Source organism: Akkermansia muciniphila ATCC BAA-835 (genome assembly GCF_000020225.1).
Classification (GTDB): domain Bacteria; phylum Verrucomicrobiota; class Verrucomicrobiia; order Verrucomicrobiales; family Akkermansiaceae; genus Akkermansia; species Akkermansia muciniphila.
The window spans coordinates 1,896,626-2,011,968 of record NC_010655.1 but is presented as its reverse complement, the minus strand read 5'-3'; the positions used below and the strand labels follow the sequence as shown (position 1 = coordinate 2,011,968).

At 55.5% G+C, this 115,343-nt stretch carries 94 protein-coding genes (1 of these 94 cut by a window edge); 55 read left to right on the top strand and 39 right to left on the bottom strand.

Annotation, left to right across the window (positions count from 1 at the left end; genetic code table 11):
* Nucleotides 1-55: 55 nt before the first annotated feature.
* Nucleotides 56-997 carry an IS1595-like element ISAmu1 family transposase gene (locus tag AMUC_RS08880; protein WP_012420698.1) on the top strand — a complete coding sequence of 314 codons (942 nt, stop codon included), beginning with the start codon at nucleotides 56-58 and terminating at the stop codon, nucleotides 995-997.
* A 98-nt stretch (nucleotides 998-1,095) separates the two neighbouring features.
* On the opposite strand, the gene AMUC_RS08875 is transcribed toward AMUC_RS08880, so the two are convergent.
* A complete protein-coding gene (locus tag AMUC_RS08875) occupies nucleotides 1,096-1,719 on the bottom strand; it encodes a porin family protein (RefSeq protein WP_012420697.1) in 624 nt (207 codons plus the stop codon).
* Between the two features lie 161 nt (nucleotides 1,720-1,880).
* Here AMUC_RS08875 and AMUC_RS08870 point away from each other — a divergent pair, with 161 nt between their 5' ends.
* The 3 genes from AMUC_RS08870 (at nucleotide 1,881) to AMUC_RS08865 (ending at nucleotide 3,468) form a co-directional block, all read left to right on the top strand.
* Complete coding sequence (locus AMUC_RS08870; RefSeq protein ID WP_012420696.1) at nucleotides 1,881-2,237, top strand: hypothetical protein; 357 nt, start codon at nucleotides 1,881-1,883, stop codon at nucleotides 2,235-2,237.
* Nucleotides 2,238-2,570: 333 nt separating this feature from the next.
* Nucleotides 2,571-2,819, top strand: coding sequence for a hypothetical protein (locus AMUC_RS12685; protein ID WP_143245852.1), 249 nt, complete (start codon nucleotides 2,571-2,573; stop codon nucleotides 2,817-2,819).
* A 1-nt stretch (nucleotide 2,820) separates the two neighbouring features.
* A complete protein-coding gene (locus tag AMUC_RS08865; RefSeq protein WP_012420694.1) occupies nucleotides 2,821-3,468 on the top strand; it encodes a hypothetical protein in 648 nt (215 codons plus the stop codon).
* Between the two features lie 440 nt (nucleotides 3,469-3,908).
* Here AMUC_RS08865 and AMUC_RS08860 read toward each other — a convergent pair whose 3' ends face one another.
* On the bottom strand, nucleotides 3,909-4,343 hold the full coding sequence (locus tag AMUC_RS08860) for a hypothetical protein (RefSeq protein WP_042448209.1): 435 nt from the start codon (nucleotides 4,341-4,343) through the stop codon (nucleotides 3,909-3,911).
* 323 nt (nucleotides 4,344-4,666) lie between these two features.
* On the opposite strand from AMUC_RS08860, the gene AMUC_RS08855 reads away from it, so the two are divergent.
* Nucleotides 4,667-5,761, top strand: coding sequence for a tyrosine-type recombinase/integrase (locus AMUC_RS08855; RefSeq protein WP_157738271.1), 1,095 nt, complete (start codon nucleotides 4,667-4,669; stop codon nucleotides 5,759-5,761).
* Nucleotides 5,762-5,831: 70 nt separating this feature from the next.
* Here the strand turns inward: AMUC_RS08855 and speA are convergent, their stop codons facing one another.
* The gene (speA, locus tag AMUC_RS08850) at nucleotides 5,832-7,769 is read right to left on the bottom strand and encodes a biosynthetic arginine decarboxylase (RefSeq protein ID WP_012420692.1); all 1,938 of its coding nucleotides are present in this window, start codon (nucleotides 7,767-7,769) and stop codon (nucleotides 5,832-5,834) included.
* A gap of 23 nt (nucleotides 7,770-7,792) precedes the next feature.
* Nucleotides 7,793-8,995 (bottom strand): carboxynorspermidine decarboxylase, encoded by a 1,203-nt coding sequence (nspC, locus tag AMUC_RS08845; RefSeq protein ID WP_012420691.1) that lies wholly within the window; start codon nucleotides 8,993-8,995, stop codon nucleotides 7,793-7,795.
* A gap of 221 nt (nucleotides 8,996-9,216) precedes the next feature.
* Here nspC and AMUC_RS08840 point away from each other — a divergent pair, with 221 nt between their 5' ends.
* Entirely contained in the window at nucleotides 9,217-9,963 is a 747-nt protein-coding gene (locus AMUC_RS08840; protein WP_143245853.1) for a hypothetical protein, read from the top strand.
* A gap of 316 nt (nucleotides 9,964-10,279) precedes the next feature.
* Here the strand turns inward: AMUC_RS08840 and AMUC_RS08835 are convergent, their stop codons facing one another.
* A complete protein-coding gene (locus tag AMUC_RS08835; RefSeq protein WP_052294477.1) occupies nucleotides 10,280-11,965 on the bottom strand; it encodes a sulfatase in 1,686 nt (561 codons plus the stop codon).
* Between the two features lie 169 nt (nucleotides 11,966-12,134).
* Between AMUC_RS08835 and leuS the strand changes: the two genes are divergently transcribed.
* Both leuS and rpe read left to right on the top strand, forming a co-directional pair.
* Entirely contained in the window at nucleotides 12,135-14,708 is a 2,574-nt protein-coding gene (gene leuS / locus AMUC_RS08830) for a leucine--tRNA ligase (protein WP_012420688.1), read from the top strand.
* Nucleotides 14,709-14,732: 24 nt separating this feature from the next.
* Nucleotides 14,733-15,386 carry a ribulose-phosphate 3-epimerase gene (gene rpe / locus AMUC_RS08825; protein WP_012420687.1) on the top strand — a complete coding sequence of 218 codons (654 nt, stop codon included), beginning with the start codon at nucleotides 14,733-14,735 and terminating at the stop codon, nucleotides 15,384-15,386.
* A 138-nt stretch (nucleotides 15,387-15,524) separates the two neighbouring features.
* On the opposite strand, the gene AMUC_RS08820 is transcribed toward rpe, so the two are convergent.
* The 4 genes from AMUC_RS08820 to AMUC_RS08805 all read right to left on the bottom strand — a co-directional run bounded on the left by AMUC_RS08820 (nucleotide 15,525) and on the right by AMUC_RS08805 (nucleotide 20,854).
* The gene (locus AMUC_RS08820) at nucleotides 15,525-16,421 is read right to left on the bottom strand and encodes a phosphatidylserine decarboxylase (RefSeq protein ID WP_012420686.1); all 897 of its coding nucleotides are present in this window, start codon (nucleotides 16,419-16,421) and stop codon (nucleotides 15,525-15,527) included.
* Nucleotides 16,422-16,694: 273 nt separating this feature from the next.
* On the bottom strand, nucleotides 16,695-17,528 hold the full coding sequence (locus AMUC_RS08815) for a basic secretory protein-like protein (protein WP_012420685.1): 834 nt from the start codon (nucleotides 17,526-17,528) through the stop codon (nucleotides 16,695-16,697).
* A 714-nt stretch (nucleotides 17,529-18,242) separates the two neighbouring features.
* Entirely contained in the window at nucleotides 18,243-20,096 is a 1,854-nt protein-coding gene (ilvB, locus tag AMUC_RS08810) for a biosynthetic-type acetolactate synthase large subunit (RefSeq protein WP_012420684.1), read from the bottom strand.
* Nucleotides 20,097-20,245: 149 nt separating this feature from the next.
* On the bottom strand, nucleotides 20,246-20,854 hold the full coding sequence (locus AMUC_RS08805; protein WP_012420683.1) for an HAD family hydrolase: 609 nt from the start codon (nucleotides 20,852-20,854) through the stop codon (nucleotides 20,246-20,248).
* Between the two features lie 160 nt (nucleotides 20,855-21,014).
* Here AMUC_RS08805 and rpsT point away from each other — a divergent pair, with 160 nt between their 5' ends.
* Nucleotides 21,015-21,278: a 30S ribosomal protein S20 gene (gene rpsT, locus AMUC_RS08800; RefSeq protein WP_012420682.1), complete on the top strand. Its 264-nt coding sequence runs from the start codon at nucleotides 21,015-21,017 to the stop codon at nucleotides 21,276-21,278.
* Nucleotides 21,279-21,358: 80 nt separating this feature from the next.
* Nucleotides 21,359-21,580 carry a hypothetical protein gene (locus AMUC_RS08795; RefSeq protein ID WP_022198802.1) on the top strand — a complete coding sequence of 74 codons (222 nt, stop codon included), beginning with the start codon at nucleotides 21,359-21,361 and terminating at the stop codon, nucleotides 21,578-21,580.
* 136 nt (nucleotides 21,581-21,716) lie between these two features.
* Here the strand turns inward: AMUC_RS08795 and AMUC_RS08790 are convergent, their stop codons facing one another.
* The gene (locus tag AMUC_RS08790; protein WP_012420681.1) at nucleotides 21,717-22,916 is read right to left on the bottom strand and encodes a 4-hydroxy-3-methylbut-2-enyl diphosphate reductase; all 1,200 of its coding nucleotides are present in this window, start codon (nucleotides 22,914-22,916) and stop codon (nucleotides 21,717-21,719) included.
* Nucleotides 22,917-22,986: 70 nt separating this feature from the next.
* Between AMUC_RS08790 and AMUC_RS08785 the strand changes: the two genes are divergently transcribed.
* Genes AMUC_RS08785 through AMUC_RS08775 form a run of 3 tightly spaced genes read left to right on the top strand, consistent with a single transcriptional unit; the run spans nucleotide 22,987 to nucleotide 26,051 of the window.
* A complete protein-coding gene (locus tag AMUC_RS08785; RefSeq protein ID WP_012420680.1) occupies nucleotides 22,987-24,045 on the top strand; it encodes a tRNA dihydrouridine synthase in 1,059 nt (352 codons plus the stop codon).
* Between the two features lie 12 nt (nucleotides 24,046-24,057).
* On the top strand, nucleotides 24,058-25,197 hold the full coding sequence (locus AMUC_RS12105; RefSeq protein ID WP_012420679.1) for a transglutaminase-like domain-containing protein: 1,140 nt from the start codon (nucleotides 24,058-24,060) through the stop codon (nucleotides 25,195-25,197).
* Nucleotides 25,194-26,051, top strand: coding sequence for a diacylglycerol/lipid kinase family protein (locus AMUC_RS08775; protein ID WP_012420678.1), 858 nt, complete (start codon nucleotides 25,194-25,196; stop codon nucleotides 26,049-26,051). Before AMUC_RS12105 ends, AMUC_RS08775 begins: the two co-directional genes overlap by 4 nt.
* A 142-nt stretch (nucleotides 26,052-26,193) precedes the next feature.
* Here AMUC_RS08775 and AMUC_RS08770 read toward each other — a convergent pair whose 3' ends face one another.
* The 12 genes from AMUC_RS08770 to AMUC_RS08715 all read right to left on the bottom strand — a co-directional run bounded on the left by AMUC_RS08770 (nucleotide 26,194) and on the right by AMUC_RS08715 (nucleotide 44,396).
* The gene (locus AMUC_RS08770) at nucleotides 26,194-26,976 is read right to left on the bottom strand and encodes an enoyl-ACP reductase FabI (protein ID WP_012420677.1); all 783 of its coding nucleotides are present in this window, start codon (nucleotides 26,974-26,976) and stop codon (nucleotides 26,194-26,196) included.
* Between the two features lie 67 nt (nucleotides 26,977-27,043).
* Nucleotides 27,044-27,919 (bottom strand): bifunctional methylenetetrahydrofolate dehydrogenase/methenyltetrahydrofolate cyclohydrolase FolD, encoded by an 876-nt coding sequence (folD, locus tag AMUC_RS08765; protein ID WP_012420676.1) that lies wholly within the window; start codon nucleotides 27,917-27,919, stop codon nucleotides 27,044-27,046.
* Nucleotides 27,892-28,620 (bottom strand): lysophospholipid acyltransferase family protein, encoded by a 729-nt coding sequence (locus AMUC_RS08760; RefSeq protein WP_012420675.1) that lies wholly within the window; start codon nucleotides 28,618-28,620, stop codon nucleotides 27,892-27,894. The genes folD and AMUC_RS08760 overlap by 28 nt, the downstream gene beginning before the upstream one ends.
* Nucleotides 28,621-28,635: 15 nt before the next feature.
* Nucleotides 28,636-30,219: a hypothetical protein gene (locus tag AMUC_RS08755; RefSeq protein ID WP_012420674.1), complete on the bottom strand. Its 1,584-nt coding sequence runs from the start codon at nucleotides 30,217-30,219 to the stop codon at nucleotides 28,636-28,638.
* Between the two features lie 78 nt (nucleotides 30,220-30,297).
* Nucleotides 30,298-32,823 (bottom strand): Amuc_1098 family type IV pilus outer membrane protein, encoded by a 2,526-nt coding sequence (locus AMUC_RS08750; RefSeq protein WP_081429190.1) that lies wholly within the window; start codon nucleotides 32,821-32,823, stop codon nucleotides 30,298-30,300.
* A 111-nt stretch (nucleotides 32,824-32,934) separates the two neighbouring features.
* Nucleotides 32,935-34,704 carry an alpha-amylase family glycosyl hydrolase gene (locus tag AMUC_RS08745; RefSeq protein WP_081429188.1) on the bottom strand — a complete coding sequence of 590 codons (1,770 nt, stop codon included), beginning with the start codon at nucleotides 34,702-34,704 and terminating at the stop codon, nucleotides 32,935-32,937.
* Nucleotides 34,705-34,730: 26 nt separating this feature from the next.
* A complete protein-coding gene (locus AMUC_RS12680) occupies nucleotides 34,731-36,113 on the bottom strand; it encodes a CCA tRNA nucleotidyltransferase (protein WP_123038955.1) in 1,383 nt (460 codons plus the stop codon).
* An 8-nt stretch (nucleotides 36,114-36,121) separates the two neighbouring features.
* Nucleotides 36,122-37,420: a TlpA family protein disulfide reductase gene (locus AMUC_RS08735; protein ID WP_012420670.1), complete on the bottom strand. Its 1,299-nt coding sequence runs from the start codon at nucleotides 37,418-37,420 to the stop codon at nucleotides 36,122-36,124.
* A gap of 503 nt (nucleotides 37,421-37,923) precedes the next feature.
* The gene (locus AMUC_RS08730) at nucleotides 37,924-40,164 is read right to left on the bottom strand and encodes an inorganic phosphate transporter (RefSeq protein WP_012420669.1); all 2,241 of its coding nucleotides are present in this window, start codon (nucleotides 40,162-40,164) and stop codon (nucleotides 37,924-37,926) included.
* 114 nt (nucleotides 40,165-40,278) lie between these two features.
* The gene (hrpB, locus tag AMUC_RS08725) at nucleotides 40,279-42,864 is read right to left on the bottom strand and encodes an ATP-dependent helicase HrpB (RefSeq protein WP_012420668.1); all 2,586 of its coding nucleotides are present in this window, start codon (nucleotides 42,862-42,864) and stop codon (nucleotides 40,279-40,281) included.
* A gap of 36 nt (nucleotides 42,865-42,900) precedes the next feature.
* Complete coding sequence (locus AMUC_RS08720) at nucleotides 42,901-43,866, bottom strand: phosphatidate cytidylyltransferase (RefSeq protein ID WP_031931152.1); 966 nt, start codon at nucleotides 43,864-43,866, stop codon at nucleotides 42,901-42,903.
* Nucleotides 43,866-44,396 carry a hypothetical protein gene (locus AMUC_RS08715; protein WP_042448199.1) on the bottom strand — a complete coding sequence of 177 codons (531 nt, stop codon included), beginning with the start codon at nucleotides 44,394-44,396 and terminating at the stop codon, nucleotides 43,866-43,868. Before AMUC_RS08715 ends, AMUC_RS08720 begins: the two co-directional genes overlap by 1 nt.
* On the opposite strand from AMUC_RS08715, the gene AMUC_RS08710 reads away from it, so the two are divergent.
* Both AMUC_RS08710 and rpiB read left to right on the top strand, forming a co-directional pair.
* Entirely contained in the window at nucleotides 44,395-46,608 is a 2,214-nt protein-coding gene (locus AMUC_RS08710) for a carboxy terminal-processing peptidase (RefSeq protein ID WP_123038863.1), read from the top strand. The two genes, AMUC_RS08715 and AMUC_RS08710, sit on opposite strands and share 2 nt — an antisense overlap.
* A gap of 174 nt (nucleotides 46,609-46,782) precedes the next feature.
* Nucleotides 46,783-48,471 carry a ribose 5-phosphate isomerase B gene (gene rpiB / locus AMUC_RS08705; RefSeq protein WP_099421501.1) on the top strand — a complete coding sequence of 563 codons (1,689 nt, stop codon included), beginning with the start codon at nucleotides 46,783-46,785 and terminating at the stop codon, nucleotides 48,469-48,471.
* Between the two features lie 199 nt (nucleotides 48,472-48,670).
* Here the strand turns inward: rpiB and AMUC_RS08700 are convergent, their stop codons facing one another.
* The 5 genes from AMUC_RS08700 to dnaG all read right to left on the bottom strand — a co-directional run bounded on the left by AMUC_RS08700 (nucleotide 48,671) and on the right by dnaG (nucleotide 54,609).
* Complete coding sequence (locus AMUC_RS08700) at nucleotides 48,671-49,186, bottom strand: hypothetical protein (RefSeq protein ID WP_012420664.1); 516 nt, start codon at nucleotides 49,184-49,186, stop codon at nucleotides 48,671-48,673.
* A gap of 76 nt (nucleotides 49,187-49,262) precedes the next feature.
* Entirely contained in the window at nucleotides 49,263-49,724 is a 462-nt protein-coding gene (locus AMUC_RS08695) for a hypothetical protein (protein WP_012420663.1), read from the bottom strand.
* 180 nt (nucleotides 49,725-49,904) lie between these two features.
* Nucleotides 49,905-50,609 carry a M15 family metallopeptidase gene (locus AMUC_RS08690; protein WP_042449107.1) on the bottom strand — a complete coding sequence of 235 codons (705 nt, stop codon included), beginning with the start codon at nucleotides 50,607-50,609 and terminating at the stop codon, nucleotides 49,905-49,907.
* A 74-nt stretch (nucleotides 50,610-50,683) separates the two neighbouring features.
* Complete coding sequence (gene rpoD / locus AMUC_RS13075) at nucleotides 50,684-52,750, bottom strand: RNA polymerase sigma factor RpoD (protein ID WP_012420661.1); 2,067 nt, start codon at nucleotides 52,748-52,750, stop codon at nucleotides 50,684-50,686.
* 59 nt (nucleotides 52,751-52,809) lie between these two features.
* Nucleotides 52,810-54,609 (bottom strand): DNA primase, encoded by a 1,800-nt coding sequence (gene dnaG, locus AMUC_RS12100; protein ID WP_012420660.1) that lies wholly within the window; start codon nucleotides 54,607-54,609, stop codon nucleotides 52,810-52,812.
* Between the two features lie 179 nt (nucleotides 54,610-54,788).
* Here dnaG and AMUC_RS08675 point away from each other — a divergent pair, with 179 nt between their 5' ends.
* A complete protein-coding gene (locus AMUC_RS08675) occupies nucleotides 54,789-56,225 on the top strand; it encodes an NfeD family protein (protein WP_012420659.1) in 1,437 nt (478 codons plus the stop codon).
* A 26-nt stretch (nucleotides 56,226-56,251) separates the two neighbouring features.
* Nucleotides 56,252-57,610 carry a 30S ribosomal protein S12 methylthiotransferase RimO gene (gene rimO, locus AMUC_RS08670; protein ID WP_012420658.1) on the top strand — a complete coding sequence of 453 codons (1,359 nt, stop codon included), beginning with the start codon at nucleotides 56,252-56,254 and terminating at the stop codon, nucleotides 57,608-57,610.
* Nucleotides 57,611-57,724: 114 nt separating this feature from the next.
* Here rimO and AMUC_RS08665 read toward each other — a convergent pair whose 3' ends face one another.
* Nucleotides 57,725-58,333, bottom strand: coding sequence for a hypothetical protein (locus AMUC_RS08665; protein ID WP_012420657.1), 609 nt, complete (start codon nucleotides 58,331-58,333; stop codon nucleotides 57,725-57,727).
* A gap of 380 nt (nucleotides 58,334-58,713) precedes the next feature.
* Between AMUC_RS08665 and AMUC_RS08655 the strand changes: the two genes are divergently transcribed.
* Nucleotides 58,714-60,573, top strand: coding sequence for a 4-alpha-glucanotransferase (locus AMUC_RS08655; RefSeq protein ID WP_157738269.1), 1,860 nt, complete (start codon nucleotides 58,714-58,716; stop codon nucleotides 60,571-60,573).
* A gap of 95 nt (nucleotides 60,574-60,668) precedes the next feature.
* Here AMUC_RS08655 and AMUC_RS08650 read toward each other — a convergent pair whose 3' ends face one another.
* Entirely contained in the window at nucleotides 60,669-63,833 is a 3,165-nt protein-coding gene (locus AMUC_RS08650) for an autotransporter family protein (RefSeq protein WP_012420655.1), read from the bottom strand.
* A 379-nt stretch (nucleotides 63,834-64,212) separates the two neighbouring features.
* On the opposite strand from AMUC_RS08650, the gene AMUC_RS08645 reads away from it, so the two are divergent.
* Nucleotides 64,213-65,073: a 50S ribosomal protein L11 methyltransferase gene (locus AMUC_RS08645; protein WP_012420654.1), complete on the top strand. Its 861-nt coding sequence runs from the start codon at nucleotides 64,213-64,215 to the stop codon at nucleotides 65,071-65,073.
* 193 nt (nucleotides 65,074-65,266) lie between these two features.
* Here the strand turns inward: AMUC_RS08645 and AMUC_RS08635 are convergent, their stop codons facing one another.
* Nucleotides 65,267-65,872: a riboflavin synthase gene (locus tag AMUC_RS08635; RefSeq protein ID WP_012420653.1), complete on the bottom strand. Its 606-nt coding sequence runs from the start codon at nucleotides 65,870-65,872 to the stop codon at nucleotides 65,267-65,269.
* 24 nt (nucleotides 65,873-65,896) lie between these two features.
* Entirely contained in the window at nucleotides 65,897-67,510 is a 1,614-nt protein-coding gene (locus AMUC_RS08630) for a putative Na+/H+ antiporter (protein ID WP_012420652.1), read from the bottom strand.
* A 192-nt stretch (nucleotides 67,511-67,702) separates the two neighbouring features.
* Here AMUC_RS08630 and AMUC_RS08625 point away from each other — a divergent pair, with 192 nt between their 5' ends.
* Nucleotides 67,703-69,169 (top strand): polysaccharide deacetylase family protein, encoded by a 1,467-nt coding sequence (locus tag AMUC_RS08625; RefSeq protein ID WP_012420651.1) that lies wholly within the window; start codon nucleotides 67,703-67,705, stop codon nucleotides 69,167-69,169.
* A 10-nt stretch (nucleotides 69,170-69,179) separates the two neighbouring features.
* Here the strand turns inward: AMUC_RS08625 and AMUC_RS08620 are convergent, their stop codons facing one another.
* On the bottom strand, nucleotides 69,180-70,535 hold the full coding sequence (locus AMUC_RS08620; RefSeq protein ID WP_012420650.1) for a DUF6056 family protein: 1,356 nt from the start codon (nucleotides 70,533-70,535) through the stop codon (nucleotides 69,180-69,182).
* A gap of 421 nt (nucleotides 70,536-70,956) precedes the next feature.
* Here AMUC_RS08620 and nuoD point away from each other — a divergent pair, with 421 nt between their 5' ends.
* The 13 genes from nuoD to AMUC_RS12675 all read left to right on the top strand — a co-directional run bounded on the left by nuoD (nucleotide 70,957) and on the right by AMUC_RS12675 (nucleotide 85,171).
* Nucleotides 70,957-72,201, top strand: coding sequence for an NADH dehydrogenase (quinone) subunit D (gene nuoD, locus AMUC_RS08615; protein ID WP_012420649.1), 1,245 nt, complete (start codon nucleotides 70,957-70,959; stop codon nucleotides 72,199-72,201).
* Nucleotides 72,202-72,250: 49 nt separating this feature from the next.
* Complete coding sequence (locus AMUC_RS08610) at nucleotides 72,251-72,832, top strand: NADH-quinone oxidoreductase subunit NuoE family protein (RefSeq protein WP_012420648.1); 582 nt, start codon at nucleotides 72,251-72,253, stop codon at nucleotides 72,830-72,832.
* Between the two features lie 33 nt (nucleotides 72,833-72,865).
* Nucleotides 72,866-74,266, top strand: a complete 1,401-nt coding sequence (gene nuoF, locus AMUC_RS08605; RefSeq protein WP_012420647.1) for an NADH-quinone oxidoreductase subunit NuoF — start codon at nucleotides 72,866-72,868, stop codon at nucleotides 74,264-74,266.
* 51 nt (nucleotides 74,267-74,317) lie between these two features.
* Nucleotides 74,318-76,054 carry an NADH-quinone oxidoreductase subunit G gene (locus tag AMUC_RS08600; protein WP_022198758.1) on the top strand — a complete coding sequence of 579 codons (1,737 nt, stop codon included), beginning with the start codon at nucleotides 74,318-74,320 and terminating at the stop codon, nucleotides 76,052-76,054.
* Between the two features lie 35 nt (nucleotides 76,055-76,089).
* Nucleotides 76,090-77,358, top strand: a complete 1,269-nt coding sequence (locus AMUC_RS08595; RefSeq protein WP_012420645.1) for a complex I subunit 1/NuoH family protein — start codon at nucleotides 76,090-76,092, stop codon at nucleotides 77,356-77,358.
* A gap of 34 nt (nucleotides 77,359-77,392) precedes the next feature.
* On the top strand, nucleotides 77,393-77,956 hold the full coding sequence (locus AMUC_RS08590) for a NuoI/complex I 23 kDa subunit family protein (RefSeq protein ID WP_012420644.1): 564 nt from the start codon (nucleotides 77,393-77,395) through the stop codon (nucleotides 77,954-77,956).
* Between the two features lie 28 nt (nucleotides 77,957-77,984).
* Entirely contained in the window at nucleotides 77,985-78,695 is a 711-nt protein-coding gene (locus AMUC_RS12095) for an NADH-quinone oxidoreductase subunit J (protein WP_012420643.1), read from the top strand.
* A 25-nt stretch (nucleotides 78,696-78,720) separates the two neighbouring features.
* On the top strand, nucleotides 78,721-79,038 hold the full coding sequence (gene nuoK / locus AMUC_RS08580) for an NADH-quinone oxidoreductase subunit NuoK (RefSeq protein ID WP_012420642.1): 318 nt from the start codon (nucleotides 78,721-78,723) through the stop codon (nucleotides 79,036-79,038).
* 23 nt (nucleotides 79,039-79,061) lie between these two features.
* Nucleotides 79,062-80,894 carry an NADH-quinone oxidoreductase subunit L gene (gene nuoL / locus AMUC_RS08575; RefSeq protein WP_012420641.1) on the top strand — a complete coding sequence of 611 codons (1,833 nt, stop codon included), beginning with the start codon at nucleotides 79,062-79,064 and terminating at the stop codon, nucleotides 80,892-80,894.
* A 22-nt stretch (nucleotides 80,895-80,916) separates the two neighbouring features.
* Complete coding sequence (locus AMUC_RS08570) at nucleotides 80,917-82,341, top strand: complex I subunit 4 family protein (protein ID WP_012420640.1); 1,425 nt, start codon at nucleotides 80,917-80,919, stop codon at nucleotides 82,339-82,341.
* Between the two features lie 50 nt (nucleotides 82,342-82,391).
* A complete protein-coding gene (locus AMUC_RS08565; protein ID WP_012420639.1) occupies nucleotides 82,392-83,774 on the top strand; it encodes an NADH-quinone oxidoreductase subunit N in 1,383 nt (460 codons plus the stop codon).
* A gap of 357 nt (nucleotides 83,775-84,131) precedes the next feature.
* The gene (locus tag AMUC_RS08560; protein ID WP_012420638.1) at nucleotides 84,132-85,016 is read left to right on the top strand and encodes a DUF3472 domain-containing protein; all 885 of its coding nucleotides are present in this window, start codon (nucleotides 84,132-84,134) and stop codon (nucleotides 85,014-85,016) included.
* Between the two features lie 2 nt (nucleotides 85,017-85,018).
* Nucleotides 85,019-85,171 carry a hypothetical protein gene (locus AMUC_RS12675; protein ID WP_012420637.1) on the top strand — a complete coding sequence of 51 codons (153 nt, stop codon included), beginning with the start codon at nucleotides 85,019-85,021 and terminating at the stop codon, nucleotides 85,169-85,171.
* Nucleotides 85,172-85,404: 233 nt separating this feature from the next.
* Here AMUC_RS12675 and AMUC_RS08555 read toward each other — a convergent pair whose 3' ends face one another.
* Complete coding sequence (locus tag AMUC_RS08555; RefSeq protein WP_012420636.1) at nucleotides 85,405-85,878, bottom strand: hypothetical protein; 474 nt, start codon at nucleotides 85,876-85,878, stop codon at nucleotides 85,405-85,407.
* 6 nt (nucleotides 85,879-85,884) lie between these two features.
* Entirely contained in the window at nucleotides 85,885-86,430 is a 546-nt protein-coding gene (sufT, locus tag AMUC_RS08550) for a putative Fe-S cluster assembly protein SufT (protein WP_012420635.1), read from the bottom strand.
* 331 nt (nucleotides 86,431-86,761) lie between these two features.
* Here sufT and AMUC_RS08545 point away from each other — a divergent pair, with 331 nt between their 5' ends.
* Nucleotides 86,762-88,537 carry a SurA N-terminal domain-containing protein gene (locus tag AMUC_RS08545; RefSeq protein WP_012420634.1) on the top strand — a complete coding sequence of 592 codons (1,776 nt, stop codon included), beginning with the start codon at nucleotides 86,762-86,764 and terminating at the stop codon, nucleotides 88,535-88,537.
* A gap of 147 nt (nucleotides 88,538-88,684) precedes the next feature.
* Nucleotides 88,685-90,040 carry a POT-type proton-dependent oligopeptide transporter gene (locus AMUC_RS08540; protein ID WP_012420633.1) on the top strand — a complete coding sequence of 452 codons (1,356 nt, stop codon included), beginning with the start codon at nucleotides 88,685-88,687 and terminating at the stop codon, nucleotides 90,038-90,040.
* Between the two features lie 178 nt (nucleotides 90,041-90,218).
* Here AMUC_RS08540 and AMUC_RS08535 read toward each other — a convergent pair whose 3' ends face one another.
* Entirely contained in the window at nucleotides 90,219-91,163 is a 945-nt protein-coding gene (locus tag AMUC_RS08535; protein ID WP_052294473.1) for a polyprenyl synthetase family protein, read from the bottom strand.
* 268 nt (nucleotides 91,164-91,431) lie between these two features.
* Here AMUC_RS08535 and larC point away from each other — a divergent pair, with 268 nt between their 5' ends.
* The 16 genes from larC (at nucleotide 91,432) to AMUC_RS08455 (ending at nucleotide 110,166) form a co-directional block, all read left to right on the top strand.
* Entirely contained in the window at nucleotides 91,432-92,652 is a 1,221-nt protein-coding gene (larC, locus tag AMUC_RS08530) for a nickel pincer cofactor biosynthesis protein LarC (protein WP_012420631.1), read from the top strand.
* Nucleotides 92,624-93,439: an ATP-dependent sacrificial sulfur transferase LarE gene (larE, locus tag AMUC_RS08525; protein WP_012420630.1), complete on the top strand. Its 816-nt coding sequence runs from the start codon at nucleotides 92,624-92,626 to the stop codon at nucleotides 93,437-93,439. The genes larC and larE overlap by 29 nt, the downstream gene beginning before the upstream one ends.
* On the top strand, nucleotides 93,436-94,191 hold the full coding sequence (larB, locus tag AMUC_RS08520; protein WP_012420629.1) for a nickel pincer cofactor biosynthesis protein LarB: 756 nt from the start codon (nucleotides 93,436-93,438) through the stop codon (nucleotides 94,189-94,191). The genes larE and larB overlap by 4 nt, the downstream gene beginning before the upstream one ends.
* A gap of 97 nt (nucleotides 94,192-94,288) precedes the next feature.
* Complete coding sequence (locus AMUC_RS08515; protein ID WP_012420628.1) at nucleotides 94,289-95,749, top strand: glycoside hydrolase family 10-like protein; 1,461 nt, start codon at nucleotides 94,289-94,291, stop codon at nucleotides 95,747-95,749.
* A 216-nt stretch (nucleotides 95,750-95,965) separates the two neighbouring features.
* Nucleotides 95,966-96,610: a superoxide dismutase gene (locus AMUC_RS08510; RefSeq protein ID WP_012420627.1), complete on the top strand. Its 645-nt coding sequence runs from the start codon at nucleotides 95,966-95,968 to the stop codon at nucleotides 96,608-96,610.
* A gap of 149 nt (nucleotides 96,611-96,759) precedes the next feature.
* The gene (locus tag AMUC_RS08505) at nucleotides 96,760-97,851 is read left to right on the top strand and encodes an adenylyltransferase/cytidyltransferase family protein (RefSeq protein ID WP_012420626.1); all 1,092 of its coding nucleotides are present in this window, start codon (nucleotides 96,760-96,762) and stop codon (nucleotides 97,849-97,851) included.
* Nucleotides 97,852-97,865: 14 nt separating this feature from the next.
* Complete coding sequence (gene murJ, locus AMUC_RS08500) at nucleotides 97,866-99,431, top strand: murein biosynthesis integral membrane protein MurJ (RefSeq protein ID WP_012420625.1); 1,566 nt, start codon at nucleotides 97,866-97,868, stop codon at nucleotides 99,429-99,431.
* 169 nt (nucleotides 99,432-99,600) lie between these two features.
* Nucleotides 99,601-100,767, top strand: a complete 1,167-nt coding sequence (locus AMUC_RS08495; protein WP_012420624.1) for a pyridoxal phosphate-dependent aminotransferase — start codon at nucleotides 99,601-99,603, stop codon at nucleotides 100,765-100,767.
* A 158-nt stretch (nucleotides 100,768-100,925) separates the two neighbouring features.
* Complete coding sequence (locus AMUC_RS08490) at nucleotides 100,926-101,435, top strand: YlbF/YmcA family competence regulator (RefSeq protein ID WP_012420623.1); 510 nt, start codon at nucleotides 100,926-100,928, stop codon at nucleotides 101,433-101,435.
* A 261-nt stretch (nucleotides 101,436-101,696) separates the two neighbouring features.
* Nucleotides 101,697-102,701: a tRNA dihydrouridine synthase DusB gene (gene dusB / locus AMUC_RS08485; RefSeq protein WP_012420622.1), complete on the top strand. Its 1,005-nt coding sequence runs from the start codon at nucleotides 101,697-101,699 to the stop codon at nucleotides 102,699-102,701.
* Nucleotides 102,702-102,913: 212 nt separating this feature from the next.
* Nucleotides 102,914-104,554, top strand: a complete 1,641-nt coding sequence (locus AMUC_RS08480; RefSeq protein ID WP_012420621.1) for a GspE/PulE family protein — start codon at nucleotides 102,914-102,916, stop codon at nucleotides 104,552-104,554.
* A gap of 28 nt (nucleotides 104,555-104,582) precedes the next feature.
* On the top strand, nucleotides 104,583-106,241 hold the full coding sequence (locus AMUC_RS08475; RefSeq protein WP_012420620.1) for a GspE/PulE family protein: 1,659 nt from the start codon (nucleotides 104,583-104,585) through the stop codon (nucleotides 106,239-106,241).
* 69 nt (nucleotides 106,242-106,310) lie between these two features.
* On the top strand, nucleotides 106,311-107,579 hold the full coding sequence (locus AMUC_RS08470) for a type II secretion system F family protein (protein ID WP_012420619.1): 1,269 nt from the start codon (nucleotides 106,311-106,313) through the stop codon (nucleotides 107,577-107,579).
* An 18-nt stretch (nucleotides 107,580-107,597) separates the two neighbouring features.
* Nucleotides 107,598-108,266, top strand: coding sequence for a prepilin-type N-terminal cleavage/methylation domain-containing protein (locus AMUC_RS12090; RefSeq protein ID WP_012420618.1), 669 nt, complete (start codon nucleotides 107,598-107,600; stop codon nucleotides 108,264-108,266).
* A gap of 125 nt (nucleotides 108,267-108,391) precedes the next feature.
* Nucleotides 108,392-109,336 (top strand): glycosyltransferase family 2 protein, encoded by a 945-nt coding sequence (locus AMUC_RS08460; protein WP_012420617.1) that lies wholly within the window; start codon nucleotides 108,392-108,394, stop codon nucleotides 109,334-109,336.
* An 8-nt stretch (nucleotides 109,337-109,344) separates the two neighbouring features.
* Nucleotides 109,345-110,166 carry a glycosyltransferase family 2 protein gene (locus tag AMUC_RS08455; RefSeq protein WP_012420616.1) on the top strand — a complete coding sequence of 274 codons (822 nt, stop codon included), beginning with the start codon at nucleotides 109,345-109,347 and terminating at the stop codon, nucleotides 110,164-110,166.
* 146 nt (nucleotides 110,167-110,312) lie between these two features.
* Here AMUC_RS08455 and AMUC_RS08450 read toward each other — a convergent pair whose 3' ends face one another.
* Together AMUC_RS08450 and AMUC_RS08445 are read right to left on the bottom strand one after the other, a co-directional pair.
* Nucleotides 110,313-110,768: a nucleoside-diphosphate kinase gene (locus AMUC_RS08450; protein WP_012420615.1), complete on the bottom strand. Its 456-nt coding sequence runs from the start codon at nucleotides 110,766-110,768 to the stop codon at nucleotides 110,313-110,315.
* Nucleotides 110,769-110,871: 103 nt separating this feature from the next.
* Nucleotides 110,872-111,630 (bottom strand): hypothetical protein, encoded by a 759-nt coding sequence (locus AMUC_RS08445; protein WP_042448186.1) that lies wholly within the window; start codon nucleotides 111,628-111,630, stop codon nucleotides 110,872-110,874.
* A 123-nt stretch (nucleotides 111,631-111,753) separates the two neighbouring features.
* Here AMUC_RS08445 and AMUC_RS08440 point away from each other — a divergent pair, with 123 nt between their 5' ends.
* The 3 genes from AMUC_RS08440 (at nucleotide 111,754) to smpB (ending at nucleotide 113,189) form a co-directional block, all read left to right on the top strand.
* Nucleotides 111,754-112,320: a pseudouridine synthase gene (locus tag AMUC_RS08440; protein WP_012420613.1), complete on the top strand. Its 567-nt coding sequence runs from the start codon at nucleotides 111,754-111,756 to the stop codon at nucleotides 112,318-112,320.
* Between the two features lie 74 nt (nucleotides 112,321-112,394).
* Complete coding sequence (locus tag AMUC_RS08435) at nucleotides 112,395-112,616, top strand: DNA-directed RNA polymerase subunit omega (protein WP_012420612.1); 222 nt, start codon at nucleotides 112,395-112,397, stop codon at nucleotides 112,614-112,616.
* A gap of 114 nt (nucleotides 112,617-112,730) precedes the next feature.
* Nucleotides 112,731-113,189, top strand: a complete 459-nt coding sequence (gene smpB, locus AMUC_RS08430; RefSeq protein WP_012420611.1) for an SsrA-binding protein SmpB — start codon at nucleotides 112,731-112,733, stop codon at nucleotides 113,187-113,189.
* A 186-nt stretch (nucleotides 113,190-113,375) separates the two neighbouring features.
* Here the strand turns inward: smpB and AMUC_RS08425 are convergent, their stop codons facing one another.
* Entirely contained in the window at nucleotides 113,376-113,939 is a 564-nt protein-coding gene (locus tag AMUC_RS08425) for a ribonuclease H-like domain-containing protein (protein WP_012420610.1), read from the bottom strand.
* An 80-nt stretch (nucleotides 113,940-114,019) separates the two neighbouring features.
* Between AMUC_RS08425 and AMUC_RS08420 the strand changes: the two genes are divergently transcribed.
* Complete coding sequence (locus AMUC_RS08420) at nucleotides 114,020-114,484, top strand: tRNA (cytidine(34)-2'-O)-methyltransferase (RefSeq protein WP_012420609.1); 465 nt, start codon at nucleotides 114,020-114,022, stop codon at nucleotides 114,482-114,484.
* A gap of 427 nt (nucleotides 114,485-114,911) precedes the next feature.
* Here the strand turns inward: AMUC_RS08420 and AMUC_RS08415 are convergent, their stop codons facing one another.
* A protein-coding gene (locus tag AMUC_RS08415) for a citrate/2-methylcitrate synthase (protein ID WP_012420608.1) crosses the window boundary here: on the bottom strand, nucleotides 114,912-115,343 show its 3' portion. 711 nt of this gene lie beyond the right edge of the window; only the last 432 of its 1,143 coding nucleotides appear in the window; its start codon lies off the right edge, out of view; the stop codon is at nucleotides 114,912-114,914.

Here is a 115,343-nt window from a genome sequence, read left to right as displayed (position 1 = left end):
TACTTGACTTCGGTTTCTCCGTATGCTATTAATTAGCCATACTAAGGAGGCACCCATGAACGACCGCTTAACTATTTCACTTTTTGAGCTTTTTGAAAAATTCCCCAATGAGGAATCAGCTAAAAAGTATTTAGAGGAAAAGCGGTGGGGCGATAAGGTAGTTTGCCCGTTCTGCGGGAAAAGCGAAAAACAGTATAGAGTAAAGAGGAACGGGGTTGAGGGGTATTTTGAATGCGGGGAGTGCGGGAAAGTTTATACTGTGAGGACTGGAACTATTTTTGAGAGAAGCCATGTTCCACTTCATAAATGGATTTTTGCCTTCTATTTAGTAGTGACTTCCAGAAAGGGTATTAGCTCCATGCAACTTTCCAAGGAAATTGGGGTTACGCAAAAAACGGCGTGGTTCATGCTTCAAAGGATTAGGGAAGCATGCAATTCCAACCATGATGACGATGACAATAACGGCTTTCTATCTGGAATTGTTGAAGCTGATGGGGTGTATATTGGAGGCAAGGAATCCAATAAGCACGAATCTCAGAAATTGAAGGCTGGGCGCGGAATTGTTGGAAAGACAGCGGTTTTAGGAATGAGAGCCAGAGCAGGAAAGGTTTTAGCAAGGGTTATTCCCGACACTTCAAGAGATACAGTTCACCAAGTTTTGAATAAGTATTTGAGCCGGGATTCCGTTCTGGTTACTGATGAACATGCTTCTTACAAAGAATCACAGTTCAATCATCAGGTGGTGAATCATAGTGCCAAGCAGTATGTTGACGGAATGGCCCATACTAACGGCATCGAGAGCGTATGGGCGGTTTTGAAGAGAGGATTCTATGGAATCTACCATTCATTCAGCACAAAACATTTACAGAGATATGTAGATGAATTTGCGTATCGGTTGAATGAGGGAAATGTGAAAATCCACACATGGGTAAGATTGGATTCTCTTATGGCTAAAGCATTTTCGACGAGAATTACTTACGCCGAATTGAAGAATTGACCGCCACCTTGCGAGCAAGGCGACGGCCTAAGTCATGCAAATCAAAGAATCGCCCCCTTCCCCGAAAGGAAGGAGGCCAGTTAATTCACCGCCGAAAGTTAGAATGACCAGCTAAAGCCAACTGTGATAAAGTGGTATGGGTCAACATCTGACCAGTATTTCGTTATTTCATATCCAATAACGATGTCTGTTTTTTCTGCAACAGCAAATTTGAAACCGATTAATGCCGAGTAAGTTCCACTAGAATCAGACTCAGATACTTTTCCTCCACCTCCAGAGAGTTCCTGTTTATAATAATGAAGGCCTATTTTGCCGCCTAAATAGAAAGTGGCAGAATCAGATAAGGGGACATTAAAAGAATATCCAGCGGTAAATGGGAATACCTGTTGTTTCCATTTCAACTCCCCTTCGTAGGTTTTAGAACCTGTAAGCGCGCCGAGATTGAAAGATAATTCATGGAAAACAGAACCCGCTGGAATGTTAGCGTGAAGTCCTAATTGGGCACCGTACAGGTCTGGCATATCTATTCCATAATCATTCCCCGAATGGAATCCGTACATTCCTCTAATGCTCATTCCAAAATTGGAATCATACCGTGTTGAATATGCGGAACTATAATTCCCTCCCATTCTATAATAGTTCCAAGGGTCACTAGAGGCGGCCTGTGCGGTACATGAGAGGCCCATAAGCCCCAAACTGGTGATGATGGTTTTCGTGTTCATGATGTTTTTAGGTTTTGGATTCCTTAGAGAGGACAAAGAATTATCCTAATGAGATGTAATATTGTCCAATAAAAGAGCTATTATTATCCTAATAGGATTTTGTCAATCATAAATAACCCGGATTCTTCCATTTGCCCTCCTGATAGGAGAAAATTATCCGCATGGACGAGAAACGCCCGCTGGATATTCAGACGTTGGGAAGGTGGTTAGAAGAGAACAAAGTTTCCCGCACCGAACTTGCTTCCTCCCTAGGTCTAGCCAGAAGCACCATTGATAACTATTTTTCCAAGGGCAGTATTCCTAAACACGTTCAGATTCTGATTTCCCGCTACATGAAAGGCCGGGAACCTGCTTCCAACAATGACTTTGTTTCTCAACTGAGCGTTCCTATCCCTAACAAAATTCTCAATTTGGCCGTTCGAGCGGCGGTTCAGAAGGATATGAGTGTTGAGGAATTTGTGGTGTGGGCCACAGAAGGGGCGGCGAGGAAAATTGTGGAAGGGAATAGGTGTAATTAGAAAGAAAGGCTCGGAAATGAGTGGCTATCTAGGTATTTAGAGACTCTCAACGTGAGAGACTCCTTGTACACCTGATGAATGTCGATTACCCAATTCGGAATTGGAATCACAAATCGTCGTTCGAATGAAAAATTCTACTCTAAATGAGATGGTCAAGCGGGCCGTCAAAGAAGGATTGGCGGTGGAGGAATGGATTTTGGGGACTGTGGAGGAGAAGGTTGAAAAATCGTCAATCAATGGATAATATGCGTCATATAGATAATATCGTGTAATATTAGTTGACATATTTTATGAATAATCCATTTTGAAGAGGTACTTATTGTAGAGAGCATCATGTTACCTAAAATATCTTTGAATGAGGAAACTAAGCAGGCGATTGCTCGTTCTGTTGGAGTGCCTGTATCTAGAATATTAGAGATGGATGCCTCTGAATTAGATGCGGCTGTAGAGTCTAAAATTGGCAAGAAACTAAAATTAGACACAAAACGCAATAGATTTCCACTAGTTGGAAGAGGTTCTGTATATTTAGCTCTTTCAAGATTTTTAAGATTTAATCTTGATAAAAAAATAGCTAAAATATAAAATGCTTTCCTCTGATTATTTATCACGTATAGAGAATCTCTATACGACATATAATAATACTATCAAATTATTGATAGCGGATATAGAAGCGAAATACGAAAAATTTCCTATAGAACTTTTTAATGAAATTCGTGCTTTACATGACCATATAGCTAGATGCTATATTCCTGATTTAAAGCCCGAAACTATTAAAGATGAAATTGCAAAAGCGGAAGGACATATTTGGAGAATAATTTTGGATTGTTATAAATACCTTAATATTCATTTATCTGATTATGTTAAAAATTTTGAGAAAAGGACTAAGCGTGTCGATTTATTTGTAGTAGATAATGGACAATTTTACGTCACTTACAAAAAATTGCACAATGAAGCTATTTTCTCAGTTAGAGAGGCTAAAAAAATAGAAGGAATCGATAAAACAAAATCTCTGAAAAAATACGAAGACGCCTATAATCAATATACTGAGCTATACGACCATATTAATTCTAAAATATCAGATATTAATTGGGCAAAAAGGAAATATTGTGTTAAATTTGGTTTGAAGGCTTTACTGTGGATTGCTTCGGTGATTCTTTCTTCTCTCATTACTATTTCAGTCGGTTGTCCGAAATTACAAAGTATTGTTGAAGGCGTTATCGCTTGCTTTTAAAGGCAATGACATTTTTCAATATTGTTTCTTCCAAAGACGTATGTTACACTATCGTGTAGTATGTATAACACACGCACTTTTGAACTACACGATAGTGTAACATACGTCTTTGGAAGCCTCTCCTCTTTACAAGTTAAAAAGCACTACCTCATGAAAAAGTGAGGTAGCGCTTTTCTTTTCGAAATAATACCAATTTCTTATTATTTGACAAAATCAAAAACGACACAACCTCTTCCAGCAAATATCTATATTCTCTTTCCCTACGAAGTAGGAGAGGGGTAACAAGATTAAAAGGGATAATTCCGAAAAATTTTATAAAAAGTATAATTTCAAGTCTTTCCAATCAAATTTCATGCGCATGTTCATAACAATGGAAGACGCATTAGAACTTGTAAAAAAACTCAAAGGGGCTTCTTAGAAGCAATTAAAAAGCGCCTAACTTAAGTATATAAATCCCTTTTCAAAAGGGGCGTTATTTCATAACAGAAAGCCGTAAACGCCCCCTCATGGCTGCCGGCAGGCTTCCCATTGACGGAAACCTCGGAAACAATGCTGGCTCCCCCGCCGCGGATGAAATACCTCTTGCCCGGCCTGGGCTCCACCGGAAGCGTGCGCGAATAAACGGCCGGCCCGCGGCGGTAGGCGTCACTGTTGACGGATTTGGCGTCTTCCCGCTTCCCCTGAGCACCATTGGCGGCATCCTCTGCGTTCCATGTATGGGGCACCGTCACTTTTTCAGCAGGCTTCCCGTTAAAACTGAAATCCCAGGAACCGTTCAGGGAATAAATCTCACGGGCGTCCGCCGCGAAAAAAGACCCCAATACGCAGCAAAGGCCGGCACATGATACGTTGAAAGAATGAATTCTGATGTTCATGATACAGTGAAGCAGTATATCCCATACGTCCGGCCATGTAAAATACTTTCATCCGGCCGTTCCTTTACCCCTCTTCCAACAGAAATATACTCATGCCGGACAAGTCACGTCCATCTTGACATTCAGCACAGGGAGCCGCGCTTTCTAACATTTTCGGTTCCTGCACCATCAGAAACTTTGATTTTCCGGCCGGTTCAAAGAAAACATAAGTAACAACATATCCTTGACGGTTACGCGTTTTCTAGTGGAAAGCATAAGTTTTCCCCATTATAAGGATAGCCTTTTTCATTAAAACCGTGTTTGGACAAACACGAGAAATGAACATGAAAAAAGCACCGAATACAAACAAATTGAAATATGTCGGAGCCGCACTTCTGGAGGGGGAATCAGTCACCCTGATCCAGGCTGCAAGGCTGGTATTAGAAATCAAGGAAGCCCTTGGAGATGAAATCTGTACCATTACCCGGTGCCGGGAAGTCGTCTCCCTGGGATTGAACGCCATTAAAAACAAACATCAAACCGTCAGTTTCGGCACGGCGGCCGTGGAATGCCTGCGTTCCAAAAGCCACCGCCGTCCCCGGACGCTGACGGACATCAGGAGCATCATCCACAAGCTTAAAAAGAGCAATCCGGAACTGGAACACACCTCCCTGCGCAACCTGAGCGTGGAGGAATGCCAGAACATCCTGATGAATACCTTTACCACATCCCGGCAGAGGCACAAAGCGAGGCTCATCTTGAGCGGAATTTTCTCGTTCTCCGTCAAACGCGGATGGTGTGACGAGAATCCCATCCTCCGTGTAGACACGCCTTTTCTGCAGGAGCAGGAAATCCCCGCTCTGACGCTGAAGGAAATAACTCAGCTTCTCAAGGCGGCCATGGAAGAATTTGACGGAAGCTGCGCAGCTGGAGCGGCGCTGATGATCTTTGCAGGAATCCGCCCGCAGGAAGTGGAACGCCTGCTCTGGGAAAACATCGCTCTCCGCGACGGCTGTATCATTCTGAACTCCAAGCATACCAAAACCGGAGGCGCCAGACACGTCACCATCCTGCCCGTGCTCGCCAAATGGCTCAAATTCTGCCGTGACAGGACCAAACCCGGCCCCGGAACTCCCATCTGCCCGAAAGGGTGGACAATCAAGTGGCGCAAAATCCGGAAAAAAGCCGGCTGGGGAGGAAGAAAAAAATCATGGGTGCCGGACTGCCTGCGGCACACCTACGCCAGCTACCACGCCAAGCACTTCAAGGACTACAACCTGTTGCAAATGGAAATGGGGCACCGCTCCTCCTCCCTGCTCCGCACACGGTACTTGAACATGAAAGGCATCTCTCCGCAAACGGCCACGCGCTTCTGGGCCCTGACGCCAGCCAAGGTCATTGAAGAAACGAAACCGCCGGAAGAACCGCCGGTCTCCTGATCCGCAACAAAGGAAAACGCGCCGGCACGGGACAAACGCTCCCTGTTGAAGCAAAAGACAAGACCGTTTCCTACAGTTCGTAATAAGTGTATCCATTCAATCCGGAACGGAACACTTCCAAGGCTCTCCGGCGTTCGGACGGAGATATTTTCCCCTCGGCTACGGCTTGCTCCGCAAACGTGCGGAACTTGTTGATCAACTCCTTGGGATCATACTCCACGTAGGAAAGGACATCGGACACCGTATCGCCCTCCACTTCATGGGTATAAACGGGGCGGCCGCCTTCCAGATGCACGCCAACCACATTCGTATCTCCCAGCAGGTTATGCAAATCCCCCAAGGTCTCCTGATAGGCTCCTACCAGGAATACGCCTATGTAATAATCGTCCTCGCCGGGTTTGATGGCATGCAGGGGGAGGGCGGTTGCCACGTCCTCACGGTCAATGAAATGGTCTATCTTTCCGTCGCAATCGCACGTGATGTCTGCCAGCACGGCCTTATTCGTGGGCCGTTCATTCAAACGGTGCAGAGGCATCACGGGGAAAAGCTGGCGGATGGCCCAGGAATCCGGAAGAGACTGGAACAGTGAAAAATTGCCGTAATAAAAGTCCACCATGGAGCAGGAAAGCTCCCTGAGATCCTCCGGAATGGTCTCCATCTCCGCCAGCATGCGGGAAATGCGGCTCAGGATATGCCAATAATAAGCCTCTCCCAGCCCGCGCTGCCGCAGGGTGGCGTTCCCGTAAAAAAACTGGGCTCTCAACTGATCCCGGTAATAACAGGCGTCATTATAGCACTCCTGCATATTCTTCCTGGCCAGCGTCCGGTCCGTGTCCGCAAAAGCCTTCAACAGCTCCGGAGCGTCATCCGGAAGCTCGGGCGGAGGTTCCTCGCCCGGAGCGCTCGTCACATCCAGCACGTTGAACACCAGCACGGAATAATAGGCCACTACGGCCCGTCCGGACTCCGTCACCAGCGTGGGATGGGGAACCCCGTACTTGGAACACATGTCTCCCACAACCTCCACCACGTCACGGGCAAACTCCGCAATGGAATAATTGCAGGAAGAATGGAAATTCGTCTTGGAACCGTCATAATCCACGGCCAGGCCGCCGCCCATGTCCAGCGTGCCCAGAGGGGCGCCCTCCTTCACCAGGTCCACGTAAATGCGGACCGCCTCCGTCAGCCCCTCGCGCACCACGGAAATATTTGGAATCTGGGACCCCTGATGATAATGGAGCAGCTTCAGGCAGTCCAGCGCATCCACCTGCTTCAGCTTATCCACCACATCCACCACCTGGGCTGCGTTCAGCCCGAAAACGGACTTATCCCCCGCGGATTCCTGCCATAATCCGGACCCCTTGGCCGCCAGCTTGACGCGCACGCCCAGATTAGGGCGGATATCCATCCTTCTGGCGCGCTCCAGAATAACGTCCAGCTCGGAAGGCATTTCCAGCACGATAAAAATATTCAGCCCCATCTTCTGGGCCGTCAACGCCAGGTCAATAAACTCGTCATCCTTGTACCCGTTGCAAATCAGATAGGCATTCGGATTGTGCATATGGGCCATGGCGGCTATCAGCTCCGGCTTGGAACCGGCCTCCAGACCATAATCATACTTGGTGCCGAACTCCGCAATCTCCTCCACCACCTGGCGCTGCTGGTTCACCTTGATTGGGTAAACGCCCTGGTACTTACCCTGGTACCCCGCCTCCTTGATTGCTTTCCGGAAACTGTCGTTCAGCTCCGCAATACGGCTGCGCAGCAAATCCCGGAACCGGAACAGAACGGGAACGGTAGTCCCACGCTCCTTCAGCCCCTCCAGCAAATCGCACAGGCTGACATCCTTCTTTCCTCCATCCTCGTCATTCAGGCGTACGGTAACCTCTCCCTTTTTGCTGATGCGAAAATAACCGTTCCCCCAATCGTCAATGCCGTACAAATCTGCGGAATCATGGTGACTCCACCCGCGGACTTTCTGCTTGATGCCTTCTTTAGCTGCTGCCATGTCAATCTGTCTGGTCAAATATTCTAGCCCAGGCGGGCCTCAAAATCTTCATAGGAAAAACGGCGCACCGTCTCCACGGAACCGTCTTTTCTCTGAACGGCGATGTCCGGATGGCGCACGCCATTGAAAAACGTAGTCTTCACCATCGTATAATGCGCCATATCGTCAAACACAAGTTCGTCACCTACCGCCAGGGGCTCCGCGAAGGAATAATCTCCAAGCCGGTCTCCCGCCAGGCACGTGGGGGCGCCCAGCCGGTACGTATAAGCTTTTTCCCCGGCCTTCCCCGCCAGCGCATAGCTCTCCCCTTCCAACCGTACGGCGGGCTGCTGCGCGGAACGGAGGGAAGCGTCTCCTGCAATCTGGAACACATCCGGCCGATAAGGCATTTCCAGCGTATCCGGCATGTGGGCGGATGCGGAAACATCCAGAATGGCATGATTCACCCCCTCCGCGGAAAAAAGGTCCAGCACCCGGCACCGCAGCACCCCGGTATGAATGGCAGCGGCCTCTCCCGGTTCCAGCCATACCTCCACACCGTAGCGTTCGCGGATGCGGCGGATAAGTGCCGCCAGCAGCTTCCGGTCATAGTCGGGTTTGGTAATCCAATGACCTCCTCCCATATTCAGCCAGGAAATCTCCGGGCGGCTCAGAAGATGGCCGAAGTGGCGTTCCACCGCCTCCATCGTTACCGCCAGGTCATCCGCTCCCTGTTCGCATAAAGTATGGAAATGAAGACCGGAAATGCCGGACAGGTCCGCCCCCTGCATCATGTCCGGCGTCACGCCCAGGCGGGAACCGGGGGCACAGGGGTCATATATGGGCGTATGCCCGGTGGAACATTGGGGATTGACGCGCAAGCCGCATTTCAATTCACCGGAAACAAAGCGGGGATGCCGCATCACTTCCTCCCGGAAACGGCTCCACTGCGTCAGGCTGTTAAAATCAAGATGGCTGGAAATCTCCGCCAGCTCCGCTATTTCCTCCGGGGCATGGCCGGGAGAATAAGTCAGCACATGCTTCCCGAACCTGCGCCGGGCCAGCCGCGCCTCCCACAGGCCGGAAGCGCAGCAGCCGTCCAGCCAGGGGGACAGGGCCTCAAAACAGGGCCAGCAGGAAAACCCCTTCAGCGCCAGAGCGATGCGGCACCCTGCGGCATCCGCCACATCCCTCAGGATAAGAGCGTTGCGTTCCAGGGCCGGCAGGCTGATGATAAAGGCGGACATAAAGCAACGACAACCTAAGCGATTCAGAACGATTTGCGAGAAAAATTTTAGTAATTTACCATCATACCTGCGAGACGGGCATGAGAACGCCTTCCCCACTCCCGCCAGCCCCCCGCATCAAACGGAAACGTCAAAAAACGGCACAAAACGGTACCTCCTGCATTCTTTTCCTTGAAATGGGATGTATTTTCCTCTTTTATAACGTAACCATTGCGATTGCCATGACTAACATTCATCCCTTCACTACTGCAGCAGCCTGCATCCTGACCGCCGGAGCAGCGCTCTTCACCAGCTCTTGCCAACCTGCCTCTCCCGAGAGCTATGCCCGTCAATTTGCTACTGCCCAGCACGTATCCGTGCACGGCTACAATGGCCGTGAAACGCTGACCTCCCGGGTTTACGCTGACTGGGGCAGCATGCCGGCCAATGCGCGCCGCGCCATGGAGGAATACATCAAGGGCGCTGAATGGAAAACGATGGACTACATCCGCCCGCAGTACTTCATCCAGGTAGACCGCTCTTTCTGGGCGATCTGCATTGACAATGACGGCAACATGACAGGCATCATTCCCTTCCGCAATGGCAAGGACGCCCGCAAGATGTCCGTCAACAACCACTTCAAGATGCTGGTCAACACGACGGACCGGGCTCCCGCCCTGGGCTATGCCATCCTGAAAAACCTGGCTTATGCTGACGGACTCCGCGTCAGCACCCGCAAGGCTGACGGTCTGGAAACTCCCGTTCCCGCCCCTCCGGCCATGAAAGTCGTTGTTCCGCCCAAGGGAGCTGCTCCGTCCGCAGTGCCCGCTGCCAAATCCGCAGCAACGTCCGTTTCTGAACCAGGCGCTACGGAAGAAACTCCTGCCGACGATACTGCCGGAACGGAAGAGGAGCCCTCTGCGGACAGCGCTGCTGAAAGCGAAGATACCACGACAACGGATGATGCCGCTGTCACCGACGATTTTTAAACCCTCCCTTTCAGGGAACTTCGTTATTTAACCTCTGTCACGCCCCGACGCCATATCCGTCGGGGCGTTTTTTATCCCTCCCGAACCAGTTCCCTTGCTCATTCCTCCCCTTGCTCCGAAAAAAGCTGAGGCCTTCATTCACGAAAAACGATGATCCTGCATCCGGAAAAGAAAACACACACCATTCCTATACCGGACAGAAAAAACTACTGGAAAAAGAAGTGAGGGCACCCCAGCCTCGACCCGGTCCGCCCGGCGGGATGTGAATCCTGCCGGGGGTTATGAAAAAACTTTGGAAAAACGTTATTGCGGATCATCAAAAACCATTCCCCTTCACCTGGTCGGGCCACGGAACGGAACTCCCGGCAGGAGCGCCCAGCTCATTGTCCTTCTTATAGGTTGGCATCTGCGCTTTCCTCTCCCGGAGCAACCTGCCCATGACAACAGCCATTTCCCTGGTTTTCCGCGGCTCCCTGGAAGCCAGGTTTTCCTTCTCGCCGATATCTTTCCTTAAATGGTACAGCTCAAAGCTCTGGGTCAGGTGGCGGTAAATCAATTTCCAATCCCCCTGGCGCAATGCGGTGGAAGAAGTATACTGAGGCGCCTGCCGGCTGCCTTCCCCCCAATTATTCGGCTGGTGGAACAAAAGGGGGCGGTCTTCAGGAAACCGGCCGCCTTTGAGCAAAGGAACCAGGCTTAAGCCGTCAAGCTTCTGCGGAACTTCTACGTTCCGGCATCCGGCGATATCCAGAAGAGTTGGGAAAAAATCGTCAATAACCACCGGAACGGCACACCTTGAACCGCCCTTCGTCACGCCCGGCCAGGAAACAATCATAGGCTCCCGGATACCGCCTTCCATGCATGACCCCTTGCCGAAGGAAAGAGGGTAATTGGCCTCTTCATTGCCCAGTCTGCCGGAGATGGCCAGGCCTCCGTTATCCGACATAAACACCAGTACGGTATTTTTTTCCAGATGATGTTCCCTGAGATACTTCATGATATCCCCCAGGCTTTTGTCCATCCCCTCGATCAGCCCGGAATAATGTTTCTCCGTCCGGGACCACTTGTGGCCGTCCTCCGGGTTTTTGTAGGCATCCGCAAACCTCTTGTCGTAAGCGCGCTCATCCAGCGGAGAATGCAAAGCGTAATGGGCCATGTACAGATAAAAGGGCTTGCCAGCCTCCCTGGGATTGGTCCTGATGGCTTCCAGGCGTTTAATGGCCTCCCGCGTCAGGGCCTCCGTCAAAAATACATCGTCCTGGTAATAATTATTCTCATCCAGTCCGCGCACATGGTTAAACCCCTTTCCGTAATGCCTGGAACCGCGGTAATCCGCCGGATGGCCGATCTCCGTACCTGCGATATTATAATCAAATCCCATATTCAACGGATTGGAACCCGGAGTTCCCTGCGTGCCGAAATGGGCCTTCCCGCAATGGACGGTAACATAACCGCACTTCTTCAGCATCTCCGGCAGTGTAGCCGCCGTGGCAAAAGGACGCGTCATGTGATAGCGCATATCCTCCCCGGAAATGGGGCGTTTTGTCGTTCCCCTGGCGGGAGTGCCTATAGGCTGAAGGCCGTTCAACGCCCAGTCCGGAGGCAGGAGGCTCCTGCTGTTGGCGTCCGTCGTTCCGTTCTGTTCCCGTACCCAGCAGGTCACGCGGTGCCGCGCCGGATTCATGCCGGACATCAGGCTCACCCGGGAAGGAGTGCAAAGGGGATGGGCATATGCATCCGTAAACGTCATGCCCTGGGAAGCCAGCTTCTCCATATTCGGCGTCCGGTAGCGCCTGTTCAAAAAGGTTTTCTTCGGGTTGCCCTGGCTGTCGGACCAGAACGGGTGGGAAGTATCCTGCCATCCCATGTCATCTACCAGGAAAACGATGATATTGGGCTTCTTTCCGGAAACAGTGTTGGAACCATTGCCCAGAGCGGATGCCCCGGCAAACAGGAACAATACTCCGCAAACGGCGGACATAATACAGGAAGTAAACTTCATGGTTGCAATCAACAAAAACCTTTCAGTTAAAAAATACGCGCAAACGTCTTCTTACCTTTCCCCTTTTTTCCGAAAAACGGCATCATGCCCCAGGAGCATTGGAAGCGCCTGCACTCCGCCGGGTTTAGGCTTGATTGACCCGCGGGCGGAGTATACATTCCCTCCCGTCATGTCCGAGCGCAAGAAACCATATCCCTTTGACGTTTTTGAACCTAAATGGCAACAGATCTGGGACGAGAGGAAAACCTTTAAAGTAAATAACCCCGGAGAAGAGGGCTTTGATGCGTCCAAACCCAAATACTACGTGCTGGACATGTTCCCCTACCCCAGCGGGGCGGGCCTGCATGTGGGCCATCCGGAAGGGTACACCGCCACGGACATTGTAGCGCGTTTCAAACGCATGAACGGCTTCAACGTGCTCCATCCCATGGGGTGGGACTCCTTCGGCCTTCCGGCGGAACAATACGCCATTAAAACCGGACAGCACCCCTCCGTCACTACCTTCCGGAATATAGACAACTTCCGCCGCCAGCTCAAAATGCTGGGGTTCTCTTACGACTGGGACCGGGAAATAGCAACAACGGACCATGAATACGTCCGTTGGACCCAGTGGATATTCCTCCAGCTTTACAACTCCTACTACAACAAGGAACTGAAAAAGGCGCGCCCCGTTTCCGAACTGGAGGAACAGGGATTGAGCCGGGAAGAAATCGACCAGCGCCGGCTGGCCTACGTAGCGGAAGCTGCCGTCAACTGGTCCCCGGACCTGGGGACCGTCCTTGCCAATGAGGAAGTGGAGGAATGGAAATCCAAGGGACACCGCGTGGAACGCCGCCCCCTGCGCCAGTGGATGCTGCGCATCACGGACTACGCGGAACGCCTCATTGACGAGCTGGAGCCCCTGGACTGGCCGGAATCCATTAAACTGCTTCAGCGCAACTGGATAGGCAAATCGGAAGGTGCGGAAGTGGACTTCACCTTGGACGGAGAAACGATCACTGTTTACACCACCAGGCCGGACACCCTCTTTGGAGCCACCTACATGGTTCTTTCCCCGGAGCACCCTCTGGTAGATACCGTCACCACGCCGGAACAGAAACATGCTGTGGAACAATACCGCGCCCAGTGCGCCTCCAAAAGCGACCTGGAACGCACGGACCTCTCCAAGGAAAAAACAGGGGTCTTCACCGGAGCCTATGCCGTCAATCCGGTCAATGGAAAACAAATTCCCGTCTGGATCGCGGACTATGTGCTGATGGGTTACGGAACCGGAGCCATCATGGCCGTCCCCGCCCATGACGAACGCGACTTCGCCTTTGCCCAGGTCTTCGGCCTGCCCATACTCCAGGTAGTTCAGCCGCCCAGTGAAGACACGGACTGGCGCGGCTTCTGCGGTTATGAAGGTTCCAGCGTGAACTCCGGCTTCCTGACCGGGCTGCCTACTCCGGAAGCCAAGGAAAAAATGATCCTCTGGCTGGAAGAAAACGGCAAGGGACGCCGCAAAGTAAACTACAAGCTGCGCGACTGGCTCTTCTCCCGCCAGCGTTACTGGGGGGAACCATTCCCCATCGTATGGGAAGACGGTCGCCACCGCGCCCTGCCGGAAAGCGAACTCCCCGTACTCCAGCCGGATCTGGACGACTTCGCCCCCACGGGAGACCCCCGCGGCCCGCTGGTCAAGGCTGCGGAATGGATAGCCTACACGCCCACAGCCCACCGGGAAACAAACACCATGCCCCAATGGGCCGGCTCCTGCTGGTACTACCTGCGTTACCTGGATCCGGCCAACACGGAACGCTTCGTCAGCCGGGAAGCGGAACAATACTGGATGGGCTCCGCCGGCTCCCCCGGAGGCGTGGACCTGTACGTGGGCGGCACGGAACACGCCGTGCTCCACCTTCTCTATGCCCGCTTCTGGCACAAGGTGCTCTTTGACCTGGGCTACCTCAGCACCAATGAACCCTTCCAAAAACTCGTCAACCAGGGGCTCATCCTAGGGGAAGACGGCCAGAAAATGTCCAAATCCCGCGGCAACGTCGTCAATCCGGACGACATCGTCCGCGAATATGGCGCGGACTCCCTGCGGTTATATGAAATGTTCATGGGCCCTCTCAAGGACGTGAAACCTTGGGCAACCAAAGGTGTGGAAGGCATTTCCCGCTTCCTGGCCCGCGTCTGGCGCGTGGCCTTCCGGGAAAATCAGGAAGGAGAATGGGAAATCAACTCCAAACTGGTGGAGAACGCTCCGGAAGCCGGGGTGCTTGCCGTACGCAAGGAATTGCACAAAACCATTAAAAAAGTGACGGAGGACATCAATGGCATGTCCTTCAACACCGCCATCGCGAAAATGATGGAATGCACCAATGCCATGACCTCCGCGGATGTGGTGGACGTTCAGGACTATGATGCTTTCCTGACTCTGCTGAATCCCTTTGCCCCCCACCTTACGGAAGAAATACACAGCCGCCTGCAAACAGCCTTCCCGGCTCTGGCCCAGACGCAGCTTTGCCAGAAAAGCTGGCCTGAATGGGAGGAAGCCCTGCTGGAGGAAAATACCGTTCCCATGGTCATCCAGGTGAACGGCAAGCTGAGGGACAAACTGGAAGTGCCCAAGGACATCTCCCGGGAAGAACTGGAAAAACAGGCCCTGGCTTCCGCCAAGGTGAAAACCTTCCTGGACGGCGTCACTGTGCGCAAGGTAATTGTCGTACCCGGCCGCCTCGTCAACATTGTAGCCAACTGACATCCCGAAAAGCCTCCCTCAGCCATGACCATAATCTCCCCGTCCCTGCTGGCCGCTGATTTCTCCCGCATTGGGGAGGAAGCGCGGCGGGCCTTTGACGCCGGTGCCGACTGGCTGCATCTGGACATCATGGACGGCCACTTTGTGGACAACATCTCCTTTGGCCCGGAAATCTGCGCCGCCGTCAGAAAAGCGGTGGGGCCGGACCGCTTTCTGGATGCCCACCTGATGATAGAACGGCCGGACCACTACTTTGACCGCTTCGTCAGGGCAGGTGTGAACCTCATCTGCTTTCACGTGGAACTGGGAGACTCCTACTACATTCGCAACACACTCGGGCGAATCCGGGAAGCCGGAGTAAAAAACGGCCTGGCTCTCAACCCGGCCACACCCTTTGAAGCCGTAGAACCTTACCTGGCGGAAATAGACCTGCTGCTGGTCATGTCCGTAGTGCCTGGCTTCGGCGGCCAGTCCTTCATGCCTTCCGTATTGGACAAGGTGGAAAAAGCCGCCGAATGGCGCACGGAAAACCGCGCCTCCTTCCTCATTCAAATGGACGGAGGAATTGGCCAAAACAATGCCGCTCAGTGCGCTCTGGCCGGAGCGGATGTGCTGGTGGCAGGCTCCTCTACCTTCAAGGCTCCGGATATGGCCCACGCCATTGCGGAAATGAAATGAACCACTTGGCACTTCGGAAAATCAAAAAATCCGAAAATCCGCCCTGAAACGCCGGAGTCCATCCCCGGTATTCCGTCATCAGGCTCTAGGGAAGAGCCCTATTCACAACATTGCGGGACAGGCACGCCTGCCCAAAAACTATGTCGCTGCCGTGCCCATCATATCACCCTGCCGGGCAAACAGCTCCAGGCCTTCTTCCGTCTTTTCCAACAAATCGGAAGCCAAACTGACTTTTCCCGGTTCAAAAAAGCACATTACCGTGGAGCCACCAAAGGCAAAATACCCCTTCTCCGCCCCTCTTGCGGAGAAAACACCCGGAACATACGTCTCTTCAATCAACCCAACTCCGGTAGCCCCCACCTCCAGCATGGCGACCTCTCCCCACAACTCTGACCGGATCAGGGTCAAATTCCTTTTATTAGTCCATAGCCACGCCAGACGGCCGCGCAGGCAATACGGAGACACGCTTGCCAGCGGGCCTCCCAGCTTCGTCCAGGGGCCGGGCACCCCGGACACTGGAAAATGAAACCGGTGGTAATCCGTAGGGCACAGGCGCGACAAGACGACGGCGCCAGCCGCATACCGCTCAGCCAAGGTGTCGCTCCCCAGAAGGGAAGGCAGGTCAAAACGCTGCCCTTTCACGAAAACATTCTTAATTCGGTCGGCGCGTTCCCAGCCCATGTGCCGGGCATCCGCGGGAAAAACGGCCGTATCCTCCCCGCCGGCCAGAGGGCGAGCTCCCGGTTTCAGGCGGCGGTAGAAAAAATCGTTGAAATGCCTGAACTCCCCCATTCCCTTGAGAGAATCTTCCATATTAATGCCGTACTCCTCCACAAAGGAGGGAATGGAGCGGGCGCTGGAAGGGCGATTCTTCAACCAACCCAGCAGACGGGAAAAAACGCCGCGTTTAATCAGGACATGCAGTGCCGCCTTCCCCGAAGCAGTGCCGTAAATCCATTGCATATACTTCTCCCCCGGTACCTGTTCCCGTTCCTCCCTGCCCGTATAGCGGTTGTAATAGCGTATGCCCTCCATGGAACGCCTAGAATGTCTTCCGTCCCTCCGTTTGTCCAGCCGAAAGAATATCCCTGCCTCCCGTTTCCAGCATGGGTGCTTCTCGCTCCTCCTCACCGTTTCCCATCCCTCTGTCCAAGGCATCCTGTCTTTCTGCCGGGCCACTCAGACCTTGCTTTTCAAAAATGGTAAACGAGAAATACCCACGCCTTAAGAACGCTCTCCACGGCCATTCCTTCTATTCCAGCCTCCTGTCTAGATATCCCATCAAAACTCCTGAACTATGAAGCGCCTCTATTTTTCCTCTTCCATCACCCTTTGATACTCCCGCCACAACTCATCAATATGATACTCGCTGCCCAAGGCATATTTAACGGCGCCATCAAACGACCATGGAACGACCTCAAGAGCACTACGGTTAAATTTGCGTAGAAATTCAGGGTCTTTATAATCCCGCAGCCACACAAAAAAATAACCTGCATGGAGGTAGCCATCCATATAACTGCCGCCCGTAGGACGGTAGGCTCCTCTATGGAATCCCCCGTTAGCTATACGAACGGCATCAGCCATCCCCTCGATAAATGCTCTAAATTCCCTGTTCGTTCCATAGGAACCTATCCCCTGGGGTTCCTGTTGGTAAACATGGGTTAGCTCATGCAACAAGACTCCTCGAATTTCAAAATAAACCTTCGCCGCATCATCATCATCTTTAAACAAACTCTCAATATGGCGCGTGCTGCAGGAAATGGCAACCTCTCCATTTCCTCCCCATTTGCAGGCAACTCCATCGGTATCCTCCAGCATGAAACGCAAATGGTGGACAGGAATAATATATTCTTCAGGACTCTCATACAACGTATGGAGAACAATACGGGACAACTGACGGATATAAACCTCCGTATCTGGAATCAATCGGCGAAAAATGCGGGAACCTTTACTATGCGGAGCCTTATCATCGAATGAAATGCGGCCCAAAGAAAAATTCCTCCAGATTATATCCGAATCCTCATCCAGAACAATGGCTGAGGCATCTTTTTCCGTCTTATGCTCCGGAGCTTCCGGAATACATGAAAATATCCCCATGAACAGGCACAAACATAACCCGTAAACCAGACAATATCTTTTCATATTCGTCCAATAATACTTCCCGTCATTTCTCCTCTATCAGCCGAAAAACCAACTTCCTCCGTCAAAATATTGCATTCAACAAAAAACACAAAAATCCATCTTTCATTCTTCAGCAACAAATACCCTTATTTCAATATATCTCCCTCCCTTAATAAAACAACGATTCGTATTTAAATATGTCAAACATACATAAAAACTTCAATTCACGCACCCGTGTGGGTGCGACGGCCTGACGAATACGGTTTGAGTATCAAACATGCAACAAAGGTCTTGCGCCAACCTGATGCAAGAACCGGATGCGGCCAGGCCTGATCAAAGGGAATTTTTCTGTTAAGCTACATTTCTCAATCGCTTACAGCATGCGCTGGATTCCCGGCAATTTTCTGTGAGCTTGAGGTTGGCGCAAGCGCAGCATCCGATGTGGCATCATCTTAGAAAACCTCAGTTACTTCACGTCCGAGCCAGCTTGCACTCAATTTGGCTCATTGATGCTAACCGTTCTTTTCTACTGCGTCCAGAAACATCTTCCTCATTCCTTCACAAAACCAGGAATTCACCTACCGGAAAACAGGAATATCCGGATCTATATACATGCCTTGCTGCCACCCTAACGGCAGTCAACTGACCTGCATTCCACTTGCGCCGCCATGCAACAGGAGCCGCCCTTACGGACGGCTCCTGTTTAAGGCTCAATAGAAGAAGCTTGCCTCGCTCTTACAGGGCAGTCGGGATTTCCTTGCCCAGTTCAGACGCCTTTTTGGCGGAACCATCCCCGGCAATACGTTCCAGAATCACATCCTTGTAGCTCATGCCCCCCAGAATCATCGGCAGCACATGCACATCATGGGGAACCATGACGTCCAGGACATAGGCCTCAGGGGATTCAATCATCCGGGTGATAGCCGCCGGAAGCTCCTCTATGCGAAGCACACGCTCGCACTTGACGCCGAATCCGGCACAAATAAGCGGATAGTTCGGGTAGATGACATCTTCCGTTTTATGGGTAGGATCATAATTGTCGTGCGGGTCCGCCAGGAAGGTTTGGGCCCGGTTGGAATCATACTTCAAATCTTCCCATTGGACCACCATGCCCAGGTGCTGGTTGTTCAGAATAATGCATTTGACGGGCAGACGCTCCACATGAATGGTTGCCAGCTCCTGAATATTCATGAGCATGGAACCGTCCCCGTCAATATTCACGACCAGTCTGTCCGGATAAGCCAGGCACGCTCCCATGGAGGCGGGAAGTCCATAGCCCATGGTTCCCAAACCGCCGGAAGTGGCCAGACGGCGGGGCTTGTCAAATTTGAAGAATTGAGCGGCAAACATCTGATGCTGGCCCACCCCCGTGCAGATGATGGGGTCCTTGTCCGCCGTCTGGCGGTAGAGCTCCTCAATGACAGCCTGCGGGGCGATATACCCCTTGCGGTCCTCATAGGAGAAGGGGTACTGTTTTTTCCAACTGTCAATCACGCCGAACCATTCAGGAGTGCGGGTGTAGCCGGAGGATTTGCGCTCCCAGCCTTTTGCGGCCAGAGCGGAGTTGAGCACCTGGAGGGCGTCCTTCACGTTTGCGCGGATGGGATACGCCACCTTCTTGTTTTTATTGATCTCGCTGGCGTCGATATCAATGTGAACGATCGTGGATTCCGGACAGAACATATTGACGGCGCCTGTTACGCGGTCGTCAAACCGGGCGCCCAGGGCAATAACCAGATCCGCTTCATTCACGGCGTTATTCGCAAACACGGCTCCGTGCATGCCCAGCCAACGCAGGGAAAGAGGGTGGGTTTCCGGCATGGCGCCAATGCCCATCAGGGTGGTCGCCACAGGAATCTGGGAACGTTCCGCAAATTCCAGAAGATCCCCGGAAGCTTCCGCAGAAATGATGCCGCCGCCGGCGTAAATGACAGGCCGCCTGGCGTTTTCAATCAACGGGATGAGTTCTTCCAGCTTGTCCGCAGGGACGGGCAGCACGGGGTTGTAGCCGGGAATATCCATCTCCATGTCAAAGTCCGGTGTGAACACGGCCTCCTGCACGTCCTTGGGCATGTCAATCAGCACAGGGCCCGGACGGCCCGTGGAAGCGATGTAGAAGGCTTCCTTGATGATACGGGGCAGTTCTTCCGGTTCCGTCACCAGATAGCTGTGCTTCACGATAGGGGCGGTCATGCCGAATACGTCTGTTTCCTGGAAGGCGCCGCGTCCAATCAAGGAGCGCATGACCTGAGCCGTAATCGCCACCAGAGGCGTGGAGTCCAGATAAGCATCCGCAATGGAGGTAATCATGTTGGTGGCGCCGGGGCCGGAAGTGGAAATGCAAACGCCCACCTTGCCCGTAACGCGGCCATAGCCTTCCGCGCCGAATGCCCCGCCCTGTTCATGGCGGGGCAGGATGGTCCGTATCTTGGGCTGATGGCTCAGGGCCTGATGAATCGGCATGCTGGCGCCGCCAGGATAGGCAAAGACGACGTCTACACCTTCACGCACGAGGCATTCCACGAGCACTTCAGCTCCTGTCATGCGGGTTTTCGTCGGGGCGGATGATGTTTTGTCGTTTGTGCTCATGTGCAAATAATATTTTATTTGTTCAATAGGAAAAAAGGTTCTAACGCATTCCGGGCGCAATGTGAAGCCTTTTCCTTAAAAGGAAGAAGGGCATGGAGAAAGGAGGAAAATCCCGGAATCCCCTTCCGTACCAAATCCGGAAAGAGGAATCAGGACAGGGATGGCCGCCGGACCTGTACGCAGTCCATTCCTGCGGCCGCGGCAGCTTTCATGCCGGGTTCGGCATCCTCAAAAACCACGCAACGGTCCGGGGATGCCCCCAGGAGTTCCGCCGCCTTCAAAAACATGTCCGGAGCAGGTTTGCCATGCTCCACCTCATCCGGCGTCAAAATCACATCAAAAAGGCCTGAAAGTCCGGCAGCAGCCAGAGTCCGGGACGCTCCCGGCATGGCGCTCCCGGTAGCTATCGCCTTGGGGGCGTCTCCCAGGGAATGCACGAATTCCACCACTTCCCGGATAGGCTGCATGCCTTCCTTTTCCAGCATTTCCAAATAAATGCGGCGCTTGTCCGCAGCTGTGGACGCCGCATCCATGTGCATGCCGTACCGTTCATTTAAAAAACGCACCACATCATTGGCGGATTTTCCGCCGCAGGAATAAAATTCATCCGCCCGGAACACATGGTCCGGAGCCCCCGCTCGAGCCAGGGCTTCACGCCATGCCCTGTAATGGAGCGGCATACTGTCCACCAGGGTGCCGTCCAAATCAAAAATATATCCTTCATATTTTTTTTCAGGCAAATCCACGCGTTTCTTCATAACGGGAGAATATAGTGCCACAAACTCCTTTTCCGGTAAAGCCCACAGTCAGTCCGTGCAGGAAAGGAATGCCTTAAAAAATACATCAAGAGCTTGACATTTTGTCCTGTTATTCTAATGTTTTTGCCACCTCGAAACGGAAACCGAACCTTTTTTAAACATGGCCAATACCAAATCCGCACTCAAGCGCATCCGCCAGACAGCAACCCGCACCGCCCGCAACCGCGCCGTGACCTCCAAGTTGAAGACCCTCCGCAAGAAAGTTGCCGCTGCGGTGGAAACGTCCGACAAGGAAGCCGCTGCTGCTGCCTACAACACTTTCTCCTCAGCCGTTGACAAAGCCGCCAAGGTTGGCACCATTCCCGCCAATCGTGCAGCCAACTACAAGAGCAAGGCCGCCAAGGCCATCGCAAAAATCGCCTGAGTTTTCACTTCGGTTTTCTGACGATTCTTTATGGCAAGCCGCTCTGTTCTGCTGAGCGGCTTGTTTTATTTTCTACTCCCATGCAGCAATCCCGCCTGGATAAAGCCAAACTGATTATTGACCGTCCCGGGGACTTCAAGGTTTGCGAAGCCTGCGGTTCCATCGTATCCCTGACTACGGCAGTGTGTCCCAACTGCAACGCCTACCGTTTTGACTCCAATACGGAATATGTCGTGGAACAAGCCGTACTGCTTGCATCCCGGGAACAACGTTCCGTTACACCGGAAGATTTGGAAATTTAGGAAACGCTCCCGCGCAGTTTTCCCTATGCTTTCTTCCGCAGCCCAGGCTACTGCGCCGTGTTACGGAAAAAACGGTCGTGCCGCCGTTGAAAGAGAACTCTTCTTTTTTCTCATTCGCCAAACCGGAGGCGTTTTGCTACTTGCGCAGATCCGCAATGCGGAGGATGGTGGCCTCAATCAGGTTGGCCGGACATGAGGCGCCCGCCGTAATTCCCACCTTCAGGGATTTGCCCAGATTCTGCACTACCGGTTCCGTAGTCATGCGGCGCACTTCCCGCGTCTTCGTATCAAAAGCATCCACATACTGGATGGACTTGATGCATTCTGCGGACTCAATGAAGTACGTGGGCACATGCTCCCTGGCAATATCCACCAGATGCGTTGTGTTGGAACTGTTGTAGCCACCCACCACAAACATGACGTCCAGAGGATTTTTAAGCAGTTCATACAGGGCATCCTGGCGATCCTGGGTAGCACCGCAAATGGTGTCAAACACATAAAAATTATCATCGTCCCCATCCCTCTGAACAATGGCATCCTTCACCATCTTCTGGAGCGTCTGCGTCTCCGTTTTCAACATGGTGGTCTGGTTGGCGATGCCAACCTCCTCCAGATCCCGGTCGGGATCGAATCCCGGGGAACAGCATCCTTCAAACCGTTTCAGGAATGCCTCGCGGTCTCCGCGGCCCATGATGTAGTCGCACAGGATACGGGCATCCTCCAAATCGTAAACCACCAGGTATTTCCCCCTTCCCCGTTCCCCAAGAGCCCGGGAAGCCGTAGCGCTGGTTTCCTCATGGGTAGCCTTACCGTGGATAATGGAGGTAATCCCCATGGCGGCGTAATTCTTCACTCTTTTCCAGACCTTCATCACGTCCCCGCATGTCGTATCCACAATCTGCACGCCCTTCTCCTCCAGCGCATCCATGAAAGGAGTGGGAACACCGAACGCGGGAATAATCACCACATCGTCCGGAGCAACCCGGTCATAGGAGGAATCCAACTGCTTCCAGGGAAGTTTTCGAATGCCCATTTCCTCCAGCTGCCGGTTCACTTCCGGATTGTGAATAATGTCCCCAATCAGAAAAATCCGCCGGTCAGGAAACACTCTGCGTGCCGCATATGCTATATCAATAGCACGGCGCACGCCGTTGCAGAACCCGAACTCCCGGGCGAGAAAAAATTCCGTATGGCCCAGATTGTACACATTGCCCGCAGAACGGATGTGGGAAATCAATTCACTCTGGTAATGCTGCTGGATTTCCTTTTCCACCTGCTCCATTACTTCGGCCCGTCTCACATTCACTCTGGCTTTGCGGGTTGAGTCCTGATTCATGCTCCCAGCTTCCACACTTTCCTTCTTTCGTCAAGACAATCACAGCTTGCCAACCGGAGCTTTTCACGGTATGCACAGACCCATGCTCCTGGCCCTGGCCCCCATGAAAGATGTGACGGATCTGGCTTTCCTCAACACATTGAAGGACTTGAATTCCCTGCCGGATTATTTCATCACGGAGTATTTCCGGACGGTGGCCCATCATAAAAAGATGTCGCCATACATTCTGCGCTCCATTGATGAAAATCCTACAGGCCGCCCCATTTACGGACAGCTCGTGGGCCATGAACCGGAATACCTGGCAAGGGATGCGCAGGTCCTGATGGAACACGCCTGTGCAGGCGTGGATCTGAACATGGGCTGCCCCGCTCCCATCGTATGCCGGAGAAATGCGGGCGGAGGCATGCTGCGGTCCCTGAAGGCCATGGACGCGGCCCTGGGAGCGCTTCGGGACGTATTGCCCCCCGGAGCCTTCACCGTCAAATGCCGCCTGGGATACGAAACGCCGGACGAGTTTGAACGGATTCTTCCGGTAATTGCCTCCCATTCCCCGGACAGGGTGTGCATCCACGCCCGCACCGTCCGTGAGGGCTACCGCTCCCCAGTACACCCGGAATGGGTGAAATGGGCCGCAGGAATGCTGAAATGCCCAGTAGTCGCCAACGGAAATATTGTGGATGCAGCCACAGCGGAGGCATGGGTGCGGCTGGCCCGGCCAGCTGGGCTGATGATTGGGCGGGCAGCCCTGCGCAATCCCTGGATATTTTCACAGCTTCATTCCCGCTTTCAGGGCCATCCTGCAGCAGACCTTACCTTCCGGAACGTGCTGCACTACATTCGCCGCCTTTATGAACGCACGCGGGAAATGCAGGAACATTATGTGGAGGAAAAACACATCCACCGCATGAAAAAATATCTGGTTTATACCGCGCGGGGACTTCCCGACACTTTTGACCATTACATGAAAAGGGCGAAAACCGCCCGCGATTTCATGCGCATTTGCGAGGATATTCTGGATAACGACGCACCCTTTGCCCCCACTCCGCCGGAAGACACGCATCTCTTTGCCCATTTCCATACCCTTCTTGCGCAAGAGGAAGCTTGTCTCCCTCCCGGAATTCAGGTATGAATTTCAACGTTCATGAATCTGCTGCCTTTCGCCCTTCTCCCGGGCCTGACCGCCGCTATTTGCGCCGCCCATGACGCCATTCAGGACGGGGTGGAGTTTCTGCGTGCCTACATGCCCGCGCAGGACAGGGGAACGGTTACGCAAGAAAGGCTGGTCCGGGAAGTCCGCCTCGCCCTGGCTGCACGGAGCCAATTCCCCTGGGCTGCCCAGGTTCCGTGGGAACTTTATGAAAATAACGTTCTCCCTTATGCCGTGGTCAACGAACCGCGCGACGAATGGAGGGAGCAGTTCCATCACCTCTTCGCACCGCTTGTTTCCCCATGCAAGACGGGGCGGGAAGCCGCCCTCGCCATCGCCTCCCGCATCCAGAAAACCCTGAATGTACGCTATTCCACGGAGAGAAGAGTTCCCCACCAGGGAGTCAAGGAATCCCTGCAATCCGGCAAGGTCTCCTGTACGGGCCAAAGCATCCTGCTAATCTGCGCTCTTCGCTCCGTGGGCATTCCGGCCCGCATGGCGGGCGTTCTTACCTGGAACCACGTGCGCGGCAACCACAACTGGGTGGAAGCCTGGTGTGACGGAGAATGGAAAATGCTGGAATACAATGAAAAGGACTTCAACACCCCGTGGGTGATGTCCGCCATCAGCATGCTGGATCCCCGCAAACCGGAGAACGCCATTTATGCCACCTCCTGGAAAAAAGAACCTTCAGGAGCCTTTTTCCCTATGATATGGGAAGCCCGCTACGACGACAAACGGCACGCGCTGGCTTTCCCTCCGGAAAGCCGTACCGTCCCCGCCGTCAATATCACGGACCGCTACATGAAACTGGCGAATGAATGGGTGGCGGCCCAACCGGAATATGTGCCCGGCAGCCGGCTGATGCTGGACATCAGGGAAGAGAGAAAAAACGGTGCCAGAAGGCTTCCCTTGCACGTCGTCCTCAAATCGGAAGAAGGGAAAGTTCTGGCGGAAGGCATTACACCCGGACCGTCCGACGACATGAGGAAGTTTCTTGAGGTACTCCTGCCGGACAATATTTCCCGCGGCATGCTGGAGTTCAAGCTGCCTGACGGAACCGTGCGCCATGAACCTGTGGCACACACGGAGGCCCCGGTTCAGATTTTGAACTTCTTCGTGTCCGCTCCATGAAAATTCCCCTGTTTTTCAATAACACGGCGCGCAGCGCCAGATCCGGACGATTCCGCCGCTGGCTGGATCGGCACCGGGATTTTTTTGACGTCATTGAACCGGAAAGCAGGGAAGACATGTTGAACCATTTGGTTTCTCAGGCTAATTCCGGAGCGCCTGCCGTGGCTGTGGCTGGGGGAGACGGCACGCTGGGAATCGCGGCAAGGGCCCTCTGCAATACGGAAACGGTGCTGGCCCCCTTCCCTGCGGGTACCATGAATGTTTTTTCACGGGAAATAGGAATCCGCCCGGATTTCGACCACGCCCTGCACATTCTGAACACGGGGCGTTCCAAAAATGTGGACCTGTTCGCATTCAACGGGCAAGTTTTTCTCCAAATGGCGGGCATTGGCGCGGATGCCCGAGCCGTAGAACTGACCACATGGGAAATGAAAAAAAAATGGAAAGCCCTTGCCTACGTAATTGCCGGCGCCCGCGTCTGTACGGAAAAACAGCCGCACCTCACCCTGACCACAGATGAAGGCCGGGTATTGGAAGGCCGCTTCATCATCTTCGGCAATGGACGCAAGTATGGCGGGCCGCTTAACTTCTTTGCTGAAGCGGACAACAGTGACGGCCTTCTGGACGCAGTAGTATTCAGGCATTCCATTACTTCCATCATCGGGGAATTCCTGATGGCCGCAGTCCATGGGGGCTTTCATTCCCGGAGGAGCGGCAGTTTTGAATACATCCGGATGACGGGGGGATCCGTCACCTCCGCCGGACAGGCCTCCTGCGAACTGGACGGCGATTATGCAGGAAACGCTCCGGTCCGCATTACCCGCCCCGGCTCGCTGAAAGTGTTCGTCCCCTGAAACGCAGCGGGGAAACAGGCCTTTCCGACAGAAGCCAGGAAGCCCCCAGCCCCCCTTACCTTCTCCATGAAACCGTAAACAAGCCGTACCGGAAAAACCGGTACGGCTTGTGAACAGGAAGAAAGCTTCCGCAAGGAACGCGTTACATTCCCATGATCTGATAACCGCCGTCCACGTAAATCACCTGCCCGGTGATTGCGGCTGCGCCGTCACTGGCCAGGAAAACGCCGGTGGCTCCCAATTCCTCACCCGTGCAGGAACGGCCCAGAGGGGCATGCTCCTCATACACCTTGAACATGGTGTTAAAACCGGAAACGCCGCGAGCAGCCAGCGTCTGCATGGGGCCTGCACTGATGCAATTGACACGGATACCGCGGGAACGGCCCAAATCATAAGCCAGATAACGGGTGCAGGCTTCCAGGGCAGCTTTGGAAACTCCCATCAGATTGTAGTTAGGAACCACTTTTTCGGATCCCAGATAGGACATCGCCAAAATGCTGCCGTTGTCGGACATCATGGGTTCCACGGCGCGGGAAAGAGCTACCAGGGAATAAGCGGAGATATCCAGGGAAATCTTGAACGCCTCGCGGCCCGTTTCCAGGAAACTGCCGCCAAGAGCCTCCTTCGGGGCAAAAGCCACGGAATGCAGCAGACAATCTACTTTATCCGTATGCTGGCGGACCCTTTCAAAGAAAGCGTTAACAGATTCATCACTGCTGACATCCAGATCATAAACGGGAACATCCTCTCCGAAGTTCTCATGGATCAGCTTGAGAACTCCGTCCTTGAGACGTTCTCCCTGATAATTGAAGATGAGCTTTGCGCCCGCTTCATGCCACGCCTTGGCAATTGCGAACGCGATGCTGCGCTTGTTCGCTACGCCGACTACGACACCAACTTTGCCTTCGAGTAATTTACTTGACATAATGGTAACTGAATACTGCCCTACTTTCCTTCATTTGACAAGAAAAACGGACGTCACGGCATTTTCGTCAGGCTCCCGTCTGCTGGCGGCACGCTTTGACCGTATTAGCCATCAACATGGCGATAGTCATCGGCCCCACGCCGCCGGGCACGGGAGTAATGGCCCGGCACTTGGGAGCCACCTCGTCATAGGCTACGTCTCCCACAATCCGGTAGCCGCGCTTGGCGGAGGCATCTTCCACGCGGTTGATGCCCACATCCACCACTACGGCGCCGTCTTTCACAAAATCAGCCGTCACAAAAGCGGGCCGGCCTATGGCTGCCACGATGATATCAGCGGAACGGCAAAGTTCCGGCAGGTTTTTCGTACGGGAATGAGCCACGGTTACGGTAGCGTTTGCCTGTTTGGACATCAAAAGATGCGCCATCGGTTTGCCCACAATCATGCTGCGGCCAATGACCACGGCATTCGCTCCCGCCGTTTCAATGCCGGCGGCCTTTAACAGCCTCATACAGCCCAGAGGGGTACAGGGTACAAAACCGGTCTCATCTTCCAGCACCAGCTTGGCGACATTCTCCGGATGGAAGCCGTCCACATCCTTGGCAGGGTCTATTTCCAGGACCACGGCCGCCTCGTCGATATGGGGGGGAGGCGGGCTTTGCACCAGTATGCCGTGGACGGAAGGATCCACGTTCAATTCACGGACAATCCGGAGCAGTTCTTCCTGGGAGGCGTCGGAAGGGAGAACTATTTTACGGGAATTCATCCCCAGCTCCGCACACTTTTTCACCTTGGAATTTACATATACCTGGGAAGCGGGATCTTCCCCTACCAGAACCACGGCCAAGCCGGGCGTTATTCCCTGTTCCCTGAGCCGGGCAATATCCCTTTCAACCTCTTCCAGCACCTGGGAAGCTACTTGTTTTCCATCGATGATTTGCATAATAATGATTGGTTAAGAGGCGGGAAGTCCGGAAGCCCCTCGCCAAGCAGCCCGGCCAGAAGACGGGCATAATCCGCCACCTGTTCATCCGTCGCGTCCGGAGGAATGAACAGGCGCTTTTTCCATAGAATATTTACGTTGGAACACGGTTTGGGAATGGCATAGCGGTCCCAGGTCTTGTTCAAACGCCAGCAGCTTTCATATTCGATGCATACGGGAACGATGGGCAGCCCTGACTGGGAGGCCAGTTTGACAATACCGTGGTGCACTTCGTAAATAGGGCCTCGCGGACCATCCGGAGTAAAACAGAAGCAGACGTCCCCCTCCTGGACCTTTCGCATCATTTCCATGTAGGCCAGAGCCCCCCGCCGTCCGGAAGATCCCCGGACGGCACCCAGGCCAAAATGCCTGCATACGGCCTCCACCAGGGCGCCGTCCTTGCTGGCGCTGGTAAGCACACTCATCTTGAGCGGCTTCTGGGCCAGGGACCACGCATAACCCGGCACCATCGTGCGGTTGTGCCAAAGGGCTACCAGAAAAGGCGCCGTATAAACATCATCATGCTCCTCCTTGATGGAACGGATATTCAGGCTCATGCAAATGGGCTGGAGTACGGACCACAGGCCAAATCCGGCCAGCCTGGTCCACCAGCGGGAACGCTTTTCAGATGTTTTCCGAACAATAGGATTGAGCAGCAGCATGGAGTCCTGGCAATATCACATGAATCCGTCTACCGTAATACGGGAAGGAGAGGAATTTGACGGAGCTGGAAGAGCTATTCCACGGGAAGGAGCGGTATGCATTTCCGGGCGGCCCGTGCGCGGCGCCTCTTCCTGGAACATTCCGGCAGAGTTGTCCTGTGGAGACTCCGGAGTACCGGAAATTTTCACAGGAAGAATAATTTCATGCCCTTCCTGCGTCACGCCGGAAGGCAGTTTCCGACTGTCCACCATGTAGGAAGGAATTTTAAAAACCAGCTTCCCCGTCAAGGAAGTACCGTTGCTGTACACCCCCCCGGTCACTCCCAGAAAGCCCTGCTCAAACAGGGAAATTTCCTTCAGGGAGGCGGAACGGCCCGTTCCATCGCTTTCCAGCAGGAAAGAACCGGACGTAAAGACGGGAGAAGAGTACGGCAGCCTTATTTCCGTATTCCGGGCAGTCATGGCCGCCAGCAGGCGCAAAACAGGCAGCCTGATCATGGTCGCCTTGATAACGGAACCGCTGTATCCTTTTAGGGAGGGCCTCTTCTGTTCAGTTGTTACAGGCAAAGCAAAATCCAGCTTCAATTCATGCTTTTCATCCCCTTCCTGTTCTCCCGTCTGCACCTTGAGAAGGGAAGAGAAATCATCTCCCAGCAGGGAAGCGAGATCGAAATTTTTTCCTGTCAAAGTCCACGCCTGGTGACGGAAATCCGTACCCAGAAGGAAATTCCCCGTAATCATGAAGGGGCTGAGATCCGTAGGCTTATTGAGCAGGCGCCCTTTGTCCAGAAAACCGGAAAAAGTGAGCTGCTTGACGCCGCTCCCGTTTAGAATGACGGAACCGGAATCAACCCCCATCAGTGGCCAGCCCTTGATTTTCAATTTTTGCTGTGACAGATCCAGCACGTATTCCGGTTCAGGTCCGTTCCCGGACGTGCGGATGTAGGCTTCCGCCGTCATATAAAAGGGAGCGCCATTCCTCTCCAGAGTAAATTCTTCCGTCCCATGGGCATACCCCACTTCCAGACGCGGCGCTGTGTATCGCCGGAAAACGAACGGCAATTCCCGTTTCGTCTGCGGTACGGCAAATTTAACGAATCCGGGCCGCAAACCGACTACCGCCCTGGACACATTAAGGCTTTCCCCCTTGATTTTCCCCATGAACAAGGGCACGGCGGAAATTTCCCCGGAGATGCCTTCCATCGCCACAAAGGACAGGCAGGAATCTTCCGGAAAGGATATCCTGATGCGTGAAGCCTTCATGGTAAGGCCATCCACCGCCATTCCGGAAATTTTCACTTCTCCGCCCCAGGCGGCGGAAAGATCAGCTTGCAGACGGCCAGCAAATTCCTCCGTATTGAAAGAAGTAAGGCGGTACATATACGTCCCCGCCAGCGCACCGGCAGCCAGCAGAACCAGAATGCAAAGGCCTATTAAAAAACGCTTGTTTTTCAACATGGCCTGTTTGGCGTCCCGCTGGTCGTCACTGTAAGTCCGCCGACGCTTTTCCACCCGGATCACCTTGCTGCCGTCCGGGCGCACTACTACTTCCCTTCTCCGTTCTACTCCGTGGGAATCCGACGCATGCAGCTGACGCATGATATTATCAGCCCCCTGGGGCGGAGAAGACTCAAAATCGGAACCGCTGTTTTTCAATGGTCTTGATCCGGTTAAAGGTTACTGGGCATTGCTGAGGGCGGGGAGCGAAGCGTCCCCTGCCGGGACCTCATCGTCCGGAATGGAAGTATCCGGCGTATAAAGCTTCTTGCCGCCCGGATCCACCACTTCCGCCTTTACCATGATGATGATGGCCTTGCGCTGTTCCTTGGACCCCTTGGAACGGAAAAGACGCCCCACCCAGGGAATATCCCCCAGAACGGGAATTTTATCCTCATACGTAATGGAAGTGGATTTTTTCAAGGCGCCGATGACGAGCGTATTGCCGGTGGCTATGCGCACCGGAGCGGTCAGGCGCCGCGTGGAAAACACGGGCTGAAGAATGAAGTTGTCTGAAGTTTTCACCATGACGACTTCTTCCTTTGCGTCCTTTTCCTGGGAGACCATGGGAACGAAAAGCGACGTGCCGTAGTTGATGAAACCGTCAAAATCCACGATTTCCGGCACTACGGTCATTTCCACGATGGATTTGTCATCGCTGATGCCGGTCACTTCCACATTGAAGATCGTGCCGAGCTGCCTGGTTTCAAAGGCAGAGGGATGGGCGGGAGTCATGGGCATGACCGGAATACCGCCGCCGTTATTGTCATTGTCGCCCCAGTCATTATTATTGCCCGTGCTGTTGGGAACTTCAGGCGGATCATATTCCGTAGGGTAAATCAGTTCCCTGCCGCTGAAAAAGGTGGCTTTTTCACCGGGGCGCACAATCACGGAAGGATGCTGCATAATGTCTGTGCCTTTTTTCTGGCTCAGGCCGCGCATAATCATCGTGATATCCGCGTGACTCCACATGCCGCGCAGAGTGACGATGCTGGGAGCGCCGCCGGGAACATAGGTCGCATCAGAACTTCTGGCGGAAGTGCCGCGTTCTATCATGCTGTCAATGCTATCTTCCGTAAAAACCTGGTTGCCGGAACGCAGCCCGCCCACCACTCCTGCGGGAGCGACGGCTCCGGCCACATTGGCGGCGCTGTCCAGCACGGAATTGTTATAGTCATTTTTATCGGTTCCCGCGCCGCCCATGAACCACTTGGTAGGGTCCAGGTTCAGATTGACGATCCAGTTAAAGCCCAATTCCTCCAAGTCCGTCTGATTGACTTCCAGAAAGGTCGCGCTGACCACCACCTGGAGGGGCTGTTCCGCAGTCCTGGCCGCTACCAGCTCCTCCAGCATGCTCAAATCTCTGGGCGTGCCATGGAAAAGAAGAGTGGAGTTGCCCGAGTTGTATTTAATGAAACTGCCTTCCGGGAATTTCACCCCCATGGAAGCCAGCGCCTTTTGCGGATCCACCCGTTTCAGGGTCATGCCGGAAGAACCGGAATCACCGGAACTGAAGGGGTCTGAATTTTCGGCGCCAGAGTCCTCCGACAATCCGGAAAAGAAGCCCGGCGGAAGGGTAATGGACTTGGTGACCATGTAGGAAGTTCCGTCTGAACTGGATACCAGTTCCGCACCAAAGGCATTTGTCCGCAGAATAAGGCCGGATGCGCGCGCCACGTATTCCAGGGCCTCACGAAGAGGTACATTCTGAAGATTAAGCGTAATTCTCTTGGCGGCGGCGTCCCTGGCGGAAACGCTGTCTGCAGGACCGGGATCCACGGAAATATTCACGCCGCGTTCCGCCGCAGTCATGGCCGTGGCATCATGCGTCCTGGCCTGGCTGCGCAGATAGTCCACGGCTTCCTGCACCGTCGCTCCATCCAGCTGCACACGGGGCAGGCGGATCATGCCTAGTTTCTGGTCCACATTCACCACCGGGTTATCCAGCGGCCGGGAAAATGAAGCGGGTTCCTCCGGTGTTTCCGTCAAAGGAACGGGCATCTCCCACTGTCTGGAAACATCCGCCAGGGCACTGCTGCGGGTTTCATCCCTGGCAGCGCTAAAATAGGCGGTTCTGGCGCGGTTAACCAGTTCCATGCCGCGCCGCGCCGCCGTATTGTAAGGGTCCGTCTTAAGGACGGACGTAAATTCCTTCAGGGCCGCATCATACTGGCCCAGTTCATAATAGCCGAAAGCCAGGTGAAGCAGACGGTTGACTTCCTCTACATTTTTTACGTGTTCCGGAGACAATGCCGGATTCGTACGCACCGGGTCGCGGGCTATTTCCAACGTGCGCCTGGCCAAGGCATGGTCCGGAGTGGATTTCAGGGCATCTTCCAGCAACTTGACGGCCTCATCGTAACGCCCCGCCTTGATATATTCCTGAGCCACAGCCACACTGGCATCCGCGATGCTGGTTTCCAGGAAACGGCGGCGCTTCTCCATATTGGGGGATTTGGGCAGCGCAGTCAGGCTTCTGCGGTAATTGTCCAGAGCTTCCTGGTACTTGCCCTCGGAATATTGCTGACGCGCCTGCCCTAACAGCAGCATGGAAGCCTGAGCCTGCTCTTCCATCCGGGCTGCTGCCCGGCGTGCGGCCCCTGCCCCCTCCTGGGCCAGCCCCTGGCCGGCTCCAATACCGGCAACGGCAAGCGCCATGGCAATTTGCTGAATGGCAGACATGGAGTGAGGGAAACGTCTAGTCATAGGAATTTCCGGGACTATACCGAATTAAAAACCGCCCGTCATCATAAAAACGCCCAGCAGAGTAAAAAATATCGGCAAAGGCTGCAGCTTCCCTCCGGAGGGAACGCTTCTCTAAACGGCAGACAGTTCCAGCACGCCCACATGTCCCGGTTTCAGGGGATGGGACAGACCGCAGTCCATCAATTCCCGCCGCTCAAAAATCCTGTCCTCACCCTCGGCGTCCATCAGGTTTCTGACGCGTACCCGATCCGTCTGGATGCCGCACCAGCCGAAAGCGTGCTGGGGAATGGAAATGCGCAGGTTGTAGAAATTGATATTTGGAGAAAGGTTCCCCACCACAAGCACGGTGGCCCTGGCGCGGGCATCATGCCGGAGCATGGCATATACCCAGTGGCCGGAAGTGTCTTCCGCCGGTTCCCTGCCGAAAGTGGTGTTTTTCATATTAGCCCAGTTCAGGCCGTAAAAATCTCCCCGGTCCAGCGCCGGATGCTGCATCAGAGGAAGAAGCTTCCGATGAAAATTTCTCAGTTCTGCGGACTCTTCCGGCAACAGGGAAGAGTCAAACCGGCCATCCGCCACCCAGGGCTGGAGCCGGGGGAGGCAGGTATAGTCAAAAATACTGGTACGCCCGTCATGTCCGCCGAAACCGCCGGGCCCCTCCGCCCGTTCCCCCACTTCCTGCCCGTTGTACACCAGCACGGGACCGCTCCCGGAGGCATACACCAGCGTCATGACCGCCGGCAGAACAACGCGCCCCACGCCGCCCCAGGAAAGAGGGGAGCACACGCGCGTTTCATCATGGTTTTCCACGTAGCGGACGCCGTGGGTCATGTATATGGGATTGCTTCGGAAAAGCCGGTCGAAGTCATTGGCCCAGTTATTTTCCGTGTACATATGGAGCGCCAGATGATAGCAGTCGGAATCGTAAACGGCATTAAATCCGGCATCCAGAAGGGCGGCGCACGGATCGCCGGGTGTGGTTTTCATGTGGTCGTTGTATGCCTCCGCCATGAAAAACACGTCCGGCAGACGCACCCGGGAACGGGAAATGGCCCATTTCCAGAAAGCCATGGGGATCATTTGGGCCATGTCGCACCTGAAACCGCCGATGCCCAGGCTTTGCCAGAAGGAAAGGATATCGTCCATGATGCGCCATGTCTTGGGCACATGCTGCTTGGGGCTGGTCCACCCCGGCAACAGGCGGAGGGCAGGAAGACCGGCCATAAAGTTATAGCCGTAGTTGAGCTTGACCGTTTCATACCAGTCGTACTTGCCGGGATTCCATGTAACGGCATTGTTGCCCGTCACACGGCCGAACGTCATTTCCCCTTCAAACAGGCCGTCCGGCAGACGCAGGGGTGGACCGTCCCCAAGGCTGTTGGAGGTCAGGTAAAAGTACCCCTGCTCCGGAGAAAAAAACGTATGGGGATCATCTCCTTCTCCAAAATCGTCATGCCCGTCCCAGTCCGCCAGGTAGGCTCGGGAAACATGGTTGGGAATAAAATCCATCATCGGCAGCAGCCCCACCGTCCGGCAACGCTTTACCAGAGCCTTGAACTCATCCATTCTCTTCTCCGGGGAGGAGGCCAGGTCCGGATCCACGTCAAAATAATCCACCACGGCATAGGGACTTCCTGCCAGGCCTTTTACGATGGATTCCGGCTGGGCGGCCAGCCCGGGATGGGCCGTCTGCGTAGCGTGCCTCAATACCCCGGTCAGCCAGATGTGTGTGAAACCCATCCGTGCTATTTCACGTAAGGCTTTATCCGTCACTCCATTAAAAGTTCCGCACCCGTTCGTTTCCCGGCTCCCCCAGTCAACTCCATGGGTCTCCATATTGGAAAAATGACGAACAAATAGTTGATAAATGACAGGACGCATGAGTTGAAATAATCAAATTTTGACGCTTATAATGCTAACTTTTTCAGGTATTCTGCAAGCGCATTCTGTTCCACCGGGGCAATTTGTCCCAGCTGCAGCAGGGCTTCCTCCCTGGTCCGGAGCGTTCCCTCCAACTGAAGTTCCTGCAGACGGGACAGCCATTTCCCGAAATCAGGCCCCGGGGACAGCCCCAGATTCACCAGATCACGCCCGGTCACCAGAGGAGGAGGAACCAGAGGGGCATTCCGGTAGGAATCCATGAAGTCCCTGACAAATTGCCAGTTGTCCATCAGTCCGTTGGAGGAAAGGCAATCCAGGCGGTGGAGTTCCAGTTCATCCCGGAAATGAGGAGCGTTCATGAACATTCGCAGCGTAGATTTCCTCATCTGCCTCACGTTGATGAAGCGCATATGGCGCTCCACCATGGAACACACCGCATCCACCACGGCATTGGAATATTTCAGCCTTCTTAAAATGACCCTGGCCATGGAAGAACCTTCCTTGTCATGACCGGAAAAACGGATGCGCCCCGTTTCATCCACCTGACGGCAGGGAGGTTTCCCGATGTCATGCAGCAGAACCCCCAGGGCCAGCTTCAAAGACACGGGGGAGCCGTCCCTTCCCAGCGCATCCAGCATCATCAGCGTATGGGTGTATACGTCTCCTTCCGGATGCCATTGGGGAGGTTGCGTACAGCCTATCATATCGTATATTTCCGGAATGACATGCTTCATCAACCCCGTTTCCACCAGCATTTCCACACCCCGTTTCCTTCCGGGAGACAATAAAATCCTGTCCAGTTCCTCCCGGATGCGTTCCGGGGAAATCCGGGCCAGCAGCGGAGCGTTCCTGAAAATGGAGGAGCAAGTCTCCTTCTCCACCTGAACTTCCCTAGTAACGGCAAAACGTACGGCGCGCATCAGCCGCAGGGAATCTTCTTCAAAACGACGGTCCGGCTCCCCGATGCACCTCAATACGCGGGCCCGGATATCCTCCACTCCGCCTACATAATCCACCACACGGCCCGGAGGCGAAGAAAACGGATCTTCAAAGAGGCCGTTCATGGTAAAATCACGCCGCCGGGCATCTTCTTCCGCATCCGTGAAACAGACGTCCTCCGGCCTCCGGCCATCCCTGTAGCTTCCGTCTCTGCGGAAGGTCGCCACCTCAAAGGAAAAACCTTCGCGGCGTACCAGCACCACGCCGAAGGCGGCGCCCACTTCCCAGGCATCCGGAAACAGGCGCAACACTTCATCCGGGCGGGCGGAGGTGGCAATATCGATATCCTTCACGGAATATCCCAGCAACCTGTCCCGAACACAGCCGCCCACAAAATATACGGTGTGTCCTGCTCCGGAAAGAACCCGGGCCACGTCCTCCGCGGCCTTTCTCAACAGAATCCCCTCCATGAAACGGATCATTCAGGCATGGGCCTCAAAGGAGGAGCGGAAAGAGAATGGTCCTCCGCACCGGAGGGGGCGGAAGGGAACGCGGGCCGCGGCCTATCAGGCCGGGAAACAGAGGGAACGCGCGTATCCGGGGAATTAATCCTGGCCGGCGGAGAAACAGGCTTGGAGGAAGCAGGGGAGGAGGGAGACTTTTTCCCATCCGGCTTTTCTTTCTTTTTTCCCTCAAGTTTGCCCATGACCGCGTACAGGTTGGCGTCAAACAGCATATCCGGCGTGCCGCGCATCAGGATTTTCCCCGCAGGGTCCAGCAGATACACCCGCGGGGTGAGCCTCACCCGGTAATCCTTAAACGCCGCCGCTTTTTCATCCACCAGGGAGGGCATATCCATTTTCAAGTTCAACAGGGCCTTTTCTATGTTCTCTCTCTTTCCGGGAGCCACCGGCATCACCGTCAAACCGGGAAATTCTTTCCGGAGAGACGCGGCTTTTTGCAAAAACTGAACGGAACGCATATCCTGCGGATCCCAAAAAACCACCAGCACGGGCTTATTCCCGGAGGGGAGCGTCACTTTTCCGGACGCCGCGGTAGAGGGAAGGCTGATTTCAGGCCCGGTCTGCCCAATATTGAGATTGCGTATTTCATACAGTTCCTCCTTCACAATATTTTGAACCGGAATAGGGCCGAAACTGGAATCATAGCATTTGATAATGGCGTCTTTCAGCAATTTTCCGCGGGCCGCCACCAGCCTGACGTCATCCTGAAGCATCCCTGTCGTTTCCTTCATCACCATGGCCAGGCCCAGGGAAGCCAGGCCCTGGTCCTCAGGGAACTGGTTGTAATCCTTGATCTGTTCCAGAATAACGCGGCAGCGCAGGTCACGGGAATTGCTCAGGGCATACGCCGCCTTTCCTGCCCCCTGTTCCCGGAACAGCGTATTTTCCAGGGAATCCAGGCAGAACACGACAATTTTCCTGGCCATGTCTCCATTGGGGAACGCCTGCGCTACAGCCTGGGGATGATCCAGAAACCAGACGACAGCCGGAAGAAGGCAGGATTTTTGAGTCTCGGGCTTCTGAAGGTCGCGCCCTACCAGCCTCCATAATTCCCGAGCCACCGGAACGGCATCCGGACGGTTCTTCATCAATTCCGCCCTTTTTTCCCCGCTTTCAGCCGTTTTCAATGCGGATTCCCAGTCGGACTGCCTCATCCGCCAATCCTCCAGCACATTGTTCATGCCCGTCTCGTCCGCCGGAGCCCATCCAAGCAGGCTGCATGCACCGGCTATCACGCAAAACGCTCTCTTCATACCCTGCCACTATGCCCTGACGCGTCCCACACGTCAATCAAACCCCGTGGCAAAACGCAGCCTATTTTTTCTTTTCCCCTCCCTTCCAGCTGTTTACAGCGCGGAATACATCTTCCGGAAATGAACAAACCCCGGCGAATCCCTTCGCCGGGGCTGCTGTTCAACTAACTACCTATGAAGACGGTTGAGTCCTTAAGTGGATGAAGCGCTCTCTCTTTCACTGCATCCGGATCATAACCGTTATGGGTGAGACAAACACACGGCAAATATGTTCAAACATTATTTCTTTTGTATGACACAAGGCCCGGGAAGACAAAAAAGCGGCTACGGAATTTCTCCCGTAGCCGCTCCAACTAACTACCTATGAAATCAGGGTTATTCCTGGTGACAAGGGAAGCTCTCGTTCCTCCCTTATCGAACATCCCTGTTCATTCAGGATACCTTCACGAATTAAACGCTCAAGAATTTTTTTCCTTACGTGAAAAAAACAGAGAACCGCCGCTTCAGGCCGCTACAAAGTTTCGTTCGTCATTGGTCAGGGCCCGCACCTGCACGGCCATAAACCTCATTTCATTAAGCATGTTCAGATAAAGCAGGGAGGAACGGGTGCGCGTCTGGTTGCGCTGGGCCCGCTTGATCTGGCGCTTGGTGGCCTTTGCCACCAGTTGAAGAAGCTGTTCCTGGGCCACCATCGTATAGTCGAACTGAATGTACGTCCCCGTCTGGAGCATTTTGCAATATTCATCCAGCAGCTTGATGAGGGCGGTATGCACCTCCTTCAAATCGTCCACCTGGTCAATCGTAAACGGCGTGTGGTTATTATCCACATACGTGAAGATGGACTCGGAAAACTGCGACAGGCTCTGCGTAGCTTCATTCAGATGCTCCAGGGCCTGCACAAAGTGGTAGCCCATATCCAGGGAGCGGGACTGCATCTTGTACAGAATAGGGAGAATATCGTACTTGTGATGTTCGCTGCTGGTCATGGCCAGCCGTTCTGCGGCATCCGCCAGTTCTTTCAGGGCCTTCCTGTCCCCCTGGAAAAAGTTTTCCACGGTGTCATTGTAAATTTCCCGCAGCTTGAGCGTGCTGTCCACAATCTGGTGGCTGCATACATCCAGGATATTTTCTTCCGTAATCTGGTCAAAACGCTCTACGGAAAGCTTGCTTTCCCGCTTGCGGTGCATGATGGTGGACTTTACCAGAATGACAACCACCAGGGCCAGCAGACCGAAGATGGCGTACACCTGTCCGTAATGCAGGATGGTAGCCATGACGGCGGCCAGCGTAAAGGCAGCCAGCCCGGTCATGAACCAGCCGGAAATCACCGTCAGCACGCCGGTTACACGGTAAACCGCGCTCTCCCTTCCCCATGCCTTGTCCGCCAGAGAGGAGCCCATCGCCACCATGAACGTCACGTACGTGGTGGAAAGAGGGAGCTGCCTGCCAGTAGCCCATGCAATCAACAGGGAAGCAACCGTCAGGTTCACCGTGGCGCGAATCAGGTCAAATGCCACCCGGTCCTTGGGATTCAAGGGCTGGGGGGCGGGATCCCACTGGTGGTTCATGCGCACCAGCATGCGGGCGGGAATAAGCCTTTTCACCCCGCGTCCCAGGGCGATGGCGCTGCGAACGATGGCGCGGGCGGGGGGGACGGAGCCGAAACGCTCAATACCGCCTTCACCCTGCCTGGAAAGTTCCACGCCGGTGGCGATCACCGTTTTTGCCTTTTTGGAGAACCACAAGGCAAAAATCATCATGCAGCCCGCGGCGAACAAAATATAATGGTTTACCGGCATGCCCTGCCCCGGCATCAGACACTCCATGGAGGTGATGGATGAGGGAGAGCCACCGGCCGCCGCCACGCTGCTGGCGTACTGGAAGGAATCCAGACCACCCATGAAAACGCCGATGAAATTCACCAGGTCGTTGCCCGCAAAAGCCAGGGCCAGGGAAAAAGTGCCCGCCAGAACGGTCAGGCGCAGAATATTCGTCATGAACAAATGCTGAAGCAGGAACATGAGCACGGAAAAACCGCCGAAGGCCGTGAGCAGGGCCATGCCCAGATTCTGGTCAATGTATTGGATGAACGAGGGCTCCATCAGGGTAGACTCTTTCAAGCCCTTGAAAACGGCAAAATAGGCTATCGCCGTCATGGCAATGCCGCACCAGAAACAGCCGAACCATTTGAACCGGGACTGGTATTTAAACGTGAACGCCAGACGGGAAATCCACATGACGATGGTGCCTACCGTAAAGGCGATGGCTACGGAAAGAAGAATGCTGGTGACAATCTCAAAAGCCTTGTCCGTATTAATGAAATCCCACACGGACTGAACCAGGCGGAGCTTGGAAATCTTGAACAGGGCCGTCGCTACGGCAGACCCCAAAATACCGAATACCAGGGAAACGGTGGTGGACGTAGGCAATCCGAAAGTATTGAAGGTATCCAGCAGAATCACTTCGCTGATCATTACCCCCAGGAAAAGCAGCATCACTTCATGATAACTGAACATGTCCGGGTGAAAAATACCGTTGCGGGCTACTTCCATCATGCCTCCGGAGAAACAGGCCCCCACCAGCACGCCGATGGAAGCTACGGTCAGGATCACCCGCACGGGTGCAGCCTTGGAACCGATGGCGGAATTGAGGAAGTTGACAGCGTCATTCGCTACGCCGTTGATCAAGTCAAATGCCGCCAGAAGCAGCAGGGCTGTGATGATAATCCAGTAAATTGAGTCCATAACTGTCTCTTGTGAATGGTGGGCGGAGGGCATCCGCGAGCTGCACCACCGCCTCTTTACACGGAAACGGTCGATTTTGCTACTGTTTTGTTACAGAAAAATCCTTTCTCCTTATCACCGGGAACGGGGAAGGAAATCCAGTTCCCCGGGGTCGGGCCAACGGTGCCGGGGATAACGCCCCGCCAGGTCCTTTTTCATTTGCCCGTATCCGTTCCGCCAAAAACTTTCCAGAGATCCCGTTACCTGCCACGGCCTCTGGCTGGGGGCCAGCACCTCCACAATCACGGGTACGGCCCCGTTGGCAATGCGTGGGGAAACCGCCACGCCGAACAGGCGCTGCACCGTCAGACTGATCACCGGGGAGGAATCCTCCCCGTACCTGACCTTGGCGTGCTGGCCGTTGGGCAACGTGAGGCTTACCGGGGCATAATCGTCCAGCGCCTTCGCCTGCCAGCCGGAAAGCCAATCCCTCAGCACGGGAATAATTTCCCTTTCCTTGATGTCCTTATAACCCACGGCCCCTTCACAGACCAAAGAAATGGCGACCAGCTTGTCCTCCTCCGAAAACCGGGGCAGCTCCAGTTCCGGCATCCAAACGCTCAAACCATTAAGACGGCGTATCCACTGTTCCACGGCATCATTCCATTTCACCAGCTTCAGGGTTCCGTCCACTACTTTTTCAGCCAAAACCGGGGCGGCCAGCTCCGGAGGGGCATCCCCGCGGTCACGATCCTCCAGCACCAGATCTCCATACATCAGCTTCCGGTGCAGACGCACGCGCCGCAAAGCGGCATCGAAGACGGCTTCCTCCCCGCAGGAAAAACGCTCCGGCCAAATGGAACGCAAATCTTCCGGCGCAATAAGCGTACAGCGTCCCACACGGGTTTCCACCGCCTTTCCGGACAATTCCGCCACCTCTGCGGCTACGAAATGCTCTCCTTGAAACACCACGCTTCCTTCCGCCAGCCTGCCGCCCACCCCGCCGGCCATGCGGCATGTATTGGCTGCCACGCCATTTCGCACACCCACATGGTCCGCAAAACTCTCAATCATTGCACGGACTACGGCAGGGCGCGCCGCCGTAAAATCCGGTCCCGGCGTTTCCCGGGCTTTTCCCCGGCTGCCGACGGATAGAAGCTGCCGGTATGCCATCCATGCCTCCCGCGCCCCGCGGGAAGAGATGCCCCAGCGGGTACACGCCGCCGCCCCAAAACCGGCATCCACAGCCTTCTCCACCGCGCGCCACTCCGCCTGGAAATCCGTGTAATCCGCAGAATCGCGCAAATGATCGTTCAGCCCCCCCTTTACCGCAACACCTTCTCCCTGCATCAGGGCTGCAACGGCGGCCAGCTCCACGGCACACTGTTCATCCTGGCCGGCCACCATCAGACGGGCCAGCCGGGGCGGCAGGGGAAAAGCGGTCATCCTTTTTCCCGTATCCGTCAGGCTTCCATCCTCTTCCGTCGCACCCAGGGCAGCCAACAAATTCACGGCCCGCTGCATCACCAGGGGGGCAGGAACATCCAGCCAACGGAAATTTTCCGGTACGGTGACGCCCCAGGCAGCCAAATTCAAAACGGCTCCGGCCAGATCCACCCGGAAACATTCGGGCGGGTCAAAATCCTCCTTCCGGGCCTGTTCCGCCTCACTCCACAGCCGGAAACAGCGCCCCGGAGCCACGCGCCCGGCACGGCCCGCGCGCTGAGCGGCGGACGCCTTGGAAATCTTCACCAGATGCAGCGTATCCATCCCCCGGTACGGATCCCATCCGGACCGGCGGACCAGCCCGGAATCAACCACCGTACGCACTCCCTCAATCGTCAGGGAAGTTTCCGCCACATTAGTGGAAACAATGACACGGGGGATATCCCCCCGCTCCACGGCGCAATTCTGCTGCTCCGGCGCCAGAGACCCGTAAAGGGGAAAAACGTCCCGGCCGCTCATCCACGGCTTTCCTGCCAGCAACTCCACCGTTTTCCGTATCTCATACACGCCCGGCATAAATACCAGCACATCCCCGCAGTCATCCTCCCTCACCGCCTCCCGCACAACATCCGCCGCCTGCTCCCATATGGGGGGAGGAGCCACCCTGCCGCGTCCGTCACTGACCAGGCGGGGAGCCCGGTAAACGACTTCCACGGGATACTGCCTGCCTTGCGCTTCCAGAACCCGGCAGGAACCTCCCATATATTCCCGCAGCCCTGATATCTCCAGTGTGGCGGACATCACGACCACGGCCAGATCCCGGCGCGGCCCTTCCTGCAGATCCAGCACACGCCCCAGGGATAAATCCCCGGAAAGGCTGCGTTCATGGAACTCATCAAACACCACGGCGCTCACCCCTTCCAGGGAGGGCCATTCCGTCAGCCAGCGCTCCAACATGCCGTCCGTCACGTACGCGATACGGGTGCGGGAGGAAATGTACCGTTCAAAACGCACCGCATACCCCACTTCTTTTCCCAGCTCCACCCCGCGCAGCCGGGCCACATGCCGCGCCAGCAGGCGAGCGGCCATCCGCCGGGGCTGTACAACGACAATCAGGCCACGGTCTCCCAGACCGGCGTCATCCATCATCGGAGGAACGCCGGTGGACTTGCCGGAGCCGGTAGGAGCTTTCAACAAAATGCGCGGAGAAGGAACCCGCAGAGCCTCCATCAATTCTCCGCGGATTTCCTCAATGGGAAGAGAAGAAAAAACCATACCGGGTTACAGGGAATCCGTTCGTGCCGGGGACATTCAGCCGATGCAGGCCAGCAGAAACCAGAAAAACGGCACGGTAAAGGAAGGGCTGTCAATCAAATCAAAAATTCCTCCTATCCCCGGCAGCAGGGAACCGGAATCCTTGATGGCCAGGCTGCGTTTAACCAGGGACCCGGCCAGATCCCCGTAAACGGAAAGCAGGAAAATGAGGGATGTGCATCCCATCAGTACCAGTACCTGGGTTATGGACAAGACGGAAATTCTGAACATCGGGAAAACCAGCCCTATGGCCGCCGCATTCGTCAGCACCCAGGAACCGAGGAGGCCCTCCCACGTTTTCTTGGGGCTGATGTGGGGAATGAGCCTGCGGGAAAAAAGGCGGCCGCCCAGCAGGAACCCGCTCACGTAGGCAAAAATGTCCGCCATCTTCGTTACCAGAACGACCCACAGCACACACATGACAATGGCCGGATAAACATACCCCGCCCTCATATACGCCAGATGCAGGGCCAGAATGGCAAAAGAGAACAGCCAGACGGGATAAATAAAGGAAAGCAGCGTAGTACCCACGGAACGGAGAGCCCTGCTTCCATCCACCGGGTGCTTCATCTCACGGATGAAGGCAACCACTACCAGGAGGACCGGAGCGGCAAGTGCCACCAGAAGAGGAAGGGGGATGAGGAAAGAAACCTGTTCCGCAAGGGCGCTTTCCCGGAATTTAGTGATGCAGCATGACCAGGACAGCAATACGGGGTACGCCACTCCGAAAAGAAAGCTCAAGTTCGGCTGGGAGGCTTTTCCGGAACGCAGCAGCATGTGCCGCCATTCCCAGGCGGCCAAAATACAGAAAATGCAGACCAGACCGTAATACCCAAGTTCGCAGTCCCACCACAAAGCCCCGGCCAGCAACCCAAGCAAAACCACGGTGCTGAATGAACGCTGCAGCAGAACACCCATCTTGCTTCCGGAAAAACTCTTGTCCCGATTCGGTATGCTCATCATCACGCGAAGTGTACAGAAAACCGTTGCAACCTCAATCCTGAAATGCTTCCTTTCCTGCGGCGTCTCTTCGGAAAACGTCCGTTCTCCCCATCCTCACCCTCCCCGCTGCAAACAGGAAAGCAGTCATCCCGCCACTTTTCCCTCTCCGGGAAGGATGCAGCAACGGAAAACCAAAGAAAGCACGCAACAACAAAAAGCGAAAAAAATGCAAAAAAAACATCCGTAAAATGAAATCCATTTCCATGCAGCTCCAATATGACAAATGCCGGACTTCCGCACAAAATTTCAAACTTTATGGTGGATTTATCCACCCATGAATTCTCTTCTTTCCTCCCCCTGCCGCCGCCGGATATTTCCGGATGAACCGGCTTCCATTTACTCTTGTCCCCTTCCGGAAACAAGGAGAGCAAAATAGCGTCATGTGGACGTTTTATAAGATAGACAATCACCTGCAAATCAGTAACACTTACATCCCGGCGCCAGCTTTTTCCCCAAATGGAAAAAAACGCACCCTTTTCCGTTATGAACATGCACTCATTCCGTTGGATTAGACTCACCGCATTCTCGGCCCTGGCCGCAGCCGCCATTACTTCCTGCGCCTCTGCGGCTACGGACTTCAACCAGGTGGGCAAGCAAATGTCCCTGCTGCTCCAGAATTTCCACTTCTCCCGCAAAGAATTCAGCGATGAACTATCCACTAAATTCCTGGAAACCTACCTGCGCAAGGTAGACCCCAACAAAATATTCTTCACCCAGCAGGACGTAGACGCCCTCAAAAGAAAATACGGTAAGGAGCTGGACGACTACCTTATGTCCGGCCAGATGATGGATGCGGCCCAGGCCATGCACGCCCTTTACCGCCAGCGCGCCATGCAGCGCATCTCCTATGCGCGGGATTTGCTGAAAAAGGGAGGCTTCACCTTTGACAAAGACAAGTCTATCGAACGTTCCCGCCGCAAAACAGCCGCGTGGCCCAAGGATGAGGCGGAAATGCAGCAGGTCTGGAAAGACATGGTGGAGGAACAGCTCCTGTCCGAAATCCTGCGCCGTGAAACCGTAGCGCGCCTGGCCAAGGAACAGAACAAGCCCGATCCCCTGGCCAATGAAAAACCCGCGGAGGAAAAACTGCTTATGCGTTATGAACGCATTCAACGCAATATTCAGGAAACGGATCTGGAAGACGTAGCGGAAACACTGCTCAGCGCCGTAGCCTTGACGTATGACCCGCATACGGATTACATGGGTGCGCGCCAGGTGGACCGTTTCAAAATCTCCATGGGTACGGAACTCACCGGCATCGGCGCCCTGTTGGGCAGTGAAGACGACGGTTCCACCAAAATTACCGGTATCGTTGTGGGAGGACCGGCTGACAAATCCGGAGAATTGAAGCTGAACGACCGCATCGTTGCCATTGACTCCGACAACTCCGGAGAAATGGTGGATATCCTGTTCATGAAGCTGGACAAAGTGGTGGATATGATCCGCGGAGCCGAAAATACCCAGATGCGCCTGAAAGTAGAGCCGGCAGACGCCCCCGGACAGGCCAAAATCATTACGCTGACCCGCTCCAAGGTACCTCTGAAGGATGAACTTGCCAAAGGTGAAATCATTGAACTTACCGGAGCTCCGGAAGGCAGGAACCGCATTGGCGTGCTGAGCCTTCCCTCCTTCTACGCAGACATGGAAGGCGGAGACCGCCGCTGTGCCAAGGATGTCAAAAAAATCCTGGAACGGATGAACAAGGAAAATGTGGATGGCCTGGTAATTGACCTGCGTAGCAACGGCGGCGGTTCCCTGGAGGAAGTGCGCCTGATGACGGGCTTCTTTACCGGAAACGGCCCCGTGGTACAAATCAAGGACACCCGCGGCAACGTGGATATCAAATCCGCCCACAACCGCCAGAAACTCTTCAATGGCCCCATTGTGGTGCTCATTAATAAACTCAGCGCATCCGCCTCTGAAATTCTGGCCGCGGCCCTTCAGGATTACGGCCGCGCCGTGATTGTGGGGGATGAATCCACCTTCGGGAAGGGGTCTGTGCAGCAGCCTGTGGACATCGGCCAATACCTGCCTTTCTTCGCGGCCAGAGACCGTGCGGGCCTGCTGAAAGTCACTACCCAGAAATTTTACCGTGTGGCGGGCGGCTCCACCCAGCTCAAAGGCGTGGAAAGCGATATCCAGCTTCCCACCGCTACGGCGGCATTCGAGCTGGGAGAAGACATTCTGGACTACGCGATGCCCTATGACCAGATTACGCCCTGCACCAACTACAAAAAGGACTCCTCCATCGCGGCCATGCTGCCCGTGCTGAAAGATGCCAGCGCGAAGCGCGTGGAAAAAGACCGCGACCTCCAGATTGCCAGGGAAGATATCGCCATGATGAAACAGCGCATCAAGGACAACAAGCTTTCCCTGAACAAGAAAATCCGGGAACAGGAAAACTCCGCCCTGGAAGAACGCCGCAAATCCATCAACAAGGAACGTAAAATCCGCTTCGCGGAAATGGCCAGGGAAGACGCAACCAAATACAAAATTTACCGCCTGACGCTGGATGACGTCAACGCCAAGGAGCTGCCCCTGGCGGATCCGGAAAAAGACAATGAACAATTCATGCACCTGGCGGAAGACCCCACGGCAGAACTGGACGACTCCCCGGAATACCCCTCCGGCCTTGATCCGGAACTCCGCGAAGGCATCAACATCGTCCAGGATATGCTGAAGCTGGAATCCTCCGGAAAATAACGGCTCGCTCCTCGCGAACCTCCTTGCCGCCCCGGTCCCATTCAGGGAACCGGGGTTCTTTTTTCCGAGGCAATTCCGGGAGCCGTGCCTCCCGAACAGCCCGAAATGAATCCGGGGCTTGCCAGCCGGAGGGAAATAAGGCAGTATTTTTGCCCGTCAGCAATGAGCACCACCATGAATACGACATACAAAATTGCCATCGGCGCGGATCACGCCGGAGTCGATCTCAAGGAAACCGTAGCAGAACTCCTCAAGGCATGGGGTCATGAAGTGACCGACATGGGAACCATGACCAAAAATTCCTGTGATTATTCCGACTACGCCAATGCAGTCGCAAGCAGCATTGCTGACGGCACCAACGACCGCGGCATCCTTATCTGCCGGTCCGGCATCGGCATGAGCATTGCCGCCAACCGCTGGGTGGGCGTCCGCGCCGCCCTCTGCCGCACGGCCCCTGCTGCGGCCCTTTCCCGCCAGCACAATGATTCCAACCTGCTCTGCCTGGCTTCCGCCTATGTGGACAATGAAAGTGTGGAAGACGTCCTGGACGCCTGGCTGCATGCTGACTTTGAAGGCGGACGCCATGAACGCCGCGTCGTTAAATCCTCCGGTAGCCCCCTGCAATGGACGGACCCGGAACTGGCGGGCCTCATCCAGGAGGAAGGACGCCGGGAAAGCAACAACATTGAGCTGATTGCCTCCGAAAATTTCACCTCTCCCTCCGTCCGGGAAGCCCAGGGCTCCCTGCTGACCAACAAATACGCGGAAGGCTATCCCGGCAAGCGCTGGTATGGCGGTTGCGAGGTGGTGGACAAAGTGGAACAGCTCGCCATTGACCGCGTGCTGAAAATTTTCGGCGGGGATCATGCCAACGTGCAGCCCCACTCCGGTTCCCAGGCCAACATGGCCGTTTACTTCTCTGTTCTGAAGCCGGGCGACACCATTCTCACGATGGATCTCTCCCACGGCGGCCACCTCACCCACGGACACCGGGCCAACTTCTCCGGCAAACTGTACAATGTGGTTCACTACGGCGTATCCCAGGAAACGGAAGCTATTGACTATGATGCTTTGGAAAAACTGGCTCTGGAGGTAAAGCCGCAAATGATCACGGCGGGAGCAAGCGCCTACTCACGCACAATCGACTTTGAACGCATGGGCCAGATTGCCAGGGCCTGCGGTGCCTACCTGTTCGTGGACATGGCCCACATCGCGGGCCTGGTGGCCGGGGGGCAGCACCCGAATCCGGTTCCCCATGCGGACTTCGTCTCCTCCACCACGCATAAATCCCTGCGCGGCCCCCGCGGCGGCTTCGTCATCTGCAAGGAGGAATACGCCAAAAAACTGGATGCAGCCGTCTTCCCCGGAATGCAGGGCGGCCCCCTCATGCACATCATTGCCGCCAAGGCGGCCTGTTTCGGAGAAGCTCTGAAGCCCGAATTCAAGGACTATGCGGCCCAGGTTGTCAAAAACGCCAAGGCCATGGCGGCCAAAATGGCGGAACTCGGCTTCCGCGTCGTCTCCAACGGTACGGACAACCACGTATTCATGGTAGACCTCCGCAACAAAGGCATTAACGGTGCAGATGCGCAGGAAGCCCTGGACCGCGTAGGCATCACCGTAAACAAGAACGCCATCCCGTTTGACACGGGTTCTCCCATGAAACCTTCCGGCATCCGCATCGGTACGCCTGCCGTAACCACTCGCGGCATGAAGGAAAAAGACGTGGAACAGGTGGCTGAATTCATTGCGCGTGCGCTGGCCTTGTACGTAGGTGACCAGGTATGCCCGAATCCGGAAGGCTTCTCCCAGCTTAAGGAAGAAGTTTCCGCGTTTAACCGCAACTTCCGCCTGCCTCATTAACATCTCCTGCGTATAAACGCTTTTCAGGCCGTTCCGCCTTTACCGCGGAACGGCCTTTTCATCAAAAATCCGTATTTACGGCCCCCGATACGCGCGGCCAAGACGCCCGCAACAAAAAAACCTCTTCGTCAAGGAATGGCCGGGGTTCATCCAAACTGCACTTTTCCCCTCCTATATTGCAGACAAACCGGTTTGGAAATCAACTGCCATTGTCCATCCACACTTCCTCGTTGGAACATTTGCCCTCTTCCCGGCCCAACCGGAAAACAAAGGTAGCGGCAGGTTGGGAATAATAGAACTGATGACTTGCATGCGTTGCTCCTCCATCCGCAATTAAAACAACCTGAAATCCTTTATCGGAGAATTGGATATTTTTTTCATCCCAATATCCATAGCTAGACATGACGGAATACCTCCCCATTTCCATGAATGAACCGTCCTGCTGGCGCAGAAAAGCCTTAAATTCATAACTGTTAAAATTGGCTCCCCTCGGCGTTCTCCACACTAATGCGGCTTCATGGTCCGCCTGCCAAATTACTTTGTTATCCGGATTCTCCCGGAAACAGTTTTCCAGAAAAGTCATCTCCTGCTTGTGAAAACGCAAGGCGGCAACATCCACCGGAGGATGATCGACAAGGGGAGAAGGCACGTCAAAAGCCATAACAAGGGGAACCGTGCGGCAAGAGAAAAGAAGCGTTTTAAGAGAGGCATTCATCCTCCAGATATTACTTCGTCAAAAAGACGGCTCAAGTCTCAATCACCTGATCCGCCTGATGATGCTTCAGAATGATTTATCTATCCAAAGGTCCACCGGGCCAGACAGACAAACTATCGCATCCGTCTGGTTTGACAATACAGTTCCGATACTGCTTTTCAGTCAAAAAGTCAGTTCCGCCAATAGTGACATGAGGCGTGGGAGTAGTGACTGCCGTTCTAAATTCATCATAAGGAACAGTCACGCCACCGCTCAGAACCTCAAGGAGCGCCTTTCTGGCTTCTTCCAGTTTTTCACAGCTCAGCCTGTCAATATCCCTGTACTCATCCACTTCAACCTTGGCATATTGCTGATTTATTACGGAGGCCCAATCAGGATTCTTACCGTCTTTGATTTCGCCAAATTCCGTCAATATACTCAACAAGGGATTTCGATAAGCATTCCCTTTCGTGCTGCCGGGACGATTCAACATCACCAATGCACTCGTCCTTATCTCGGCACCCTTCGTATCGGCTTCCGCATAGATGACTCGCGCCATTGGAGAGTCATAACATCGTCTCCGTCGATGAGGAAATAATGCCGTTCTGCTTTTTCTACTCTAATGTATCCTTTCCAAGTGTCAGTACGATCTTCTACATTCTGCTTGATAGGAATCAGCACGGAGCCGACCACTCAGCTAACAAACAAATTTTTACAAAATTTGATATGTAAAATTTTTTTATGGCCTGCCCGCGGAAGTCATGCCGTCCCACACGGGAAAGTAATAATGCAGGGTAGGTTCAGGCTCATTCAACAGGCGATAGTGCCACCATTCCGGAGCATAATTGGCAAAACCCTGTTTTTCAAAAGCCGTTTTCAGAATCATCCTGTTTCTGCGTTGGGACGGAGTCACTAATGTGGAGTCTGTGGTGGAACTGGGATCCAGCAGGTCATGATGGCCGCCCATATCCACCGGCTTTCCGGTCTTGGCGTACAGCAGGGAAACATCCACAGCCACACCCCGGGAATGTTCCGAAAAATCGCGCACATAGTGGTCTCCGAACACCTTGGCCTTGTCAATATGGGGATAATACCGGGACTTCATCTTTTGGTCCCCGTCGTCAGCTCCCCATTTGCAAATGTCCAGCACGGCGGTATGGGGACGGTAGGCGTCATAAATTTCCAGCAGGTAACCCTGACGATACAAATCTTCCGAGACTTTTTTCAACGCCTGCGCCGCCTGGGTGCGCAGGATGGCGCGCCGACCGTGGTAACCGTCCAGCGGACGCCCTACAAAATTGTCATACCCGGCATATTTCAAATTAGTCTTCACCAGCGGAGCCACCTGATCCACATACACAAAGCCCGGCTGCATCACGGGCTGAAGGGGCTGATTGAACGCCGGTTTGAATTCCCTGCTGCCGGAACAGGAAACCAGTAACATGAACATGCTGCATACCGCAGCTACGCAAGTCTTCATGACCACAAAGCGTAGCACGGCATGCGGCGCAAATCCGGTTAGGATTCCGTCATTTCCAGGAATCCCTTGATCTTGCTGATGCGCGTGGGATGGCGCAGCTTGCGGAGGGCTTTGGCTTCAATCTGGCGAATGCGTTCGCGGGTGACGCTGAACTGGCGGCCCACTTCCTCCAGAGTGCGGGGACTGCCGTCCCGGAGGCCGAAGCGCTGTTCAATAACTTCGCGTTCACGATCCGTGAGGGTGTCCAGAACATCCTTGATTTTTTCTTTCAGGAAAGAGAAGGAGGCTTCCTCCATGGGATTTTCCGCCGCCTTGTCTTCAATAAAGTCACCAAAGGAGGTATCGTCGGAATCCCCCACGGGGGCTTGCAGGGAAATGGGCTGCTGGGCCATTTTCAAAACGGAACGCACGCGTTCCACAGGCAGATGGATTTCTTCCGCGATTTCTTCCGGAGTGGGTTCCCTACCGTACTCCTGCACCAACTGCTTTTGCACGCGCATCAATTTATTGATGGTTTCAATCATGTGCACGGGAATGCGGATGGTGCGGGCCTGGTCTGCAATGGAGCGGGTGATGGCCTGGCGAATCCACCAGGTGGCATAGGTGGAGAATTTGTAGCCGCGGCGGTATTCAAATTTTTCCACCGCTTTCATCAGGCCCATGTTGCCTTCCTGAATCAGATCCAGGAAGGAGAGGCCGCGGTTGGTATATTTTTTGGCAATGGAAATGACCAGGCGCAGATTGGCCTCCACCATTTCATCCTTGGCCCTGCGGGCTTCGCGAAGCCATTTGCGGAGTTCCTGGTAGGCATCTCCCATCTCATCCGCAGTCATCCACATGCGAAGCTCCAGCTCTGCCAGATGTTCCTTGAGTTCCTTGTTGTCCGGTTCCAGGGCAACCTTCTTCTGCATGCGGAGCACGCGGTCGCGGGCCTCGTCAATCATGGAACAGAAATCCTCAATCACCTTGTGCTTGAAATACAGGCGACCGAAGAACTTCACCAAAGCGCCGGCAACTTTGTCGAATTCGGCCTGGCGGGCCTTGACGGACTTGGCCGCCTCCTTGCTGCGGTACAGCTTGCGGAAGGAACCGGATGCGTCCTGATGGGTCTGCTGTATCTGGGCGCAGAGCTGGGCCAGCCCTTTCATATAGCGCTCACGGGAGTCTATCTTTTTGTCAAGGATAACGCGGTCAAAGCGTTCCTCATTGTCGAGCAGGCGATAGGCTACGTCCAGATAGGCATTCGCGATGAAACCGAAGCGGTGCACACAGCGCTGGACGTTCTGTTCCGCGTCCTCAATTCTCTTGGAAATGGCCACTTCCTCTTCACGGGTAAGCAGGGAAACCTGGCCCATTTGTTTCAGGTACATGCGGACGGGATCATCCAGAATGTCCATCTTGGCTTCGAGCTTTTCCTCTTCGTCCTCTTCTTCCGTGCTGATGCGGGTGCGGTCCGTGTAGCTGTCCACATCAGACGCGTCAATGATGTCAAACGCCATGCTGCGCAGGCGGTCCATGATGGCCTCGTAATCCTGCTGATCGACAATGTCGTTGGGAAGGGAGTCATTAATATCGTCAAAAGTCAGATACCCCTGTTCCTTGGCGAGCTTGATAAGTTCACGGATTTTTTCCTGAATTTCCGGAGCGTCAATCGGATTCGTGATCTTGCGGCTGGCAGCCCTCTTGCGTTCCTCTTCCAGTATTTCGCTTAATTTTTTGGGCGTTTCCTCCTTCGCGGCAGGTTTGGCGGCCTTCTTCTCAGCCGGCTTCTTCTCCGCAGCCTTGGCTGGAGCTTTCTTGGCAGGGACAGCTTCAGGCGCCTTTGCCGGAGTCTTTTTGGCGGACGGCGCCGCCTTCTTGGAGGCAGAAGCCGGAGACGCTTTTTTTGCCGGGGCCTTTTTTTCCGCAACGGGCTTGGCGGCGGCCTTTTCCGCAGCCGGAGCGGCAGCCTTGGCAGAGTTTTTTTTGACAGGAGCCGCCTTCGGAGCGGTTTTGGAATTTTTTGCGGCGGGCCGGGCCGCTATTTTTTCCTTGGATTCAGAAGCTTTTTTGTTGGCGGAAGTCTTCTTGGGAGAAGAGGGGGATGGGTCACCGGATTTGGACATATCTTGAAAAGAAGAGGGCACAATTCACCATTATATCAATACCCGGAGGTATCGAGGCACTACATTGTACCCAGCAAACGCTTCAAGTCAACACTAAGTTTGGACAATTCCAGCCTTCTGGCAGCATCCGTGGAGGGATCCGCCAGTTCCGCCATCAGGGAGGCGATGTGCCTCTCCAAAGCGGCCTTCGCAATGCCGGAGCAGGCTTCCTGTACGCTCCTGTCCACATCGGGAATAGGTATGGGCTCCAGATTCAGCATGCCCAGGGCATCCCGTTCCGGCTGAGGCAGAGACACCAGAAAAGCCTGAACGGCCGCGGGGCTGTCCGGAGAAGGCAGCCTGGCCAGAATTTTTTTTAAGATGCCTCCGCCCTGCAGCAGCCGCATCGGCTCCAGCAATTCTTCAATGCGGTCCACGATAAGCCCCTGGGCACGGGAATTCTGAAGGGCCAGTTCACAGAGCACGGCCACGGCGCGATCCATTTTCACAGGAGGATGCTGCGGAACCTCCTCAGCCGTCTTACGCTCTGCGGACTGGGCCTGTTCCTGCCCCTTCCGGCGTCCGGCCATTCTGACGGCGCCGCGCAAATTATCCGCAGCCATGCGCATGCGCGTGGCTACGTCAGCCGTAGCCAGGTCCCGGGCCACCGAATCGCTCATGCAGGCCAGCAGGGCCGTCATCTCACGGGCAAAAGCGGCGCTGGAAGCGGCGTCATCCAACAAACCGCTCTCCCTGGCCCGTTCAATGCGAACCTCAAAGAAGGAACGGGCCCGCTCCACCATCCCAGAAAAAGCCTCTTTCCCCTCCCTCTTCATGAAAGAATCCGGATCGTCCCCGGCAGGAAGGTTCACCAGGTAAATATCCTTGCCAAAAGGGGCCAGTTCACGGAAAGCCCGGTCCGCCGCAGCCATGCCCGCCTTGTCCGCGTCAAAACACAACACTATCCGTGAAGCATAGCGTGAAAGAATCCGGGCATGCTCCGGAGTAAACGCCGTCCCCAAAGGGGCTACGGCAAAAGAAATACCCGCCTCGTGGCAGGCAATGACGTCTATCTGCCCCTCGCACAACAGGGCTTTGCCGCTTTTTCCCATAGGGCCGCGCGCCTTGTCCAGGGCAAACACCACGTCCCCCTTTTTGAAAATGGCCGTCTCCGGGGAATTAACGTACTTGCCTACGTTTTCCTGAGGCCGCAGAATGCGGCCGGAAAACGCCACACATTCTCCGTACACATTGTTGATGGGGAACATCAGCCTGTCCCGGAAGCGGGCGTACAAATCTCCCCGTTCTCCGCGGTTGGCGAGACCGGAATCTATCAGCACCTGATCCGGGATCCCCTCCCTGCGGGCCCAGGCCAGAAACTCCCGCGAGGAGTCAGGTGCCCACCCTACCTGCCAGCGTTTCGCCATGTCTGCCCCGTATCCGCGGGAATTCAGGTAAGCCCTGGCCTCCGCCGCCTTCGGGGAACAAAGCAGGAGCCTGTGGAAAAACCCAGCCGCCTTCTTGTGGGCCACCAGCAAAGCCGTGCGTGCCTTGCGCCGCCTTTCCTCCGCTGCGTCATAGACCTCCTCCACAATGGAGATTCCGGCTTTTTCCGCCAGCCTTCGCACGGTATCCGCAAATCCCAGGTTCTCCATCTTCATCACAAAAGTGATGGCAGACCCTCCTTCCCCGCAGCCAAAGCATTTAAAATTCTGCCGACTCTGGTCCACAATAAAGGAAGGCGTCTTTTCATTGTGGAACGGGCAGCATGCCTTCCACCGGGAACCGGCCCTTTTCAGGGGAAGATAGGATCCCACCACATCTACAATGTCAGTGGCCTCCAGAACGCGCCGGATACTGTCTTCATCAATCCTTCCCATAAGGCGGAACCAGTCTATCACAAGGGGTACGGGTGCACAAGAATACAGAATCGGAACGCCATGCGAGGAAACAAGGCCTCCACAGGCAGGGAAAAGACGGCGCAGCACCGGCGGCTTCCCGCCCCGGAGGAACACATTTCCCCATTGAGCGCGGGAGCGGAACATGCTAGCCTGCCCGTATGAAGCGCATTCACCTTCTGTTGCTGGCTTTGCTGGCCCTGTTTGCCGGCGCCCCCTTCCGGGCGGCCGCGGAGGAAACCTTCCGCGACAGGGTAGTCGTCATCCCCGTAGGGGAGGACTCCCTGACCAGCAAACAAAGCTTCGGCTTCATGAACCGCATCCTGAAAAGGGCGCAGGAGGAGCAGGCTCGCGCGGTAATATTCGATTTGAACACGCCCGGCGGTTTGGCCTGGGAGACCAGCGAGATGATGATGAAAAGCATCCAGCCGCTCACCATTCCCACCTACGCCTACGTAAACCCCAGGGCCATGTCTGCCGGGGCGCTCATCTCCGCGGCGTGCGACAAAATTTACATGGCTCCCGTCTCCTCCATCGGCGCAGCGGGCATCATCACCTCATCCGGAGAGGAAATGGATACCGTCATGCGCAAGAAAGCGGAAAGCGCCTTCTGGGCCTTTACCCGCTCCGTCGTGACGGAAAAGGGTTACCGCCCGGAAGTGGTGAAAGCCATGATGATCCCGTCCGACCAGGAACAGCAGTTCGGCCCCGTCAAACTGGAAAAAGGCGCGCTCCTGACCCTAACGGGCAAGGAAGCCGCCGCGCGTCTGGAAGACGGCAGGCCCCTGCTGGCCCAGGGCACAGCCTCCTCCGTCACGGACCTGCTGGCCCAGGAGAAAGTAAATGCCCCCGTGGTCACGGCGGAACCTACGGCCTTTGAGCGCATCGGCCTCTGGATTGCATGGGCTTCCCCCATCCTGATCCTGCTGGGCATCGGCGGCATTTACATGGAATTTAAAACGCCGGGATTCGGCATCGGCGGCATTGTGGCCATTGCCGCGTTTGCCCTGTTCTTCTTCGGCAACAACATTGCCGGGAATCTGGCCGGCTATGAGACGGCGGCCCTGCTCGTTCTGGGCATAGTCCTTCTTTGCGTGGAATTCTTCGTTATCCCGGGCACATTCATTGCGGCCATTGCGGGCGGCGTCTGCATCTTTCTGGCCCTGTTCGGCGGCATGGTCAGCTCCTGGGAATGGGACCATATCATCCGGGACGGACAGTGGGATGACGTCAACACGCTGGCGGCAGTCCTGGGCATCCCCCTTCTGAAACTGGCCCTGGGCCTGACCGGAGGCTCCCTTCTGATTGCCCTGCTGATGAAATACCTCCCGGATTCCATCCTGATGCGCCGCGTTACCAACGCCACGGTCAGCGGAGGTTCCGCCGGGGAAGCGGTCAATATCGCGCGCGTTCAGGTAGGAGACCGCGGGAACGCAGTCACGGAGCTGAAACCCAATGGAAAAGCCATGATTCATGGCGAAATATGCGAGGTTTTCTCTCGACAAGGCATACTGATTAAGGGTACCCCTGTGCGCGTCGTGGACATCCGGCCATTCGACCTCGTCGTCGTCAAGGACGACTCCCCCTCCGGGGATTGACGCCATCACGCTTCTTATCTACTGCCATGCCTCTCACCGTTGGACTCATTTCCCTGGGCTGCCCCAAGAATCTGGTTGACTCTGAAATCATGATCGGCCACCTGCAAAAAGCCGGCATGACCATGACTCCGGAACCGGAACTCGCGGACGTAATGGTGGTCAATACCTGCGCTTTCATTGACCAGGCCAAGCAGGAAGCCATCGATGCCATTCTGGACATCGTGCGTGCCCGGGAAAATGGGGCTTATCCGGAAAACCAGAAACTCATCGTGGCGGGCTGCCTGTCCCAGCGCTTCCGGAAGGAACTGCCCGCCCTGCTTCCGGAGGTGGACGCCTTTATCGGTCCGGACCAAATCACCAAACTGCCGGAAATCATCACTCAAGTGATGGACCGGACCATACAGGACCGGAACTTCATTGAAGGAAAATGCAGGTACGTTCCTGACTGGAACACGCCGCGCTACCGCCTTACCCCGCCGCACACGGCCTACATCAAGATAGCGGAAGGCTGCAACCACGGCTGCGCCTACTGCATCATTCCCATGATCCGCGGACGCCACCGCAGCCGTTCCCAGCAGGACGTAGTGCGTGAAGCGGAAACCCTTATCCGGTCCGGCGTGAAGGAAATCTGCCTCATCGCGCAGGACATCACCTATTACGGCATGGATAAATGGACGGATGCGCGCCCAAACCGCCGCAGCGCGGTGGATTCCTCCCGCGGAGAATCCCTGGCTTCCCTGCTCCGCGCTCTGAACGCCATTGAGGGAGAATTCTGGATCAGGCTGCTCTACACCCACCCCGCCCACTGGAGCGACGAACTGACCGCAGCCATCGCGGAATGCCCCAAAGTGGCCCGCTATGTAGACATTCCCCTACAGCATATTTCCGATAATATGCTGGACGCCATGCAGCGCGTAACGGACGGAAACTATATCCGCACGTTGCTCCGGAATATCCGGAAGGCCGTTCCGGGCATCGCCATCCGCACCACCTTCATCACCGGATTCCCCGGAGAAACGGAAGACGACCATCAGGAACTGATGGAGTTTATCGAGGAATTCCGTTTTGAACGCGCCGGCATTTTCACCTTCTCACGGGAGGAAGGGACAAAAGCCTACAAGATGCCCAACCAGGTGCACCACCGCACCAAGGCTCGCCGCTACAATGAAGCCACCCTGTTGCTGGCGCGTCTCGCTTCGGAAACGGGCCAGGAACAAATCGGCAGGCAAATACGCGTGCTGGTGGATGCTCCCGGAGTCGCCAGAACGGAATGGGATGCTCCGGACATTGACGGAACCGTCTCCGTTCCTCTGACGCTGCCCGTCGGGCAATTCGCCACTGTCACCGTAACGGATGCCGTTGCGTATGAATTGACGGCGGAATAAAATTGCTTCCGTGCCTGTCGGAAAGAACCCGGGAACAAAAATACAGGCGAAGCGCAGGCCGACGTATATTGCCTCCTGTTTTCCGCCCGGCTTTCCGGATTTTCTGCAAAGGCCCTACTGCTTCACGCTGGATTCAGGCAGGGGAACGTTTTCCGGAGGAGCTTCCTGAGACGCAGCTCCCGACGGAGAAACGGAATTCGGAACAGGAACCAGAGAGGTATTCATCCGGGATATATCCAGCTCACGGGAAGCGGCGGCTTCCGGGCTGACGGCGCCCATGTTTGAGGGCAAAGGAAGCAAAGCTCCGTCCGGACCAATTAGATCGGAAGCGGAAACAGGATAAAAACCCATCATTTCCTGCGGATTAACAATCTCCGAGAGGCTTACGTAACCCTGGCTGCCGTCTTCAAATTCGACTTTGGCGAACAAGTCCCCGCAGACCAGCACCTTCCCGGTTTTCACCCCACCCCTGACGGTTCCGCTTGTGGAAAAATTACTTTCCGGATTCTGTTCAAACACCATCATTCTGTCCTTCTTGAACGTAACGGCTTCCCCAGGCTTGTAAAATGCCTGCTCCGCCTTGTTTTTAGCCGCCATTTTCTTGGAAGTGATTCCCACGGGATCCAACGCAGAACTCTGGCGGTCCCAGGCATTCACATGCTTGTTCGGACCGCAGGAGGCCAGCAACACCAGCAAAGCGGAAGGGAGAAAAAGCAATTTCATTTGCAGATTATCTTAATTGCCGGGGATTACGGATGGAAGCAGAATTTGCGCCTGTCTTCGCCAGAGACTGTTTCTAAAAGAAAAATTCCGCCTTTCCCTCCGGTTCATGCTGTTTCCCGCAGAGAAAACCATGCCGCTTCCGAACTGCATCCCGAACAAATAATCGGATTCCCGGTGAGGCGTTTATTTCTGCGGCGGAAAATAAACAGCCTGTCTTACCGTCCCCCCTGCTCCAGTTCCCAGGAAAAACCGCAAAGCATGGCGCGGAGACAACGTATTAAGCTTGCCGCCTTCCTGCCGGAAATGCTATTCTGGCGCTTACTGTTCCAACGGCTGACGCAGGTCCATCCGGGGGAACCGCTCAAGTAATGCGTTCTGATATGGATGAGAAAAGATTAGCCGGCGTAGTTCTGCCATTGTTCTCCCTGCGCCGTAACAATGACCACGGAATCGGGGACCTGACGGCCTTGCGCCAATGGATTGACTGGGCGGCGGATGCCCATGTGGGGTTCCTCCAGCTGCTCCCCGTCAATGCCCTGGGCAGGGACGAATGCCCCTCTCCCTATTCCGCCATCAGCTCCGTAGCTTTGGAACCCCTGTACCTTTCCCTGGAACCCTGGACCATACCCGGCCTGGAAGAACGCGTATTCAATGAAACGGGGGACACGCTGCCGTGGGAACAGCCCTCCGGCCCGGATCTGGTGGACTACCCCAAGGTCAGATTCTGGAAAATGTGGATTCTGCGGGGAGCCTGGAACAATTTCAAAACCAAGCCGGAATATGAGTGCATTATGCCCAAATTCAGGGAATGGGTGAAAGAACAGGGGAGCTGGCTGGAAGACTTTGTCTGTTTCCAGATTCTCTGCGACCTGTTCGGCACGGAAATCTGGTGGCACTGGCCGGAACAGGATCCGGCGCGGGCCAAGGCCATTGCCGCCGATTACGAGGAAGAAAAGGATTTTGCCCGCTGGCTCCAGTGGCTCTGTGAAAAACAGTGGGAATTCATCCGTATTTATGCGGACGAACGCAATGTGAAGCTGATGGGGGATATCCCCATTGGCGTTTCCCTTTCCAGCGCCGACGTCTTTTTTGAACGCCACCTGTTTGACACGGAATGGTGCGGAGGAGCCCCGGCGGAAGGCAGCTATGCGGAAGACCCATTCACGGCCAAATGGGGGCAAAACTGGGGCATTCCGCTGTATAGATGGGATGTCATGGCGCAGGACAACTTCGCCTGGTGGCGCCGCCGGGTAAAATACTGCACCAAGATTTTCAGCATGTACAGGATCGACCACATCCTGGGCTTTTACCGCATTTACTCCTTCCCGTGGAAACCCACGGAAAACGGGGTCTTCCTGCCGCTTTCCCCCGATCAGGCTGCCCAGAGAACGGGCGGAAGGCTGCCCGGCTTCAAGCCGCGCGGGGATGACAATGCAGCGGACCGCAACATGAACCTGGCGGACGGGGACCTGTACCTGCGCCTTCTGCTTTCCGCCGCCCCCGGCGTCAGCGTGGTGGGGGAAGACCTGGGCTGCGTTCCGGACTACGTGCGCCCGAACATGCGGCAGCTGGATATCCCCGGTTTCAAAATTCCCCACTGGGAAATCAAGGCGGACGGAACCATTACGTCTGGAAAAGAATATCACGAATGCTCCTTTGCGGCGTTCGGAACGCATGATTTCGAAACCATCATGCAGACATGGAACGACAGCTACGCGAAAATCGAACGCGCCCGCAAGCTGGGCCTGTGGGAGAACGGCTCCCCAAAAACGCCGTCCAGCCCGGAACAGGAAAACATCGTGCGCCAGGCGGAGGACGGAGCGCGCCTTCTGAAATGGTTTGCGGATTTCTCCGGCATGCAGCCTGAAACCTGTCTTTCCTACTGGAACCAGGAAATCAAGACGGCCATGTACAACGCTCTGTTCCGTTCCCGTTCCCGTTATGCGGCCATTCTCTGGCCTGCTCTCTTCGGCATCAACAAACGGCTCAATATTCCCGGCACTACGGGAGGGACCAACTGGAGGGAACGCATGCCCTTCAAGGCCGTGGAAGCATGCGGCATGCCACAGACCGCATGGCTGCGCACCATCATCGACGAATCTGGCCGCACGCCGCTGCAGGGTGAAGACGCCATCAGGGCGCTCAAGGAATCCAGCAAACGCCTCTTCCCGAAGATCACCGTCAACAACGAACGCTTCCTGAAACGGATGCTGATGTGGCCGAACGGCAAAACATTGTAGCTGTCCCCCCCTGCCGGAACATCCCCCCCGCAGTATCAAAAAAGGGCGCGTTTCCTTCGAAAACGTGCCCTTTTTTCTATCCGTGCTGACGTTTCCTAAAACGCCCTGGATACGCCCGCATTTATGCGGTGGTACACGGAGCTTCCCCGGGCTTCCATGCCATAACCGGCATAAACCGTCCAGCGGTCATTCCACTGCAAGGCGGCATCATACTCCACGCGTACGGCATGGCGGGCTGGTTGGACACCACGGGCCCTCCAGAAAATGTCGCTGTATATGCTGTAAACGGAAGCCTCCGGCACATCCTGAATAGCATCTCCCACATAGGAAAGGCGGAGCACCTGCATCCAGTGCCTGCCTTTCCAGTCACCACTTCTCTCAACACTCACACCTGCCGGGATGGACAACCGGCGCAAAACCGCTCCTTCAAATTTTCTGGCATAGCTGCCGTCTTCAAGAAAAGAAGCCTCCGTGCCATGTGTAAACTCCATCCTCAAAAACGGAGACACAGTCCATCCTCCTGCATACTGAATGCTTCTGGAAACTTCCGCCTGGACCAGCCACGTTCTGTTGTTCCATTCCCCATGAGCGTCCATACCGTTGCTGAACCGGCTTTTCATGCAGTTATCAGTCATTCCCCAAGTAAGATCGGCTTTCACCGTCCACAGGGAACGCTCGCCGGAGCGGAATATCCGCCCCCAATAAATGCTCCCCATCAGGGAATCCTGGGTAATCCTCCCATTAAAATCCCGGCTCCTGCTGAAACCGTGCATTTGTCCGAACGCTATCCCCCATATCCCGCTCTTTCCTCCAAAATCGGAATCCATGCCAACGGAATATCCGCCCCCGTCATAGTCATAACCATCTACGCCGCCCCGGGAACGCTGGCGGGCGAAATCCCCCAGCCCCATTCCCCATACATTGCGTGCATACCGCTGATACAACCGCACCGGGGTTAACTGCGCCAACGCAGTATTCCCAAGAGAAGCCGCGTTTGAAGCGGAACTCCAAAGGGAATTGAGAGCAAGCTCTCCAGCCTGCTCCGGACGGACCTGATCCGGGCGGCATCCGGCTTCATGTTTCCAAATTGCCAACAGCTGGTCATCTTCTCCATCTCCATCCATGTCGCGCCATTCATATTCCCAGGTACCGCCGTAGGTATAGGGAGAATCAACCGTGGATGACTGGGTCGTATTGGAAATAACCCCTTTCAGCTCTCCTTGCGGCCGTTTGCTGGAAGAATCCATATTAAAAATGACAAACTCCCTGTCCCTTCCCCAGGCGGCGGAGGCGTAATCATCCAGCGTATCCGCAATTCCAATGGTTCCCCCCAGTAAAAATTCCCCGGAGGCGGTGATGTTGATACCGCTGTCCCCCCGTTCCGAGAAAGGCATGAGATCCCAGTCAAACCCGTGGGACATGTCAATGGTGACAGCGGAAAGGGAAGGCAGTTCATAGGTCTTCCCCTCCCAACTGTCGGAACCGATGGGAGCGGCTCCCACCCGCAGGATAGCGCCGCTGCCATGGCCGGAAACAATCACCTGCTGGGCGCTGATGGATGAACCGGACGTCATTTCCAGCACTCCGCCGGCCAGGTTAAACACCGGTTTGTCCTGCTCCACTCTTGAACTTCCCTGCCATACATCCCCACTCTCATTCGCCAGGTTCATGCCGTATTCAAGAACCAGCCGTCCCCCTTCCACAATAATATTTGATTCAAGTTTCACCCTGCGGGAGGTCTCCACCCGTTCCGCGTAATCACCATCACTTTCCCCGTCATTGCGAACTAGAAACGACTCCGTCAATGCACCGGAAAAACGCACGGTTCCTCCAAACTCCACAGGAATACCTCCATAATCTGCCCAATCGGCCGGAATTCTGTTAATATGCAGGGTAGGCATGGCTACAGTAATACTTTCAATATCAATACCATCATAAAATACAATTTCTCGTCCGGCCTGGGCGCGGAAATCCATGGTTAAATTCCCATTGGGCTGAGATATGCCCGTATAATCGTTTTCGGGAGCATAAGCAAAAATCCCCAGGGCGCGGGCAAAGACCCCCGAACTTCCTTTAACCAAGTTGCCTCGGAAAACGATATTCCCGCCATCCGCAGACAAAAGCCATTGCCCTCCAAACCTTTTCCCTTCATTATTGCCGCAATAAATGGCTCCGGCCGTATTTTTATCAGTCACATTATTTTCAAACAGGACATCACCCGTTTGCACCAGCTTAAAAGATCCATAAATAGTGATAGCGCCCGCCATCCCCGGCATGCTCCCTCCGGAAGCCTTATTATTTCTAAAAATAATATCTCCCCGGATGTTGCTAAACGACAAAGACGGCTGGTTATCCGGTAAGAATATGGATCCAATGCCTATCGCCGCAGGTCCTCCGGTGGACGTGTTATTTTCAAACAGGATATTTTCCGTATCATTAAATGAAATACTCCCTTCATTGGTAAAAATCCCCGCAGAACTCATGTAATAAGAAGTTTTAACAAGATTCCTGAAGATAATATTTCCCGTATGGTCAAAAGAAATATTCCCATCTCCAGGATTGGAGTAAAGGGAAGAATCCCCCCCCTGGTTAATAAAAATGGCACCGCCATTGGAAGAATATCCCATCTTCATATCCGTAAAAGAAATATCCCCGGTATTGGTAAAAGCCAAGGAATTCAAACGGCTGAAGCCTATACCCCCATGATTCAGCCCCCGGAATTCGATATTTCCTACATTGTTGAAAGAAACAATATCAGCTTTCCCGTACCTCCCGCCACCGGTTCCGGCCGTGGCGCCATCGGTAATGCCGATCATGTCCATATTATCCGCAATGAAGCTCAAATCGCCCAAATTCTGAAAAGTAACCTGAGGAGCGACAAACTCCTCCCCGCTTTCCCATGGCCCCATGACAAAAATAAAAGATTTGGAAGCGGAACTGTTCTTTCCGGGATTAAGCCCGGTACAGTGAAAGCCGAGAGACGTTCCTTCCGTGCTGGAAAAATGTGTACTATAGCCGGAGAAAACACCCTGCCTGTTTCCGGCGCCGCCCTTGTCCGGATTATAATTATCAAACGTAAACGCACCTTCATAAAAGACGCCATCCCTTCCGGCCAGATGATACGTCACTTCCTCCGGCTGGAATACTTCCACATCATCGTTTCCATATGTTCCTGAATAAATATCCACTTCCTTGGAAAAAACGGAACAGACAGTAACTAAAGGAACCAAGGACAACATGGCAAAAGCAAATAATTTCATGATAATCTGTACATTTGGATGTTTTTTGCATATCAAACGCGCTCCTTTTAATGTACGAATTTGGAATCCGTTGTTATTCGAAATTCAAAACAACAAAATAACAATCAATGAATTATTGTTAGAAAAAAAGATTGAAACAGAACAAGATTCCTTCCTCTTCTTACAGGTTGGCCATTGAATATAAAAAAATAATCTTTACTCCGGATTCCAAATTCGCAACCATACTGAAAATAAAATGGTTTGATAGTTGACGCTTTATATTCTTCTTTGAATAAATCAAATTTTCAACAATAGAGCCACACAATCCCAAAAACTGCGAGAATGCAGTTACAATCAATCCATTCTTGCCTCCCTGACGGAAAAATCCCATACTTTCTGCATGACATGGAGTTGGAACAAACTTTCCGCCGCCAAATGGGAAGATGCCTGGAGCGAACGCATCGCCGGAAATCCGAACGCCGTTATTACAAAAATCAAGGGGGGGAAAACGGTTCGAATCACCGTTTACTGCGATGATGAAGAAGACGCCCTGGCCTTGAAAAAATATTTTGGAGGAACTGTCAGGGAAATCAAGACGCAGGACTGGGTAGCGACCCAGAAGCGGGAAAAACGCCCTCCGCTCAAAATAAGGGACGCACTGGTCATTACGGAGCAGAGTTCTCCGGAGAATCTGGCCGCTCTGCAGAAACAGTTCCCCTCGCGCTGCATCCTGAGCGTTCCCGCCGAAATGGCTTTCGGAACAGGAGACCACGCTACCACATCCACCTGCCTGCGTTTTATCTGCGACGCTGCCAAATCCCGCAGAAAAACATCATGGAGCATGACGGACATAGGCTGCGGAACCGCCGTGCTGGCCATGGCGGCGCTGAAGCTGGGGGCGGAGCACGCCACGGCTTTCGATTTTGACCCCATGGCCATTGAAGTGGCCCGGCACAACATGGTCCGCAACGCCGTTACGGCGGAACAGCTGGACTTATTTGTGGAAGACGTCTTCAAATGGAAACCTTCGGAGTCCCAGCAGGGTGACCTTGTCGTCGCCAACCTGTTTTCAACCATACTGCAAAAGGCTTTTCCACAAATCATCGCCGCCATGAAGAAGGATGCCGCTTTGGTCATCTCCGGCATTCTGGCTTCCCAGTGGGAAGAAACGAAAACGGCAGCGGAACGTCACGGTCTGTTCTTTGAACGGGTCGTCAAACGCGGGAAATGGATTACGGCAAAGGGAGGAATGGCCCGGTAGCAAATAGATCCGCTCCGCATTTTTGTTCCGCCCTCACGGCCCTTCCTTCATCGGAACAGCAATACCCGGCTTCCAGTTCAAAAATCTCCGCATCCCGGCACCCCTGCTACAGAAAACAGGAATGCACTTTCATTGTCCGGCAGGAAAAACCAGCCCGCATGCCCGGCATGTGATTCTCCTTACACGGGCAGGACTATCCCTCCGCACGTTGTTCACGGGCAGAAAACAGTCTCTCTACATACTTGGCCAGCATATCCACTTCCAGATTGACCGGCTGGCCGGGAACGGAATTCTGCAGATTCGTGCGGCCGAAAGTATGGGGCGTAATCCAGAACTCCAGCAGAGAGCCGCTCAAATTGGCTATGGTCAGGGAAATGCCGTCAATGGTGATGGAACCCTTGTCAATACAATAGCGGGTGAGTTCCTCCGGAATGCGCACCTCCAAACGGTGATCCTGCCCTGCAGGCTCCAGAGCGGCAATCGTACCGGTATGGTCCACATGCCCCATCACGAAGTGGCCTCCGAAACGGTCCATGGCGGACATGGCGCGTTCCAGATTAACCAGCATCCCCGGCTTGAGGGTTCCCAGACTGGTGACGCGGAGAGTCTGGGAAAGCAGATCAAAGGAGATACGTTCACCCTCCAGGGCATCCACCGTCAGGCAGCATCCGTTGACGGCAACGGAATCCCCCAGGGCAAGTTCACGGCCGAACGGAATGGTCAGCGTCAGCCTGGCTCCGCCGTTAATAGGCGTAAATCCTTCCACGGTTCCTGTTGTTTCAACGAGTCCGGTAAACATAAGAGTGACAGTACGCTTCGGCCATTAATGGCCGAAGCAGGTGAAGAAAATAAACACGATGGCAGTGGGAAAAGCCGCCCAGGCAAACAGCCACAGGGGATTGATGCCTTTGAAATATTTACCCAGAATGGCCTGCCCGGCCGGATTGGGGGCGTTGGCGATGACCGTCAGGCCGCCGCCCGTCACAGCACCCGCCACCACGGAATATTTGACGGCTTCCGGCAGGTTGGGAACCGTAGACGCCAGGAAAGTGACGGCGGCATTGTCATTAAATGCCGTCAGCAGCGTAGCCCCGACCATGGCGTAGTCCCCCAGCCGCGTCAGCACCGGCTCCAGCCACCAGGCCTGCACGCCGCCCAGAATGACCAGCCCCGCCAGGAAGAACCCCACCATGATGGGCACACGCAGAGACATTTGGTTCTGGTATTGCGGCGTAGCCAATGTGAAACCGATAAAGAACAGGAAACTGCCGATGAACATGACCGGCTCATGGGCAAAAAGAACCGTCCAGACCAGGAAGCAGACATGCGCCAGGGTCACCCACAACGGTATCTTGTCATTGCGGTCTTCCCAGGACTGGGGAACGGCGTCGTCAAACTCGTCGAACTCCCTCTGCTGGGAAGCCAGGCGGGCGAACTCCCTGCGGAAAAGGAGAAAATACGCCAAATTGGAAATGACGATGGCGGAAACGGCCTTCCATCCGAAATGCTGGATCATGTGAGCCAGCCCCCAGTCCCACTTTTCCGCCACCATCACTACGGGCGGAGCTGCAAAGTGCGTCAGGGTGCCCCCGATGGAGATATTCACGAAGAGAAGCCCCAGAGTGGCGTACATCAAGGTTTTCTTCGGCTTGAGGTCGTAAAATTTCTTGCTTAGGATCAGGGCCCCGATCGTCATGGCGGCAGGTTCCGTAATCAGAGACCCCAGCAAGGGAGCCAGGCACATCACGGAAATCCACCACGCGCCCGGCGTGGCCTTCCCAAGCCTGGCGCCGCAGTTCACGACATATTCCGCCAGCTTGAAAATAGGGCGGGAAGAAGCGATAATCATGATAATCATCACGAACATCGGCTCCGTGAAGGAACAGTCATAATTCAAATAAGCGGAAAAATCCTCAAAGGAATAATACTTCCAGCACACGAACATGAAAGGGATAAGCCAGATTCCGAACACGGCTTCCACTTCTCCCAGAAAATGGAAAATGGCGGACGCGAAGGAAACCGGGAGGCGCTCTTCCGGATGCATCACGCGGAAGTTGGTTTCCTTGAGCTTTTCCTTATAGCGCAGGGCCAGCTTATGGGAATAACGCTCAAAGCGGCCAGCCAGAAACGTATGGATAATAGCGCCGAAGAAAACGAGCGTCACTGCCAGGTTGAAACCGCCGGACTGCTTGTTGCGTTCACTAAGCACCTGGTACAGGCTGGCATCCGGCGGCACCGGATTGTAATGATTGAGAGGAATGGGAAAATGGCTGTACTGGGATTCCCCCCCCACTTCCGCGGCCGGATAAGCGGGAGCCGCCGTGCGGGCCGAAGCTTCACCGGCGGGAGCCCCCAGGAAAAAAGCGGCGGCAGCTACGGCAGTGAGCAGACCCGCACGGCGCGCCAGAACTTTGAAGAAATGACAAATACAGCTCATGTCTGCAGACAGACTAAACGCCTCTCCTTTCTTCCGCGAGCGGAAAATGAGTCTGCATGCTTTTTAGCGATAACGCATTCAAACGGGAAAATCCAGACATGCCCCGGAAAAAACGCGCGCGGCACGGAACAGGCTGTCATGCCTGCCTGAGTTTAAGGTTGAACAGAAAACTTAAAAATAGTAGTTGCAGATATGCGCTCCGTCCCAGGCCTCCTTTCCGTTTTCTTGATCGCAGCCGGTGTCGCATGTGCGGAGCTTCCGCCCGACCTGCCGCCGGCGTCTCCCCTTCCCTTTGCTCCCGGCCCGGTCATCGGGGGAACCATCAAGGGAAACCCGGCCGCCGGCATCGTTCCCGTCAAAGACCTGATTGAAGCCAACCGCAAGGATGAATACATCCCCATGGCGGAACCCATTCCCGGAGAGACAGGCTCTTCCGCTCCCCTGGCGGAGTCCATCCCTAACGCGGAACCCATTCCCGGGGAAACGAACCTGCACGCCCCGGTACAACCTGCGGAGGCACCCCTTGCCATTCCCTCCACGGCTTTTTCCCCCGTTCCGGTTCCTCAGCCTGAAACCCGCGTAGCCATTCTGGGTTACCATGATTTCAGCCGCACCCTTCCCGCTACGGAAATGCGCATGAATACGGATGTATTCCGCTCTCAGATGCAGGCGCTGAAGGCGTCCGGAGTGCCCGTCATCTCCATGAAGGAATTCCTGGAATGGAAACTGGGGGACAGGCAGCTTCCGGCCAAATGCGTCATGATCACCATCGATGACGGCTGGAAGAGCGTCTACACGGACGCCTATCCCATCCTGAAAGAAACGGGATTCCCCTTTACCATTTTCCCATACACCAAATTCATCACGGGCCGCGGTTCTGCCATGAGCCCCGCCCAGATTCAGGAAATGCTGAATAACGGCGCCACCCTGGGCAGCCACTCCGTCAGCCACCTGTACCCAAGATCCTGGAGGGCCGCCCAGCGGAAAGGTACACAAGCGGTTCTGGATCTGGCAACGGCGGAAATAGGCAATTCCCGGAAAATCCTTCAGGAAAAATTCCCCGGTTCTTCCGTGGAGGCCTATTGCTATCCTGGCGGCTTCATCCTGCCGGAAATGATCTCCAAGGCGGAAGACGCCGGATTCCAGGCGGCCTTTACGGTAATCCCCAAAAAAGTGACCAAGGACACGGACCGCTGGCGGATTCACCGCTACATGGTCTTCGGCAAAGACCCTAAGACATTTACCAGAGCCCTGAATTTCAACGTTCCCTCCACTCCGGAAACTCCGGCGGCCACCCCTGGCAACAGCAGCGGGAAAAAGATGAATTCCTACCCGGCCCCGGCCCAGCCCGTTTATCCGGCCGCCAATACCGTGGTGAAAAACCAGACTCCCGATATATCCATTTCCCTGGCAGGGGAACCCTCCTTGGAACCCAAGCAAATGGAAATGCGCGTCTCCGGCTTCGGCCTGGTAAACGCCCGGTACGACGCCAAGGAAAAAATTTTGAAATGGACTCCCTCCCGTCCCCTGCGGCTCAGCCCCGTAACCGTCCAGGTCCGTTGGAAAAATCCTGCTGTCAACATGTGGCAAACGGCCACCTGGCAATTCGGCATCGAGGAACAGGAAATGCACTTCACTCCCCGGAACATAGTCAAATAGCCATTTTCCCTCAGGGCTTTTTCACCACCAGTTTGCGGATGCCAAACCGGCGGTTGGTATCCGGCCCTCCCCAATTCCCATCCGTTCCGGACACTTTTCCTTCAAAGAAAAGAGGAGAGATGGAAGGAACTTCCGGTTCCAGATTCCCCTCCTGGAAGGCCTTATGAATCAGTTCCTCTCTCTGGAAAGCCTGAGAGCCTACATGATAATACTCCAGGGCGAACACCACCCCGAAAAACAAAGTCGCTCCGGCAAGGCAAACAGTCACCGCGCGCAATCCGCGCACCATGATCTCATTCCGGTACAATACGGAGAACAACACGGTTGACGCCGCCAAAACGGGCAGGGACGACACGAACTGAACATGATGGGCGGGAATGCACACCGGAAAATAACAAACGGACATGATGAACCCCAGCAACAATAAAAAAAGAATATAAAAGAAGGATTCCTTTTCCTTCCTGATTACTTCCCGGCACCGCTCCGTGCCGCTGAACAACAAAAATCCCGTTAATACTGCGGAAACGGCATATATTTTACACAACATCCTCGCGTGGTAATAAAGCAATATCCCGAAAGACTCCGCATAGGCGCAAAAACCGCCCTTCCTCAAAACTTCACTCGCTCCCAAATCATGGCCAAGCCGCGAATACAAACCGGGGGCGGCAAATAGAAACAGGCCTCCCAACGCAACGCCGGCAAACCCGCACCATACATAAGCGCCCACCCTGCGGTCCCGGAACATGCCGACCGCGGCCATGATGCAAAACGCCGCCGCCATTCCTATCGTCGCCCCTGCATTACAGGCGCCGCAGAAAATCCCATAAATCAGACATCCTGAGGACAGGCCCCATCGAGGGGAGGTTATCCGCTTCCCCCACCTGGTTCTGTAAATATTCATGAACCATACGATCAGGCATCCGGTCCACACATAATTCATGGAGCCTGCGCGTGTCAGGCAGACATAATAAACGGTTACCCCGGCTGAGACGAACATGCTTAAAGCAAACAACCACGTCCATGCTCCGCACTCCCGCCGGAGATTGGGCATTCTCCCCAGAGCGAGCACATAAAGGCCAAGAACAAGGGCAAGCACAAACACGGGATTCAAGACCGTCCAGACCAGCCGGGGAGCAGAAGTAATAAAAAACGCAGCCATTTCCCCCAGCCTGGGATTCCAATACAGGTAACTGTCCACGCAGGCCTTCCAGACATGGCGGATATGAAACTGCCCAAGGTACCCCGTCCTGTCGTGAATAAAGGAATCCCCGGCAATAGGGGAAAACCATGAAATAATATATAAAATAAATAATACTGAAAATGTTACAGCAATGGGAAAGACAAAAATTCTCCTCGGCTTCAACATATTTTTTTCCTAACGGATTAGGAATCCGCATATAACGTGAATCCCGAAAAGGACTACGCAGGGAGGCCGGCTACAAAGGAAGAAGATTCTCCTCCGCTGCGTTCGGACACGTCCAGCCATAAGGCCCGGCAGCCCTGTTTTCCCGGCACCCGCCATTCGGAAATAACTGAGCAAATTTGCATTAAATTATTTTTTCTCAAATTTGTAGGTTGACTCCGGATTCCTAATCCGCTTTTTCCCATATTCGGCAGGTTCCATATAAAAGCTTATTGTTAGAAAGGACTAACATTCATCAGTTGAGGAGACTCGCGCACCACCTCCCCGGAATGCCAAAAAAACTGACATTTGGCTTGCCCGCATGGTGTGAAGTGGCATAATCATCCGGCACCATTATCAGGTTCAGCCAGGCACGGACATCCACATGAAGACGAGCACCAAAACTTTCGCCATTGCAGATACAGCCGCTAACGCAGACTATCTCACCAATACATCCGAACCGCTCGGAGAAACGATGACCCTGAATGTGGGCCCCTCCCACCCCGCCACCCACGGCGTGCTGCGCCTAGTGCTGGAACTTGATGGTGAAGAAATCATCAGCTGTGATCCGGTGGTTGGCCATCTGCACCGCGGAATGGAAAAAATAGGCGAAACCATCCAGTACAACCAATTTGTTCCCTACACCGACCGTTTTGACTACCTGGCCCCCCTGTCCAACAACATCGCCTATGCCTGCGCGGTGGAAAAACTGCTGGGATGGGAACTGCCGCCCCGCGGACAGGCCCTGCGCGTACTGGCCCTGGAACTTTCCCGCTTTTCCTCCCACATCCTGGGCGTAGGCGTGTACGGCATGGACGTAGGCGCCATGACCGTTTTCCTGTACTGTTATGAGGAACGTGAAAAAATCCATAATTTTTACGAACAGCTCACTGGGGCGCGCTTTACTTCCTCCTATACCCGCATCGGCGGACAGACGCGTGATGTTCCCAATGAAATGCTCAAGGAAGTGCTCGTCTTCTGCGATGAAGCGGCCAAAACCCTTGATGAAACGGAAGCCCTCCTGCTCAAAAACAAAATCTTCATTGACCGTCTTCAGGGCGTAGGCGTCATCAGCCGTGAAAAAGCGCTTTCCTGGGGTATTACGGGGGCCAACCTGCGAGCCAGCGGCATTAAGCGGGACCTGCGCAAACTCACCCCCTATCTGGGATATGAAAATTACGAATTCGACGTCCCCGTAGGCGAACACGGAGACTGCTACGACCGTTTTACCGTGCGCATTGAAGAAATGCGCCAGTCCCTGCGCATCATCCGCCAAGTCATTGAAACCATGCCGGACGGCCCCATCAACATGGTGGACACCAAAGGCACGCTGCCTGAAAAGAAAAAAGTCCTGACGGACATGGAATCCCTGATTCGCCAGTTCATGACGACGACCATGGGGGTGAACGCCCCTGCCGGGCAGGTTTACTTTGCCGCGGAAAACCCGAAGGGAGAGCTGGGTTTCTTCCTGGACTCCAAGGGGGGCGGGCTTCCCAACCGCCTGCGCATGCGCTCCCCCTCCTTCTGCAACCTGTCCATCCTGCCGGAACTGATGAAAGGCCACCTGGTTTCCGACGTTCCGGCCATTCTCGGCTCCTTCGACTTCGTGATGGGCGAATGCGACCGTTAAACACCCGCCACTTTCATCCACTTCAACGCAAACACCAAACTTTTTCCCCATGTCCGATTACGCTGAAAACGCCATCGACGCGACTATCGCCCACCAGCCCAGCCCGGGCGAACGGTTTTACCCGGCCTTTGAAGTAACGCCGGAACTTGACGCCGCCGCCAGCGAATACGTTACGCATTACCCGGAAGGCAAGCAAAAATCCGCCGTGCTGCCCATCCTGCATGAAATACAGAAAAAATTCGGCTTCATCAGCGGCGACGCCATTGCCTGGGTGGGAGAAAAACTGAATATCTCCGCCGCCCATGTTCTGGGCGTGGTGACTTTCTATCCCGGTCTGCGCCAGATGTGCCCCGGAAAAAACCACATCCGCGTATGCCGCACTCTTTCCTGCGCCATGGCGGGGGCGGACAGCCTGTTCGACGCCATCTGCACGCGTCTGGGCATTGACAAAAACGGCATCGACCACCACCACCCCATTGGAGTCAGCCCGGACGGCCTGTGGAGCGTGGAAGGAGTGGAATGCCTAGCCAACTGCGGCTTTGGCCCCAACATGATGGTCAACGATCTCCTGTACGAAAAAGTCACTCCGGAAGTGCTGGAAGAAGTGATTGCCAAATATCAGACAGCCTAACCCTTTCCATTTCCCACGCACCAGATTTTCGCCATGAGCATCACCTATCTTCCCGGTAAAGAACCCCACCCCAGGGAAACGCGCCGCATTCTGAAAAACGTCAACCGCGAGGGCTGGAATACCTCCATTGACTGCTATCTGGCCGACGGCGGTTATGAAGAACTGAAAAAGGCGCTCGGCATGGAGCCCAGGGCCGTCATTGACGAGGTGAAAAAATCCGGTCTTCGCGGCCGTGGCGGCGCGGGGTTCCCCACCGGCGTGAAATGGACCTTCATTCCGCCGAACAACACGAAGCCTGTTTACCTGGTTTGCAACTGTGACGAATCCGAACCAGGCACGTTCAAGGACCGCTACATTGTCCATCAGGATCCCCACCAGCTCATTGAAGGAATGGTCATCTCCAGCTACGCGGTGGGAGCGCATCAGGCTTACATCTACATGCGCGAAGAATTTCCCATCGCCGCGGAAATCATGCTCAAAGCCCTTCAGGAAGCTCGCGAACGCGGCTTCCTGGGCAGCAATATCCAGGGGTCCGGCTATAATCTGGAAATCCACCTGCACCGCGGAGCGGGAGCGTACATTTGCGGTGAGGAAACGGCCCTGCTCAACTCCCTTGAAGGGGATCGCCCCTATCCCCGCATCAAGCCCCCCTACTTCCCGGCCGCCATCGGCCTGTACGGATGCCCCACCATTGTCAACAACGTGGAATCCCTCTGCCAGGTGAAACACATCATGGCCATGGGAGGAGAAGCCTACAGCCAGGAAGGAGCCAAACGTTCCCCCGGCACCCGCATCATCGGGGTTTCCGGCGACGTCAAACGTCCTGGGTTCTATGAAATCGTCTCCGGCTCCATGACCTTCGGTGAACTGCTGTATGACGTCTGCGGCGGCCCGCGGGACGGGCGCCAGTTCAAGGCCGTGATACCCGGAGGCTCCTCCTCCAAGGTCATGCGCACGGATGCGGAATACAAAGTGCAGAATCCGGACGGCACCATGGGAAAAATCACCTTTTTCGACATTCCGCTGGATCTGGACAGCATCGCCCGGCACGGCTCCATGTCCGGTTCCGGCGCGGTCATCGTCATGGACGACTCCCGCTCCATGCCCTGGGCCATGAACAACATCAACCGTTTCTACGCCCATGAATCCTGCGGGCAGTGCACTCCCTGCCGGGAAGGCTGTCCGTGGATGATGAAACTCAGCACCCGCATCCTGGAAGGAAAAGCCGCCCCGTCGGATGTGGATCTGCTCATTGAAGTGGCCAACCAGATTGAAGGAAAAACGGTCTGCGCCTTTGGTGAAGCCGCCTCCTGGCCCACCCAGGCCATGGTCTCCAAATTCAAGGAAGAATTCGTAGCCCTGACGGATCCATTCAACGCCTGTCTGCCCCACACGGAGGAAGGCAGGGAGCAAAACCGTTTCCTCACCCGCTAAACAGCAGCACGCAACACCAGTTCTCAAAACCATCCCTCTCCATCCGTCATCATGAGTGAAGAAGCTTCCAAACTCCCCAAAGACATTGCCGCCGCGGAAGGCAAGGTGAACGTCCAAATCAACGGAACGTGGCACCGGTTCCCGCGCGGCACGCGGATTGCAGACGCCTGCCGTTCCGTGGGCGTGCCCATTCCGTGCTTCTGCTACCACCCCAAGCTGGCTGTCGCCGGCTCCTGCCGCATGTGCATGGTGGAACAGGGGATGCCGCCCAGGCTCGCTCCGGGACAGACACCCTCCTATGATGAAAACGGCTATCAGCGCATCCAGTGGATGCCCCGCCCCATCATCTCCTGCGCAAACACGGTGGCGGAAAACATGGGCATCCGCACGGACAGCCCCCTGGCCAGTGAAGCGCGCCGCGGCGTAATGGAATTTCTGCTCACCAGCCACCCTCTGGACTGCCCCATCTGCGACCAGGCCGGGGAATGCAAGCTTCAGGAATACTCCAACGACTACGGCCAGGTGGAAGGCCGTTTTGAAGAGAAAAAGACCAAAAAAGGGAAAAACCTGAGCATTGGCCCGCGCGTGAACCTGGACCAAGAACGCTGCGTGCTCTGCGGCCGCTGCGTGCGCTTCATGCGCGACATCATGCACGATGAGGTGCTCACCATGTCCCAACGCGGCACCTTCAACGCCATCACGGTTTACCCCGGCCGCGAGCTGGACAGCAACTACTCCATGAACACCGTGGACCTCTGCCCGGTAGGAGCCCTTACTTCCAAGGATTTCCGCTTTAAAATGCGCGTCTGGTTCCTGAAGGAAACAAAGACCATTGACGTGGACTGCGGAACGGGCACCAATATCACCCTCTGGACAAGGGAAGACAAGGTATACCGCATTACCCCGCGCCAGAATGATGCCGTAAACTCCTGCTGGATGCCGGACTCTCACCGCCTTAACTACAAATATATCAATGCGGAAACCCGCATTCCCCAGCCCGTCATCCGTACGGATGCGGAAGCGCCCCACCGCCCCTCCACCTGGGAACCGGCTCTGGCTTCCGCCGCGGAAGCCGTCAAGCGCATTGCTCCGAACCAGCTCGCCATCATTGCCTCCGGGCGCATGACCAATGAAGAACTTTACATGGTCCGCCATCTGGCCGCCCAAATCGGCACGGATATGGTGGACATCGTTCCCCGCATGGGAGAAAGCGACGGCATGCTTATTTCTGCGGATCGCAACCCGAACACGAACGGGGCCAGGCTGGTGCTGGATATCGAACCCGGTTCCAGGCTGGACGCCATTCGCGAAGGAGTTCGCAGCGGTTCCATCAAGGGCATCCTCTCCCTGGGGGAAGACCTCATCTCCCCGGAAGCAGGCTTCACGGCGGAAGATCTGGACAAGCTGGACTACCTGTTCATGACCGCCCACAGTGCCAATGAAACGGCGCGCCATGCGGACCTGGTTCTGCCGGGCGTCACCTACGCTGAAAAATTCGGCACCATGATTAATGTCACGGGCCGTATTCAACGCCTGAACCGCGCTATCCAGCCCATAGGATACGCCCGGGACGACTGGCAGATTTTCAGAGACATCACCCTTCTGCTGGGAGGCAATCCTGCTCTGAAAGACTTCAACTCCGCCCTGGACATCCTCACCGCCATGAGCACGGAATACGGCGCACTCAATGGAGTCTCCTGGGGTTCCATCGGAGACGGGGGCCAGCCCATTCTGGAAACCGGCGTCACCATTCCCGTGGTGGAACGCGAAAAAAACCAGGGCCGCTAATCACACTTCACACGCATACAACCTGTTAATCCGCCATGATTGATTCGATTCTAACCTTTTGCGACGAGGTGCTCAGCAACCCTGTGTGGTTTTATATCATCACTCTGCTGATCAAAATCGTCATCTGCTTTGCCATCACCATTCTGTTCATTCCGGTCTGCGTGTACATTGAACGCCGGGTGGCCGCCTGGATCCAGGACCGCGTAGGCCCCAACCGCGCCGGCATTCCGTTAAGCATCTTCCGCCGCTTCGGCATGAAATCCGACCTGCCGTTCAAAAAGACGCTGGACTACTTCGGGTTGCCCCATGACGGCAAAATCGCCAACCTGTGCCGTTTTTTCCGCCTGGACCGCGACATCCCCATCTTCGGTCTCGTGCAGCCCATGGTGGACGGCGGCAAACTGTTCCTGAAACAGGATTTCACGCCCCCCTTCGTACGCCGCGTATACTTCTGGATCGCTCCCATCCTGGTGCTTGCGCCACCGCTGATGACGGCGGCCGTGGTTCCCTTCGCCGGAGACCTTCAAACCTCTTACGGAAACGTCAACATGGCGGTGGCCAACCTCAGCGTAGGCCCCCTCTGGATGTTCGCCATCTCCTCCCTCTCCGTGTACGGACTGGTGCTGGCCGGATGGTCATCCAACTCCAAATTCCCCTTCCTGGGCGGCGTGCGCTCCTCAGCCCAGATGATTTCCTATGAAATCAGCATGGGTCTGTCCATCATCCCTGTGCTGATGATTTACAGCACGCTGGACCTGTCCAACATCGTGGAATACCAGGCCGCCAACGGCTGGCTCCTGCTTCCCGTGTGGGGCGAGGGCCTGAGCTGGCAGCGCTGGATACTGCTGGTGCCCGTAGCTATCAGTTTCATCATATTCCTCACCTCCATTTTTGCGGAAGCCAACCGTACGCCGTTTGACATGTCCGAATGTGAAACGGACCTCGTGGGCGGCTACCATACGGAATACTCCTCCATGAAATTCGCCCAATTCTTCATGGGGGAATATGCCGCCATGGTGGTGGGATCCTCCCTTGTCATCACGCTGTTCCTGGGGGGCTGGTCCATCGGCTTCGGCCTGGACGGCTGGCTCAATGAAAACGTAGCCAACTGGGTGGCGGTCATCTGCCAGCTCATCGCATATGTGCTCAAGCTTCTCTTCTTCGCCTTCTTCTTCGTCTGGGTGCGGTGGACGCTCCCCCGCTTCCGCTATGACCAGGTGATGAAGCTCGGCTGGATGGTCTTCTTTGAACTGGCCGTCATCAACATCTTCCTTACAGCCGCCATCCTGTACTTCGTCAAGTAATCCCCCCCTTCTTCATTCCGACAACATTACTATTATGGCCTTCAAAACGATCAAGCGTCCGAAGATTTCCCTTGGAGAGCGGTTCTATCTGCAATCCATTCTTGGCGGTCTTTGGCTCACTATCAGGCATCTCGTTCTGGCTCTGCTGGGCAAATCCCGCAACAAAAAAGAACTGGCCGGTTCCGGCATCGGCGTTACGATGCAATATCCGGAAGCCAGATGGGACAAACATCTGCCGAAATATTACCGCGGAGCTCCCGTGCTGGTGAAAGGCGAAGACGGCCGTGAACGCTGCGTTTCCTGCCAGCTCTGCGAATTCATCTGCCCGGCCCGCGCCATCACCATCACCCCCGGCCCCATACAGGAAGGACCGTGGGGCAAAGTGGAAAAAGCCCCCAGGGAATTTCAGATTGACATGCTGCGCTGCATCTACTGCGGCATGTGCGAGGAAGCCTGCCCGGAACAGGCCATCTTCATGAGCCATAACTACCTGTTCACCCCCACGGATAAAACCCAGGCCATCCACAACAAGGCCAAGCTCTACGAACTGGGCGGCACCCGCAAGGGGCTGGTCAACAAGTGGAACCAATACAAATAACCCCCGAACACTCCATTTCCCGTACGTTATGAACATCTTTGCCAGCGACATACTTTTTTACGTTTTCGGGGCCCTGGCCGTGGTCCTGTCCCTGATGGTCGTCTTCATGCGCAACCCCGTCTCCTCCGCCATGATGATGGCTCTTTCCTTTGGAGCCACCGCCGCCGTCATGATCGGGCTGGGAGCCCACTTCCTGGGCATTCTCCAAATCCTTGTATACGCCGGGGCCATTATGGTGCTCTTCGCGTTCATCATCATGCTGCTGAATGTGAAGCAGGAAACATCCCCCTTCAGCAGGCCTTTCTCCGTCGCTATCGGTATCATCATCGCCGGCCTCTTCCTCGGCCAGCTTATTGGCATCATCTATTCTTTGCCTGGCGCCAAAGAAACGCACCGCTGCCCGATGGCCAGCGCGGAACAGGCCTGGAACGATTTGAAAATCGGGCAGGAGGACGCAGCCCCCTCCAAAACCGGAATGGAAACTCCCGCCTGCGGCCTTCGCAACAACGGCGCCCCTTCCGTCATTCTCCCCCCCCTCTCCCCCCAATGTTCCGCCCACCTCTATCCGGAAGGCACCACCATCCGTGAGGAGATAGACAACGGAGAATTCCCGGACACCGCCCTGCTGGGCCGTACCCTGTTTGACAAATACAACCGGAGCCTGGTCATCGCCGGTCTGGCCCTGCTGGTGGCTTCCATCGGCGTCGTCGTGCTGAGCCGCCGCCCTTCCGGAAAATAAAGAACCCCTTACCACAGCCATCACCATGATACCTCTTACGCATTATCTGATCCTCTCCGGCGTCCTGTTCGCCATCGGCCTGATGGGGGTGATTGTCCGGCGCGACATCATCGTCATCTTCATGTGCCTGGAAATGATGCTCAGTGCTGCCAACCTGTCCCTGGTAGCGTTTTCCCGCGCCCAGGGCACTATGGGCCTGCCCAACTATGACGGCCAGGCCCTCTCCATCTTTATCCTGACCATCGCCGCAGCGGAAGTGGCTATCGGCCTAGCCCTCATCGTCTCCCTGTACAGGGCCAGGCGCACGGCCAGCACGCAAGATCTCAACACGCTGAAAGATTAAGAGCAACACACTACTCCACGAACATGTTCAATATTGATATTCAATACACCTGGCTTCTGCTCTTCCTGCCGCTGGTCGTAGCCGCCTTTGACTGGTTCCTGCTGACCAAACGTCCTGACGTCGCAGCCCTCACCTCCACCTTCTCCTGCCTGGCGACCTTCGTCCTTTCCCTGGGTCTGCTGGACCGGACCGGATCCGATTCCTTCTCCTGGCTCCCGATTTCCGACATCTCTTCCGTGGACCTGGGTTTCGTGCTGGATCCCCTTTCCTCCCGCATGATGCTGGTGGTCACGGGCATCGGCCTGCTGGTCCATGTTTTCTCTCTGGGTTACATGGCGGACGACAAGGCCAAAACACGCTACTTCGCATGCCTGAGCCTTTTCATGTTCTCCATGACGGGCATCGTCCTGGCGAACAACATCGCCATGACCTTTATCTTCTGGGAATTGGTGGGCCTCTCCTCCTATCTGCTTATCGGCCACTGGTACACACGGGACACTGCCGCCAACGCCGCCAAAAAAGCCTTCATCTGCAACCGCGTCGGGGACTTCGGCTTCCTGATCGGCATTCTGACTCTCTGGGCGCTGACCAACACGCTGGATTTCAGCCTGATGGAAATACCCGCAGGAATCAGTGAAAACCTGCTGAACATTACGGTACTGTGCCTCTTCTGCGGAGCGGTGGGCAAATCCGCCCAATTCCCGTTGCACGTCTGGCTTCCGGACGCCATGGAAGGCCCCACCCCCGTCTCCGCCCTGATCCATGCGGCCACCATGGTAGCCGCCGGCGTTTACATGATGGTGCGCGTTCAATACTCCATCGGCATTGAGGCCTTCCCCGCCCTGGCCTGCAATGTCATTGCCGGCATCGGAGCCATTACGGCCGTCATCGCCGCCTTCATGGCCACCCAGCAGAATGACATCAAACGCGTCCTGGCCTATTCCACCCTCTCCCAGCTCGGCTATATGGTCATGGCCCTGGGACTTCTGGCCGGGGAGGCAGCCATGTTCCACCTCTTCACCCACGCATGGTTCAAGGCTCTGCTCTTCCTGGGCGCCGGTGCCATCATCTTCGCCTGCCACCATGAACAGGACATCTGGAAAATGGGCGGCATCATGAAGCGCATGAAGCTGACTTCCCTCACCTTCATCATTGCCACCATGGCGCTGATTGCCATTCCGTTCACGTCCGGCTTCTTCTCCAAGGAAGCCATTCTGGAAGCAGCCCTTCGCAAAAACCCGGTCTTCTTCTGGATCGGCGCGGGCGTAGCCCTGCTGACAACCTTCTATATGATGCGTGTCATCTTTGTGGTCTTCTTCGGCAAGAGCCGCAGCCACAGTTCGGAACACGCCTCGGAAGTTGGCGGCCTCATGCTGGTGCCCCTGCTGATTCTGGCTGTCCTGGCTCTCATCTCCGGCTACGGGTTCATCGCAGACAGGCTGGTTCCTTTCAACGGATTCGTTTCCGAAAGCTTCCACATGGGCATGCCCTTCTACGTCTCCATGGGGGCGCTGGTGCTCGGAATCCTGCTGGCGGCTGCCTTCTACGCAGGCTCCCCGGCTTCTGACAAACTCTCCGGCAATGCCGTTTCCCGGGCTCTCGCCAACCGCCTTTATATTGATCTGTTCTATGATAAAGTGCTGGTCAGGGGAGTCCAGGGCGTTCTGGCCGCCATCATCGACTTTATGGACCAGTTCATCATCTCCGGCCTCATCGTTGGCGGACTGGCGCGGTTGACCGCCGCCATAGGCTCCCTGCTGCGCCGCCTGCAGTCCGGCAACATGGCCGCCTATACGGCTCTCTTCGGCATTGGCCTGCTCCTGGTCATCTACTTTACCGTCTTCTATTCCTGCTAACCTAACCAACCAATCACATACCATGCTTATCTGGCTTGTTCTCATTCCTCTGATTGCCGCGGCCCTCATCGGTCTGTGCAAGGCGCCCGCACGCCCGACAGCCCTGCTCAGCGCCTCCCTGACGCTGGCCCTCGGCATCTGGGCCCTGGTTAGCTTTGACGGCTGTTCTTCCTGCTGGTCCCGTTTTGAAGGGATGGACCTCCAGCTCACGTTGGCTCCGGCCCTGTCCAAAGTAATGCTGCTGCTGACCATCCTGGTTACCTTCGCCACCGTATTGGGCACCAACCCGCCCCAGGGGGGGGAAGCTTCCTGGTACAACTCCGCCCTTCTGATTTCCGCAGGCGCCACCGGGGCGTTCCTGTCCGACAACATAATCTCCTTCTTCGCCTTCCATGAACTGGCTCTTATCCCCACCTTCGTGATGATCGGCCTGTATGGACGCGGCGACCGCCGCACCACGGCCTGGCGCGCCACGCTTTACCTGGGGCTTGCCTCCATGGTGCTGCTGGCAGCCCTGCTGATGATCGGTACGCAGGCAGGCTTCACCTTCTCCGGCCTGAAAGACTTCATGGCCAGCGGGCGCGAACTTGCCCACGCGGAACTCATCGGGGCCCTGCTCATCGCCGGGTTCGGCACGCTGATTTCCCTCTTCCCCTTCCATTCCTGGGCAGCCCCCGCATACGCATCCGCTCCCGCTCCGGTAGCGATGATGCATGCCGGAGTGCTTAAAAAATTTGGCCTGTACGGGCTCTTCATGTTCCAGCCGCTGATGGAAACAGGATTCCTTCCCTGGACGAATATCCTGCTGGTCCTGCTCGTCTGCAATGTCATTTGGGTGGGGTACGTAACCGTCAACCAGAAAAGGCTGGACCTGTTGCTGGGCAACTCTTCCGTGATGCACATGGGCTATATCTTCCTGGCTTTCGCCGCCCTGGTAGTTTCCGGTTCTGCGGAAGCCAATCCCTGGGCGCTGAAAGGAGCTGCCCTGCTGATGCTGGCCCATGGCCTGACAATCGCCCTTCTCTTTCTGCTCTGCGGGCAGATTGAAAAGCAAACAGGCACATTGGAAATCAACTCTCTGGGCGGACTGAGCACCAGGCTGCCGCGCATGGCTTTCGTTTTCGGCCTGGCGGGCATGGCTTCCATCGGCCTCCCCGGCCTCGCCAATTTCCCGGGGGAATTCATGGTCTTCTTCTCCGGTTTCGCCGGTTTCAGCAACGGCTTCGGCCCCGTTCAAATCGCCACCATCCTGTGCCTCTGGGGACTGGTCATCGGCGCGGTATACATGCTGAGGGCCTACCGCAATATTTTCCAGGGAGATTTGTCCAAAGCCTCCGCCTACGCCACGGGACTGCAGCCCTCCGAACGGGCGGCCAACTGCTTCCTGGTCATCGCCCTGGCGGTCTTCGGCTTCTTCCCCACGCTGGTGCTCCAGTTTTTCTCCTGATTTCCTCCCTTCCGAATACAATCCTAGTCTAACCTGATTCTCTTTTACCCATGCAAGCGTATATTCCGGAATTCATCCTGGCCGGCCTGGCAATGCTTTTGCTTCTGGCGGAGACCTTCTGCAAAAAAACGCCCAAATTTATTTTCGGGCTGATTGGCGCGGCGGGAACCCTGGCGATGCTTCCCTTCTACATGGAAGGGCTCTATGACAACATCTACATCATCCTGGCGCTCGTCGCCACAGCAGTCACCCTGTTGCTTTCCGTAGATTTCCGGGCCGTCATCAACCTTTCCTCCAATGATTCCAAATCCCAGGACGGAACGGGGGAATTCTACATCCTGCCCCTGCTGGCCTGCGTAGGCATCACCTCCCTGTGCAAGGCATCCAACCTAGTGGAACTGTTCGTCTCCCTGGAAGTGCTCACCCTGAGTTCCTTCATCATGGTAGGCTACTTCCGGCGGAACCTGGGTTCCACGGAAGCGGGCATCAAGTACCTGATTCTGGGCGCCGTCAGCACGGGGTTTCTCGTTTTCGGCCTGGCCTGGTATTTCGGCATTACGGGAACATTCATTTATAATGAAACGATCGTCAGCCACGCCCTGGCCGGCCAGACAGCCCCCGCCATGTACCTGGCCCTCGCCATGCTGCTGCTCGGTACAGCATTCAAAATCGGTGCAGTTCCCATGCAGCTGTGGATTCCGGATGTGTACCAGGGCGCTCCCACTCCGGTGACAGCTTTCCTTTCCGTAGCCTCCAAGGTAGCCGGATTCGCCCTGTTCGGCATCATCCTGGCCCCATTCGCCGTGCTGCCTCCCGTCGAATTCGTCGTAGCCCTGATGGCCGCCGCCACCCTGCTGGTGGGCAACCTGGGCGCCATTCCCCAGACGAACCTGAAACGCATGATGGGGTATTCTTCCATTGCACAGGCAGGCTTCATTCTTCCCCTGTTTATCGGTACTGTGGACGGCAAGCTGGCTCCGAACGCCCCGTTCTACCTGGCTGTGTACCTGGTCATGACCTTCGGCGCCTTTTTCGCCCTTGCCATGATCCGCATCCAGCGCGGGAGCGAGGAAATTTCCGCGTTCCGCGGTCTGGGCAAAACCAATCCCCGGCTGGCGCTGGCGGTCACCATCATGTTCGCCTCCCTGGCGGGCGTGCCGCTGACGGCCGGATTTTTCGCCAAAATGATTTCTTTCGTGCACGTCATCAATACGGGTCTGTATCTGGGTTGGATGCTCCCCGTCATGATCGTCTGCGCTGCATCCGGGTTTTACTATTACTTCAAGGTCATCCGCTCCATGTACTGGGACAAGCCCGCAGAAAACGCAGAACCCGTGCAGGTACCGGCCATTTCCGGAGTCATGCTGGCCGCGTTTTCCATCTTCATCGTGCTGGGGGGCCTGATGCCCCTGTTCCTGAACCCCATCCGGTAACAAACGCGTCCTTTTCCCCCATTCTTCCGAAGGCCGTTTCCCGAATTTTTCGCAGAACGGCCTTCCCCATTCAGGCAAAGCTGTATGTTCCGCGTCGGCTGGCTGAAAGCGGGAAGGGGAAGGAGAGAGTGCGGCTGCCCGGCCTTCCGGACTTACGGTTTCAGACGTTTCAGAATCTTGAGCAACCAGCCTGAGCCAAGTATTTCTTTTATCACATTCATGCCGGAAAAATTTTGAAAAAAGTGCGGCCTGCCTGCGAGATTTCCCCCAGGCCAAACGTAATTAGCCTGTCCTAATTATTTGCCTGTCCCCCACCCTCCGGGCATCAAATCAGACAACCATCAATCATTCAAAACCATGCGTCTTTTATCCTCCGCCGCCGTCATTTGCGCCGCCCTGTTCTCCGGAACCATCCTTCATGCGCAGGACCCGGAACTGCTGGCCAAGCGCCAGTGCCGTTCCGTCCATATCAACCAGCAGGGGCATCCCTCCCAGGCAAGCGCCCTGTACAATGTAGTGAAAGCCAAAACATCCGTTCCCGGCACCTACTTTTGCGCCATGAATTTTGACGACGGCTATATCGGTTTTCAGGAACAATCCAACGGTAAAAAAGTAATCATCTTTTCCATCTGGGATCCGGTGGCACACGGAGACAACCCCAATGATGTGCCGGAAGAAGAACGCACCAAGCTGGTAAAACTGGGCAAAGATGCGCGCTCCGGACGTTTTGGCGGTGAAGGAACAGGCGGACAAAGCTTCGTGGACTATCCCTGGGCAATCGGGGAGAACATGCGCTTCCTCGTCTGCGTCAAAAAAATGGGGAAATTCAAGGAAATCAGCGGTTATTACTTTAATAATAAAAGCAGGTCCTGGGATCTTATTTCCAAATGGAAAACGCATTCCTCGGAAAAGGAACTTTCCTTCTCCGTCGGATTCGTGGAAGATTTCATGCGTAATTTTGAATCAGCCAAGAAGGCCCGCGGAGCCTTCTTTGGCCCCAGCTTCGCGTACAAGGACGGCAAATGGCATCCCAATACCAGCGTAACGTTCACCGGCGACCCAACCCCCTCCACCAACGTCATGGCGAACATCCAGCCTGATGGTTCCGTGCTGCTTCAGACGGGGGGAACTACGAAAATGACGGATTTCAAGCTGTTCCAAAATCGTCCCCTGCCCCAGAATATCAAGCTGGTCCTGCCTGACAAGGCCGTTACCAGTCTTGTTCAGGAGAACATTAACTGATTATGTCCCCCACCGGCTGGCTAACCATGATTGTTTCCATCGGCGGCGTACTGGCCGCCGCCGCTTGGGCGTATTACAAAGTACTCTCCACCCCCAAGGAAACGGAATATCTGGGCAGCCCCACCCCGCCACTGCCGGAAAATGCGGAGGAATAAGGCCCCGACCCGGTGAACCGCTGCACTCCGGACTGAACAACTCCCCCAAAATCATCTTGCCGCAGCCAGAGAGAGCGCATGTCGTCCCGATACCTGAAACAGGGCGGATATAAGGGAGTATTTTCCCGGCAGACAGGCAACATGGACCGGTATTCTCCGGGGATATGCACGCAAACCGCGCCCGAATCATTCGGGCCGCACCGGTCCACAGGATTTCTAAACGATTCTTCTCCTTATCCGTCTGACGGAGGCAAGATGAAGCCCAGCCGGTCAATGCCGTATCTGGCGCATTCCTGCCACAGGGATTTTTCCAGGGCTTCCGCAGTACGGCGGCGTTCCTCCTCCGGCATGTTTTCAAAATATTCCGGGCCCAGGTGTTCGCTGATGGCCTTGTCCGCCATACGTGTCACGAGATCCGCCCAGAAAGAGTTGTCCCGGTATTCATCCAGGCAATCCTGGAAAAAGGCGCTTTCTTCATATTCCCGGGTGAAGGCATAGCCGCCCAGCTCATCCGCATAGGCAATGCGCCCTTTCAATTTGGAGGTAACGGAAAGCTCCTTCATCAGCCGGGAAACCAAATTCCCCCACGCCGCCAGACGAGCCTCCGCCCCATCCTGCTGGTTGGAGGCAGCCACCGTGGCGGCAGTGGAAAGCATTTCCGCCAAATCACGCGCTTCCTCGTCGGACAATTTCAACGTCACCGGCATGGGAAATCAAATCAATCCGAGTTTCATTCTGCCCTCCTCGCTGACCATGTCCTGGTTCCAGGGGGGGTCCCACACCATTTCCACATCCGCAGCCTCCACCCCTTCCAACGCTTCAATGCGGTCCTTGGCTTCCATGACCAGATGGGGCCCCATTCCGCAGCCGGGCGCCGTGAGAGTCATTTTTACCGCCACATGATGAAGGCCGTTCTCCAACTCAATGACGGCCACATCGTAGATCAGGCCCAAGTTGACGATATCCACGGGGATTTCCGGGTCATACACACATTTCAGCGTATCCCAGACCCTTTCTTCCAGTGTGGCGTTCTCATCCAGCGCAGCCGCTTCCGGAGAAGGTTCCTCCGCTCCAGCGCCAAGAGCGTCCGCGTTCTCCCTGGAGATACGGGCCAGGCCGTGGTCCGTAGCCACGGTATAGGAGCCGCCCAATATCTGGGTGATATACACGCGTTCCCCTTCCGGCAGGGTGAGCACATCCCCGCTGGGGATCTGGACCGCCGTCACTTCTCTTTTGAGTTCTACTACCTGGTTCAGCATAAATCCTTGCAATTAAAGGAATATCCGGCTAAGGACATGCACCGGAGGCTTCCGAATGCCATGGAACAGAACCGACCCATGGTTTCCGGAACCTTCCGCGCAGGAGCAACATAAGGCGTATTTGCATCACCGTCGAGGTCAAAAATTGTTCAGCCCCGGCCGGAAAAGCCCTTCATGACAGGAAAGAGCATTCCGCCATGTTCTGGAAAAGCCGCCGGAAGCGGAGAGCTTCGTTCTTGCCTAGCGGAGGGAAAAAGTGTAAAAGGTTCGGGCTGCCCGGGCTGCCGTCAGCTCATGGCCGGCTACACGTACATTTTCAACCTGACATTCCATGCTAGATTACTTACGTAAACATACAATCGTCATCATGGCAGCCATGGCCCTGGTGTTTGTGGGCCTCATGTTCGTCGGCGGGGACGTAAGCGGCGGCTCCCTGACCGGCATGTTCAAGCAGACTTTTGTTTCCGTGGACGGGAAATCTTATGGGGAAAAGGATTATAACAATATGGGCAGGACCGGCCTGTCCGTGGCTTTCTCCTTCCCTTCCACCTTCGGTCCGCTGCTTCAGGACAATTTCAGCTCGGAAGAAAACCTGCGCGAACTCTGCCATCTGCTGAAAACAAATAATCCCAATGCGGCTTTCCTGGCCTACCGCGGCATTATCCGCCGGGAGGCGGGACGCCTGGGCTTGACTCCCAGTACCGCGGAAATTGACGATGCCATTTGCAATATTCCAGAGTTCCAGGACGATAAAGGCGTTTTCGACCCCCAAAAATACGATAATTTCATTTCCATGCGCGGCAACATGGGTAAAAAGCTTCAGGAGGAACTGCTGCGCGGTCTGATGGAAGACACCATCAGCCTGGAGCGCATCAAGGACGTGCTGGCCGGGGGTATCTCCGTGGAGCCCGGTTTTGCCGAGGCTGTAGCGGAATCCAACAGCCAGCAAATTACAATCAACACCGCCTTCCTGGAAAAAAGCGCCTTCCGTCCCAAGACGGATCCCGGAGAAGAGGAAATAAAAACCTTCTGGGACAAGCACAAGGAAAATTACAAAAATGAGGAAGCTCGCTTCTTCACCGTTTACACCTTCATTCCCGCAGGCGATGCCCAGGCACCCAAGCCCGGAGACATTTCCAACGCCACCATGGAGACCATGAATCTGGTGGAAAATGACATCTGGGAACCGCTGAACGCCACCAACGGCAGGAACATGGACCAGGCCATCAGCGAAGCCCTGGCCAAGACTCCCGGCGTCTGCAAAATGGAGAAAAAGTCCTACACGGCCGTAACGCGTAAAAACGCGCCTCAGGAAATCAACCAGGCAATCAACCAATCCGCTTCCGACGGACGCAGCGCCAATCTGCTGGATGTGGCTTTCTCCCTGGCGGGAGCCCCGGCCCTGAATGCGGATGCGGATGCCAAGGCCATTGAAGAAGCGCGCGCCAAGACCGGAGCCGAACAGATCAGCACCATGCAGGTGCTGGAAAACGGACAAGTCGTCCTGATCCGTCTGGAAGGCATTACTCCGGTCAAAGCCCTGCCTTACGAAACCGCCCGCAACAGCGCCCGCGCCGACCTGCTGGAAAGCATGACCGTTGAATCCATGAATAAGGCCGCCACGGAACTCAATACGGAATTGCAGAAGGCGGAAAACCCCGTGGAACAGTTCAATGCCATTGCCGGAAAAACCGGTGCCAAAACCGCCTCTTACGGTCCCTTTGTCAATCCAAACGTACTCTTGAGCAGCGTCAACCTGCAAAACGCCAAAACACAGGAAGAGCTCCAGTCTCTTCTGGAACGGGCCATGAATTCCCGCCTGGCCCCTCCCAAAGAGCTCCCGGCCCCTGAAGAAGTATTCCAGGCGGCTTCCGTCATCAACCCCGGCCAGATGGCTCAGCCCATCAACACGGGGGACGGCATCCTGCTGACCCAGCTCGTCAAGCGCGAACTGGAGGATACGCCGGAATTCCAAATCAAATCTACCCAGCAAATTGCTCCGGCTCTGACTGCCCAGGCAAAATCCATGATCATGCTGGACTGGCTGAAAGCGTGCATCACCCAATATAAGGTGGAAATCGCTCCCATCCTGAACCAGGAACGCTAACGTTTTCCCTTTCATGACAACCGTCAGTGAGCCCGTCTTTTTCTCACAGGCCTTGAACACCGTCTGAACGCATTCGCCATGATGGCCTCCGCCCGGAGGCCATCATTTTTATTACTCCTTCTCCATCTCCCTCCTTTTCATCATCCAATGAGCGCCCTGCCCTCCCAGTCCAGATACATCATCGGAACGGAAGCCTGTGAACGTTTCAGCTTCTACGGCATGAAGTCCATCCTCATGCTGTACATGACGGGCCATCTGCTGATGAGCGACAACTGGGCCACCTCCACCCTTCATATTTTTATGGGAATGGTTTATCTGCTTCCCCTGGCGGGGGCCTGGCTGGCGGACAAGGTCTGGGGCCGATATAAAACCATTCTTTATATTTCCCTGCTTTACTGCGTAGGACACGGAGTTCTGGCGACGGCGGATCTTTTCCACACCATTGAAGCGCGCCGTTACATTCTCATGGCGGGCCTGTTCATCATCGCTCTGGGAGCCGGAGGCATCAAGCCATGCGTCTCCGCCTTTATGGGAGACCAGATTCCTAATAAGTCCCCGCAGTTAATGACCAAGGCTTTCAATGCCTTCTACTGGGCTATCAACCTTGGCTCCTTCTTCTCCTTCCTGGTCATTCCGGCCATGGAACAGCGTTACGGATACAGTTGGGCGTTTGCCGTCCCGGGCCTCTTCATGGGGGTTGCCACCTTCGTCTTCTGGCTGGGCCGCAAAAAATACCACAAAACGCCTCCGGCCCGGAACAGCGGGCAGCCTGGCTTCTGGAAAGTCCTTTTCATCATTCTGTTCCACGGAGGCTGGAAAAACGCAGAACAGCGCTGCGGAACTTCTGCCGTGGAAGACACCCGGCACATCCTGAAAATCCTCTCCATCTTCGCCTTTATCATCCCATTCTGGTCCATTTTCGAACAGACGGCTTCTTCCTGGGTATCCCAGGGCAGCAGGATGATTCCTCTTTCCATCCCGCTCCCGGGCGGTTCCTGGTCCATCGGGCCGGCCCAAATCCAGGCGGCCAATCCCATTTTCGTCATGGTGTTCATCCCCCTCATCACCGTATTTGTTTATCCCAGGGTGGCAACGCTTGCAAGGCCCCTGGTGCGCCTCGGAACGGGATTGGCCCTCAGCTCCGCTACATTCCTGATTGTCGCTTTCCTGCAATACCGGCTGGAGGAAGGAACCTCCATGTCCATCGCATGGCAGCTGATTCCTTACTGCGTACTCACCATCTCTGAGATCCTGGTCAGCACCACGGGCCTGGAATTCGCCTATACGCAAGCCCCGGCGCATTTGAAAAGCCTCATCACCAGTTTCTGGAACCTCACTATCTTTGCAGGCAACATGCTGGTGGCCGCAATTACTTTTTTCCTGTCCAACGGAGAATCAGCCAACGCCATTTCCACGGACCGCTTCATCCTGTACGCCGTGCTCGCCGCCGTGGTGGCGGTCGCCTACTCCTTCCGGGCGCGCAGGTACGGAAAAACGGAATAAAGAAAGCACTGCCGTTCCCGGGCGCGTGGCCGGGTTTAACCATGTTTTGAAAAAACAATCAGGCCGTAACCAGCATGCGCTCCTCCCATTCCCTCCGGCAGGTTTCCTTTTGGGAAAATGCCGGAAGACACAAATTACATAAGGAGGGCATGACCGGACAAAAACTCCTTGAAGCAGGTCAGGAGATACGGCAGTCGTTAAGCAGCTCGTCCATGTAAAAGGTCATTTCCGCCAAAGCTTCACGATATTCCGTTTGGGGAAGGAGCCACAGAATTTCGCGGGCCGCCTCGTTTTTCTCCAGAGCTACCTGAATCGCCTTGTCCAGAGCCTCTGCAAAAACGGGATTGTCCTGAAAGGCGGAGTAATCCACCACTTCACGGTTTTCAATGGCGTCCCGCAGGGTAGCTTCCACATTCCTGTCACCGCATTCCAGCAAATTGAAGATGGGAAGGGTCAGCTTGCCCTTGGTGGCATCCGTATGAAGCGTCTTTCCGGCATCGTCTTCATCTCCCACCATGTCCAGGCAGTCGTCGTAAATCTGGTAAGCCACACCCAGCAGATCCCCCAGCTGGTAAAGGGATTCCTCCACTTCCGGGGTTACTCCGGAAATCCAGCCAGCCCCCCCCGTAGCTGCGGAGAAAAGGGAAGCGGTTTTTTTCCGGATGATTTCAAAATATTCCTCGCGGGTCATGCTCAGATCATACAGGCGGCTGGACTGGGCTACCTCCCCCTGGCATACGTTCCTGACGGTATTCGCCAGCCTGCGGCAGAATTCCGTGCTGCCGAATTCCGTACCCAGCACCATGGCGTGGGAAAAGAGGACATCCCCCAGCAGTACGGCGAGGCTGTTGCCCCAGAGGGCATTCGCCGTAGCCTCGTCCCGGCGTTTGTCGGCCTCGTCAATCACGTCATCATGCACAAGGGAAGCCAGATGCACCATTTCCAGCAAAGCACCCAGGCGGATATGGGCAGGCTTGATGCCGCCCGTAGCGCCGGCAACCAGCAGAACCAGGGCCGGACGGAGCATTTTACCCTTGGACTGGCATACCGTTTCCATGTAATCGGCCACTTCCGGGTCAAAACATGATGATTGCGCTTCAACAAACTCGGAAACCTGCTTCAATTCCGGTTTAACCAGTTGAAGATAATGCTTCTGGGATCGTAATTTCGAAAAGAACGGAATGGACATGATATAGAACGGGGGCGGCGCTGGTCAGCGCCGCAGGGATTGTGGCATATTTAAAGTTCCCTAGCAATGTATTTCACAGGGCATCTTTCTCATAACCGGACGGCAATCCGCCAAACCCGGTCCGCCAGGCACCGGGCCCTCTCCCGGGATAAGGCTCATTTTGACCTTGAGCCAGGAGTTTTTCCTTCTACACTGGGCCATCATGAGAGCCTTGGTCTATGATTGCAGCGCGGGCATCAGCGGAGATATGAATCTGGCCGCCCTGATTGATTTGGGAGCGGACCGGGAAAACCTGGAACGGGAACTGTCCAAATTGCATGTGCACGGGGAGTGGAAGCTGGAATGCCGCCCGGCGCAGCAGCACGGCATCCGGGGAACACGGATTGACGTGCTGACGGAGGAAGAAGGGCATTCCGGCAGCAGCCATGCGCACCATCACCGAACTATGGCGGATATACGAAAGCTTATTGAGACAAGCGCCCTTTCCAATACCGTAAAACGGACGGCCCTTTCTATTTTCACCCTGCTGGCGGAGGCGGAAGCCCGCGTACACGGCACTACTTCTGAAGAAGTACATTTCCATGAAGTGGGCGCGGTGGATTCCATCATCGATATCGCGGGAGCTGCCATCTGCCTGGAAATGCTCCGGGTGGACACCGTCTTCACCGGACCGGTGGAGCTGGGGTCTGGCACCGTAACCTGCCAGCACGGAACAATGCCCGTTCCTGCGCCGGCAACGGCTTTGCTGGCGAAACATTTCCGGGCCACCTTGAATGGAACCACCCATGAGGCCACTACACCCACCGGAGCCGCCTACATTGCCGCCCTGGCGCAGCCCGTCCCCTCTCCGCTGGCAGGCCGTATTACCGCAACCGGCTATGGGATCGGCCACCGCCAGGGACTTCCCGTACCGAATATTCTACGGGTGATGCTGGTAGAAACGGAAGAAGAGGAAACTTCCCCGGAACTGCTGACGGAGCTGTGCGCCAATATAGACGATATGACGCCGGAACAGACAGCCTACCTGGCGGAAAAGCTGATGGAGGCAGGTGCTCTGGATACCTGGCAGGAGTCCGTCTGCATGAAGAAAGGCCGTCTGGCAGTCAAGGTTTGCGCCCTGTGCCAGCCGGAACAGACGGACCGCGTGCGGGAAGCCTTCTTCCGGCACAGCAGCACGCCGGGCATCAGGCAGCATGGCATGCTCCGCCATATTCTGCGCCGGGAAAGCGCCCCTGTCCACACTCCCCATGGAACGGTTCATGTAAAAACTTCTTTCATGCACGGCCGCCCCCATTACCGGAAAGCGGAATTTGAAGATTGCAGAATCCTGGCGGAAAAAACCGGATTGCCGCTGGGACAATGCCAGCTGATGGGGCTTTTTCCCACATCTTCCCATGACAACGACGCCACAGACTCCGTTTGAACGGCTTCGCGCCGTCCTTCTCCCCAGGAAACGCATTGCCGTCGCCTTGTCCGGGGGGCTGGACAGCAGCGTGTTGCTTGCCGCCGCCGTCCGTATCCTGGGAGCGGATCACTGCCTGGCACTGACTGCGCGAACGCCCTACGTGATGGAGGAGGAAGTGCGGGACAGCACGGCGTTGTGCCGCCGCCTGGGCGTCCGGCAGGAAAAACTGGCGTTTCCCATCCTTCCCGCCCTTGCGAATAATCCTCCCCTGCGCTGCTACCTGTGCAAGCATGCCCTGTTTTCCTCCCTGGCAGCCAGAGCGGCTGAGATGGGGTTCCCCCTGCTGGCGGACGGTTCCAATCTTGACGACCTGGACGATTACCGGCCAGGCCGCAAAGCTTTGCAGGAGCTCGGCATCCCGAGTCCCTTTCTGGAAGCTTCCATGGATAAGGAGGATATCCGCCGGCTGGCCTGCCGGCTGGGTCTTCCGGAATCAGTCAGCGGCAAACCGGCCTATGCGTGCCTGCTAACCCGCCTGGAACACAACCGCCCCGTAACGGAAGTTCTGCTGAGACGCGTGGACGCAGCGGAATCTTTCCTGAGAACCCTGGGTCTGAAAGGCTGCCGTGTCCGTGCTCACGGAGACAGCCTGGCCCGCATTGAATTGCCGGAAAAGGAACGCAGACTGTTCTGGGACGGACAGCTTGCCTCCACCGCAGCACGCCGGCTGCGGGAACTGGGCTTCCGGCACATCACCCTGGATCTGGAAGGATATTCCAGAGGGAGCATGAACGAACCCTCATGAACGACATCACCTCCATTCTGCATCAATTTAAAAAAGGCCTCCTTTCTGCGGAGGAAGCGGCGGAAAAAATTAGAGCCGGCACCGTACCCGCTCCTTCCCATACGGACATTGATTACAGCCGCCTGGAACGCACCGGGTGCCCGGAAGTCATTTACGGCGCAGGAAAAACGCCGGACCAGATTGAAGAGATAGCCCGCAGCCTGCTTGCCGCCGGACAAAATGTTCTGGCCACGCGTCTGAGCGGGGAAGCTCTGGACTACCTGAACCGCGCCTTTCCGGCGGCGGACATGCACCCGGAAGCCCGTCTCATGCGCATTGCTCCGAATCCCGTTCCGCGAACGGCGGGCTTCGTCGGCATCGTCAGCGCGGGGACCTCGGACCAATACGTAGCGGAGGAGGCCGCCCTGACGGCGGAATTTCTGGGCAGCCGGGTAGTCCGGTACCGGGATTGCGGCGTGGCCGGCCTGCACCGCCTGGTTTCCCATCTGGACTCCATCCGCCAAGCTACTGCGCTGGTGGCCGTGGCGGGCATGGAAGGAGCTCTCCCCAGCGTGCTGGCAGGCCTGGTAAAGGCCCCTGTGATAGCCGTGCCTACCAGCGTGGGCTATGGAGCCAATTTCCGCGGGGTAACCACCCTGCTCGCCATGATGAATTCCTGCGCCAACGGTGTTTCCGTCGTCAACATAGACAACGGCTTCGGGGCCGGTTTCAACGCCCACCTGATCAACAGCCTGGCATCCCGGCCCAGCTGAGGGCCGCCTGTCCATGACGGAACCTCCGGCATCCGTCATGGACAGATCCTCCGAATAGGCTTTAAATGTTCCGGAAACATCCCTCTCCATTCCCGTCATGACCAGATTTCCCCTGTTCCATGCCTTCTCCTGCTCCCTGCTGGCCCTGGCTTCCCAGGCGCTTGGGTGGCAGACCTCCGGAGAATCCGTTCCCGCTGTCCCCCAGGAATTCCGCGCGGCATGGATATCCACCGTTCATAATATTGACTGGCCCTCCCGTTCCGGCCTCTCCGGAGCAGCCCAGCGCGCGGAGCTGCTGAACATCCTGAATACCTGCGCCCAGTTGAAGCTGAACGCCGTGTTTCTCCAAGTGCGCCCGAACGCCGACGCCCTGTACCGCTCTTCTCTGGAACCGTGGAGCCAATGGCTTTCCGGCCCGGGCGTCAATCCTGGGTATGATCCTCTGGCTTTCGCCATTCAGGAGGCTCACCGCCGCGGCATTGAACTGCACGCCTGGTTCAACCCATTCCGGGCGAAGGCCAACGTCAAGCATGCCGTAGGCCGCAACCATATTTCCCTCACGCGCCCTGATTTGATGAAGCGAAACGGCTCCGTGCTGCTGATAAACCCCAGCGCCTCCGCCTCCCGCGACCACGCGCTGAAGGTTATCATGGATGTCGTGCGCCGCTACGACATTGACGGGGTGCACCTGGACGACTATTTCTACCCCTATCCCACTCCCGGCCGCGCCTGGTCTCCCGCCAGCTTTGGAGACGGGAAATCCCCCTCCCAGCGCCGGGGCTACATTGACGGCTTCGTGCAAGACATGTACAAATCCGTCAAATCTTCCAAACCCTGGGTGCGGGTGGGCGTCAGCCCGTTCGGCATCTGGAGGCCGGGCGTTCCCGGCGGCATTGAAGCGGGAGTGGACGCCTACGAGCATCTGGCGTGCGACGCCCGCAAGTGGCTTTCCCGCGGATGGGTGGATTACCTGGCCCCCCAGCTTTACTGGCGCTGCAGCCCGGCCAAGCAGAGCTTTCCCGCATTGATGCAATGGTGGGCCGCCCAGAACTCCAGACGCCCGGTGTGGCCCGGCATTGCCACGGCACGTATCATGAGCAGCGAAGACCCGGGCCGCCCCGCCTCTGAAATAGCGGCGCAGGTCAACTACTCCCGCAGCCTTGCCAGAACCGCCCCCGGGCAATGCTTCTGGAGCATCAAATCCATCATGCGGAATGCCGGAGGCATCCAGAAATACCTGAACAGATTGTACCCCTCCATGGCCGTTCCGCCCGCCATGCCCTGGTGCGGAACCGGCACACCCGGACAACCGCAGAATTTTTATGTGGCGGACAATGGTTCCACCGTAACCCTCTCCTGGCAGCCGTCCGGCAATCCCTCCCGGAAATGGGCCGTCCAGGCGCGCTACGGCAGCCAGTGGGCTACGCGCATCCTTCTGCCGGGCAGCCAGACCCGCGTAACCCTGCCCAAATCCTTCCTGGGGGATGCGGGGTCTGTCGCCGTCAGGGGCGTCAGCGCCTATGGAGCCCAGGGCCCGGCAGCAGCCGCCAGAAGGTAGAAAAGCTTTTTCCCAGCTGCCTCTACAAGAAGAAAAATAGAACACCGAGGTTCCTGTTTTTTGAACAACTCCAAAACAATCCATGTCTAAACACCCATGCATTCCCATGGCGCGGACATGAACAGAAGGCGTTTTATTGCTCTTTCCTCATTGGCGGCGCTGGGAACAATCAGCCAGGCCCGGGCAACAGGGCCATTCATACAACCACAGCACAAGATGACTAAACAGCAAGCCCCCTCCACGATCGGCTATGCCGACGGCAAATATGTACTGCCACCCCTTCCGTACGCCTACGACGCGCTTGAACCCATGCTGGATGAAAAAACCGTGCGCATCCACCACGACAAGCATCATGCGGCCTATGTCGCCGGAGCCAATGCCGCGGCTGAAAAGCTCCGTGAAATTGCGGACGGGAAACTGGACGCTTCCGCCACCACCAACTGGGTGCGTAACTTGTCCTTCAATGCTTCCGGCCATGTTCTCCATACCATTTACTGGACCAACATGACGCCTGATCCCAAAAAAGAGCCGCAAGGTCCTCTGGTAGATGCCATCAAGGAAAAATTCGGTTCTCTGGAAGCTATGATGAAGGAATTCAAGGCGGCTTCCCAGGGCGTGGAAGGTTCCGGCTGGGGCATTCTGGGCGTGGACCCCATCAGCAAGACGCTGGTAATCTGCGGGGCGGAAAAACATCAGAATCTGGAAATTCCCGGTCTCGTCCCCATTCTCGTCTGTGACGTTTGGGAACACGCCTATTATCTGAAGCACCAGAACCTCCGGGCGGACTATATTGAAGACTTCTGCCGCCTGATCAACTGGGACGATGTGGAACGCCGCTACCAGGAGGCTATGGCTTCCTGACCGTTTTTGCAGAAGTTGATTTTTCCTATCCCCAAACGGCACGGGCTTTCTGTAGTCCGCGCCGTTTTTTAACGCATTTTCATCTCGCTCTTGCATCCGGCACGGCAATAGGGCATACTGTTGCAGACTAATTATCTATCATTACACGCATGAAAAAAGTTTTCGTCTCCGGCTGCTATGATATCGTCCACGCTGGCCATATCCAGTTCTTTGAAGAAGCCCGCGCTCTGGGCGACTATCTAATCGTCTCTTTCGCTTCGGAACCCGTGCTGTGGCACCACAAGCAGCGCAAGCCGTCCATTCCGGACGAACACAAAAAAGTTCTGCTGGAAAGCCTGCGCATGGTTGACAAGGTTATCCTGGGTACCGGCATGAAAAAGGGCCTGGATTTTGAAGAAGAGTTTCTTCAGGAAAAACCGGACATCCTGGCTGTGACGGAAGACGACCTTTACAGCGATATCAAGAAGGAGCTGTGCGCCCGCGTCGGAGCCAATTACGTGGTGCTCCCCAAGACGCCCCCCAAATTCACTCCCGTCTCCACCACCATGCTGGTGAACCGCATCAAGGCTCCGTCCGCCGTACCGCTTCGCGTGGACTTTGCCGGGGGATGGCTGGACGTGCCCCGCTACGCCAGAAAAGGCTCCTATGTGGTCAACTGCGCCATCACCCCCATGGTTTCCCTCTGCGAATGGCCGTATGAAAAACGCTCCGGGCTGGGAGGCAGCGGCGCGTGGGCCATGCTGGAAGGGCGCGATCCGGTCGCGTCCGAACTCGCTCTGGGCGTCGGTTGGCAGGATCCTGCCGTCATTGCGGAAACGGGGTTGTGCGTATGGCGCTCCGGCAGTTCTCCGGTGCTGGATGTCAAAGGCACGGGTGACTTCCTGGAAGGAAGAATGGCCATTCTATATACGGGTGAAGAACACGACACCCCAAAGATGGCGGATGAACAACGGGACTACGTACGCATCTCCCAATCCTCCCTCATTGCCCGCACCGGAGTGCTGGAACGCAACATCAATACACTGGCGGCAGGCGTAGCCCTGTACTACAGCGTGCAGCTTGACGAAGGAATGCGCCCCCTGCCGGATATTCCCAATGCCCTTGCAAAAAAATATCTGGGAGGCGGCTACGGGGGATACGCCCTGTACCTTTTCCCCTGCCGGGATGATCGCGACCAGGCTGTCAAGGACAACCCGGCAATGAAACGGGTGGAGCCGTATTGCCGCCAGCTGTTCAAGTAAATTCCCCCCCTTTCATGTCCCTGATGCGGAACAGCCTGGTTGCCTCCGGCGCCATCTTCGCCTGCCGCCTGACAGGCATGGCCAGGGAAATTGTGTACACCTCCCTGTTCGGGGCCACGGGAGCCCTGGACGCCTTTTACACGGCTTTCCGTATTCCCAACCTGTTAAGAGATCTGTTTGCGGAAGGGGCTCTTTCCCAATCCTATACCAGCGTAGCCTCCAAAACGCGGGAGGCGCAGGGAGACGCGGCCGCGTGGGAACTGACCAACAAGGTAGCTACCCAGCTTTCCGCCCTGATGATCGCCATTGTAACGCTGGGGATTCTATTTGCAGGGCCCGTCATGGAAGCCCTCTACAGCGGGGATCACTCTCTGGCGGAGCAATTGTTCGCCACAGACCTGAGCCGCATCATGTGGCCTTTCATCGGATTCGCCTCCCTGTCCGCCCTCATCATGGGGGCGCTGAACATGGTGGGGGTTTTCGGATTGCCCATGCTGGCCTCCGCCGCTTTCAACGTTACTTCCATCCTGCTCGGCCTTCTGATTGGATATTTCATTGATCCATCCTTCGGCCCCAAAGCTTTGTACGGTTTTGCCTGCGGCGTCACCATCGGGGGCATGGCCCAGATTGCCGTGCAGCTCCCCAAACTCAGCAAAACCGGCTTCTGCTGGAAACCCAATTTCCAATGGAACGATCCCCGCGTGCGCAAAATCTGGGGGCTGATGCTTCCCTCCGTGCTGGCTTCAGGCGTGACGCAGTTCACCATCTTCATCAATACGGGGTTCGCTCTGGATCTCCAAAAAGGCTCCGTCACCGCCCTGACCACGGCGTTCCGCCTCTGGCAGCTTCCCGTGGGGCTCTTCGGAGTTGCGACGGGCATGGTGGTGCTGCCCGCTGTTTCCCGCATGATGGTGGGAGACGGCAGAAAAGAGGTGGCTGTCCACATCGCCAAGGGGTTGCGGCTGGTGGCATTCTTTGCGGTACCCGCTTTTCTCATCCTCTCCATCCTGGGAACGGAATTCGTCTCCTCCGTATACCAGTGGGGCCGCTTCAACCAGGAGGCCGTGCGTTACACGGGGGAAGTGCTGGGAGCCTATTCCCTGGGCCTGCTGGGCTATGCCGGGACCAAGGTGGTACAGCCCGTCTTCCTGGCTCTTGAAAAACGCTGGGTTCCCCTGATTGCCGCCGCTGTGGCTCTGGCTATCAGCATCGGCCTCAACTACTGTTTCGTCTACATCCTGCATAAAAACGCGGCGTGGCTGGCGCTGACCACCTCCGTGGTCACTACCTTCAATTTTCTCTTTTACTTCTTTTACCTGCGACGCCAGCTGGGCGGCGTAGACGGACGGACGCTGCTTTCCGGACTGGCCAGGATCATGGCGGCGGGAATATTTCTGGGGGCCGTGTGCTGGGCAGGCAAGGCATGGTTCCTCCAGGGCTTCCTGAACTGGACCTTCCCGGCCAGGGTGCTGGGGATATCCCTGGTCTGCGGTTGCGCCGGCATCGTTTACCTGGCGGCGGCTTTCCTGCTGAAGACGCCGGAGCTGGAAGCGGTGCGCGCCAAATTCCTGAAACGCTGACGGGAAAAATCCCTTCCATAGAGGGAGGAACGCCCTCCGCAAGAAAAAGAATGGCCGCCGCAAGCATTCTCCTTGCCAGGGGTGCGCTCAATGAGTAAAGTTTTTCCGCCTATGCGGAGAACAGCCTGTTTTCCGCCAGGGCATCAAAATCTACGACTGCACCACAACAATGGACATGATTTCCCCCAGCATTGCGGCATTGACCCCTTCCCTGACCCTCAAGGTGACCAACCGGGCCAAGGCTATGAAAGCCTCCGGTGAAGAAGTTTACGGTTTGGCAGGCGGTGAACCTGAAATGGACACCCCGGAAAACATCAAGCAGGCAGCCATCGCGGCCCTGAACAACGGAGCCACCAAATATACGCCTTCCGCCGGTCTTCCCGCACTCCGCCAGGCCATCGCAGAAAAGCTCAAGAGGGAAAACAACCTGGAATACGATTTCACCCAGATCACCGTGGGAGCCGGCGCCAAGCACGCCTGTTTCAACGCCATCATGGCAACCGTATCCGAGGGGGATGAAGTCATCATCCCCGCTCCGTACTGGGTCAGCTATCCGGAAATGGTCCGCATGTGCGGAGGCATCCCCGTCATCGTGGAAACCACGGCGGAAAACGGATGGAAGCTTACCGCCGAACAATTTGAGGAAGCCATGACCCCCCGCACCAAGATGGTCATCCTCACTACCCCGAACAATCCGACCGGGTCCGTTTATTCCGAAGAAGAACTGCGCGCCCTGGGAGAAGTGGCCCTGAGCGAAGACATCCTCATCCTGGCTGATGAAATTTACGAACACCTCGTATACGGGGACGCCAGGCACGTCAGCATCGCCTCCCTCAGTCCGGAACTGTACGACCTGACCATCACCATCAACGGCTTCTCCAAGGGCTACGCCATGACTGGATGGCGCCTAGGCTATTCCGCAGCTCCGGCAGCCATTGCCAAGGCCATCCAGATGATTCAGGATCACACCACTTCCAACGTCTGTACGTTCGCCCAGTATGGAGGTATTGAGGCCCTTACGGGAGACCAGAGCTTCATCAGCGACATGCGCGACGAATATGACATGCGCCGCCAGTACGTTTACTCCCGCCTCAGCGCCATCCCGAATATCAGTGTTGTGGAGCCGCAGGGCGCTTTCTACTTCTTTGTGGACACAAGCAGGCTGGGACTCACCTCCCTGAATCTGTGCGACAAGCTTCTGGAACGCTACAAGGTCGCGGCCGTCCCCGGCATCGCCTTCGGCAATGACAAGGCCATCCGCATCAGCTACTGCACCACGCTGGACATTCTGAAAGAAGCTCTGGACCGCTTTGAAGAATTCTGCAAGGCGCATTAAAAAACGTTGATCACCATAAAAAGGCGTTCCACGTCAAGCGGAACGCCTTTTTATTCTTCCGGATTTCCCACCTGCAGCAAACCTGCGGCAAGGAAATGCGTGCCATGCCTCGCAACCGGATTGCCCTGCACGAAAAGGCATGATTAAATAAATCTCATATGAATACCCCCGTTCTCAACGACAACCTGCGCGCCGCCACGGAAGCCCTTTGCAATCTGCTCGCCAAGGAAGACAAGGTTGTGGCCTCCAAGGCAAAAATAGGTCTCTTTTTCCAAAATCCGGAAGCAACCAAGCTTTTTGAAGAAGTAAACGCTTACGGAGAAGAACTGCGCAACAAGCACCTGGCGGGAATGCCTCCTACCGAAGAGGAAATTTCCAAATTCGACGCCCTGCGTGAAAACGTCATCAAGAATGATGCGGCCCGCGGCTTTTTGGAAGCCCGCCAGACCATTGACGAACTCCTGAACACCATCAATCATTATCTGGGCATGTCCATTGACCTTGGCCGCGCTCCCACTCCTGAAGAAATAGAGGAAGCCCGCCAGCGCGCCATGAGCGCCCAGTCCTCCTGCTCCTGCGGCGGCCAGTGCGACAAGGAAAATTGCGATTGCGACGGCAAGTGTGACCACGACCATAAGGACGGCGGTTGCGGCTGCGGCAACCATTAAGACAATCTTTCAACTTTTGCCAAACGGCTTCACTCAAAAAGTGAAGCCGTTTTTTCTTCCCGAAAACAAACGATACTGTCCAGCGCGCCTGCAATTTCCTCCGGAAAACCGGGCGGACTACTGCACCTCTTTATTGAGCGCCATATTTTCGACGCTCCGATGTTTGCACAGCACCGGCATCTTGCACCTTCCCTTCTTCGCCAGAACAGGCAAGATGCTTGAATGGGACGGGAACCCGTGCTAGCCTCATCCTAAGGAATCATGACTTTTTCCAACCGTCCCGCTCCCCTCCCGTTCTTCAAAACGGATTTCCCGCTGTTCCTGGCTCCAATGGCTGGAGTGACGGACCCCATTTTCCGCACTATCTGCAAGGAGCTTGGAGTGGATGTAATGGTAACGGAATTCGTCTCTGCGGAAGGAATTCTCCAGGCATGGGAAAGAAACCGCAGGTACACAAAGATAGAAAATGCCCACCGCCCCATAGGCATCCAGCTCTTCGGAGCGGATGGGAACCACATGGGAGAGGCGGCCAGAATTATCCTGGACCATGAAAAGCCGGATTTTATCGATATCAACTTCGGCTGCCCGGTTCCCAAGGTGGTTGGCAAAAATGGAGGTTCCTCCCTCCTGAAAGACCTTCCCCTGCTGGCTTCCGTTGCCGGAGGCGTCGTGAAAGCCGTAGGAGAGAGAATCCCCGTCACGGCCAAAATACGTATTGGCTGGGATTTTCAGAGCCTGTGCGCCATGGACGCGTGCCGCCTGCTGGAGAATGAGGGAATTTCCATGATCACCATTCACGGGCGCACCCGCTCCCAGCAGTATTCCGGAACGGCCAACTGGGACATTATTGACGAATGCGCGCGGGCCATGTCCGTGCCGGTCATCGGGAACGGGGATATTTCCACCCCGCAGGCCGTAGCTTATGTAAAAGAAAATACGGCCGTCAGCGGCGTCATGATTGGCCGTGCGGCCATGGAAAACCCATGGATTTTCGGAGACGCCAAGTATTATCTGCTGCACGGAACCATGCCGCCGGCCAGAGACCCGCAGGAAAAGGCGGCCCTGATTTTGCGGCATGCCCGGATGGCCCTGGAATCCCGCCATTATGGGGACGAACTTCACACCATGCGCCATATGAGGTCACGAATCCTGGCTTATACGAAGGGATTTCCCGGCGCCAAGGAAATGCGTTCCCGCCTGGTGCGGGTATCCAGCATGCCGGAGCTGGAAGACCTGCTTTCCAAGCTCCCCCGCCAGAAGCCCTGAGTACAGGGAAAATCCCGCTTTCCGGAAGATTCCGCAGGGTTTGGAAAGCGGCGGAGAGGGAAGGAGGTTCTTCCCGCCTCCGGACACGCCCGAAAAAAAATGCCATTTTGAGGGAAGCTAAGTTGACTTTACGTTCCGAACCTGTCAGAAATAGGGGAGTATCCTGCCGCTCCATTTCGGCAGACTTCCAACAATAGCATCCAGAGATCGACGTGTACTCCAACGAATCATATCTCATCGAACTTCTTACGCAGGCCGGATATCTGAATGAAGAAATTCTTCAGTACGCGCGCAGTCAAAAATCTCCCACCCAGGACCTGGTCGATTTTCTGATTCAGGCCGATTATCTTACGGAAGACGTCATCGCTCAGGTGGCGGCGTCAAACTCCCTGCTCCCCGTCGTGGACCTGGGCTCCATGCACATCCCCCAGGAGGTGCGCGAACTCATTACGCCGGAACTTGCCAGGCGCTTCCGGGCCATCCCCATTTCCGACGACGGTTTTTCCATCAACATTGCTATTGACGACCCCCTGAATCTGGAAACCATGGACAGCCTGCCCCAGCTGATGGGGCGGGATGTGATTTTCAGCGTCGCCACCCACAGCGCGGTAGAAAGCCGGTTGAATGAATTTTACCGGGATCTGAGCGTTCCGGAAGAAACCGACGGGCTGGAAGGGGAGGATGCTCCCATTATCCGGCTGGTGCAGCAGATGCTGACGGACGCTTTCAAAATGAGGGCTTCCGACATCCACATTGAGCCCATGGAAAACAGGCTCCGCATCCGCTACCGCGTGGACGGCAAGCTGGTGGAAGTGGCCACGCATCCCAAAAAACTGCTCAGCCCCATCATCGCTCGCCTCAAGGTAATGAGTACCACCATGAGCATTGCGGAAAAACGCATGCCCCAGGACGGGCGAATCCAGATGAGCATCGGCGGCAAGCAAATCGACCTCCGTGTTTCATCCGTCCCCAGCAACCACGGGGAAAGCATCGTCATGCGTATCCTGGACAAATCCGCCCTGGTGCTGGGCCTTCCCCAGCTCGGATTTTTCTCGGATGATGAAGCTGTGTTCGACCGCCTCATCACGCTGCCGGACGGCATTATCCTGGTGACGGGTCCTACCGGTTCCGGTAAAACCACGACCCTTTACGCGTGCCTGAACCACATCAACCGCCCGGATAAAAAAATCATCACGGTGGAAGACCCTGTGGAATACGAACTCTCCGGCATCAACCAGGTAATGGTAAAGGCGGATATCGGCATGACCTTCGCCGCCGCCCTGCGCGCCATGCTCCGCCAGGCTCCCAACATCATCATGATCGGGGAAATTCGAGACATGGAAACAGCCAGCATCGCCATCAACGCCTCCCTGACGGGGCACCTCGTATTCTCCACCCTTCACACCAATGACGCTCCCAGCGCCGTGGCCCGTCTGGCGGACATCGGCATCAAACGCTTCCTGATCGCCTCCTCCGTCCGCGCCATCATGGCCCAGCGTCTTGTCCGCAAGCTGTGCGACCGCTGCAAGGTGGACGGCACTCTGACGGAAAAGCAGGCGCATACGCTGAACATTGACATGTCCCGCCTTGCCCAGGGCCAAATCAAGGCGCCCCACGGCTGCGACTTTTGCCGCGGCGGCGGATTCAAGGGCCGGATGGGGCTGTTTGAGATTTTCGAAATCGACGACGAGGTGCGCCGCATGATTAACGAAAATCTGACTTCCCCCCAGCTGCGCCAGCGCGCCCGGGAACTGGGCATGAGAACCTTGAGGGAAGACGGCGTACGCAAAGTGCTGGCCGGCCTTACTTCTCCGGAAGAAGTGCTGAACGTCACCATGGGAGACGCCAACTGATTTTTCCCCGCTATTCATTCTGCTTATTATGGACACCAACCTCACACTGGAACTTTTCATCGGCCGGGGAATGATTGACAAATCCCTGGCAAAGGACATCAAGGAGGAAATGATCGCCTCCGGCAAGGAGCTGCCGGAAGTGCTTGCAGACTTCGGCATCATCGGCAGCAAGGATGATATCTGGCAGATGATTGCCAGCGACCTGGGTACGGAATTCATTACACTGGACAACTTCCAGCCGGATCCGAACGTGCAGAACATGATGCCGGCCACGCTCGTGCGCCTGCACGGGGCGCTCCCTGTGCGGCATGGTCCGGAAGGCCTGTACGTCTGCCTGGTGGATCCCCTGAATCCCCAGACGGTGGAAGACCTGCGCTTCGCCCTCGGCCAGGACATCCATGTTCTGGTAGCGCCGGATTACCAGATTTCCGAACGCATCAATGAGCTTTATGGAGGCGAATCCGCCGCCATGTCCGACCTGATGCAGGAGCTGAACAACATGCAGGTCAACAATGAGACGGAGGACTCCGCCGCCGCTCCCGTCATCCGCTTTGTGGACCTCGTCATTACGCAGGCCATCAAGGAAAAGGCCTCCGACATTCACTTCGAACCTTTTGAGAAGGAATTCAAAATCCGCTACCGTGTGGACGGCGCCCTGTATGAAATGCAGCCTCCCCCCGTCCACCTGTCCGTGCCGGTCATTTCCCGCGTCAAAGTCATGGCGAACATGAACATCGCGGAACGCCGCATTCCGCAGGACGGACGCATCGTCAAGCAGATAGGAAACCGTTCCGTGGACATGCGCGTTTCCTCCCTTCCCACTCAGTACGGAGAATCCGTGGTGCTCCGCGTTCTGGACCGCTCTTCCGTCAACTTGAACATGGACAACCTGGGGCTTCCCGCGCATATCCACGAATATATTCTGGATACGGTCCACAAGCCCAACGGCATTTTCATCGTTACCGGCCCCACCGGCGCCGGCAAGACAACTACGCTGTATGCCGCCCTGCGTGAAATCAATACCATTGATTCCAAGGTGCTGACGGCGGAAGACCCTGTTGAATACGATATTGACGGCATCATCCAGATTCCTATCAATGAAGCCATCGGCCTGGACTTCCCAATGGTGCTCCGCGCCTTCCTGCGACAGGACCCGGACCGTATTCTGGTGGGGGAAATGCGAGACATGGCAACAGCGCAGATCGCCATCCAGGCATCCCTGACGGGTCACCTGGTTCTCTCCACCCTGCACACGAACGACTCCGCCGGAGCCATTACGCGACTGGTGGACATGGGATGCGAACCTTTCCTGGTGGCGGCTTCCCTGGAAGGGGTGCTTGCACAGCGCCTGGTGCGCACCATCTGTCCGGACTGCCGCACGCCGTATGAACCCTCATCCACCATCCTCTCCCAGCTTGGCGTCTCTCCCTATGAACTGGGAGACAAGCACTTTTTCACGGGCCGAGGCTGTGATAAATGCTCCAATTCCGGCTACAGGGGCCGCAAGGGGATTTATGAGCTCCTGGATATTAACGATACCCTGCGCGACATGATTACGGATCGCGCTCCTTCCGTGGTGCTGAAGCAGAAAGCCATTGAAATGGGCATGTCCACGCTGCGGGAAGACGGGCTGAGAAATATTTATGACGGCAACACCACCATTGAAGAAGTGCTGAAATATACTTAACGGACAGCCGGACGCCGTTGCTTCCCCTTATTTCAACCACTAAGAAAAAACACTTAAAATACAACATATATGCCTAAATATCAATACACAGCACTTGACCATAAAGGCGACCAGAAAACAGGTACCCTGGAGGCCAATTCCGAAGCGGAGGCCATGGAATCCATCCGGGCGCATGGCCTGTACCCCACCCAGATCGTAGAAGCGGGCAAGGGCAAGATTCAGCAGACGCCTGCCGCCAAGAAAAAGGCCAAGGGAGCCAAGAAGCAAAAAGGCAAGCTGGGAGGCAAAATCAAGGCCAAGGCTCTGATGATTTTCACCCGCCAGCTTGCTACGCTGATTGACGCGGGGCTTCCCCTGCTCCAGAGTTTGAACGTGCTGGCCAAACAGGAGGCAAACCCCAACCTGCGCGTAACCATTGAGGCTCTTGGAGATTCCGTTCAGGGCGGCTCCACCTTCTCGGAAGCCCTGGCCCAACACCCCAGAATTTTTGACCGCCTGTTTGTCAACATGGTAAAGGCCGGGGAACTGGGCGGTGTGCTGGAAGTCGTGCTGAACCGTCTGGCGGAATACCAGGAAAAGGCCCAAAAGCTGAAAAGCAAGGTGATCTCCGCCATGGTGTATCCCTCCATCGTCCTGTTTATCGCCGTAGGCATCGTGATCTTCCTGATGCTGGTCATCGTGCCCAAATTCAAGGCGATGTTCGCAGAACAGAACCAGGAACTTCCCGGTATTTCCGAGTTTGTGTTCGGCATCAGCGACTGGTTCATGGCCGCCCCCTTCTTTGTGCCCAATGCCGTCATTCTGGCCGCGGTAGTCGCCATCCTGTACGCTGTTTTCACGGCCATGAGCAAGACGCCCAACGGACGCCGCAAGATTGACTCCGCTCTGCTGACCATGCCGGTCATCGGCAATGTGCAGAGCAAAAGCGCCATCGCCCGCTTCGCCCGAACCTTCGGTACGCTGGTGACTTCCGGCGTCCCCATCCTCCAGGCGCTTACCATCACGAAGGATACCGCCGGCAACATGATCGTGGGAGACGCCATCGGCCTCATCCATGACTCCGTCAAGGAAGGCGAATCCGTAGTTACGCCCATGTCCTCCTCCAAGCTTTTCCCGCCCATGGTAATCTCCATGGTGGACGTGGGGGAAGAAACCGGCCAGTTGCCGGACATGCTCCTGAAAATCGCGGACGTGTATGATGATGAAGTGGACAATGCCGTGGGAGCTATGACCTCCATGCTGGAACCCATCATGATCGTATTCCTGGCCGTGGTCGTGGGCGGCATCGTGTTCGCCATGTTCCTTCCCCTCCTGCAGGTTATTGAAAAGATGGGATAACCCCTCAAGCAGAATCAGATGAAAAATCATTCCGCATACCGCCGGCTCCGGGAGGCAAAGGGGTTCACCCTCATGGAAATCCTGGTAGTGATGGTGATCATCGTGGTGCTGGCCACGCTGACCATCTCCATTTACACCTGGCTTGAAACCAGAAAGAACGAACAGGCTACGGAATCCATTGTCCGCAAAATTGAAATGGGGCTGGAGAGCTACCACAGCGACCATGACCGCTACCCCTACGGCACGGAAGCTCCCTTCAACAATCACGGCGTAGCCGTGGCCAACGGGGAGGAATACAGTTCCAACGTGGTTTACATGGCTCTGTTCGGCGACCATAAGAATGAGGGTGTTCCTTCCAGGGATACAACCATTTACAATGATGAGTTGAACCCCTCTACGCAGCCCAAAAGCAACCCGACTGTCCGGGAAGTCCATGTGAAAAGCAAGGACGGCAGGCCGGTTACCCTTTATATTCTTGCGGATCCATGGGGTTCCCCCTACCGCTACCGCCTGGGCAGCGAGCAGTCCATCCCCACCAGAACCGACAGGGCCAGAAACCTGAAAATGGGCAACGGCCTGAATCCGGATTATGATTTCTGGTCTTTCGGAAAAGACGGGGACAGTGATTTGAAAGACCCGCACGCCCCTGAAAACGAAGATGACATCGGCAACCTGCCGAAGTTCTGACCTTACCGGTATTTTTCCGCGCACGGCTTCTTTTCCGGCAGCCTTCCTCCTCTTCCGGCGGAGGAAGGCTTTGTGCATATTTTCTGGCATCCGCACGGCTTCTGAAGTATGATTCGGGCACTGACATGAAACGTATTTCCCTGATCGTTCCCTGCCTGAATGAAGAAGAAGCCATTCCGGCGTTCAAGCAAGAAATAGACCGGGTTTTCAAGGAATGCCTGGAGGGCTACGCCCCGGAACTTATCTTCGTGGACGACGGTTCCACGGACCGCTCCCTGGAAATGATTAAGAAAATGGCGGAACACTCCCCTGAAGTAAAATTCATTTCCTTCTCCCGCAATTTCGGGAAGGAAGCCGCCATCTATGCGGGCCTGGAAGCGGCCACAGGGGATTATGCCGCCGTCATGGATGTGGACCTTCAGGATCCTCCTTCCCTGCTTCCGGATATGCTGAAAGCCATTGAAAAGGAAGGATATGACTGTGCGGGAACGCGCCGCGTCACCCGGCAGGGGGAACCGCTGCTGCGGTCCTTTTTCGCCCGCGCCTTTTATAAGACGATTCATCAGATATCGGACACCCGCATCGTGGACGGAGCCCGGGACTACAAGCTGATGACTCGGCCCGTACTGGAAGCCCTGCTTTCCCTGAAGGAGTACAACCGATTTTCCAAAGGGCTGTACGAATGGGTGGGGTTCCGGACCAAATGGTTTGAATATGAAAATGTGGAACGGGTGGCAGGAGAAACCAAGTGGTCTTTCTTCAAGCTGTTCCTGTACTCCATTGAAGGTATCGTGGCCTTTTCCACCGCCCCTCTGGCGCTGGCTTCCATCATGGGGGTACTTCTTTCCTTCATCTCATTCCTTTCCATCATTATCTTGACTGTCCGCGAATTGATCTGGCCCCATTCCGCTTATGGATGGACTTCCCTGGTATGCGTCTTCTGCATGATGGGTGGCATCGTGCTGCTGTGCTTGGGCATTTTGGGCCAATATCTGGCCAAAACCTATACGGAAGTTAAAAAGCGCCCTATTTACATCGCCAGGGAACGTTCCATCAAGCCTTTCAACTAACCTTGCCTATGGACACAGAACCGGATTTCAGCATTATTACGCCCAGCTATAATTACGCCCGCTACGTAAGGGAATGCATAGAGAGCGTCAAAAACCAGGAAGGGGCTACATTTGAACACATTATCCAGGACGCAGGGTCCACGGACGGCACCCTGGATATCCTGCACTCCTACCCTCACCTGAAACTGCATGTGGAAAAGGATTCCGGCATGTCGGAAGGCATCAACCGCGGCTTCCGCAAGGCGCGCGGGAAATGGGTTATGTGGCTGAATACGGATGACCGGTTGCTGCCGGGGGCTCTGGCGGCGGTCAAGGCTTTTGCGGATTCCCGCCCGGATGCGGACATTGTGTATGGAGCATGGAATTTCATCGGGCCGGACGGAGAAATCCAACGCGCCATGAAGGCCCTGCCCTACAGTCTGAACATGCACATCTGGTACGGCACCTATCTGGCTTCCACCGCATTGTTCCTGCGCCGGAGCACTACTATTGAAGAGGGGTTCCTGCTGGACGAACGCTTCCACTACGACATGGACGGGGAATATTACGCGCGCCTGGGCCGGGCGGGGAAGAAGTTCGTGCATTACAACAGGCTGCTGGCGGATTTTCGCTGGCATGGCGACAATCTGAGCGCCCCCAATATCGAATGCCGGGACATGGACGCTGAGCTAAAGCGCCAGAAGCAGCACGGAGAGGATGCCGCCATCAAGCGCATTTACGGCCTTTCCTTTTCCAAGCACAGCTGCAACAATATCATGGACGGCTTCATGCGTGAGGCCTACCGTATGAAAAAGGCCTTCCTTTATCTTACCACTCCCTGGGAAAAGTAACCCGTTCTTTCCTGCTTCTCCCAGAAAAGCCGCTGCCTTCCCCCTTCATCCTCCCAAGGAAGGCACAGCCCCGATACGGCAAGGGCCGCAGCCGTTATTACAGCTGCGGCCCTCAATGAAACCTGATGGAAAAAGGCGGCCTTCCCTTAATTAAGGCCGTCAAACAGTTCTTCTTCCCGGAAAAATCTTGCCAGCTCCACGGCGGCGGATTCACGGCTGTCGGACGCATGACAGATGTTCATCATGCTGTCTGTTCCGAAATCGCCGCGGATAGTGCCCTTCTGCGCCTTCTGGGAATTGGTGGGCCCCAGCAGTTCGCGCACGCGCACAATAACGCCGGGCCCTTTCAGGGCAATGGCGATGACGGGAGAACTGGTCATGAAATCAAGCAGCTTCGGGAAAAGCGGTTCCCCATTGATGACCAGATCCAGAATATGGGCGTAATGTTCCCGGAGCACCGGTTCGTCAAGCTGGATCATCTTTATGCCGCGCAGGCGAAACCCTTCGGACAAAAAACGTTTCAAAATGGTGCCGGAAAGGTTTTTCCGCACACAGTCGGGCTTCAGCAAAATCAGCGTTGTTTCTTCTTGAGTGTTTGGCATAAAATCAGCGAAGTTTCAGGATGGAGTGAGGGAATTACACCCTAATCCCCGTCAGGTCAAGGATAATTGCACAACTGGTCTTTTCTGTTGGGAAAGGAATTCGTCACAAATTCCTCTTATAGGAATCGCACCGGTTCCGCCATCCGGCAAGCCAGCGCGCTTCTCCGCGGCCCGGCGGGCTGTTGTCCACGCGGCGCTGAAGCACCCTTTTGGCCGCTTCCGCAAATTCAACCGCCGCAGGCTGTCCGGGAGAAACGGGGCGCATTTCCTCCAGCACCTGCCTGAGCCCCCAGCCAATCCCCCGGTACTGTTCCGCCGGATTGGTTCCTTCTCCCTTGAAATTCACGTAGTCAATCAGGGCATACATGCCGTTGGGAACCGACGCCACGGCGTAATAGCGGGCCGCCATCTCTTCCGGACGGCGGGACTGGCCCTTGATACGCTCCAGAGCGGCCACAGACCTGGCAATAATGAAATCCGCCTGCATTTGCAGGGCCGCCGGGCTGGACAACCACCGGCGCATCCGTTCAGGAAGACCGCCGCGAACGTCCGCCGTTTCAAATTCCTTTCTGGTCCGCCACGGAGCCGCTCCGGAAAACCATTCCGGAACCCGGATTCCCTTCCTGCGGCAGAACTGAATGAAAGCAGGGAAACTTTCCTCAAACCTTTCCGTGACTCCGGCAGGAAACCAGATGAAATGTCCGATTCCCAGGGATGGAAACGCCTCTCCCCGGTTCCAGGAAACCAGCCCCCTTATTGTCCCGGCACATTCGTTTTGCCAGATTTTCCGCGCAATTTTTGCCTTCACTTCCCCCGTATCCGGCGCCGCCTGAACCCAGACGGGCACGCAACACGCAAGCATCAGGACACAACCTGCCGTTTTTCCATGCATGCAGATACTTTCCTTCCCCAACACAGACAAGTCAAGCCGCTTCAATTTCCCGTGCCAAAGCCAGCGGTTCATGCTACCCTTGCCGTGCACGGCATGATTCTGGCGTTCAATAAACCTTACGGTATTCTCTCCCAATTTACGAAGGAGGCTCCCCACCACCGGACACTGGCTGAATTCGGGTTTCCTCCTGGCGTGTATCCTGTAGGAAGGCTGGATGCGGATTCGGAAGGGCTGCTTCTTTTATCCGATGAGAAGGGCCTGGCGGACCGTCTCCTGAACCCCTCCGGCAGGCATCCCAGAACTTATTGGAGCCAGGTGGAAGGCACTCCTTCCGAAACGGACCTTCGCCCTCTGGAACTCGGGGGCCTCCGCATCCGCGGGCACTGCACGCTGCCTTGCCGGGCACGCCTCATGCGCAGGGAGCCTGACGTGCCGCCCCGCATCCCTCCCGTCCGCTACCGCGCCTCCATTCCCACCTCATGGCTGGAATTGACGCTGGTGGAAGGGAAAAACCGCCAGGTGCGGCGCATGACCGCCGCCATCGGTTTTCCCACACTCCGGCTTCTTCGCGCCAGAATCGGAAATTTCTCCCTGGCGGGACTGAAACCCGGCGCATGGAAAGAACTGGATTCCCGCGAGCGAAGGCAGCTCATGCCGTAATATAAGCTTGATTCCGGACAGGAACCGTTTTTATATCTCTCTCCGCATCAGGATATCTACCTAGACCTTTTTACATGAAAGCCGAACTCGTCGAACAAGCCTCCAAAATCATTCCCGAGCCCCAAATGCTGATCAACGTGGTTTCCCGCCGCGTAGCCCAGCTTAATAATGGCCGCGCCCCGCTGGTGCCTACCACACCCCATATGGGCAACGCGAACATTGCCCTGACGGAAATCATTGAAGGCAAGCTCGTCTATCATACGGAATCCGGCAGCCTCCAGGAAGACAACCAGTAACAACACATTCCCTTTATTGCCGTTCCGGACCGGAATTCCGTACGGAATCCTCTCTATCCAGCCAGGCCCCGGTCTCCCAGCCCGGGGCCTTTTCATCCTTCTCCCCTTCGTGCCATGAGCTCCGACATTTCCACCAACAAAAAAGCCCGCCGGGATTACGAAATTCTGGACACCTACGAATGCGGCATGGAACTCAAGGGAACGGAAGTCAAATCCATCCGCGCCGGCAAGGTGAATATTGCCGATTCCTTCGCCAGGGTGGAAAACGGCCAGATGCTCCTGTACGGCTGCGACATCCAGCCCTGGGAGACAGCGGGAGAATTCTTCCAGCACCAGGCGCGCCGGCCCCGCCGCCTTCTTCTTCATAAACGGGAAATTTTCAAACTGGAACAGCAGACCTCCCAGAAAGGCTGCTCCCTGGTAGCTCTCAAGCTGTATTGGAAAAACGGCAAGGTGAAACTGGCTCTAGGCCTGGGCAAGGGCAAAACCCACCGCGACCAGCGCTACGATTTGAAAGCCCGCGTGGAAATGCGCGAAGCCCAGCGGGAAGTGGCCCGCATCAACCGCCGTTAAGCCAGGCGGCAACAGCATGGTTGCCGTCCGCTTCCTCCCGGAAGCCTTTCTCCGCCCCAGCCATTCCCTGATATCCGGCATCTGTCCGGGGATAAACGGCAACGCCGCCAAAGGCGGGAAACCAGACCCACTTCAGCGCCCGGAAAAAAACCGGCTACAGCCGGCCGGACATGCATGCAGGAAAAGTTACAATTTCCAATCCACGGGCAATTCCACCTGGCCGCCCTTTTTATCATCATAACGGATGAAACCGTGTTCCGCCCCGTACCAGTGCACATCCCGCGTCACCTTCACGTCAAAACAGCAATAACGGGCTATATCCATTAAAAGCTCCGTATTACCCGTCTGCGCGTATTCCGCCCACCATTTGAGAGCCTGGGTGCCCACGGCCGTTTTTGAAGAACCGATGGAGGCGGCCGCCACGGAATCCAGCTTGACGCGCACTCCCCCGCGCTGTTCGATGTCCTTGCACAAATCAAGGTTGTTCGTGATATCAATCATGTTCCACATCGTATAACGCTGGAGCACGCCATAGTCGAAATGCTCGTGGTTGTAACCCACCACCAGGTCGGCCTGGGAAAGCTGCCGGATGAGATCATCCACCATTTCCTCAGAATAAATCGTATATTTGCCGGAAGCCGTGGAATAAGTCACGCCCACGGAAAGGCGCATCTCGGCCGTATTATGCCAGCCGCCCACCTCCGCCGCGGAATGACGGGTTTCCAAATCAAAATATACGATGTCTCTCATCGGGTGAAAACGTACATTATTTGCCACTTTTGGACAAGTCCCACTTGAACGGGAGGCCTGTTTGTGATGAGAATAAGCGCATGCAGCCCCGTTTCCACATCGTCATGTTCCATCCGGAAATTCCGCATAATACAGGAGCTGCCGGACGGTTGGCGCTGGCAACGGGTTCCAGGCTCCATTTGATCAAACCTTTGGGGTTCAGTCTGGATGAAAAGCATGTGCGCCGTACGGGTCTGGACTATTGGGCCAAGGTGGACCTGCATGTCTGGGACAGCCTGGAGGAATTGAAGCAGGCGGCAGCCCCCGGCGCGCAGTTCTGGTACCTGAGCACCAAGGCGCCACGTTCCCATTGGGATGCGGTTTTCCACGCAGGGGACTATCTGGTTTTTGGACCGGAATCCCGCGGATTGCCGGAAAGCATGCTGAGAGAACACGCAGATACCGCCCTGACTATTCCGATGCCCGGAGAAGGAGCCCGCAGCCTGAATTTATCCACAGCCGTAGCTGTCGTCCTTTATGAAGGACTGCGCCAGACCGGCATTTGACGAGCCCCCCGCCTGCCTCTCCACATCGGCATGGATGTTCTGCGGGTTCCACCACCAAAGAACACAGGGCCATGAAGAGGCGGGTTCCGCGTCTTTCCTCCGTCAGGGACATACCAGATAAAAGAGAATCAAGGAAGAGACGGCTCCGCAGATATCCCAGAACATGCCCTTATGGGAATCCCGTATAGTTTCCCAGGGAACTGAAAAAATGATCTGCTTCATCCCCACCCGCGATAACGGCATATTGCCATTCAATAATTCCATGAGCTGCCTCTACAGCCATAATGGAAAAAGCCCAGGACAATGAACAGTACGGTTGAATACCGCCGGCGGATAGAAAGGATATTTTCACGAAAAAGAAAAGCGGAAGGCAGATGCAGGAAAGGCGCCGGATATTGCTTCCGGCGCCTTTCCTGATTAAAACCTGTCACCGCATGTCGATCGTAGGAACCGGAATGCGGTCCTTGGGCCCTGTGTAAAGAGTCAGCGGCCTGTACAGCGTGTTATCCTCCATTTGTTCCAGAACCTGGGCCACCCAGCCGCTACAGCGGGCAATGGAGAAAATGGCGGTAAACAGCCTGGTGGGGATCCCGATGCTGTAATAAACCGTGGCGGAATAAAAATCCACATTGGCGTTCAAGCCCTTGCGCTCCCGGACAAGTTTCGCGATGCGTTCCGACATGCGGATCCACTTGGGTTCACCGATTCGGGAGGAAAGGCGGATGGCCATGCGTCGCAAATGCGGGGCGCGGGGATCCAGCACGCGGTACACGCGGTGGCCCATGCCCATGATTTTTTCCTTCCGCGCCAGCTTGTCCTCAATGTAGGAGTCCACCCGGTCCTCCGTGCCTATTTCCTT

Bases quoted from the DNA above. Each gene is read 5' to 3' on its own strand.
- AMUC_RS08755 (WP_012420674.1), bottom strand. From the start codon at position 30,219: ATGCGTCAGCTGCATGCGTCGGATTCCCACGGAGTAGAACGGAGAAGG.
- nuoD (WP_012420649.1), top strand. From the start codon at position 70,957: ATGAAGACGAGCACCAAAACTTTCGCCATTGCAGATACAGCCGCTAAC.
- AMUC_RS08490 (WP_012420623.1), top strand. From the start codon at position 100,926: ATGAATACCCCCGTTCTCAACGACAACCTGCGCGCCGCCACGGAAGCC.
- AMUC_RS08675 (WP_012420659.1), top strand. From the start codon at position 54,789: ATGAAGCGCATTCACCTTCTGTTGCTGGCTTTGCTGGCCCTGTTTGCC.
- AMUC_RS12680 (WP_123038955.1), bottom strand. From the start codon at position 36,113: ATGGAGGGGATTCTGTTGAGAAAGGCCGCGGAGGACGTGGCCCGGGTT.
- AMUC_RS08760 (WP_012420675.1), bottom strand. From the start codon at position 28,620: ATGCTGCTGCTCAATCCTATTGTTCGGAAAACATCTGAAAAGCGTTCC.
- AMUC_RS08540 (WP_012420633.1), top strand. From the start codon at position 88,685: ATGAGCGCCCTGCCCTCCCAGTCCAGATACATCATCGGAACGGAAGCC.
- AMUC_RS08620 (WP_012420650.1), bottom strand. From the start codon at position 70,535: ATGTTGAAGCCGAGGAGAATTTTTGTCTTTCCCATTGCTGTAACATTT.
- AMUC_RS08600 (WP_022198758.1), top strand. From the start codon at position 74,318: ATGAGTGAAGAAGCTTCCAAACTCCCCAAAGACATTGCCGCCGCGGAA.
- AMUC_RS08690 (WP_042449107.1), bottom strand. From the start codon at position 50,609: ATGTTACTGGTTTCCTGTTCCGGCAGCAGGGAATTCAAACCGGCGTTC.
- AMUC_RS08860 (WP_042448209.1), bottom strand. From the start codon at position 4,343: ATGAACATCAGAATTCATTCTTTCAACGTATCATGTGCCGGCCTTTGC.
- AMUC_RS08505 (WP_012420626.1), top strand. From the start codon at position 96,760: ATGAAAAAAGTTTTCGTCTCCGGCTGCTATGATATCGTCCACGCTGGC.
- nuoK (WP_012420642.1), top strand. From the start codon at position 78,721: ATGATACCTCTTACGCATTATCTGATCCTCTCCGGCGTCCTGTTCGCC.
- AMUC_RS08815 (WP_012420685.1), bottom strand. From the start codon at position 17,528: ATGAAAAGATATTGTCTGGTTTACGGGTTATGTTTGTGCCTGTTCATG.
- speA (WP_012420692.1), bottom strand. From the start codon at position 7,769: ATGGCAGCAGCTAAAGAAGGCATCAAGCAGAAAGTCCGCGGGTGGAGT.
- AMUC_RS08420 (WP_012420609.1), top strand. From the start codon at position 114,020: ATGCAGCCCCGTTTCCACATCGTCATGTTCCATCCGGAAATTCCGCAT.
- AMUC_RS08730 (WP_012420669.1), bottom strand. From the start codon at position 40,164: ATGGACTCAATTTACTGGATTATCATCACAGCCCTGCTGCTTCTGGCG.
- folD (WP_012420676.1), bottom strand. From the start codon at position 27,919: ATGCAAATCATCGATGGAAAACAAGTAGCTTCCCAGGTGCTGGAAGAG.
- AMUC_RS08470 (WP_012420619.1), top strand. From the start codon at position 106,311: ATGCCTAAATATCAATACACAGCACTTGACCATAAAGGCGACCAGAAA.
- AMUC_RS08645 (WP_012420654.1), top strand. From the start codon at position 64,213: ATGACATGGAGTTGGAACAAACTTTCCGCCGCCAAATGGGAAGATGCC.
- larE (WP_012420630.1), top strand. From the start codon at position 92,624: ATGACAACGACGCCACAGACTCCGTTTGAACGGCTTCGCGCCGTCCTT.
- sufT (WP_012420635.1), bottom strand. From the start codon at position 86,430: ATGCTGAACCAGGTAGTAGAACTCAAAAGAGAAGTGACGGCGGTCCAG.
- AMUC_RS12095 (WP_012420643.1), top strand. From the start codon at position 77,985: ATGAACATCTTTGCCAGCGACATACTTTTTTACGTTTTCGGGGCCCTG.
- AMUC_RS08425 (WP_012420610.1), bottom strand. From the start codon at position 113,939: ATGAGAGACATCGTATATTTTGATTTGGAAACCCGTCATTCCGCGGCG.
- AMUC_RS08630 (WP_012420652.1), bottom strand. From the start codon at position 67,510: ATGAGCTGTATTTGTCATTTCTTCAAAGTTCTGGCGCGCCGTGCGGGT.
- rpsT (WP_012420682.1), top strand. From the start codon at position 21,015: ATGGCCAATACCAAATCCGCACTCAAGCGCATCCGCCAGACAGCAACC.
- AMUC_RS08795 (WP_022198802.1), top strand. From the start codon at position 21,359: ATGCAGCAATCCCGCCTGGATAAAGCCAAACTGATTATTGACCGTCCC.
- AMUC_RS08595 (WP_012420645.1), top strand. From the start codon at position 76,090: ATGATTGATTCGATTCTAACCTTTTGCGACGAGGTGCTCAGCAACCCT.
- AMUC_RS12675 (WP_012420637.1), top strand. From the start codon at position 85,019: ATGTCCCCCACCGGCTGGCTAACCATGATTGTTTCCATCGGCGGCGTA.
- AMUC_RS08855 (WP_157738271.1), top strand. From the start codon at position 4,667: ATGAAAAAAGCACCGAATACAAACAAATTGAAATATGTCGGAGCCGCA.
- AMUC_RS08785 (WP_012420680.1), top strand. From the start codon at position 22,987: ATGCACAGACCCATGCTCCTGGCCCTGGCCCCCATGAAAGATGTGACG.
- dusB (WP_012420622.1), top strand. From the start codon at position 101,697: ATGACTTTTTCCAACCGTCCCGCTCCCCTCCCGTTCTTCAAAACGGAT.
- leuS (WP_012420688.1), top strand. From the start codon at position 12,135: ATGTCCGAGCGCAAGAAACCATATCCCTTTGACGTTTTTGAACCTAAA.
- AMUC_RS12090 (WP_012420618.1), top strand. From the start codon at position 107,598: ATGAAAAATCATTCCGCATACCGCCGGCTCCGGGAGGCAAAGGGGTTC.
- AMUC_RS08880 (WP_012420698.1), top strand. From the start codon at position 56: ATGAACGACCGCTTAACTATTTCACTTTTTGAGCTTTTTGAAAAATTC.
- AMUC_RS08650 (WP_012420655.1), bottom strand. From the start codon at position 63,833: ATGAAATTATTTGCTTTTGCCATGTTGTCCTTGGTTCCTTTAGTTACT.
- AMUC_RS08625 (WP_012420651.1), top strand. From the start codon at position 67,703: ATGCGCTCCGTCCCAGGCCTCCTTTCCGTTTTCTTGATCGCAGCCGGT.
- ilvB (WP_012420684.1), bottom strand. From the start codon at position 20,096: ATGAGCACAAACGACAAAACATCATCCGCCCCGACGAAAACCCGCATG.
- AMUC_RS08805 (WP_012420683.1), bottom strand. From the start codon at position 20,854: ATGAAGAAACGCGTGGATTTGCCTGAAAAAAAATATGAAGGATATATT.
- AMUC_RS08435 (WP_012420612.1), top strand. From the start codon at position 112,395: ATGAAAGCCGAACTCGTCGAACAAGCCTCCAAAATCATTCCCGAGCCC.
- rimO (WP_012420658.1), top strand. From the start codon at position 56,252: ATGCCTCTCACCGTTGGACTCATTTCCCTGGGCTGCCCCAAGAATCTG.
- AMUC_RS08835 (WP_052294477.1), bottom strand. From the start codon at position 11,965: ATGAAGTTTACTTCCTGTATTATGTCCGCCGTTTGCGGAGTATTGTTC.
- dnaG (WP_012420660.1), bottom strand. From the start codon at position 54,609: ATGGGAAGGATTGATGAAGACAGTATCCGGCGCGTTCTGGAGGCCACT.
- nuoL (WP_012420641.1), top strand. From the start codon at position 79,062: ATGTTCAATATTGATATTCAATACACCTGGCTTCTGCTCTTCCTGCCG.
- AMUC_RS12685 (WP_143245852.1), top strand. From the start codon at position 2,571: ATGTTACCTAAAATATCTTTGAATGAGGAAACTAAGCAGGCGATTGCT.
- AMUC_RS08840 (WP_143245853.1), top strand. From the start codon at position 9,217: ATGACTAACATTCATCCCTTCACTACTGCAGCAGCCTGCATCCTGACC.
- AMUC_RS08440 (WP_012420613.1), top strand. From the start codon at position 111,754: ATGATTCTGGCGTTCAATAAACCTTACGGTATTCTCTCCCAATTTACG.
- AMUC_RS08695 (WP_012420663.1), bottom strand. From the start codon at position 49,724: ATGGCGCGAGTCATCTATGCGGAAGCCGATACGAAGGGTGCCGAGATA.
- AMUC_RS08700 (WP_012420664.1), bottom strand. From the start codon at position 49,186: ATGAATGCCTCTCTTAAAACGCTTCTTTTCTCTTGCCGCACGGTTCCC.
- AMUC_RS08610 (WP_012420648.1), top strand. From the start codon at position 72,251: ATGTCCGATTACGCTGAAAACGCCATCGACGCGACTATCGCCCACCAG.
- AMUC_RS08635 (WP_012420653.1), bottom strand. From the start codon at position 65,872: ATGTTTACCGGACTCGTTGAAACAACAGGAACCGTGGAAGGATTTACG.
- AMUC_RS08560 (WP_012420638.1), top strand. From the start codon at position 84,132: ATGCGTCTTTTATCCTCCGCCGCCGTCATTTGCGCCGCCCTGTTCTCC.
- AMUC_RS08450 (WP_012420615.1), bottom strand. From the start codon at position 110,768: ATGCCAAACACTCAAGAAGAAACAACGCTGATTTTGCTGAAGCCCGAC.
- AMUC_RS08870 (WP_012420696.1), top strand. From the start codon at position 1,881: ATGGACGAGAAACGCCCGCTGGATATTCAGACGTTGGGAAGGTGGTTA.
- AMUC_RS08865 (WP_012420694.1), top strand. From the start codon at position 2,821: ATGCTTTCCTCTGATTATTTATCACGTATAGAGAATCTCTATACGACA.
- larB (WP_012420629.1), top strand. From the start codon at position 93,436: ATGAACGACATCACCTCCATTCTGCATCAATTTAAAAAAGGCCTCCTT.
- rpe (WP_012420687.1), top strand. From the start codon at position 14,733: ATGACCATAATCTCCCCGTCCCTGCTGGCCGCTGATTTCTCCCGCATT.
- AMUC_RS08820 (WP_012420686.1), bottom strand. From the start codon at position 16,421: ATGGAGGGCATACGCTATTACAACCGCTATACGGGCAGGGAGGAACGG.
- AMUC_RS08495 (WP_012420624.1), top strand. From the start codon at position 99,601: ATGGACATGATTTCCCCCAGCATTGCGGCATTGACCCCTTCCCTGACC.
- AMUC_RS08515 (WP_012420628.1), top strand. From the start codon at position 94,289: ATGACCAGATTTCCCCTGTTCCATGCCTTCTCCTGCTCCCTGCTGGCC.
- AMUC_RS08655 (WP_157738269.1), top strand. From the start codon at position 58,714: ATGGATGAGAAAAGATTAGCCGGCGTAGTTCTGCCATTGTTCTCCCTG.
- AMUC_RS08735 (WP_012420670.1), bottom strand. From the start codon at position 37,420: ATGAAGAGAGCGTTTTGCGTGATAGCCGGTGCATGCAGCCTGCTTGGA.
- AMUC_RS08460 (WP_012420617.1), top strand. From the start codon at position 108,392: ATGAAACGTATTTCCCTGATCGTTCCCTGCCTGAATGAAGAAGAAGCC.
- AMUC_RS08475 (WP_012420620.1), top strand. From the start codon at position 104,583: ATGGACACCAACCTCACACTGGAACTTTTCATCGGCCGGGGAATGATT.
- AMUC_RS08665 (WP_012420657.1), bottom strand. From the start codon at position 58,333: ATGAAATTGCTTTTTCTCCCTTCCGCTTTGCTGGTGTTGCTGGCCTCC.
- AMUC_RS08715 (WP_042448199.1), bottom strand. From the start codon at position 44,396: ATGTTCATAACGGAAAAGGGTGCGTTTTTTTCCATTTGGGGAAAAAGC.
- larC (WP_012420631.1), top strand. From the start codon at position 91,432: ATGAGAGCCTTGGTCTATGATTGCAGCGCGGGCATCAGCGGAGATATG.
- murJ (WP_012420625.1), top strand. From the start codon at position 97,866: ATGTCCCTGATGCGGAACAGCCTGGTTGCCTCCGGCGCCATCTTCGCC.
- AMUC_RS08720 (WP_031931152.1), bottom strand. From the start codon at position 43,866: ATGATGAGCATACCGAATCGGGACAAGAGTTTTTCCGGAAGCAAGATG.
- nuoF (WP_012420647.1), top strand. From the start codon at position 72,866: ATGAGCATCACCTATCTTCCCGGTAAAGAACCCCACCCCAGGGAAACG.
- AMUC_RS12105 (WP_012420679.1), top strand. From the start codon at position 24,058: ATGAATCTGCTGCCTTTCGCCCTTCTCCCGGGCCTGACCGCCGCTATT.
- nspC (WP_012420691.1), bottom strand. From the start codon at position 8,995: ATGTCCGCCTTTATCATCAGCCTGCCGGCCCTGGAACGCAACGCTCTT.
- AMUC_RS08710 (WP_123038863.1), top strand. From the start codon at position 44,395: ATGCACTCATTCCGTTGGATTAGACTCACCGCATTCTCGGCCCTGGCC.
- AMUC_RS08545 (WP_012420634.1), top strand. From the start codon at position 86,762: ATGCTAGATTACTTACGTAAACATACAATCGTCATCATGGCAGCCATG.
- AMUC_RS08590 (WP_012420644.1), top strand. From the start codon at position 77,393: ATGGCCTTCAAAACGATCAAGCGTCCGAAGATTTCCCTTGGAGAGCGG.
- AMUC_RS08555 (WP_012420636.1), bottom strand. From the start codon at position 85,878: ATGCCGGTGACGTTGAAATTGTCCGACGAGGAAGCGCGTGATTTGGCG.
- AMUC_RS08510 (WP_012420627.1), top strand. From the start codon at position 95,966: ATGACTAAACAGCAAGCCCCCTCCACGATCGGCTATGCCGACGGCAAA.
- smpB (WP_012420611.1), top strand. From the start codon at position 112,731: ATGAGCTCCGACATTTCCACCAACAAAAAAGCCCGCCGGGATTACGAA.
- AMUC_RS08750 (WP_081429190.1), bottom strand. From the start codon at position 32,823: ATGACTAGACGTTTCCCTCACTCCATGTCTGCCATTCAGCAAATTGCC.
- AMUC_RS08745 (WP_081429188.1), bottom strand. From the start codon at position 34,704: ATGCGTCCTGTCATTTATCAACTATTTGTTCGTCATTTTTCCAATATG.
- AMUC_RS08875 (WP_012420697.1), bottom strand. From the start codon at position 1,719: ATGAACACGAAAACCATCATCACCAGTTTGGGGCTTATGGGCCTCTCA.
- AMUC_RS08565 (WP_012420639.1), top strand. From the start codon at position 82,392: ATGCAAGCGTATATTCCGGAATTCATCCTGGCCGGCCTGGCAATGCTT.
- hrpB (WP_012420668.1), bottom strand. From the start codon at position 42,864: ATGGTTTTTTCTTCTCTTCCCATTGAGGAAATCCGCGGAGAATTGATG.
- AMUC_RS08775 (WP_012420678.1), top strand. From the start codon at position 25,194: ATGAAAATTCCCCTGTTTTTCAATAACACGGCGCGCAGCGCCAGATCC.
- AMUC_RS08570 (WP_012420640.1), top strand. From the start codon at position 80,917: ATGCTTATCTGGCTTGTTCTCATTCCTCTGATTGCCGCGGCCCTCATC.
- AMUC_RS08790 (WP_012420681.1), bottom strand. From the start codon at position 22,916: ATGAATCAGGACTCAACCCGCAAAGCCAGAGTGAATGTGAGACGGGCC.
- AMUC_RS08770 (WP_012420677.1), bottom strand. From the start codon at position 26,976: ATGTCAAGTAAATTACTCGAAGGCAAAGTTGGTGTCGTAGTCGGCGTA.
- AMUC_RS08445 (WP_042448186.1), bottom strand. From the start codon at position 111,630: ATGCTTGCGTGTTGCGTGCCCGTCTGGGTTCAGGCGGCGCCGGATACG.
- rpiB (WP_099421501.1), top strand. From the start codon at position 46,783: ATGAATACGACATACAAAATTGCCATCGGCGCGGATCACGCCGGAGTC.
- rpoD (WP_012420661.1), bottom strand. From the start codon at position 52,750: ATGTCCAAATCCGGTGACCCATCCCCCTCTTCTCCCAAGAAGACTTCC.
- AMUC_RS08455 (WP_012420616.1), top strand. From the start codon at position 109,345: ATGGACACAGAACCGGATTTCAGCATTATTACGCCCAGCTATAATTAC.